This is a genomic window from Methyloversatilis sp. XJ19-49 (assembly GCF_024580145.1).
Lineage (GTDB): Bacteria > Pseudomonadota > Gammaproteobacteria > Burkholderiales > Rhodocyclaceae > Methyloversatilis.
The window spans coordinates 1-112,997 of the sequence record NZ_JANINI010000013.1 but is presented as its reverse complement, the minus strand read 5'-3'; the positions used below and the strand labels follow the sequence as shown (position 1 = coordinate 112,997).

Annotated in this window: 107 protein-coding genes, 1 tRNA gene and 1 pseudogene (1 of these 109 running past the window's edge); 64 read left to right on the top strand and 45 right to left on the bottom strand. The window is 64.2% G+C overall.

What is annotated here, in order from left to right; all coding sequences use genetic code 11:
• The 3 genes from NMQ16_RS15605 to dapC form a co-directional block, all read right to left on the bottom strand.
• Positions 1-746 carry the 5' portion of a PilT/PilU family type 4a pilus ATPase gene (locus tag NMQ16_RS15605; protein WP_257081786.1) on the bottom strand. The gene continues 436 nt to the left of window position 1, outside the view, so only the first 746 of its 1,182 coding nucleotides appear in the window; its start codon is at positions 744-746; the stop codon falls past the left edge of the window.
• A 118-nt stretch (positions 747-864) separates the two neighbouring features.
• Positions 865-1,683 (bottom strand): 2,3,4,5-tetrahydropyridine-2,6-dicarboxylate N-succinyltransferase, encoded by an 819-nt coding sequence (gene dapD, locus NMQ16_RS15600; RefSeq protein WP_257081785.1) that lies wholly within the window; start codon positions 1,681-1,683, stop codon positions 865-867.
• Between the two features lie 88 nt (positions 1,684-1,771).
• The gene (gene dapC / locus NMQ16_RS15595; protein WP_257081784.1) at positions 1,772-2,992 is read right to left on the bottom strand and encodes a succinyldiaminopimelate transaminase; all 1,221 of its coding nucleotides are present in this window, start codon (positions 2,990-2,992) and stop codon (positions 1,772-1,774) included.
• 128 nt (positions 2,993-3,120) lie between these two features.
• On the opposite strand from dapC, the gene NMQ16_RS15590 reads away from it, so the two are divergent.
• Positions 3,121-4,050 carry a DMT family transporter gene (locus NMQ16_RS15590; protein WP_257081783.1) on the top strand — a complete coding sequence of 310 codons (930 nt, stop codon included), beginning with the start codon at positions 3,121-3,123 and terminating at the stop codon, positions 4,048-4,050.
• A gap of 47 nt (positions 4,051-4,097) precedes the next feature.
• Here NMQ16_RS15590 and NMQ16_RS15585 read toward each other — a convergent pair whose 3' ends face one another.
• From NMQ16_RS15585 to NMQ16_RS15565, 5 genes are all read right to left on the bottom strand, one after another.
• The gene (locus tag NMQ16_RS15585) at positions 4,098-4,535 is read right to left on the bottom strand and encodes a type II toxin-antitoxin system VapC family toxin (RefSeq protein ID WP_257081782.1); all 438 of its coding nucleotides are present in this window, start codon (positions 4,533-4,535) and stop codon (positions 4,098-4,100) included.
• The gene (locus tag NMQ16_RS15580) at positions 4,535-4,807 is read right to left on the bottom strand and encodes an AbrB/MazE/SpoVT family DNA-binding domain-containing protein (protein ID WP_257081781.1); all 273 of its coding nucleotides are present in this window, start codon (positions 4,805-4,807) and stop codon (positions 4,535-4,537) included. Before NMQ16_RS15580 ends, NMQ16_RS15585 begins: the two co-directional genes overlap by 1 nt.
• A gap of 287 nt (positions 4,808-5,094) precedes the next feature.
• A complete protein-coding gene (locus NMQ16_RS15575; protein WP_257081780.1) occupies positions 5,095-5,478 on the bottom strand; it encodes a hypothetical protein in 384 nt (127 codons plus the stop codon).
• 102 nt (positions 5,479-5,580) lie between these two features.
• A complete protein-coding gene (locus NMQ16_RS15570) occupies positions 5,581-5,895 on the bottom strand; it encodes a type II toxin-antitoxin system RelE/ParE family toxin (RefSeq protein WP_257081779.1) in 315 nt (104 codons plus the stop codon).
• 4 nt (positions 5,896-5,899) lie between these two features.
• Positions 5,900-6,160 carry an addiction module antitoxin gene (locus NMQ16_RS15565; RefSeq protein ID WP_257081778.1) on the bottom strand — a complete coding sequence of 87 codons (261 nt, stop codon included), beginning with the start codon at positions 6,158-6,160 and terminating at the stop codon, positions 5,900-5,902.
• A 197-nt stretch (positions 6,161-6,357) separates the two neighbouring features.
• On the opposite strand from NMQ16_RS15565, the pseudogene NMQ16_RS15560 reads away from it, so the two are divergent.
• Both NMQ16_RS15560 and NMQ16_RS15555 read left to right on the top strand, forming a co-directional pair.
• Positions 6,358-6,771 (top strand): annotated as a pseudogene (locus NMQ16_RS15560) (integrase core domain-containing protein); the annotation flags it as partial.
• 229 nt (positions 6,772-7,000) lie between these two features.
• Positions 7,001-7,888, top strand: coding sequence for a hypothetical protein (locus tag NMQ16_RS15555; RefSeq protein WP_257081777.1), 888 nt, complete (start codon positions 7,001-7,003; stop codon positions 7,886-7,888).
• Positions 7,889-8,082: 194 nt separating this feature from the next.
• On the opposite strand, the gene NMQ16_RS15550 is transcribed toward NMQ16_RS15555, so the two are convergent.
• From NMQ16_RS15550 to NMQ16_RS15520, 7 genes are all read right to left on the bottom strand, one after another.
• Positions 8,083-8,499: an acyl carrier protein gene (locus tag NMQ16_RS15550; RefSeq protein ID WP_257081776.1), complete on the bottom strand. Its 417-nt coding sequence runs from the start codon at positions 8,497-8,499 to the stop codon at positions 8,083-8,085.
• A 36-nt stretch (positions 8,500-8,535) separates the two neighbouring features.
• On the bottom strand, positions 8,536-9,153 hold the full coding sequence (locus NMQ16_RS15545; RefSeq protein WP_257081775.1) for a GNAT family N-acetyltransferase: 618 nt from the start codon (positions 9,151-9,153) through the stop codon (positions 8,536-8,538).
• A 231-nt stretch (positions 9,154-9,384) separates the two neighbouring features.
• Positions 9,385-9,900 carry a hypothetical protein gene (locus NMQ16_RS15540; protein WP_257081774.1) on the bottom strand — a complete coding sequence of 172 codons (516 nt, stop codon included), beginning with the start codon at positions 9,898-9,900 and terminating at the stop codon, positions 9,385-9,387.
• Between the two features lie 364 nt (positions 9,901-10,264).
• A complete protein-coding gene (locus tag NMQ16_RS15535; RefSeq protein ID WP_257081773.1) occupies positions 10,265-10,702 on the bottom strand; it encodes a DUF6714 family protein in 438 nt (145 codons plus the stop codon).
• Between the two features lie 94 nt (positions 10,703-10,796).
• Positions 10,797-11,126 carry a hypothetical protein gene (locus tag NMQ16_RS15530; RefSeq protein ID WP_257081772.1) on the bottom strand — a complete coding sequence of 110 codons (330 nt, stop codon included), beginning with the start codon at positions 11,124-11,126 and terminating at the stop codon, positions 10,797-10,799.
• A gap of 602 nt (positions 11,127-11,728) precedes the next feature.
• Positions 11,729-12,148 (bottom strand): type II toxin-antitoxin system VapC family toxin, encoded by a 420-nt coding sequence (locus NMQ16_RS15525; RefSeq protein WP_257081771.1) that lies wholly within the window; start codon positions 12,146-12,148, stop codon positions 11,729-11,731.
• A complete protein-coding gene (locus NMQ16_RS15520) occupies positions 12,145-12,399 on the bottom strand; it encodes an Arc family DNA-binding protein (RefSeq protein WP_257081770.1) in 255 nt (84 codons plus the stop codon). The genes NMQ16_RS15525 and NMQ16_RS15520 overlap by 4 nt, the downstream gene beginning before the upstream one ends.
• 304 nt (positions 12,400-12,703) lie before the next feature.
• Between NMQ16_RS15520 and smc the strand changes: the two genes are divergently transcribed.
• Genes smc through NMQ16_RS15490 form a run of 6 tightly spaced genes read left to right on the top strand, consistent with a single transcriptional unit; the run spans position 12,704 to position 21,531 of the window.
• Positions 12,704-16,246: a chromosome segregation protein SMC gene (gene smc, locus NMQ16_RS15515; RefSeq protein WP_257081769.1), complete on the top strand. Its 3,543-nt coding sequence runs from the start codon at positions 12,704-12,706 to the stop codon at positions 16,244-16,246.
• A gap of 24 nt (positions 16,247-16,270) precedes the next feature.
• Positions 16,271-17,491 (top strand): cell division protein ZipA C-terminal FtsZ-binding domain-containing protein, encoded by a 1,221-nt coding sequence (locus NMQ16_RS15510; RefSeq protein WP_257081768.1) that lies wholly within the window; start codon positions 16,271-16,273, stop codon positions 17,489-17,491.
• Positions 17,491-19,578: an NAD-dependent DNA ligase LigA gene (gene ligA / locus NMQ16_RS15505; RefSeq protein WP_257081767.1), complete on the top strand. Its 2,088-nt coding sequence runs from the start codon at positions 17,491-17,493 to the stop codon at positions 19,576-19,578. Before NMQ16_RS15510 ends, ligA begins: the two co-directional genes overlap by 1 nt.
• A 4-nt stretch (positions 19,579-19,582) precedes the next feature.
• On the top strand, positions 19,583-20,467 hold the full coding sequence (galU, locus tag NMQ16_RS15500; protein WP_257081766.1) for a UTP--glucose-1-phosphate uridylyltransferase GalU: 885 nt from the start codon (positions 19,583-19,585) through the stop codon (positions 20,465-20,467).
• Positions 20,464-21,009 (top strand): hypoxanthine-guanine phosphoribosyltransferase, encoded by a 546-nt coding sequence (locus NMQ16_RS15495; RefSeq protein ID WP_257081765.1) that lies wholly within the window; start codon positions 20,464-20,466, stop codon positions 21,007-21,009. The genes galU and NMQ16_RS15495 overlap by 4 nt, the downstream gene beginning before the upstream one ends.
• Positions 21,010-21,012: 3 nt before the next feature.
• Positions 21,013-21,531 (top strand): hypothetical protein, encoded by a 519-nt coding sequence (locus NMQ16_RS15490; RefSeq protein WP_257081764.1) that lies wholly within the window; start codon positions 21,013-21,015, stop codon positions 21,529-21,531.
• Positions 21,532-21,606: 75 nt separating this feature from the next.
• Here NMQ16_RS15490 and typA read toward each other — a convergent pair whose 3' ends face one another.
• Positions 21,607-23,421 (bottom strand): translational GTPase TypA, encoded by a 1,815-nt coding sequence (typA, locus tag NMQ16_RS15485; RefSeq protein ID WP_257081763.1) that lies wholly within the window; start codon positions 23,419-23,421, stop codon positions 21,607-21,609.
• Between the two features lie 909 nt (positions 23,422-24,330).
• Between typA and NMQ16_RS15480 the strand changes: the two genes are divergently transcribed.
• Complete coding sequence (locus tag NMQ16_RS15480) at positions 24,331-25,080, top strand: S-methyl-5'-thioinosine phosphorylase (RefSeq protein ID WP_257081762.1); 750 nt, start codon at positions 24,331-24,333, stop codon at positions 25,078-25,080.
• A complete protein-coding gene (def, locus tag NMQ16_RS15475; protein ID WP_257081761.1) occupies positions 25,077-25,607 on the top strand; it encodes a peptide deformylase in 531 nt (176 codons plus the stop codon). Before NMQ16_RS15480 ends, def begins: the two co-directional genes overlap by 4 nt.
• On the opposite strand, the gene NMQ16_RS15470 is transcribed toward def, so the two are convergent.
• The 3 genes from NMQ16_RS15470 to map form a co-directional block, all read right to left on the bottom strand.
• On the bottom strand, positions 25,586-28,186 hold the full coding sequence (locus NMQ16_RS15470) for an EAL domain-containing protein (RefSeq protein WP_257081760.1): 2,601 nt from the start codon (positions 28,184-28,186) through the stop codon (positions 25,586-25,588). The two genes, def and NMQ16_RS15470, sit on opposite strands and share 22 nt — an antisense overlap.
• Positions 28,187-28,324: 138 nt before the next feature.
• Positions 28,325-30,907, bottom strand: a complete 2,583-nt coding sequence (locus NMQ16_RS15465; protein WP_257081759.1) for a [protein-PII] uridylyltransferase — start codon at positions 30,905-30,907, stop codon at positions 28,325-28,327.
• A gap of 3 nt (positions 30,908-30,910) precedes the next feature.
• Positions 30,911-31,732, bottom strand: a complete 822-nt coding sequence (map, locus tag NMQ16_RS15460) for a type I methionyl aminopeptidase (RefSeq protein ID WP_257081758.1) — start codon at positions 31,730-31,732, stop codon at positions 30,911-30,913.
• Between the two features lie 274 nt (positions 31,733-32,006).
• Here map and rpsB point away from each other — a divergent pair, with 274 nt between their 5' ends.
• The 17 genes from rpsB to NMQ16_RS15375 all read left to right on the top strand — a co-directional run bounded on the left by rpsB (position 32,007) and on the right by NMQ16_RS15375 (position 47,486).
• Positions 32,007-32,765 (top strand): 30S ribosomal protein S2, encoded by a 759-nt coding sequence (gene rpsB / locus NMQ16_RS15455; RefSeq protein ID WP_257081757.1) that lies wholly within the window; start codon positions 32,007-32,009, stop codon positions 32,763-32,765.
• A gap of 81 nt (positions 32,766-32,846) precedes the next feature.
• On the top strand, positions 32,847-33,746 hold the full coding sequence (gene tsf / locus NMQ16_RS15450) for a translation elongation factor Ts (protein ID WP_257081756.1): 900 nt from the start codon (positions 32,847-32,849) through the stop codon (positions 33,744-33,746).
• A gap of 10 nt (positions 33,747-33,756) precedes the next feature.
• A complete protein-coding gene (gene pyrH, locus NMQ16_RS15445; protein WP_069037482.1) occupies positions 33,757-34,470 on the top strand; it encodes a UMP kinase in 714 nt (237 codons plus the stop codon).
• 76 nt (positions 34,471-34,546) lie between these two features.
• Positions 34,547-35,104, top strand: a complete 558-nt coding sequence (gene frr, locus NMQ16_RS15440) for a ribosome recycling factor (protein ID WP_257081755.1) — start codon at positions 34,547-34,549, stop codon at positions 35,102-35,104.
• Between the two features lie 15 nt (positions 35,105-35,119).
• Complete coding sequence (gene uppS / locus NMQ16_RS15435) at positions 35,120-35,905, top strand: polyprenyl diphosphate synthase (RefSeq protein ID WP_257081754.1); 786 nt, start codon at positions 35,120-35,122, stop codon at positions 35,903-35,905.
• A complete protein-coding gene (locus tag NMQ16_RS15430; RefSeq protein WP_257081753.1) occupies positions 35,898-36,734 on the top strand; it encodes a phosphatidate cytidylyltransferase in 837 nt (278 codons plus the stop codon). The genes uppS and NMQ16_RS15430 overlap by 8 nt, the downstream gene beginning before the upstream one ends.
• The gene (gene ispC, locus NMQ16_RS15425) at positions 36,734-37,894 is read left to right on the top strand and encodes a 1-deoxy-D-xylulose-5-phosphate reductoisomerase (RefSeq protein WP_257081752.1); all 1,161 of its coding nucleotides are present in this window, start codon (positions 36,734-36,736) and stop codon (positions 37,892-37,894) included. The genes NMQ16_RS15430 and ispC overlap by 1 nt, the downstream gene beginning before the upstream one ends.
• Positions 37,891-39,249, top strand: a complete 1,359-nt coding sequence (gene rseP, locus NMQ16_RS15420; protein ID WP_257081751.1) for an RIP metalloprotease RseP — start codon at positions 37,891-37,893, stop codon at positions 39,247-39,249. Before ispC ends, rseP begins: the two co-directional genes overlap by 4 nt.
• A gap of 19 nt (positions 39,250-39,268) precedes the next feature.
• Entirely contained in the window at positions 39,269-41,560 is a 2,292-nt protein-coding gene (bamA, locus tag NMQ16_RS15415) for an outer membrane protein assembly factor BamA (RefSeq protein ID WP_257081750.1), read from the top strand.
• Positions 41,561-41,576: 16 nt separating this feature from the next.
• Positions 41,577-42,113 carry an OmpH family outer membrane protein gene (locus NMQ16_RS15410; protein ID WP_306441856.1) on the top strand — a complete coding sequence of 179 codons (537 nt, stop codon included), beginning with the start codon at positions 41,577-41,579 and terminating at the stop codon, positions 42,111-42,113.
• Positions 42,114-42,119: 6 nt separating this feature from the next.
• Positions 42,120-43,160: a UDP-3-O-(3-hydroxymyristoyl)glucosamine N-acyltransferase gene (gene lpxD / locus NMQ16_RS15405; RefSeq protein WP_257081748.1), complete on the top strand. Its 1,041-nt coding sequence runs from the start codon at positions 42,120-42,122 to the stop codon at positions 43,158-43,160.
• Positions 43,161-43,170: 10 nt separating this feature from the next.
• Positions 43,171-43,605 carry a 3-hydroxyacyl-ACP dehydratase FabZ gene (gene fabZ / locus NMQ16_RS15400; RefSeq protein WP_069037473.1) on the top strand — a complete coding sequence of 145 codons (435 nt, stop codon included), beginning with the start codon at positions 43,171-43,173 and terminating at the stop codon, positions 43,603-43,605.
• Positions 43,605-44,384 (top strand): acyl-ACP--UDP-N-acetylglucosamine O-acyltransferase, encoded by a 780-nt coding sequence (gene lpxA / locus NMQ16_RS15395; protein WP_257081747.1) that lies wholly within the window; start codon positions 43,605-43,607, stop codon positions 44,382-44,384. Before fabZ ends, lpxA begins: the two co-directional genes overlap by 1 nt.
• Positions 44,384-45,541, top strand: coding sequence for a lipid-A-disaccharide synthase (lpxB, locus tag NMQ16_RS15390; protein WP_257081746.1), 1,158 nt, complete (start codon positions 44,384-44,386; stop codon positions 45,539-45,541). Before lpxA ends, lpxB begins: the two co-directional genes overlap by 1 nt.
• Positions 45,538-46,137 carry a ribonuclease HII gene (rnhB, locus tag NMQ16_RS15385; RefSeq protein WP_257081745.1) on the top strand — a complete coding sequence of 200 codons (600 nt, stop codon included), beginning with the start codon at positions 45,538-45,540 and terminating at the stop codon, positions 46,135-46,137. The genes lpxB and rnhB overlap by 4 nt, the downstream gene beginning before the upstream one ends.
• Positions 46,138-46,220: 83 nt before the next feature.
• Positions 46,221-47,225, top strand: coding sequence for a permease (locus tag NMQ16_RS15380; protein WP_257081744.1), 1,005 nt, complete (start codon positions 46,221-46,223; stop codon positions 47,223-47,225).
• 21 nt (positions 47,226-47,246) lie between these two features.
• Positions 47,247-47,486 (top strand): thioredoxin family protein, encoded by a 240-nt coding sequence (locus NMQ16_RS15375; RefSeq protein WP_257081743.1) that lies wholly within the window; start codon positions 47,247-47,249, stop codon positions 47,484-47,486.
• Between the two features lie 6 nt (positions 47,487-47,492).
• On the opposite strand, the gene NMQ16_RS15370 is transcribed toward NMQ16_RS15375, so the two are convergent.
• Both NMQ16_RS15370 and NMQ16_RS15365 read right to left on the bottom strand, forming a co-directional pair.
• Positions 47,493-47,825, bottom strand: coding sequence for a cupin domain-containing protein (locus tag NMQ16_RS15370; RefSeq protein ID WP_257081742.1), 333 nt, complete (start codon positions 47,823-47,825; stop codon positions 47,493-47,495).
• Positions 47,822-48,193, bottom strand: coding sequence for a cupin domain-containing protein (locus tag NMQ16_RS15365; RefSeq protein ID WP_257081741.1), 372 nt, complete (start codon positions 48,191-48,193; stop codon positions 47,822-47,824). The genes NMQ16_RS15370 and NMQ16_RS15365 overlap by 4 nt, the downstream gene beginning before the upstream one ends.
• 137 nt (positions 48,194-48,330) lie before the next feature.
• Between NMQ16_RS15365 and NMQ16_RS15360 the strand changes: the two genes are divergently transcribed.
• The 8 genes from NMQ16_RS15360 to NMQ16_RS15325 all read left to right on the top strand — a co-directional run bounded on the left by NMQ16_RS15360 (position 48,331) and on the right by NMQ16_RS15325 (position 54,556).
• On the top strand, positions 48,331-48,657 hold the full coding sequence (locus NMQ16_RS15360) for a helix-turn-helix transcriptional regulator (protein WP_257081740.1): 327 nt from the start codon (positions 48,331-48,333) through the stop codon (positions 48,655-48,657).
• Between the two features lie 12 nt (positions 48,658-48,669).
• Positions 48,670-49,161 (top strand): ArsI/CadI family heavy metal resistance metalloenzyme, encoded by a 492-nt coding sequence (locus NMQ16_RS15355; RefSeq protein ID WP_257081739.1) that lies wholly within the window; start codon positions 48,670-48,672, stop codon positions 49,159-49,161.
• A 1-nt stretch (position 49,162) separates the two neighbouring features.
• On the top strand, positions 49,163-49,654 hold the full coding sequence (locus NMQ16_RS15350) for an arsenate reductase ArsC (protein ID WP_257081738.1): 492 nt from the start codon (positions 49,163-49,165) through the stop codon (positions 49,652-49,654).
• Between the two features lie 9 nt (positions 49,655-49,663).
• Positions 49,664-50,674, top strand: a complete 1,011-nt coding sequence (gene arsB / locus NMQ16_RS15345) for an ACR3 family arsenite efflux transporter (protein WP_257081737.1) — start codon at positions 49,664-49,666, stop codon at positions 50,672-50,674.
• A 301-nt stretch (positions 50,675-50,975) separates the two neighbouring features.
• Entirely contained in the window at positions 50,976-51,539 is a 564-nt protein-coding gene (gene ahpC / locus NMQ16_RS15340) for an alkyl hydroperoxide reductase subunit C (RefSeq protein ID WP_257081736.1), read from the top strand.
• 95 nt (positions 51,540-51,634) lie between these two features.
• A complete protein-coding gene (ahpF, locus tag NMQ16_RS15335) occupies positions 51,635-53,224 on the top strand; it encodes an alkyl hydroperoxide reductase subunit F (protein WP_257081735.1) in 1,590 nt (529 codons plus the stop codon).
• A gap of 91 nt (positions 53,225-53,315) precedes the next feature.
• Entirely contained in the window at positions 53,316-53,783 is a 468-nt protein-coding gene (locus tag NMQ16_RS15330; RefSeq protein WP_257081734.1) for a CopD family protein, read from the top strand.
• Positions 53,780-54,556, top strand: a complete 777-nt coding sequence (locus NMQ16_RS15325) for an RNA methyltransferase (protein ID WP_257081730.1) — start codon at positions 53,780-53,782, stop codon at positions 54,554-54,556. Before NMQ16_RS15330 ends, NMQ16_RS15325 begins: the two co-directional genes overlap by 4 nt.
• A gap of 15 nt (positions 54,557-54,571) precedes the next feature.
• Here NMQ16_RS15325 and NMQ16_RS15320 read toward each other — a convergent pair whose 3' ends face one another.
• The 7 genes from NMQ16_RS15320 to NMQ16_RS15290 form a co-directional block, all read right to left on the bottom strand.
• Entirely contained in the window at positions 54,572-55,255 is a 684-nt protein-coding gene (locus NMQ16_RS15320; protein WP_069037457.1) for a response regulator transcription factor, read from the bottom strand.
• Positions 55,252-56,607, bottom strand: a complete 1,356-nt coding sequence (locus NMQ16_RS15315; RefSeq protein ID WP_257081727.1) for an ATP-binding protein — start codon at positions 56,605-56,607, stop codon at positions 55,252-55,254. Before NMQ16_RS15315 ends, NMQ16_RS15320 begins: the two co-directional genes overlap by 4 nt.
• 102 nt (positions 56,608-56,709) lie before the next feature.
• Entirely contained in the window at positions 56,710-57,273 is a 564-nt protein-coding gene (locus NMQ16_RS15310) for a hypothetical protein (RefSeq protein WP_257081726.1), read from the bottom strand.
• Between the two features lie 40 nt (positions 57,274-57,313).
• Positions 57,314-57,889, bottom strand: a complete 576-nt coding sequence (locus NMQ16_RS15305; RefSeq protein WP_257081725.1) for a D-Ala-D-Ala carboxypeptidase family metallohydrolase — start codon at positions 57,887-57,889, stop codon at positions 57,314-57,316.
• Positions 57,886-63,534 carry a CHAT domain-containing protein gene (locus NMQ16_RS15300; RefSeq protein WP_257081724.1) on the bottom strand — a complete coding sequence of 1,883 codons (5,649 nt, stop codon included), beginning with the start codon at positions 63,532-63,534 and terminating at the stop codon, positions 57,886-57,888. The genes NMQ16_RS15305 and NMQ16_RS15300 overlap by 4 nt, the downstream gene beginning before the upstream one ends.
• Positions 63,535-63,587: 53 nt before the next feature.
• On the bottom strand, positions 63,588-64,769 hold the full coding sequence (locus NMQ16_RS15295; protein ID WP_257081723.1) for a toll/interleukin-1 receptor domain-containing protein: 1,182 nt from the start codon (positions 64,767-64,769) through the stop codon (positions 63,588-63,590).
• Between the two features lie 11 nt (positions 64,770-64,780).
• Entirely contained in the window at positions 64,781-64,909 is a 129-nt protein-coding gene (locus NMQ16_RS15290) for a hypothetical protein (RefSeq protein ID WP_257081722.1), read from the bottom strand.
• Positions 64,910-65,131: 222 nt separating this feature from the next.
• Between NMQ16_RS15290 and NMQ16_RS15285 the strand changes: the two genes are divergently transcribed.
• From NMQ16_RS15285 to NMQ16_RS15265, 5 genes are all read left to right on the top strand, one after another.
• Positions 65,132-66,058, top strand: a complete 927-nt coding sequence (locus tag NMQ16_RS15285) for a histone deacetylase family protein (protein ID WP_257081809.1) — start codon at positions 65,132-65,134, stop codon at positions 66,056-66,058.
• 40 nt (positions 66,059-66,098) lie between these two features.
• Entirely contained in the window at positions 66,099-66,560 is a 462-nt protein-coding gene (locus tag NMQ16_RS15280) for an NfeD family protein (protein ID WP_257081721.1), read from the top strand.
• Positions 66,557-67,417: an SPFH domain-containing protein gene (locus NMQ16_RS15275; RefSeq protein WP_257081720.1), complete on the top strand. Its 861-nt coding sequence runs from the start codon at positions 66,557-66,559 to the stop codon at positions 67,415-67,417. The genes NMQ16_RS15280 and NMQ16_RS15275 overlap by 4 nt, the downstream gene beginning before the upstream one ends.
• A 146-nt stretch (positions 67,418-67,563) precedes the next feature.
• Complete coding sequence (locus NMQ16_RS15270) at positions 67,564-69,210, top strand: electron transfer flavoprotein-ubiquinone oxidoreductase (RefSeq protein WP_257081719.1); 1,647 nt, start codon at positions 67,564-67,566, stop codon at positions 69,208-69,210.
• Between the two features lie 317 nt (positions 69,211-69,527).
• Positions 69,528-70,505, top strand: a complete 978-nt coding sequence (locus NMQ16_RS15265; RefSeq protein ID WP_257081718.1) for a nitronate monooxygenase family protein — start codon at positions 69,528-69,530, stop codon at positions 70,503-70,505.
• A 73-nt stretch (positions 70,506-70,578) separates the two neighbouring features.
• Here NMQ16_RS15265 and NMQ16_RS15260 read toward each other — a convergent pair whose 3' ends face one another.
• Complete coding sequence (locus tag NMQ16_RS15260; RefSeq protein WP_257081717.1) at positions 70,579-71,784, bottom strand: amino acid aminotransferase; 1,206 nt, start codon at positions 71,782-71,784, stop codon at positions 70,579-70,581.
• A gap of 163 nt (positions 71,785-71,947) precedes the next feature.
• On the opposite strand from NMQ16_RS15260, the gene uvrB reads away from it, so the two are divergent.
• Both uvrB and NMQ16_RS15250 read left to right on the top strand, forming a co-directional pair.
• Positions 71,948-73,987 (top strand): excinuclease ABC subunit UvrB, encoded by a 2,040-nt coding sequence (gene uvrB, locus NMQ16_RS15255; protein WP_257081716.1) that lies wholly within the window; start codon positions 71,948-71,950, stop codon positions 73,985-73,987.
• A gap of 64 nt (positions 73,988-74,051) precedes the next feature.
• Positions 74,052-74,930: an alpha/beta hydrolase gene (locus tag NMQ16_RS15250; RefSeq protein WP_257081715.1), complete on the top strand. Its 879-nt coding sequence runs from the start codon at positions 74,052-74,054 to the stop codon at positions 74,928-74,930.
• 7 nt (positions 74,931-74,937) lie between these two features.
• Here NMQ16_RS15250 and NMQ16_RS15245 read toward each other — a convergent pair whose 3' ends face one another.
• From NMQ16_RS15245 to NMQ16_RS15235, 3 genes are all read right to left on the bottom strand, one after another.
• Positions 74,938-76,431 (bottom strand): HAMP domain-containing sensor histidine kinase, encoded by a 1,494-nt coding sequence (locus NMQ16_RS15245; protein WP_257081714.1) that lies wholly within the window; start codon positions 76,429-76,431, stop codon positions 74,938-74,940.
• The gene (locus NMQ16_RS15240) at positions 76,428-77,129 is read right to left on the bottom strand and encodes a response regulator transcription factor (RefSeq protein WP_257081713.1); all 702 of its coding nucleotides are present in this window, start codon (positions 77,127-77,129) and stop codon (positions 76,428-76,430) included. Before NMQ16_RS15240 ends, NMQ16_RS15245 begins: the two co-directional genes overlap by 4 nt.
• 88 nt (positions 77,130-77,217) lie before the next feature.
• Positions 77,218-78,003, bottom strand: a complete 786-nt coding sequence (locus tag NMQ16_RS15235; RefSeq protein ID WP_257081712.1) for a spondin domain-containing protein — start codon at positions 78,001-78,003, stop codon at positions 77,218-77,220.
• A 202-nt stretch (positions 78,004-78,205) separates the two neighbouring features.
• On the opposite strand from NMQ16_RS15235, the gene NMQ16_RS15230 reads away from it, so the two are divergent.
• Together NMQ16_RS15230 and NMQ16_RS15225 are read left to right on the top strand one after the other, a co-directional pair.
• Positions 78,206-80,323 carry a protein-disulfide reductase DsbD gene (locus tag NMQ16_RS15230; RefSeq protein ID WP_257081711.1) on the top strand — a complete coding sequence of 706 codons (2,118 nt, stop codon included), beginning with the start codon at positions 78,206-78,208 and terminating at the stop codon, positions 80,321-80,323.
• 21 nt (positions 80,324-80,344) lie between these two features.
• Entirely contained in the window at positions 80,345-80,965 is a 621-nt protein-coding gene (locus NMQ16_RS15225; protein ID WP_257081709.1) for a redoxin domain-containing protein, read from the top strand.
• Between the two features lie 97 nt (positions 80,966-81,062).
• On the opposite strand, the gene NMQ16_RS15220 is transcribed toward NMQ16_RS15225, so the two are convergent.
• Positions 81,063-81,875: a crotonase/enoyl-CoA hydratase family protein gene (locus NMQ16_RS15220; RefSeq protein WP_257081708.1), complete on the bottom strand. Its 813-nt coding sequence runs from the start codon at positions 81,873-81,875 to the stop codon at positions 81,063-81,065.
• A 460-nt stretch (positions 81,876-82,335) separates the two neighbouring features.
• Between NMQ16_RS15220 and NMQ16_RS15215 the strand changes: the two genes are divergently transcribed.
• Positions 82,336-84,126, top strand: coding sequence for a GspE/PulE family protein (locus NMQ16_RS15215; RefSeq protein WP_257081707.1), 1,791 nt, complete (start codon positions 82,336-82,338; stop codon positions 84,124-84,126).
• A 22-nt stretch (positions 84,127-84,148) separates the two neighbouring features.
• Here the strand turns inward: NMQ16_RS15215 and NMQ16_RS15210 are convergent, their stop codons facing one another.
• The 6 genes from NMQ16_RS15210 to NMQ16_RS15185 form a co-directional block, all read right to left on the bottom strand.
• Positions 84,149-84,811: a FecR family protein gene (locus tag NMQ16_RS15210; RefSeq protein ID WP_257081706.1), complete on the bottom strand. Its 663-nt coding sequence runs from the start codon at positions 84,809-84,811 to the stop codon at positions 84,149-84,151.
• 316 nt (positions 84,812-85,127) lie between these two features.
• Positions 85,128-85,610 (bottom strand): MOSC domain-containing protein, encoded by a 483-nt coding sequence (locus NMQ16_RS15205; RefSeq protein WP_257081705.1) that lies wholly within the window; start codon positions 85,608-85,610, stop codon positions 85,128-85,130.
• 38 nt (positions 85,611-85,648) lie between these two features.
• Positions 85,649-87,106, bottom strand: a complete 1,458-nt coding sequence (locus NMQ16_RS15200; protein WP_257081704.1) for a DNA polymerase Y family protein — start codon at positions 87,104-87,106, stop codon at positions 85,649-85,651.
• 202 nt (positions 87,107-87,308) lie between these two features.
• On the bottom strand, positions 87,309-87,998 hold the full coding sequence (imuA, locus tag NMQ16_RS15195) for a translesion DNA synthesis-associated protein ImuA (protein ID WP_257081703.1): 690 nt from the start codon (positions 87,996-87,998) through the stop codon (positions 87,309-87,311).
• 4 nt (positions 87,999-88,002) lie between these two features.
• Positions 88,003-88,611 (bottom strand): transcriptional repressor LexA, encoded by a 609-nt coding sequence (gene lexA, locus NMQ16_RS15190; RefSeq protein WP_257081702.1) that lies wholly within the window; start codon positions 88,609-88,611, stop codon positions 88,003-88,005.
• A 355-nt stretch (positions 88,612-88,966) separates the two neighbouring features.
• On the bottom strand, positions 88,967-89,458 hold the full coding sequence (locus NMQ16_RS15185; RefSeq protein WP_257081701.1) for an FxDxF family PEP-CTERM protein: 492 nt from the start codon (positions 89,456-89,458) through the stop codon (positions 88,967-88,969).
• A 422-nt stretch (positions 89,459-89,880) separates the two neighbouring features.
• Here NMQ16_RS15185 and NMQ16_RS15180 point away from each other — a divergent pair, with 422 nt between their 5' ends.
• The 7 genes from NMQ16_RS15180 (at position 89,881) to NMQ16_RS15150 (ending at position 94,003) form a co-directional block, all read left to right on the top strand.
• On the top strand, positions 89,881-90,396 hold the full coding sequence (locus NMQ16_RS15180) for a peroxiredoxin (protein WP_257081807.1): 516 nt from the start codon (positions 89,881-89,883) through the stop codon (positions 90,394-90,396).
• Complete coding sequence (locus tag NMQ16_RS15175; RefSeq protein ID WP_069037435.1) at positions 90,362-90,841, top strand: peptidylprolyl isomerase; 480 nt, start codon at positions 90,362-90,364, stop codon at positions 90,839-90,841. Before NMQ16_RS15180 ends, NMQ16_RS15175 begins: the two co-directional genes overlap by 35 nt.
• A gap of 84 nt (positions 90,842-90,925) precedes the next feature.
• Positions 90,926-91,942 (top strand): UDP-glucose 4-epimerase GalE, encoded by a 1,017-nt coding sequence (galE, locus tag NMQ16_RS15170; RefSeq protein WP_257081699.1) that lies wholly within the window; start codon positions 90,926-90,928, stop codon positions 91,940-91,942.
• A 124-nt stretch (positions 91,943-92,066) separates the two neighbouring features.
• Complete coding sequence (locus NMQ16_RS15165) at positions 92,067-92,309, top strand: hypothetical protein (RefSeq protein WP_069037433.1); 243 nt, start codon at positions 92,067-92,069, stop codon at positions 92,307-92,309.
• Between the two features lie 58 nt (positions 92,310-92,367).
• A complete protein-coding gene (locus NMQ16_RS15160; RefSeq protein ID WP_257081698.1) occupies positions 92,368-92,853 on the top strand; it encodes a type II secretion system protein in 486 nt (161 codons plus the stop codon).
• Complete coding sequence (locus NMQ16_RS15155; RefSeq protein WP_257081697.1) at positions 92,854-93,240, top strand: type II secretion system protein; 387 nt, start codon at positions 92,854-92,856, stop codon at positions 93,238-93,240.
• 4 nt (positions 93,241-93,244) lie between these two features.
• Positions 93,245-94,003 carry a general secretion pathway protein gene (locus NMQ16_RS15150; protein ID WP_257081695.1) on the top strand — a complete coding sequence of 253 codons (759 nt, stop codon included), beginning with the start codon at positions 93,245-93,247 and terminating at the stop codon, positions 94,001-94,003.
• Between the two features lie 27 nt (positions 94,004-94,030).
• Here NMQ16_RS15150 and NMQ16_RS15145 read toward each other — a convergent pair whose 3' ends face one another.
• From NMQ16_RS15145 to NMQ16_RS15125, 5 genes are all read right to left on the bottom strand, one after another.
• Positions 94,031-94,519: a DUF456 domain-containing protein gene (locus tag NMQ16_RS15145; protein WP_257081694.1), complete on the bottom strand. Its 489-nt coding sequence runs from the start codon at positions 94,517-94,519 to the stop codon at positions 94,031-94,033.
• Entirely contained in the window at positions 94,516-95,634 is a 1,119-nt protein-coding gene (locus NMQ16_RS15140; RefSeq protein WP_257081693.1) for a YbdK family carboxylate-amine ligase, read from the bottom strand. The genes NMQ16_RS15145 and NMQ16_RS15140 overlap by 4 nt, the downstream gene beginning before the upstream one ends.
• Positions 95,634-96,827 carry a cation:proton antiporter gene (locus NMQ16_RS15135; RefSeq protein ID WP_257081692.1) on the bottom strand — a complete coding sequence of 398 codons (1,194 nt, stop codon included), beginning with the start codon at positions 96,825-96,827 and terminating at the stop codon, positions 95,634-95,636. The genes NMQ16_RS15140 and NMQ16_RS15135 overlap by 1 nt, the downstream gene beginning before the upstream one ends.
• 184 nt (positions 96,828-97,011) lie before the next feature.
• Positions 97,012-98,547 carry a fumarate hydratase gene (locus NMQ16_RS15130; protein WP_257081691.1) on the bottom strand — a complete coding sequence of 512 codons (1,536 nt, stop codon included), beginning with the start codon at positions 98,545-98,547 and terminating at the stop codon, positions 97,012-97,014.
• Positions 98,548-98,595: 48 nt separating this feature from the next.
• Positions 98,596-99,120 carry a TIGR00645 family protein gene (locus NMQ16_RS15125; RefSeq protein ID WP_257081689.1) on the bottom strand — a complete coding sequence of 175 codons (525 nt, stop codon included), beginning with the start codon at positions 99,118-99,120 and terminating at the stop codon, positions 98,596-98,598.
• A 217-nt stretch (positions 99,121-99,337) separates the two neighbouring features.
• Between NMQ16_RS15125 and acs the strand changes: the two genes are divergently transcribed.
• The 10 genes from acs (at position 99,338) to NMQ16_RS15075 (ending at position 110,127) form a co-directional block, all read left to right on the top strand.
• Positions 99,338-101,308: an acetate--CoA ligase gene (gene acs / locus NMQ16_RS15120; RefSeq protein ID WP_257081687.1), complete on the top strand. Its 1,971-nt coding sequence runs from the start codon at positions 99,338-99,340 to the stop codon at positions 101,306-101,308.
• Positions 101,309-101,450: 142 nt separating this feature from the next.
• Complete coding sequence (locus NMQ16_RS15115) at positions 101,451-101,765, top strand: DUF4212 domain-containing protein (RefSeq protein ID WP_373566802.1); 315 nt, start codon at positions 101,451-101,453, stop codon at positions 101,763-101,765.
• Positions 101,766-101,767: 2 nt separating this feature from the next.
• Positions 101,768-103,837, top strand: a complete 2,070-nt coding sequence (locus NMQ16_RS15110) for a sodium:solute symporter family protein (RefSeq protein ID WP_257081686.1) — start codon at positions 101,768-101,770, stop codon at positions 103,835-103,837.
• A gap of 42 nt (positions 103,838-103,879) precedes the next feature.
• A tRNA-Ser gene (locus NMQ16_RS15105) sits at positions 103,880-103,969 on the top strand.
• A gap of 700 nt (positions 103,970-104,669) precedes the next feature.
• Positions 104,670-106,484 (top strand): circadian clock protein KaiC, encoded by a 1,815-nt coding sequence (kaiC, locus tag NMQ16_RS15100; protein WP_373566801.1) that lies wholly within the window; start codon positions 104,670-104,672, stop codon positions 106,482-106,484.
• On the top strand, positions 106,481-106,765 hold the full coding sequence (locus tag NMQ16_RS15095; RefSeq protein WP_257081684.1) for a circadian clock KaiB family protein: 285 nt from the start codon (positions 106,481-106,483) through the stop codon (positions 106,763-106,765). The genes kaiC and NMQ16_RS15095 overlap by 4 nt, the downstream gene beginning before the upstream one ends.
• 93 nt (positions 106,766-106,858) lie before the next feature.
• On the top strand, positions 106,859-107,149 hold the full coding sequence (locus tag NMQ16_RS15090; RefSeq protein ID WP_257081683.1) for a circadian clock KaiB family protein: 291 nt from the start codon (positions 106,859-106,861) through the stop codon (positions 107,147-107,149).
• A 6-nt stretch (positions 107,150-107,155) separates the two neighbouring features.
• Entirely contained in the window at positions 107,156-108,898 is a 1,743-nt protein-coding gene (locus NMQ16_RS15085; protein WP_257081681.1) for a response regulator, read from the top strand.
• 64 nt (positions 108,899-108,962) lie between these two features.
• Positions 108,963-109,097 (top strand): hypothetical protein, encoded by a 135-nt coding sequence (locus NMQ16_RS15080; protein ID WP_257081679.1) that lies wholly within the window; start codon positions 108,963-108,965, stop codon positions 109,095-109,097.
• Between the two features lie 139 nt (positions 109,098-109,236).
• Positions 109,237-110,127 carry an alpha/beta fold hydrolase gene (locus NMQ16_RS15075; RefSeq protein ID WP_257081678.1) on the top strand — a complete coding sequence of 297 codons (891 nt, stop codon included), beginning with the start codon at positions 109,237-109,239 and terminating at the stop codon, positions 110,125-110,127.
• A 49-nt stretch (positions 110,128-110,176) separates the two neighbouring features.
• Here NMQ16_RS15075 and NMQ16_RS15070 read toward each other — a convergent pair whose 3' ends face one another.
• A complete protein-coding gene (locus NMQ16_RS15070) occupies positions 110,177-110,821 on the bottom strand; it encodes a glutathione S-transferase family protein (RefSeq protein WP_257081677.1) in 645 nt (214 codons plus the stop codon).
• A 201-nt stretch (positions 110,822-111,022) separates the two neighbouring features.
• On the opposite strand from NMQ16_RS15070, the gene fumC reads away from it, so the two are divergent.
• Positions 111,023-112,408: a class II fumarate hydratase gene (gene fumC / locus NMQ16_RS15065; RefSeq protein WP_257081676.1), complete on the top strand. Its 1,386-nt coding sequence runs from the start codon at positions 111,023-111,025 to the stop codon at positions 112,406-112,408.
• The last annotated feature ends 589 nt before the right edge of the window (positions 112,409-112,997 follow it).

Below are 112,997 nucleotides of genomic sequence, written 5' to 3'. Positions count from 1 at the left end.
CGACTTTCCAGCGGGAAGAAATTGACGATGCGGTTCAACGCGTGATGCGCGTTGTTGGCGTGCAGCGTGGCCAGGCACAGGTGGCCGGTCTGGGCATAGGCGAGGGCGGCCTGCATCGTTTCCAGGTCGCGGATTTCGCCGATCAGGATGCAGTCCGGCGCCTGGCGCATGGCGTTCTTCAGCGCCGGCGCCCAGCCTTCGGTGTCCATGCCGATCTCGCGCTGATTGACGATCGATTTCTTGTGCTTGAACAGGTATTCGATCGGGTCTTCGACCGTCAGGATGTGACCGGACTTGTGCTGGTTGCGGTGATCGATCATCGCCGCCATCGTGGTCGACTTGCCGGAGCCGGTCGAACCGACCACCAGCACCAGGCCGCGCTTTTCCATGATGACTTCGGACAGCACCGGCGGCAGGCCGAGCGTGTCGAGCGGGGGAATGTCGCCCAGGATGTAGCGCACCACCATCGCGATGCTGCCGCGCTGCCAGAACATGTTGACCCGGAAATTGCCGAGGTCGCGCCGGCCGAACGACAGGTTCAGTTCGCGCGTCTTCTCGAAATGCACCTGCTGCTCTTCGGTGAGCATTTCGTACGCCATGCGCTGGATGGTTTCCGGATCCATCACGCGCTGGTTGATCGGCACCGTCGTGCCCTGGATCTTGATCGCGATCGGCGCGCCGGCCGACACGAAGATGTCGGAGGCATTCTTGTCCGCCATCACTTGAAACAGCTTGTCCAGAATCATCGTGCCTCCGACTGCTCAGTGTTTCGCTGCCGGGTGCTGCCCGGCGACATGACGTCATCCGCCATGATTCTGGCGCGTCTCCCGCCGCAGCGGGAGACGATAGTGCATGCGGCCGTGATCAGGACCGCAGAAGTTCGTTGATGCTGGTCTTGGCGCGCGTCTGTGCATCGACGCGCTTGACGATGACGGCGCAATACAGACTGTACTTGCCGTCGCTCGACGGCAGGTTACCGCTGACCACCACCGAGCCTTCGGGCACGCGGCCGTACGTCACCTCGCCGGTCGCGCGGTCGTAGATCTTGGTGCTCTGGCCGATGTAGACGCCCATCGAAATGACGCTGTTGTCCTCGACGACGACGCCTTCGACCACTTCCGAGCGGGCGCCGATGAAGCAGTTGTCGCCGATGATGGTCGGGTTGGCCTGCACCGGCTCCAGCACGCCGCCGATACCCACGCCGCCCGACAGGTGCACGTTCTTGCCGATCTGGGCGCACGAACCGACCGTGGCCCAGGTGTCAACCATGGTGCCTTCGCCCACCCAGGCGCCGATGTTCACATACGAGGGCATCAGCACGACATTCTTCGAAATGAAGGCGCCGCGGCGCACGCTGGCCGGCGGCACCACGCGGAAGCCACCGGCGCGGAAGGCCGCTTCGTCGAAACCGGCGAACTTCATCGGCACCTTGTCGTAATAGCGGGTTTCGCCGCCTTCGCTGACCGTGTTGTCCTGCAGGCGGAAGGACAGCAGCACCGCCTTCTTGATCCACTGGTGGGTCACCCAGTCGCCGTCGATGCGCTCGGCGACGCGCAGCGCACCGCTGTCGAGTCGGGAAAGGACGAATTCAACGGCTTCGCACAGCTCGACCGGTGCATTACCGGGCGAGTACTGGGTGCGGTTTTCAAAGGCGGTTTCGATGATCTGTTGAGCTGCCTGCATATCGGGTGTCCCGTAATAAAGCGTTGAAATGGAAAAAAAATACTGAATGGGTGGCCGGATCGGTAGTCCGGAACAGTCGGGCCGGCGCTCAGAGCGCGTGGCAGAACTGCACGATGCGCTCGGCCGCTTCGAGACACTGACTGCCCGGTGCAACCAGGGCGATGCGGACGAAGCCGGAGCCTGGATTGACGCCGCCGGCGCTGCGCGCCAGATAGCTGCCGGGCAGAACAGCCACATTATATTCGGCGAGCAGCCGGCGGGCGAACACGGTGTCGTCCAGCGCGGCCGGCGTGCGCGCCCACAGGTAGAAACTCGCATCGGGCAGCGGCGCATGCATCACCGACGCGATGCGCGGCTGCACCGCATGGAACTTGGCGCGGTACTGGTCGCGGTTGTCGCGCACGTGCGCCTCGTCCGACCACGCGGCGACGCTGGCTGCCTGCACCGCCAGCCCCATCGCGCTGCCATGATAGGTGCGATACAGCAGGAAGCGCTTGATCAGCCGCGCATCGCCGGCCACGAAACCGCTGCGCAGACCGGGCACGTTGGAGCGCTTCGACAGGCTGGAAAACACCACCAGCCGTTCGAAACCGGTGCGCCCGAGCGCGTGCGCAGCCTGCAGGCCGCCGAGCGGCGGGGCGTCTTCGTCGAAGTAGATTTCCGAATAGCACTCGTCGGACGCGATGACGAAACCGTGCCGGTCGGCCAGCTCGAACAGCGTGCGCCATTCGTCCAGCGTCATCACCTTGCCGCACGGGTTGGCCGGCGAGCACACGTAGATCAGCTGCACGCCTTTCCACCCGGCGTCCGGGATGCGGTCGAAATTGCAGGCGAAGCCGTCGTCCGGCGACTGATTGTAGAAGCGGATCTGCGCGCCGGCCAGCAGGGCCGCGCCTTCGTAGATCTGATAGAACGGGTTGGGCGACAGCACCGCCGCATCCGGCCGACTGGCGTCGATCACGCTCTGCGCGAACGAAAACAGCGCCTCGCGCGAGCCATTCACCGGCAGGACCTGGGTCGCCGCGCTGACCGCCGGCAAACGGTAGCGGCGCTGGATCCAGCCCGCGATACACTCGCGCAGCCCGTCCAGCCCGGCCGTCGTCGGATAGACCGACAGGCCGTCCAGCGCGCCGGTCAGTGCATCCTTGATCAGTTGCGGCGTGGCATGCTGCGGCTCGCCGATCGACAGGCGCACCAGCGGCAGATGCGCCGGGCCGCTGATGCCGGCAGTCAATTCCTTCAGTCTTTCAAAGGGATAGGGCTGGAGCAGCGACAGGTGCGGCGTGACGGGCAGGGTGTCGTTCGGCATGTCAGTCAGAGTGAAGGTCCATCGGTTCGCAGGGTGGTCCGGGCGCATCCGCACCGGTCGTCGAGAATCCGGCGTCGTGCTTGACGTCGTTTCAGGCTTTTTCCCACACCATATAAGTATACGTACACATGCTCGCTTCCCGCGTGCCGCGTTCGCGGCGCCTTCCTTCAGCTGCCCTGCTGTGCGGCGGCATCGTCTGGGGTCTCATCTGGTATCCCTACCGCGTCATCGAGGCGGCCGGCATGGGTGGCGTCACGGCGACCTTCATCACCTACGCGCTGGCGTTCCTGTTCGGCCTGATTCCGCTGTGGCCGGTGCTGCGCAGGACGCGTCCCAGCCTGTGGCTGGTCGCGCTCGCGCTGGCCGCCGCCGGCACCAACCTCGGCTACGTGCTCGGCGCGCTCGACGGCGAGGTGATGCGCGTGTTGCTGCTGTTCTACCTGTCGCCGCTGTGGACGGTGCTGCTGTCACGCCTGCTGCTCGGCGAACGCCTGAGCCGCGTCGGCGCCGGCGTGATCGCGCTGTCGCTGGCCGGCGCCGTCGTCATGCTGTGGCGACCCGAACTGGGCCTGCCGTGGCCGCAGGGTTCGGCCGAATGGATGGGGCTGGGCGCCGGCATCTGCTTTGCCGGCGTGAACGTGATGGTGCGGCGCACCGCCCACATCGCCATCGAACAGAAGGTGATGGCCGTGTTCCTCGGCGTCATCGCCGTCGCCCCGTTCGCCGCCTGGCTGCGCGGCGAGTCGCCGCTGAGCGAAATCGCCGCCATCGGCCCGGAAACCTGGGCCGTGCTCATCATCCTGGGCGGCGTGCTGGTGGTGGTGAATCTGGTCGTGCAGTACGGCATCACCTTCGTCAGCGCCAACGCCGCGATCGCGCTGTTCCTGTTCGAACTGGTCGTCGCCGCCCTGTCGTCGTGGTGGCTGGCGGGCGAGGCGATGGGCGTGAAGGAATGGGTCGGTGGCGCGATGATCATCGCGGCCAGCCTGTTTTCGGGGCATCTGGAGCCGGCGCAGACAGACCGCGAACCGGACGGCAAGGCTGCGTCCCAGTCGTAGTTTGATGCACTCTTCGATGCACTCGGGCCGGGTCGGTGAGTCGCTGATCAGGGGGCGATGACTTCGAGCCGTGCGAAGTAATTCCGGTAGGGCTTCGGGTCGCGGGTCAGAACGCGCAGATTGGACACTGCGGCATGGGCGCCAATGAAGAAGTCGGGAAGCGGTGTATCTCTGGCGCCGCCGCGGCGCCGATACAGTGCATAGGCAGCGGCTGCGAGGGAGGATGCGGCCCACGGCAAGGGTGTCCGCGAGGTGCCATAGATATCCAGCATTGCATCCAGCGCGCCAATGTCCGGGTCGGGAATCAGCAGTTCGGTGTAGATGACGATGTTCACGTGCAGGGGGGATCGCTCGCTGCAGCGCTGCAATTGCTCCACGGCCCACTCATGCCAGGGGCTGGCATCGTCTATGCAGTCCACCCAGACATTCGTATCGACCAGCACGCCGGCCGAACCGTCATAGCTGGCAAGGCTGGGGAGTACCACTATGCGGCACCGTCGGTGGGGTCGTCGCCGCGGATGAAACGCATGATTTCGTCGGCGCCCATCGGCCTGAATTCTGCACCCATACTGCCGCGTACCCGCGCAGCGGCGGCCTTGAGCTGAACGCGGCGGTCTTCTTTGACGCGTGTACCGACAGGCGTGATGACGATCCTGCTGCCTTCAAGGCTGAACGTCACCTCGCTGCCCGGCGCAACGCCTGCGGCGTCGCGTATGTGCTTGGGGATGGTGACCTGTCCCTTTTCGGTGACGAGCATCGCATTCTCACGAGTAGGAATTGGAAGTAAGAATCCTACCGGAGGGCGGCAACCGGAACAACGGAGACGGTTTTCGCACTTGAACGCATGGCATCGACGCGGCGAAGCGTATCGAGCAGATCCAGCTGTGCAGGCGTCAGTTCCACAAACAACGGGTGCGCCGATTCGAAGCTCAAATGGACATCGGGCGTCGTGCGCCCGTTTCGGGCGGCTGCACCCTGAGCCGCCGCGGTCGTGAAGACCGAGCTGTTGAGCGCGCTGTAAGCAAGACCGAATCGTCTGCCAAATCAGCCCCTCAACTTCGCGCCGCATCGTGCGCAATGCTGCGTCATGGCGGCAGAAAGAACCATGTGTGCCCTGGGCTTCTCCCCGCACGCCCGGCATACCAGGCCGTACCTTGCGGCAACCCTTTGCTTCTGGCGCGCCACCCGGAAAATCAAGTAGCCGATGGCCCCGAAAAGCAGCCCCAGAAAAACCGCGTCAAGCCAGACACCTTTGAATCCGGACCGCTCGTACACAAAGGCCAGCGGAACCAGCATCAGCAGGATGACCAGAAGCAGGTTGTCGTTCCGCTTGCCGACCGACGCCAGATCGCGGTCGATGGCGCTCAGACGGGGATCATCCGAAATGTCCCCGTCCTGCTCGTCGTCTGTTCGGTCGTTGTTTCGCATGGTTGTGAACGTCAAGACAGGGTCAATAAGGATAGATTGCGTTTCCTGCCAGGGGAGTCGGCGGACACCGCAATCGCTTCCCCGATTTTCTGGCCTGTGCAGTCATGAAGCGAAGTCGTCCCGGAAGCGGTCGATCTGGTGCATCCGCTCGTGCAGGATGGTGACGATGCCGATGTCGCCGTTCGACAGCCTGCGCCAATAGACGACATGTCGTTCGTAGTGGAAGAAGTAGCCTTCGATGCCCAACTCGGCGGGGATAGGTCTGGACGATGTCCGATGGGTTTCGATGCCATCGAAAGCCTCGAACATTCCGGTGATGTACTGATTCGCCTGTTCTGTGCCCCAGCGATCGCGCGTGTAGCGGTAGATATCATCGAGCCGCCAGGACGCAGCCTCCTGGATCCGGACTCCGGCCACGCCTTCAGCCCCGGTTGCGTGCGATTACATCGGCGGCCGACAGCAGGCGGTACGAGGTCTCCGGAGCGGCAAAGGCATGATCCAGTTCGGCCTTCAGCCGGTGGAAGGCTTCCTGCTCCTTGCGTTCCTTGTCGCGGCGAATCAGGTCCCGAACGTACTCGCTGACGTTTTCGTAGTCGCCATGCTCGCCCACGTTGGCGGCGACGAAATCGCTGAGCGGCCCGCTGAGGCGAACCGTCATGGTTGTCGTAGTGGTCCGGGACATGGGGGCTCCTGTTGCGGTGACCGTGTTCAAAATACTCAATAATGAATACGCGGGCAAGTGACTGCTGCCTTCATTTTTACAGCCGGCTTCGGGTACGCCATCACGCCCGCAGTGTCGATGGCGACGCTTCGCCACGGCTTGGGTCACGAAGCCACGTTTCTCAAGTAATTCGTGGTTCGAAGAATCGGGGCAGGTCAGAGGCACTGGCGATTGATGTGGCGGGCAGCATTCGTTCTGAGCGTGTAGTCGAGGTACTGAGCCGGCTGATCAGCGAACGCGGTGCGCCGAAGTTTCTGCGCTCGGACAATGGCCCGGAGTTCGTCTCGACCCGGTTGTTGCAGTGGGCCGCGGACGAGGGCTTGCAGATGGCGCTGTCGCAGCCGGGCAAGCCGTGGCAGAACGGTACCGATGAGAGTTTCAACGGCAAGTTTCGCGACGAGTGCCTGTCGATGGAATACTTCCGGAACCGCACAGAAGCGCGGGTCGTGATCGAACAGTGGCGGTGCCATTACAACGCAGTACGACCGCACTCTGCACTGGGCTACCTGACCCCGGCGCAGTTCGTCGAATCCCTGTCAGGCAAGGACCACGAAGCCACTTCTCTCAAGTAATTCGTGGTCCGAAGAATCGGGGCAGGTCATATCCTGGAACATATTTGATTGTCAGTTAGAGGACTTGAAAAATGGAGGGTATTGAAATGGATAGTCGCGGCTCTCTGCGAGAGAAGGCTGAGCAAAGGAAATTTATTATGAATTTCGAATGGTAGAAATTCGTTTTCTACACCCAGTCTTCGTGAACCATCGAAAGCCCCCACTGTTTTAAAAGTACAACGATTTTTTGATGACACCAGAGGAAATGAATAAAGTTCTGCGCACACTTTACTTGCTCGGCGGTCTCGTGATGACAACTGCGGCCTGCTCGGCGCAGTCACCGGACATGCCGCCGTTTGATGCCGCCAAGGCTAAGTTGCTTTCGCCCGAGCGGCGGGCGCAACTGGATGTGGCGTTTTTCAACGAGTTTGACACTCGTCGAGAAGGGCCGCCGACCATCGATCATCCACGTGCTGCGCGGGTTCACGAAATGGCCAAGGAAGGGTTCGAGATCGCTTTCTTGGCGGAAAACATCTTCAACCTGGGAGCGGGAGGAGTACCGCGTGTCGAGACGGACGTACCGAAGTTGTGGCGGCGCGTCAAGTTGCTTGCACTGGCTGGAGATCCCTCGGCCCAATGCCTTGTTTGGAACGCCGAACCTATGTTGCGCGAGGAGTTCAGTATCCTGCCGCCACCGGAGCCGGACGAGCCGACTCGTTATCAGATGCTTGAAAAAGCTGCCCTAGATGGGCACCCAAGCTGTATGGGCGACTGGGGCAACTACCAATACCAAAATGACGCCGCGGCACGGGTGCAATGGAATCTCAAAGGGGCGAAAAAGGGGTGTCTGATTTGCCGGTTGCGCTTGGCGTTCGCATACGCTGCCGGTGAAGGCGTGGAGAAGGCCGATGGCGTAGCTTGGTGCTGGATTCTTGAAAGTTGGGCCATTAGCAAGGCAAACACCGTCGTCGGAGATGCGCAGGCCGTGGCCGGGTTAATCCAGCGGGAGTTCCTGGCTCCGTCACAGCAAGTAAAGCGCTATCTTGCCGGAACGAACTGCGAAAACGAGGACCCTGCCGGCGCGAAGATTGATCTGAAATCATCCCTTGAAAGCCTTGTCTTTGGAGTCAGGAAATGAGTGAATCCGTCAATCGTGCCGAATTGGTCGAAGGTGCTCGCCGATGGTATGACGAGTTTTCTCGCCTCAGCCTGAAAAGAGAACTGATAAAGATAGGAAACGGCATTGGGGACAGACCACGATTTCGATAAATAAGATGTTATTCGTGGTGCGTCCCCTATTGTTACCGGTCCGCTGGAATGATTGGTTCGGCGTCATGCGGACAGAGTCTTTCCGTGCACGAAAGTGATGATTTCGTGGACAGTTTTGATGTCTTCCGTCTCCTTGTCCGAGATCTCAATTTCGAAGCGCTTTTCAAGTGCTTCGACAAGAGCAACATCAATCATTGAGTCGCTGTCTAGCAGGAACCGCAAGTTACGCGAGAAGTCATCAACGGGGGTCATTCTGGATACATCAAATTGGAGCTCGTCTGCAATGATTTGCCTCACTCCGGTTACTATCTCGCGCGCTATGCCGGAGTCGTTATAAAACGCTGCATAGAAGTCGTCATTCGATAGCGACTCTCTACCACAAAACGTGTTTTCGAACTCCCTATCCACTCGTCGCCTTTCAAAGAAGAACCAGGCCCCAACAGTAAGAGCGAGGACTGCGATTCCGAGTGCCGTTTTCATGACGCCGAACGTAGAGCTAACCGGCGCTGCGCGGCTTTATCGCGCAGCGTCCAACGAGCAAAGCGAGCGGGGTTGAGCGCCGGGTTGGGCTTCGCGTTTAAGAGCACCTGAGTCTTCCATTATTTTCTCAAACCTAAACATCTCATCGTCATCTCCTTCGTCATGAATTCGGCGTGAATTCTGATGAGGGTCTGGATGGTACTTGTTGTAGAACTCGACAATTTTGAAACCACACTTATTCACATAGAAGTGAATATTTCTTTTCTCGAAATATGGAGTAACAGTTTCCCAGACTTTGGTAAAAGGAAATTCTTTTTCGATCGTTTTCCAGGCTTTCAGCCCCAACCCTTGACTCTGGTGGCTAGTCGCTATGAACAAGAATGACAAGGAGTTCAGTCCGCTCATTTGGTCTATCACTACAACAGCGCCCCCAACACGTTGTTCGTCTGCCATGATCCAGTAAGTAACGGCTCCCGTGGCGTTGAATGACTTTTCAATATCTTCGTCAGAGGGAATTGGTTCTTCAAGTAGGTGCCCAAAGTCTGCCTCTGCCGACACACGGAAGGAATCCTGCAAGGCAGATTTGAACTCGGTGAGGCTGCTGGGTTCAGTTTCTATGAGCTTTATGTTTCCGCTCTCTTCTAGTTCTCTCACTTACTCAACCCTCAACAGATATCAATGATCATTGGAGACCTAAAAATCTAATAGCCATAGTCGAAATCACTGTAGCACCCAGCCACCGCGAACGAACTACAATGAAGTGCGCCGACTAGGGCTGCTGACGCAATTGAAATGCGCATAGCCGTGCTGCTTCCATTCCTAAGGGGCCCAACGTAGAGCTAAGGGGCGGGCCGGAATTTTGGCCCGTCCTATTTAAGCGCCATGTTAGTTTGCGGCGCTCATACGCCTATTCGATCGAGAGCCTCTTAGCACAGAAATCGCTAATACAAAGCCAATCAATCCAAGCGTGGGAGGCTCTGGAATACTTAACGTTGGTATCGCTGAATTGAAACGAAAACTACCAACCATCCACTTGTTTGAGTCACTTTCATCGAGCATCGTGAAGTCAATCGCGAGTTTTTCAATTTCTGGAAGGTCAAATATTCCAGAAGGCTGACCATACTCGACCTCTAACACTTCGAAGAAACCTCCGATGATAGTGTTGCCCCGACCGTTTCCGAAAATATCCATTCCCGGTGTTCCGATGGGATTAAATGGATGACGGGCTACGTCATCATAGTGCCCCAACACTAAGGGAAGGTTGTATGGGTCTGAAAACAACAAGAACCAATCTCTCTGAGGGTGGGATATTGAGTTATGTTGGTAGTCATTTACCATTATTGAAATACCATGGTCATATGTTCTACCTACAATAAAATCGAAAGGGTCTGCGTCAGTCAAGTAAATTGACTCGCCCCCACCGACCCAACTCATAGGGGAGCTAGCATAAAATAGTATGGCATTCGCAGAAATTTGCGGTGACTCGAAAACTAGCAATAAACAAAGATAGATGGAGTGAAAAAGTCGCTTCATTTGAGGAGCTTTCATGAAGAGTGACTACAACATTGAATGTGGTACGGATGCGGGCAGTGGAGTTGCAACCCTTAGCAGAGACTAATGACAAGGATATGACCACGTCAGAGCAGGATTGACAGGCGGCTAACGTCGGAGTTGACCGGCGCGCAACGGCATTGCGCCGCGAGTCGTACGCTCACCAGCACGGCTTGCGGCGCAATGCCGTTGCGTGTCCGCGTCGAACGACCTGTTAGACCGCACGACGCCCCCACTCAGATTGGACTTTCGCCAGCTTCTCAAGATTGATGGGATCGTCAGAGCCAAAAACGTTGTGTGTCGCGACGTACTCCACGACCGCAATCAGGGCGTCGACCTGCTCGGGTGTAAAAGCCTCTTTGATCGGTTCGTCCGCGAGGTTGATCGGGACCATCGCTGCCGCGTCGCCGTCGGGATTCTCAACGGCGGCGCGAAGCCACACTGGCAGGTACGCGTTGTAGGCATCAGGTGACAACAGGGGAAGACTGCCGCAGTACTCCTCGGCAAAGGAACTGGGCACCTCGGACCACGTCCGACCGGCCAGAGCGGAACGAATGGCGGCACATTCGTCGCACTCATGCGGGGTGATGACGTCGACCACCCTACGCTGCGGAAAAGCCGCCTGTAGTTGGTCAATAACCTGAGAAGACACGGCTGTCACCTGTGCGGTCTAACGTCGAAGCTCAGCGGCCGGCGAAGCCGTCCGCTGGAGCGAAAAGTTGTGCCGCTTGCGGACCGCTGACCCCTTATGCATTGCCATTCTCCAGATAGGCCCGAAGACCTTGAACCGAGTTGAACGGGGCAGCGGATTCAAAATTCTGCACCTCGTCCAGCGCTTCCGACAAATGGGCATGGTGATTGGGGGACGCAGCAACAAGCGAGTAGGTGCCGTTACTCGACCCGAACAGACCACGCTTGTTAGGAACTGAAAACTGCGGCTCCAGTGGCTCGCCACGATCGTTCCAAAAGAGCCAAACGGCAGCTTCAACGTCGAGGCCCTCGCAATACGCGACCGCCTCTGCTTGACCAGTGAAGGCGATGAGCGTCAGCTCCTCGGTTTCAACGGCGAAGATCATGCGGCACAACGTGGAGCTAACCGGCGACCGGAATGCCGCGAAGCGGCATGTAGGTCGTCCGTGTTGAGCGCAGGGTTAGACCTTGCCGGCATGTGCCGCACACCTTTCGCATTGGCCAAATTTATTGAGTTCCTGGACGGGGAACATCTCTTCGAAATTTACTTTCGGGATGGTTGCAGGTGTATTTGCCTTTCGCCCGTACTGCTGACACGCCACGCACTGGGTAATCCATTTTCGTGTCCTTGGATCAGCGAGAAACCATTCTTGGGTGCGAGTTACCGATCGCATAGGTAGGTCTAACTTTGTTTTCTGGCGCAGTTTTGCAGCATAACTCCGGACGGTGACGCATAACAATGACGGTCCGCCGGATCGATAGTCTTTTTTTTTCATATACTTACATTGACTCATGCTGTTTCTTCATGCCATTAAAATACCGCAAAAAACGTCAGCAGCACGATGGACGTGTTCAAGGGCGTAAATCAGCGTCCACCATAGCCGTGATCAGCGGATGTCCTGACGCCCGCTGCCATGGCACCGCAGGGTGAACGCCACGCATCGGCCGGGCTGGATTTTTCGCGGCACGGGTAACGGCAGACCCCAGATCACCATTGCCACGGGTTGATGACCGCGACGCCGGCGGCTTCGAAGGGGCGGGTATCGCGGGTGGCGACCGAAAGGCCGTTCGCGACCGCGATTGCGGCGATGCAGGCGTCTGCCGTGGCGATGGCATATCCGGCAGCCCGCGCCAGCGCGATCCGTTCCGCATAGGCGCCTGTGCTGCCCAGGTCGAAGGGCAGGACGCGGCCGGCGAACAGCGGCAGAACGCGCTGTTCAAGATTTTCCTGCAACACAGAGCGCCGTTTGCCTGTCGGCAGCAGCGCAACGCCGGTGCGCAGCTCGGCCACGGTAATGGCGGACAGGAAAAGTGTTTCCAGCGCCTGGGCGTCGATCCACGCGATCACCCGGATATCAGGCGTGTGACGCAGCGGCTCCAACACCACGTTGGTGTCGAGCAGGATCATTCGAAGCTGACCGGACGGGACGGCGTCGGGTCGCGCACCTGATCGAGGATGCCCAACTCGTCATCGGTCAGACCGGCTTCACGACCGATGTCCGCCAACAGCGACCCCAACTTCACGCGGCCCTCCGGGGCCACGGCAGATTCCAGAATGTGCCGTATCTCGGCCTCCATGCTGCGGCCGTGGGTGACAGCGCGCATGCGCAGTGCTCGGTGCACGGCGTCGGGAAGGTTGCGTACGGTAAGCATGGCCATGTTCATCGCACCGCTGGATTGAATGCATGCAGTTTATACTTTTGCATGCAGCGAACAAGGGCCACGCGGCTTCCTCTGCCCATCTCGGGTTCGTAAGCCCGCGCCTCGCTGACTGACGTCGCAACGGGGCCCGCCGTTGCAAGCGGGCCGGTATCTGAGGTCAAAGTCCTGCAGTGACCGCCTGACGGCGCGCACTTTCACGCTCGATACAGCGCATCGAACTCTAGGCTGGCCGGGCCATGAGGCCCCGAGTGATATCATTCAGCCGGTTTTTAGCCCTACATCCGCCCCCCGCCGCCGTCCCGTGCGACTGTCCAAACTCAAACTCGCCGGCTTCAAGACTTTCGTCGATCCGACCACCATCCTGATGCCCGGCCAGCTGGTCGGCGTGGTGGGGCCGAATGGCTGCGGCAAGTCCAACATCATCGATGCGGTGCGCTGGGTGCTCGGCGAGTCGCGGGCGTCGGCGCTGCGCGGCGATGCGATGACCGACGTCATCTTCAATGGCTCGGGCACGCGCAAGCCGGTCGGGCGGGCGTCGGTCGAACTGGTGTTCGACAACGACCAGGGCAGGGCGGCCGGGCAGTGGTCGCAGTACGCCGAAATCGCGGTCAAGCGGGTGCTTGAGCGCGACGGCCAGTCGGACTACTTCATCAACAACACGCGGGTGCGCCGGCGCGACGTGATCGACGTGTTCCTCGGTACCGGCCTGGGCCCGCGCGCCTACGCCATCATCGAGCAGGGCATGATCACCCGCATCATCGAGGCGCGGCCGGAAGAGCTGCGCGCCTTTCTCGAAGAGGCGGCCGGCATCACCAAGTACCGCGAGCGACGCCGCGAAACGCAGGGCCGGCTGGACGACGCGCGCGACAATCTGGTGCGGCTCGACGACATCGTCGGAGAACTGGGCAGCCGCATCGAGCGCTTGCAGAAGCAGGCGGAAGTCGCCGCCCGCCACACCGAACTGAATACCCGGCTGGTCGAGCGTCAGGCGCTGCTGTGGGCGATGAAGCAGCGCGCCGCGGCGGCCGAGGCCGACACGCTGGCCGGCGACGCCGGCCGCATCGAAAACGACATCGAACGCGAAACCGCGGCACTGCGCCACCACGAGGCGGCGCTGGAGCGCATCCGTACCGAACATTTCGCCAGTTCCGAGGCGGTGCATGCGGCGCAGGCCGAACTGCTGACCGCCAACGCCGAAGCCAGCCGGCTGGAAGACGATCTGCGGCGCGCGGCGGAAAACCGCCAGAAGCTCGCGGCGCGCATCGCCCAGCTCGATGGCGAGGTGGCGAACTGGCGCGCGCGCATCGAAAGCATCGAAAGCGACACTGCGCGCTGGACCACATTGGCCGAGCACGCCGCCCACCGCATCGAACAGGCCGAAGCGCGGCACGACACGACACGTGCGCTGCTGCCGGAAGCCGAAGCCGCGTTTCAGGAGGCGGAGCAACTGGCGACCGAGGCGCGGCGTGAGCTGGCGGCGGTCGAACAGCAGCTCAAGGTGGAAGAAACCCACCGCGCGAACGCCGGCCGCATGCTGCATTCGCTGGCCGGCCGGCGCGAGCGCATCGCGCACGACGCGGCGCAATTGATCGAGCCGGACCGCGCAGCGCTGTCGCTGGCGCAGGCGCGGCTTGAGGAATTGCAGGCGGCGGTCGAAGCCGCGCAGCAACGCATGCAGGCCGCGCAGATCGCCGTGCCGCAGCTGCAGGGCGCGGTGCGCAATGCGCAGGACGGCGAGCGCGCCACCACCCGCACGCTGACCGAAACCCGCGCCCGGCGCGACGCGCTGGTCGAGCTGCAGCGCAAGACGCAGAGCGACGGCAAGCTCGCGCCCTGGCTGGCGGCGCTCGGCCTGCAGGACGCTCGACCGCTGTGGCAGGCCATCAAGGTCGAGGCCGGCTGGGAGCTGGCCGTCGAAGCCGTGCTGCGCGAGCGCCTGGGCGCGCTCGACGCCATCTCGCCCGACACGCTGGCCGCCGCCGGTGCGGCCGGTGCCGCACCGCAGACGCTGACTCTCGCGCTGCCGGGCGCCGACGCGCGCACGCCGCTTTCGGCCGACAGCCTGCGCCACCGCGTGCAGTCCCTCGACGCGCGCTGGGACGCGCTGCTCGATCTGTGGCTCGGCCCGGTGGCGGCCGTCGAGGTGCTGGCGCTGCCGGCGCAGGGGAGTTCGACACAGGACGGAGCGGCCCAGGGTGGTGCGGCCCAGGTCGACCGCCAGGGCCGCGTCGCCCAGGGTGCGTCGCTCACGCTGTATGCACCCGACGCGCGCACGCATGGCGTGCTGGAGCGCGCGCGCGACATCGAACAACTGGGCCGCGACATCGACATGGCCGAGGCCGCGCTGGCCGAGGCGCGCGAGGCGCTTCGCGAAGCCGAGGCGGCGCTGGCCGCGGCCCACGAAGAACAGGCGGCGGCGCGGCGCGAGCAGCAGTCGCTGACCCAGGCGGCGCACACCGCGCAGGTGGAACAGATCAAGCTCGGCCAGGCGGTGTCGCGTTTCGACGAGCAGCGCGCCGCCCTGGAGCGCGACCGCGCCGAAGTGGATCAGGCGGAACAGACCGAACAGGCGCATCTGGCGCGCGCCGAAATCGAGATCGAGCGCGCACGCGAACTGATCGATGTGCAGCGCAACCGGCTCGACGCCGCGCTCGATGCGCACAAGAGCGCCGACGGCACGCTGCGCGAGGCGCGCTTTGCCGATCAGGCGGCGGCGCGCGAGGTGCAGGAAGCCGGTTTTTCGCAGCGCGAATGCGCCAGCCGGCTGACCGATCTGGCGAACAACCTGTCGGTCGCGCGCACCCAGCTCGAAAACGCCGAACTCGAATGCGCGCTGCGGCGCGACGAATTCGCGCAGATCGACGAGCGCAGCATCGACGCCACGCTGCAGCAGACGCTGGACGCCCGCCGCGCACGTGAACAGGTGCTGGCCACCTGCCGCGACACGCAGGAAGGGCTGGCGGCGCAGCTGCGCGACCTCGATGCGCAGCGCGCGCAGAGCGAGCAGCGGCTGGCGCCGGCGCGCGAGCGTCTGGCCGAGTGCCGTCTGAAGCAGCAGGCGGCCGCACTGAATGCCGAACAGTTCGCTCAACGCCTGGCCGAAATCACGCTGCCGGAAGGCCGGCTCGATGCGCTGGTTGCCGAAGGCGAACAGGAAAACGTGCGCGAAGGCAGTCTGAATGGTGAAATCGCCCGCCTCAACCGCGACATCGCGGCGCTCGGCGCGGTGAATCTGGCGGCACTGGAAGAACTGACCCAGGCAGCCGAGCGCAAGGGCTATCTGGACATGCAGTCGGCCGACCTGCGCGAGGCCATCGGCACGCTGGAAGATGCCATCCGCAGCATGGACCGCGAAACCCGTGCCCTGCTCAAGGACACGTATGATCGCGTGAATACCGAGTTCGGCCGCATCTTCCCGGAGCTGTTCGGCGGCGGTGAGGCCCGGCTGGTCATGACCGGCGACGAGATACTGGACGCCGGGCTGCAGGTGTTCGCGCAGCCGCCGGGCAAGCGCAATGCGTCGATCCAGCTGCTGTCCGGCGGTGAAAAGGCGCTGACCGCGACGGCGCTGGTGTTCGCGCTGTTCCAGCTCAATCCGGCGCCGTTCTGCATGCTGGACGAAGTCGATGCGCCGCTGGACGACACCAACACCGAACGCTTCTGCGAAATGGTCAAGCGCATGTCGGCGGCCACGCAGTTCGTGTTCATCAGCCACAACAAGATCACGATGGAAATGGCGCAACAACTGGTGGGCGTCACGATGCAGGAGCGCGGGTGTTCGCGCGTGGTCGAGGTCGACATGGAACAGGCGCTGAAGCTGCGCGACGAAGCGCTCAGCGTCTGAAAAACATAAAGAGGAAGGTCATCAATGCAACTGACTGAACTGCAGATCGGATTGATCGCACTGGGCGTGGCGGGCATCGGCGCAGTGGTCGGCTACAACATGTGGCAGGAAAAGCGCCACCGCCAGACCGCCGAACGCGCACTGGGCGAAACGCATGCCGACGTGCTGATCGATCCGCCGGACGCGCCGCCGCGGCGTCTCGAACCCACGCTGGATTTCGACCTGAGCGACGACGCCGCGCCGATGTCCGACCCGTCGGCCACGCAGCCGGTGCGTCGCGACGAACCGGCACCGATGCTTGCGGACGAGCCGGTGACCGACATCACCGAACCGCTGACGTCGTTTGCAGCAGAGCAGACGGTGGCCGGGTGGACCGACGCGGCGCCCGCCGCGGCAGCCATCGACGAGCGTGCCGGCGCCGCTGTCGATGGTTGGGCGGATGCGCAGGTGGAAGAGCTGATCACGATCGAATTCGAAGCCCCAGTCGCCGCGACCGAATTCCAGCGCACCTGGAATGACCTCACGCAGACCCTTGCCGTGACCATGCGCCTGCGCGGGCGAGACGAGCATGCCGGCCGCTGGTTGCCGCTGACCGCCCAGACCGCGGGTGCGCTGTCGAAGGTCGAACTGGCGGTGCAGCTGGCGGATCGACGCGGTGCGCTGTCGGAAGCGTCGGTGTCGGCGCTGGCCCACGCGCTGCAGGGCGTGGCCGACCGCTTCCTGGCGGTGGTGCATTTTCCGGATGTGCGCGAACTGCTCGGCCGGGCGCGCGAGCTGGACAGTTTCGCCGCATCGGTCGACGTGCAGATCGGTCTCAATCTGGTTGCCGGCGAGTCGCTCATTTCCGGCACCAAGCTGCGCGGTCTGGCCGAGGCGCAGGGCTTCACGCTGAGCGGCGGCCAGTTCCACGCGCGCGACGATGTCGGCAACACGCTCTACACACTGTGCAGCCTTGATGCCGAACAGTTTTCCGCCGACACGATGAAGGCGCTGCAGACCCAGGGCGTCACGTTGCTGCTCGACGTGCCGACCGTGGCCGATGGCGCGCGTCAGTTCGACCGCATGGTCATGGTGGCCGAACAGTTCGCGCACACGCTGGGCGCAAAGGTGGTGGACGACAACCGGCAGCCGCTGTCGCCCGCCTCGCTTGCGCTGATCCGCGGCAAGGTGGCCGAATTCCAGGCCCGCATGGTCCAGTTCGGCATCAAGCCGGGCAGCGAATCGGCGAACCGGCTGTTCAGCTGATGCCCTCGGCAGCATCGGCCACCGAGCGCGCAGCGGCGCTGCGCGCGCAGATCGCCCGGCACGACCGCCTGTATTACGAGCTCGATGCGCCGGAGATTCCCGACGCCGAATACGACCGGCTGTTCCGCGAACTGCAGGCGCTCGAAGCGGAACACCCGGCGCTGCGCACGCCTGACTCGCCGACGCAGCGGGTCGGCGGCAAGCCGCTGCCCGCCTTTGCACCGGTGCGCCATGTCGTGCCGATGCTGTCCATCCGTACCGAAACCGATACCGAATCGACCGGCGCGCTGAATTTCGACGCGCGCGTGCGGCGCGAACTGAAGCTGGACGACACGCAGCCGCCGGTCGAGTACGCAGCCGAACTGAAGTTCGACGGCCTGGCGATCAATCTGCGCTACGAGCACGGCGTGCTGGTGCTGGCCGCCACGCGCGGCGACGGCGAAACCGGTGAGGATGTGACGCAGAACGTACGGACCATTCACGAGGTACCGCTGACGCTGGTGCCGCAGCCGTCTTCACATTCGCCTTCACAGCCGCCCTCGCTGTTCGATGCGCCCGGCTTGCCCGAAGTGCTTGAAGTGCGCGGTGAGGTCTACATGCGGCGCGACCGTTTCGATGCCTTCAACCTGCGCGCCGACGCGGCGGGGGAAAAGACGCTGGTCAATCCGCGCAATGCCGCGGCCGGCAGCATCCGTCAGCTCGACCCGGCCATCGCGGCGCGGCGCCCGCTGTCGTTCTTCGCCTATGGTCTCGGTGAGGTGCAGGGCTGGAACGTGCCGGCCACCCATGCGGGCGTGCTCGACGCGCTCGCCGCCTTCGGCCTGCCGGTGTGCGAACACCGCGCGGTCTGCAGCGGCGCCGACGCGCTGGCCGCCTTTCATGCGCGCATCGCCGAGGCGCGCTCGGGCCTGCCGTTCGACATCGACGGTGTGGTGTACAAGGTGAACAGCCTGGCGCTGCAGCAGAAGCTCGGTTTCGTGACGCGCGAGCCGCGTTGGGCGGTGGCGCACAAGTACCCGGCGCAGGAAGCGCTGACCACGGTGCAGGACATTGAGGTGCAGGTCGGCCGCACCGGCAAGCTGACTCCGGTGGCGCGGCTGGCGCCGGTGTTCGTCGGCGGTGTGACGGTCACCAATGCCACTCTGCATAACGAATCCGAAATCCGCCGCAAGGACGTTCATGTCGGTGACACGGTCGTCGTGCGCCGCGCCGGCGACGTGATTCCCGAAGTCGTGTCGGTGTTGTCGGACAGACGGCCGCCGCACGCGCGGGCATTCTCCATGCCGATGAACTGCCCGGTGTGCGGTTCCGACGTGGTGCGCGAGGAAGGCGAAATCGATCACCGCTGCACCGGCGGGCTGTATTGCGCAGCGCAGCGCAAACAGGCCTTGCTGCATTTCGCCGGGCGGCGGGCGATGGACGTCGAGGGGCTGGGCGACAAACTGGTCGAGCAACTGGTCGACGGAGGCCTGATCCGCAGCCTGCCCGACCTGTACCGGCTGGGTGTGCTGAAGCTGGCCGAACTGGACCGGATGGCGGAAAAGTCGGCTGAAAATCTGGTTGCCGCGCTGGAGAAGTCGAAGACGACGACGCTCGGCCGCTTCCTGTTCGCGCTCGGCATCCGCCATGTCGGCGAGGCGACGGCGAAGGATCTGGCGCGTCATCTGGGCAGCATGGACCGCATCATGGACGCCAGCGAAGCCGAACTGGCGCAGGTACCGGACGTCGGGCCGGTGGTGGCGGCGAGCATTCACCGCTTTTTCGCGCAGCCGCACAACCGCGAAGTGGTCGAACAGCTGCGTGCCTGCGGCATCCTGTGGGAAGAGGGCGAAATGCAGGTGGCCAGCGGCCCGCTGGTCGGCAAGACGGTGGTGCTGACCGGCGCGCTGCCGACGCTGTCGCGCGACGAAGCGAAGGATCTGCTCGAAGCGGCGGGCGCGAAAGTGGCGGGTTCGGTCTCGAAAAAGACGGATTTTGTGGTGGCTGGCACGGATGCCGGCTCCAAACTCACAAAAGCGCAAGAACTGGGGATTACCATTCTCGATGAATCCGGGCTGCAGTCGCTGCTCGGCAACAGGGAGTCATAAGTAGATGAAATCAGTGCGTAAAGCCGTATTTCCGGTGGCTGGCCTCGGCAGCCGTTTCCTGCCCGCCACCAAGGCGAATCCGAAGGAAATGCTGCCGGTGGTCGACAAGCCGCTGATCCAGTACGCGGTGGAAGAGGCGGTTGCCGCAGGCTGCACCGACCTCATCTTCATCACCGGCCGCACCAAGCGTTCGATCGCCGATCACTTCGACAAGGCCTACGAGCTGGAACACGAGCTCGAAATGAAGCAGAAGACCGCACTGCTGGCGCTGTGCAACACGGTGCCCAAGCACGTCAATTGCATCTACATCCGCCAGTCGGAACCGCTCGGTCTGGGCCATGCGGTGCTGTGCGCCGCGCCGGTGGTGAATGACGAGCCGTTTGCCGTGCTGCTGGCCGACGACCTGATCGATGGCGAGCCGCCGATCCTGAAGCAGATGACCGACATTTTCGACCGCTTCGGCCGCTCCATCCTCGGCGTGCAGCAGGTGCCGCGCAGCCAGACGGCGAGCTACGGCATCGTCAGCACGGACGCCGACGTCGGCGGGCTGTATGGCGTGACCGGCATCGTCGAGAAGCCGCAGCCCGAAGTGGCGCCGTCGACGCTGGCGGTGGTCGGCCGCTACATCCTGACACCGAGCATTTTCGATCACCTGCGCGCCCTGACGCCCGGTGCCGGCGGCGAGCTGCAGCTGACCGACGCGATTGCCGCGCTGCTGGGCGAGGAAGCCGTGCTGGCCTATCCGTTCAAGGGCACGCGTTACGACTGCGGCTCCAAGCTGGGTTATCTTCAGGCCACGGTCGAACTGGCGCGCAAGCATCCGGAAGTCGGTGCCGCGTTCTCGGCCTGGCTGGACGCGCAGCACGCCGCAGCCGCCGACGCTGCGTGAGCCGTCTCGCCGATGCACAGGCGCTGCTCGACGGCGCCGAACTGATCTGCGACGCAGCGCAGGTCGACGCCACGGTTGCCCGGCTGGCGCATGAAATCACCGCCGCGCTGGGCGACAGCTACCCGCTGTTGCTGTCTGTCATGGGCGGCGCCGTGGTGTTCACCGGCAATCTGCTGCCCCAGCTCGCCTTTCCGCTCGATTTCGATTACCTGCACGTCACGCGCTACGGCGACGACACGCAGGGCGGTGCGCTGCGCTGGATCAGCGAGCCGCGCATCCCGGTCGCAGGGCGCACGGTGCTGGTACTGGACGACATCCTCGACGAGGGCATCACGCTGGCGGCGATTCGCCGCCACCTGCTCGACGCGGGTGCGCAACGCTGTCTGACCGCCGTGTTTTCCGACAAAATGATCGGGCGTTCCAAGCCGATCAAGGCCGACTTCACCGGACTCGAATTGCCGGACCGCTACGTTTTCGGATACGGCATGGACGTGCGCGGTGCCTGGCGCAACCTCCCGGCCATTTACGCACTCAGGGAGTAGGCGATGGCCGAAGCGCTGCCGGTGTTTCTTGACGTCGAAGCGTCCGGTTTCGGCGCCGGCAGCTACCCGATCGAGGTCGGCTGCATCCTGCCCGATGGCCGCACCCTCTGCTGCCTGGTTCGCCCACCGGAAGGCTGGCGGCATTGGGACCAGAGCGCCGAAGCGGTGCACCACATCACGCGCGAGGTGCTGATGCAGCACGGCCTGCCGATCGAAGATGTCGTGTGCCGTCTCGACGAGGCGCTGCGCGGCCAGGACGTCTACAGCGACGCCTGGGGCAACGACTACGCCTGGCTGTCCCGTCTGTACGACGAGGTGGACCGCGTGCCGCGCTTTCACCTGCGCAGCCTGCGGGAGCTGCTGAGCGAGGCGCAGGCGGCGCGCTGGCACGAGGTGAAGAAGGAAGTCAGCGAAGAACTGCATACCACCCGGCACCGCGCCAGCAATGACGCGCGGGTGCTGCAGGCGGCCTATGCGCGGCTGTGTGCCGAAAAGAACCCGGTGTGCAGCGATCCGCAGTGACTGCGCGCGCAGCGCGGCTGACGCATGAAAAAAGGAGCGCCGGAGCGCTCCTTTTTTCTGGCGAGGCCCGGAAGATCAGGCTTCGTCGCGCGAGGCGCGCTTGCGCTCGTGTTCTTTCAGGTGACGCTTGCGCAGGCGGATCGTCTTCGGCGTGATTTCGACCAGTTCGTCGTCGGCGATGAATTCGATCGCCGATTCCAGCGTCAGCGAGATCGGTGGCACCAGGCGCACGGCTTCGTCGGTGCCCGACGCGCGTACGTTGGTGAGCTGCTTGCCCTTGATCGGGTTCACCACCAGATCGTTGTCGCGCGAGTGGATGCCGATGATCATGCCTTCGTACAGCACGTCACCGGGGCTGACGAACATGCGGCCGCGGTCCTGCAGATTCCACAGGGCGTAGGCGACGGCTTCGCCATCGTTCTGCGAAATCAGTACGCCGTTGCGACGTTCCGACATCGCGCCGGCGACCGGACCGTAGTCGTCGAACACGTGGCTGGCCAGACCGGTGCCGCGCGTCAGGTTCAGGAATTCGCCCTGGAAGCCGATCAGGCCGCGCGCCGGAATGCGGTACTCGATGCGCACCCGGCCCTTGCCGTCCGGCTGCATGTCCTGCAGTTCGCCGCGGCGCCGACCGAGTTCTTCCATCACGCCGCCCTGGTGGGTTTCCTCGACGTCGACAGTCAGCAGTTCGTACGGCTCGCTCTTGACACCGTCGATTTCCTTGAACACCACGCGCGGGCGACCGACCGCCAGTTCGTAGCCTTCACGACGCATCGTTTCCAGCAGGATGGTCAGGTGCAGTTCGCCGCGACCCGACACGAGGAACACGTCCGAATCTTCGGTGTATTCGACGCGCAGCGCGACGTTCTTCAGCAGTTCCTTTTCGAGTCGCTCGCGGATCTGGCGGCTGGTGACGTACTTGCCTTCGCGACCGGCTTGCGGCGACGCGTTCACCATGAAATTCATCGTCAGCGTCGGCTCGTCAACCGCGATCGGCTTCATCGGCGCCGGCGAATCCGGGTCGCAGATGGTGACGCCGATATTCACCTGGTCGATGCCCGACACCAGCACGATGTCGCCGGCGCTGGCCGATTCGGCCTGCGTGCGCTCCAGACCCTTGAAGGTCAGCACCTGGCCGACCTTGGCCTTGCCACGCAGTTCGTCGCCGTAATACACGGCGACTTCCTGGTTCGGCTTGATGCGGCCGCGCGTGATGCGACCGATGCCGAGCTGGCCGATGTAGGTCGAGTAATCGAGCGAACAGACCTGCAGCTGCAGCGGGCCGTCTTCATTGACTTCCGGCTGCGGCACGTTGTCGAGGATGGCCTGGAACAGCGGACGCATATTGGTGCCGGGCGTGCTCGAATCGAGCATCGCGAAACCATTCAGCGCCGAGGCGAACACGACCGGGAAGTCGAGCTGCTCTTCGGTTGCGCCCAGTTTGTCGAACAGGTCGAAGGTGTGGTTGATCACCCAGTCCGGACGTGCGCCCGGGCGGTCGATCTTGTTCACCACGACGATGGGCTTGAGGCCGAGCGCGAGCGCCTTGCGGGTCACGAAGCGGGTCTGCGGCATCGGGCCTTCGACGGCATCGACCAGCAGCAGCACGCCATCGACCATCGACAGCACGCGCTCGACCTCGCCGCCGAAGTCGGCGTGGCCCGGGGTGTCAACGATATTGATGTGTGTGCCTTCGAACTCGATCGCGCAATTCTTCGACAGGATCGTGATGCCACGTTCCTTTTCGAGATCGTTTGAATCCATCACGCGCTCCGAAACCTGCTGGTGCGATGCGAAGGTGCCGGACTGGCGCAGCAGCTGGTCGACCAGCGTGGTCTTGCCATGATCGACGTGCGCGATGATGGCGATGTTGCGTATGGAGCGGGACATAGGAATGGTGCAGCGCAATAAGAAAAACACGCAAGGATAGCACAGAGCGCAAGCCGAAACAGTGTTCCGCGCAGCGTGTAGCCAGCCCTGTGTCGCAGCAGGCCTTGTGTGAGCAGCGCCCCGGTGGGAGCGGCGGCCCCGCCGCGATGCGCACTTTGCACGGCGACCGTCGCCGCATCGATCGCGACGAGGACGTCGCTCCCACAGCCCTTCGACCGGCACCCGCGCGGGAACACCCGTTGTGGGCGTGTCGCCCTGGTGGGAGCAGCACAGGTTTTGTGGGAGCGGCGGCCCCGCCGCGATGCGCACTTTGCACGGCGACCGTCGCCGCATCGATCGCGACGAGGACGTCGCTCCCACAGCCCTTCGGCCGGCACTTGCGCGGGAACACCCGTTGTGGGCGTGCCGCCCTGGTGGGAGCAGCACAGGTTTTGTGGGAGCGGCGGCCCCGCCGCGATGCGCACTTTGCAAGGCGACTGTCGCTGTACTGATCGCGACGAGGACGTCGCTCCCACTGCCCTTCGACCGGCACCCGCGCGGGAACACCCGTTGTGGGCGTGCCGCCCCGGTGGAAGCAGCACAGGTTTTGTGGGAGCGGCGGCCCCGCCGCGATGCGCACTTTGCAAGGCGACCGTCGCCGCATCGATCGCGACGAGGACGTCGCTCCCACAGCCCTTCGACCGGCACCCGCGCGGGAACACCCGTTGTGGGCGTGTCGCCCTGGTGGGAGCAGCACAGGTTTTGTGGGAGCGGCGGCCCCGCCGCGATGCGCACCTTGCACGGCGACCGTCGCTGTACTGATCGCGACGGGGACGGCGCTCCCGCGGCCCTTCGGCCGGTACCCGCGCCGGAGCGAGCCGGACTTTTTCGCCTGATAGACTGCGCAGCCCGGGACAAAGGAGTGCATTCATGCTGGCGATCATCGGCGGCAGCGGTCTGACGCAGCTGGCCAATCTTGACGTCACACGTCGCGAAGTGGTGCGTACGCCCTATGGTGAGCCGTCCGGCCCGCTGACCTTCGGCCGGCTCGCCGGGCGCGATCTGGTATTCATCGCGCGCCACGGGTACGGCCACACCATTGCGCCGCACCGCGTGAATTACCGCGCGAACATTTCGGCGCTACGCAGCGTCGGCGTGGCGCGCATCGTATCGGTCGCCTCGGTCGGCGGCATCCGGGCCGACCTCGGGCCGGGCACGCTGGTCGTACCGGATCAGATCATCGACTACACCTGGGGCCGTCACAGCACCTTCTTCGATGGCCACGACGGCCAGGTGAAGCACATCGATTTCACCGAGCCCTACGACGCCGCCCTGCGCAGGGCTCTGCTGGATGCCGCGGCGCGGGCCGGCGAGCAGGTGGTCGATGGCGCAGTCTATGCCGCGACCCAGGGACCGCGCCTGGAGACGGCTGCGGAAATCAACCGGCTGGAGGGCGACGGTGCGCACGTCGTCGGCATGACCGGCATGCCTGAGACAGTGCTGGCGCGCGAGGCGGGTCTGGCCTATGCAGCGATCAACGTCGTGGTGAATCATGCGGCGGGTCGAGGCGATTCGCTGCACGGTATCGAAATGTCGGCCATCGAGGACATGCTGCAGGAGGCGATGACGCGCGTTCGTCGCGTGCTCGAAGCCCTGTGCGCGAACGGGGAGTGCGCATGATCCGCGACATCCTGCGCATGGGTGACCCGCGACTGCTGCGTGTGGCGCAGCCGGTCAGGCGCTTCAGCTGCGCCGAACTCGATGCGCTGGTGCAGGACCTGATCGACACCATGCAGGCTGCTGATGGTGCCGGACTTGCAGCGCCGCAGATCGGCGTGGATCTGCGGGTCGTGGTGTTCGGCGGCTCGCCGTCGGTGCGCTATCCCGAGGCACCGGTCGTGCCGTTCACCGTGCTGGTCAATCCGGTGCTGACACCGCTCGGCAAGGAGATGGAAGAGGGCTGGGAAGGCTGCCTGTCGGTACCCGGCCTGCGCGGCGTCGTGGCGCGCCATGCCCGGCTGCACTACAGCGGCTTCGATCCGCAGGGCACGCCGATCGAGCGCGAGGTCGATGGCTTTCACGCCCGCGTGGTGCAGCATGAGTGCGACCATCTCGATGGCGTGCTGTACCCGATGCGGGTGCGTGACTTCAGCCGATTCGGCTACACCGAAGTGCTGTTCCCCGATCAGGACGCCAGCGACGACTGAGCGGCCGCGCGCTGCGTGGCCCACGCTTCGAATTCGGCGGCCGGCAGCGGCTTGCTGAACAGGTAGCCCTGCACGCATTCGCAGCCCAGATTGCCGAGGAAGGCGAGCTGGGCGTCCGTTTCCACACCTTCCGCCACCACGCTGAGCCCCAGGTTCTGCGCCAGACTGATCGTCGCGGCGCAGATGGCCGCGTCGTCCGGATCGCTTTCGATGTCCTTCACGAACGAGCGGTCAATCTTCAGTCGTTGCAGGGGCATCAGTTTCAGATGGCTCAGCGATGAATAGCCGGTTCCGAAATCGTCGATCGCCAGTTCGACGCCCAGCTCGCGCAACTGGCCGAGCATGCGCAGCGTGGCGTCCGGGTTGTCCATGGCCACGCTTTCGGTGATTTCGAGTTCGAGCTCGCCCGGGCGCAGGTCGTGCCGGATCAGCGTGTCCTCGACCTGGTGCAGCAGGTTCTTCGAGCGCAGCTGGCGCGCCGACAGATTGACCGATACCCGCAGCATCAGGCCCTGATCCTTCCAGCGGCTCAACTGCCAGCAGGCCTCCTGCAGGATCCACTCGCCGAGCTTGATGATGAGGTCGCTCTCTTCGGCGATCGGAATGAAACTGTTCGGCGGTACCAGACCGCGCTCCGGGTGCTGCCAGCGCACGAGCGCCTCGACGCCGACCAGCCGGCCACTGGCGACTTCGATCTGCGGCTGGTAGTGCAGCACGAACTGACGGGATTCGATCGCGTGGTGCAGGCTGCCCTGCAGGGCCAGCCGCTCGCTGGCATTGGCTGACATGCTCTGGTCGAAGAACTGGTAGTTGTTCCGGCCTGCAGCCTTCGCGTGGTACATCGCGGTATCCACGTTGCGCAGCAGTGTATCGACCGAAGTGCCGTCATTCGGGAACACGCCGATGCCGACGCTGGGCGTCGAGTGCAGCCGGTAGGCCTCGACCTGATACGGCGCCGACAGCGCCGAGACGATCTTCTCTGCGACGGCGGCCGCGGTAAGTGTCGACGCCATGTCGGTCACCAGCACGACGAATTCGTCGCCGCCCAGTCTCGCCACCACATCGCTCAAGCGCACACAGCAGAGCAGGCGCTGCGCGACATCGACCAGCAGCGCATCGCCCACATGATGACCGAGCGTGTCGTTGATGTCCTTGAAGTGGTCCATGTCTATCATCATCACGGCGATCAGCGTGCCGTGCCGGCGCGCTTCGGCCATCGCCTGTTCCATGCGGCCCTGCAGGCTGAGCCGGTTCGGAAGCCCGGTCAGCGCATCGTGGTGAGCCAGATGATGGATCTTGCGCTCGGCGGCTTTGCGTTCGCTGATGTCGCTGAAGGAGTGCACGTAATGGACGTCGCTGCTCCGCTCGCCGACCGGGTAGATGCTGAGTCGCTTCGGATAGGTTTCGCCATCGGCGCGCCGGTCGTCCAGTTCGCCTGACCAGTCGCCGCCGGCGTCGATGCCTTGCACGAAGGACGCGTGACTCGACGCATCGTAGGGCGTCGACACCACGGTTGATGCGAGTTTGCCGAGCACCGCTTCGCGTGTCTGGCCGGTGAGTTTTGAAAATGCCGGGTTGACCGACACGATGCGATCCCCTTCGTCGGTCACCACGATGGCTTCGTTCGAACTGTGGATCACGCTGGCGGCCAGCGACAGATCGGCGTCGCGCAGCCGGATGCGCCGGATCTGCAATTGCCCGAGACCGAGCAGGCCCGCGATCGCAACGGAGACGAGGCTGCCGGCAACCCATATGCTGATGACGCGGGTGTCCTGCAACGCGCCGCGCCAGCCGCCAACCGGCACCGCGGCCAGTTGCCAGCGCGCGTTGTCCGGCAGCACGACATCGACCTTCACCGGGTCGAGGTCGAAGACGCCCGATTCGCCATGGATGACTTCGCCGTCCGCGCCCATGCCGTCACGACCGCGCAGGGCGTAGCGGATGTTCGGGTCGGAGTCGAGCAGACCGCTCGCCTTGAGCAGGCTGTCGAAGCGCAGCACGATGGACGCCAGTCCCCAGTACCTTTCCGGGTGTCCATCCGCCGCAGGCAGATAGATCGGAAAGCGGTTGATCAGGCCGACGCCGCCCTGCACCAGATCGAGCGGGCCGGCGAGCACGAAACGCCGGCTTTCCATCATCTTGAGCACGGCATCGCGTTGCGCCGGATGGTCCAGATAGCGCAGGCCGAGCGCTGCTTCGTTGCCGGCGAGCGGATTGACGAAGCGCAGCACGTTGTCGGGCGCCAGCGCAATGCTGCGTACGTGGCGTCCGTAGGCGAGCATGCGTTCACTCACCCGGTTGAAGGCATCGGCCGTGATGGCGGGGTTGGCGGCGACGTAACTGACCAGGCCGAGTGACAGATGGGCGGCGCTGTTTATTTCGCTCTCCAGCCGCGCCCGCACGACGCCTGCCTGGGCGGCGACTTCACCGCGCTGGCGCTGCAGCATCTGATCGGCTTCGACATCGGCGATGTAGGCGGTGAGCGCCAGTCCGGACAGCAGCGCGATCAGGGCGACCGCCAGCGGCTTGCTCCGGTCAAACAGGGACAGGCGACGTGGGTTGTACGTGGAGAAACTCAACGGTCAGATCCGGTTCGTGCGCAAGGTTTTCAGGGCGCGATCGAGCGCCTGTGAGCTGTCTTTGTCGGGTGTCCGGGGCTATTTCGGTATGGAATGTGTGGCGCAGGGCATCCATTCGCGCCACGCGGATCGGCGATGCTAGAGGATAGCCAGTTCTCCCAGCAGTTCCTGCTCGAGCCGGATCAGCGTCGTGCTTTTTTCCAGCTCGGCACCGGAAACGAGAAATACGTCTTCGACCCGGTCGCCGAGCGTGGTGATCTTGGCGGTATGCAGATTGATGTGGTGCGCGGCCAGTACCCGGGCGACCGAATAGAGCAGGCCGGGCCGGTCGGCAGCCGTGACGTGCATGATGTGGTGCTGCTTGCGTTCGTCCGGCTTGATCAGCACTTCGGGCGTGATCGGGAAGTGCCTGACCTCGCGTGACAGCCGGCCGGTGACCGGTTGCTCTGCTAGCGTCTGGTTCTGCAGTCGTTCGGCCAGCCCGGTTTCGATCAGCGCAATCATGTCGCGCGAATTCAGGTGCCGGTTCGGGTCGAGCAGGATGAAGCTGTCCAGCGCGTGCCGGTCGGTCGTGGTGTGGATCTTCGCATCGGCGATGCTGTAGCCGAGCCGGCCGAAGAAACCGCACAGACGCATGAACAGATCGGGCTGGTCGGGCGCATAGACCATCACCTGCAGGCCATCGCCAACCTGGTTGGGCCGTGCCTTGACGACCGGTGTGCTGGCGTTGGCCTGGAAGTAGAGCATGCGCGTGTGCCAGGCGATTTCGTCCGCCTCGTGCCGCATGAAGTAAACGGTGTCGAGTCTGGCCCAGAACTCGTTTTCGATGCCTTCGCGCAGGCCGAAGTAGCGCAGCAGGTGGCGTGCTTCCTCCTGCCGGTCGGGCGTGCCGGATGCGCCCGGACTTTCGCCCTGAAGGACGCGCAGGGTCGAGAAGTAGAGGTCTTCCAGCAGTTTGCCGCGCCAGGCGTTCCACACCTTGGGGCTGGTGCCGCGGATGTCGGCATGGGTCAGGATGTACAGCGCCGTCAGGCGGCGTTCGGTGCGCACCAGCGCTGCGAAGGCGCGGATGGTGTCCGGATCGGACAGATCCTGCTTCTGCGCGACCGATGACATCGACAGATGGTGCTCGACCAGGAACACCACCAGATCGGCGTCGTCGGCAGCGATGCCGTGCTGCATGCAGAACAGGCGTGCGTCGCGCATGCCCAGTTGCGAATGGTCGCCGCCGCGGCCCTTCGCGATGTCGTGGAACAGCGCCGACAGGTAGAGCAGCCAGCGGCGTTCGAATGCGGTGATCAGGCGCGACAGCAGCGGATATTCATGCGCATGCTCGGCCATCGTGAAACGGCGCACGTTGCGCATCACCTGCAGGATGTGCTGGTCGACGGTGTAGACATGAAACAGGTCGTGCTGCATCTGGCCGACGATGCGGCCAAAGGCCGGCAGATAGCGGCCGAGGATGCCGTACTGGTTCATGCGGCGGATTTCATGCACCAGGCCGCGGGTCTGCTGGAACAGCGACAGGAACAGCATGCGGTTCTGCGGGTCGCGCCGGAACTTCGCATCGATCAGGCGGCGCGCCCGCCACAATCCGCGCAGCGTGCGCGCGGTCATGCCCTTGAGCTCGCGGTGCGTCTGCAGCAGCGTGAAACATTCGAGCAGTGCGCTCGGCGTGTGCTCGAACACGTCCTCCGACACCACGTCGAGCAGTTCCCGGCTGGACTGGAAGCGCGCGTTGATCGGCTGCACGACGGTGTCGTCGGACGGAAACAGCGCGGCGGATATGTTCTGCAGCAGGATGGTGTTCAGCTGGGTGATCATCTTCGCGCTGCGGTAATAGCGCTGCATGAACACTTCGGAGGCGCGGCGGGTCGGCGTGGCCTGCATGCCGAACGCCGCAGCCAGCGCTTCCTGGTGGTCGAAGATCAGCCGGTCTTCGCGCCGGCGTGCGATCAGGTGCAGCCGGACACGGGTGTCGCGCATGAAACGTTCGATCCGGTGCAGCTGGCGCGATTCGGTCGGCGTGATCAGACCGCGCGCAGCCAGTTCTGCCCAGGTCGAGCCGAACTGGCTGGCGCGCGCGATCCACTGGATCACCTGCAGATCGCGCAGCCCGCCCGGACTTTCCTTGCAGTTCGGCTCCAGGCTGTAGGGAGTTTCCTGATAGCGCTGGTGGCGTTCGTCCTGCTCCAGGCGCTTGGCCTTGAAAAAGCTGCCCGGATCTCGCTGGGTCGCCAGCGCGTGGCTGAGTTCGCGGAACATGCGGCGGGAGCCGGCCAGCAGGCGCGCTTCGAGCAGCGTTGTTTCGACCGTGATGTCGCGCGATGCCTCTTCTACGCACTGGCCCACCGAACGGACGCTGTGCCCGATATCCAGTCCGATGTCCCACAACAGGCCGACCAGCATCTCGAGCCGTGATTCGGTGTCCGGCGAAAGCTGCGACGGGGTCAGGAACAGGAGGTCAACGTCCGATGCCGGATACAGCTCGCCGCGGCCATAGCCACCGACGGCAACCAGCGCCGCCGTGCGCGGCATGCCGGCCGCCGCCCAGAGCTGGCGCAAGGCGGCATCGACGGCGCGGGCGCGGTCGCGCAGCAGCCGCTGGCTGTTGCCGTCACGTTCGAACGTTTCACGCAGCCGCTGCTGAGCCGCCGACAGCTCGGCACGCAGCGTGGCCGCCAGCAGGCGCAGCGCGTCGGTGCCGGCTGGAGCATCCACCCGTCAGGCCGCTCCGCGGACGTCGCCGATCAGCGCCGGCGGGGGGGGGCAGCCGGCGGACACGGTCAACACTTCGTAACCGTCGTCGGTGACGACCACCGTATGTTCCCACTGCGCAGACAGCGTGCGGTCGCGCGTGACGATGGTCCAGCCATCCGCCAGCTCGGACACGGCGGCGCGGCCGGCATTCACCATCGGCTCGATGGTGAAGATCATGCCGGGCTGCAGTTCCATGCCGGTGCCGGGCTTGCCGTAGTGGAGCACCTGCGGATCTTCGTGGAACTTGCGACCGATGCCGTGACCGCAGAATTCGCGCACCACCGAAAAGCCGTTCGTTTCGGCATGCCGCTGTATCACGTGACCGATATCGCCCAGGCGCGCGCCCGGCCGGACGCGGGAAATGCCGAGCCACAGACATTCGAAGGTGATCTGGCACAGCCGGCTGGCCTGCTTGCTGACTTCGTTGCCGACCATGAACATGCGGCTGGTGTCGCCGTGGAAACCGTCCTTGATCACCGTGATGTCCAGGTTGACGATGTCACCCTTCTTCAGCGCACGCGGTGCCGGAACGCCGTGGCACACGACATGGTTGACCGACGTGCAGATCGACTTCGGGAACGGACTGTAGCCCGGCGGTGCATAGTTCAGCGGCGCCGGGATGGTTTTCTGCTCATTCACCATGTAGTCATGGCACAACCGGTCAAGTTCTTCCGTCGTGATGCCGGGCTGGACGTGCGGTTCGATGAAATCGAGCACCTCTGACGCCAGCTTGCACGCGACGCGCATGCTCTCGATCTCTTCCGCAGTCTTGATGGTGACGCTCATAGGAGTAACGGCTCTTCAAATACGCTCGGGGACCGATCAGGTTAGCCGAAGCGCCCGACGGCGGCAAACGCTTGCGTGCCGGACTGCTTGAGTTTGTTGCACTGCGACTGCTAGAATCGTGGGCTGTTTGATTCCAGTACCTATCAGGTACGTCAGACAAATCCACACGCCCGGTGCTGTCGTTGTTATGGCAGCTCGACCGATAGGGTGCGTAGCCGGACGTTGCGGCTGCGAACACGGCCGGGCGGAGGTTAAACCCTGATCGGAGACTTCAATGTCCGTATCCATGCGTGAAATGCTGGAGGCGGGTGTCCATTTCGGACATCAGACCCGCTTCTGGAACCCCAAGATGGCCCCGTACATTTTCGGCCATCGCAACAAGATTCACATCATCAACCTGGAAAAGACGGTTGCCCGCTACAACGAGGCAATGGCCTTCATCCGCCGCATGTCGTCCAACAAGGGCACCATCCTGCTGGTCGGCACCAAGCGTCAGGCCCGTGAAATCGTGGCCGAAGAAGCGCAGCGCGCGGGCGTGCCGTATGTTGACGAGCGCTGGCTCGGCGGCATGCTGACCAACTTCAAGACGCTGAAGCTGTCGGTCAAGCGTCTGAAGGATCTCGAGCAACTGGTCGAGGACGGCAGCATGGAACGCATGCCGAAGAAGGAAGCCCTGGTGCTGCAGCGCGAGCTGATCAAGCTGCAGAAGAGCATCGGCGGCATCAAGAACATGAACGGCCTGCCGGACGCGCTGTTCGTGATCGACGTCGGTTTCCACAAGATCGCCATCACCGAAGCGAACAAGCTCGGCATTCCGGTGATCGCGGTGGTCGACACCAATCACTCGCCGCTCGGCGTCGATTACGTGATTCCGGGCAACGACGACTCGAGCCGTGCCATCCGCCTGTACGCATCGGGCGTGGCTGATGCCATCCTGGAAGGCCGCAACAGCGCCGCCCAGGAACTGGTTGCGCAGCTCAAGGGCGACGACGAATTCGTCGAAGTCGAAGCCGAAGCGGAACCGCAGGCCTGATGAACCGTCCCGGCGGCCGCTCGCGCGGTTGCCGGGTGTTTGACGAATTGCAAGAACAGTTGATGGAAGGCGGGACTCAGCATGGCGGAAATCACCGCAGGAATGGTCAAGGAGCTGCGTGAGAAGACCGACGCTCCGATGATGGAATGCAAGAAGGCGCTGACCGAAGCCGGTGGCGACCTGCAGAAGGCGGAAGAAATCCTCCGCGTGAAACTGGGTAACAAGGCCAGCAAGGCCGCTGCCCGTGTGACGGCCGAAGGCATCGTCGGTCTCTACCTGTCGGCCGACGGCAAGCTTGCCGCGATGGTCGAAGTCAATTGCGAAACCGACTTTGTGGCGAAGAACGATGACTTCCTCGCACTGGTCAATGGCAGCGCAAAGCTTATCGCCGAGCACAATCCGGCTGACGTCGCCGCGCTGTCGGCGCTGCCGATGGGCGAAGGCACGGTCGAATCGACGCGCGCGGCACTGGTCGGCAAGATCGGTGAAAACATGTCGATCCGCCGCTTCGTGCGCATTGCCGCCGAAGGCAAGGTCGCCAGCTACGTGCACGGCGGTTCGAAGATCGGTGTGCTGGTTGATGTCGTGGGTGGCGACGAAGCGCTCGCCAAGGATCTGGCGATGCACATCGCTGCTTCGAAGCCCAAGTCGCTCGACTCGAGTGGCGTGTCGGCCGACCTGATCGAAGCCGAACGTCGCGTCGCGATCGAAAAGGCGCGCGAAGCCGGCAAGGCGGAAGAGATGATCACCAAGATCGCGGAAGGCTCGGTGCAGAAATTCCTTAAGGAAGTGACGCTGCTGGGTCAGGTTTTCGTCAAGGCCGAAGACGGCAAGCAGACCATCGAACAGCTGCTGAAGGCGAAGTCGGCGAAGATCGCCGGGTTCACGCTTTACCTGGTCGGTGAAGGCATCGAGAAGAAGACGACCGACTTCGCTGCCGAAGTGGCCGCACAGGCCGCTGCAGCCGCTGCAGCACGTTGAAGGAACCTGCATGACTGTTGCCTACCGCCGGATATTGCTGAAACTGTCGGGTGAGGCCCTGATGGGCGACGACGACTACGGCATCAGCCGTGACATGCTTGCCCGCATTGTTGCGGAAATTGCCGAAATCCGCGCCCTGGGCGTGGAAGTGGGCGTGGTGATCGGCGGTGGCAACATTTTCCGCGGTGTGGCGGGTGGCGCGGCCGGTATGGATCGCGCCACCGCCGACTACATGGGCATGCTGGCGACGGTGATGAATTCGCTGGCGCTGGGCGATGCAATGCGTCAGGCCGGTGTTGCTGCACGGGTGCAGTCTGCGCTGAGCATCGAACCGGTCGTCGAGTTCTACATCCGCGGCAAGGCGATCCGTTATCTGGAAGAAGGCAAGGTGGTCATTTTCGCCGCCGGCACGGGCAATCCGTTTTTCACGACCGATACGGCTGCTGCCCTGCGCGGACGCGAAATCGAGGCGGAAATCGTGCTCAAGGCGACCAAGGTCGACGGCGTGTACAGCGCCGACCCGATGAAAGTGCCCGATGCGACCCGCTACGAGCGCATCAGCTTCGACGAGGCGATCAGCCGCGACCTGAAGGTGATGGACGCCACGGCGCTCGCGCTGTGCCGTGACCAGCAACTTCCGATCAAGGTGTTCAGCATTTTCAAGCCGGGCGCGCTCAAGCGCGTGGTGATGGGCGAAGACGAGGGTACGCTGGTCCATATATAGTGGTGCGTGTATTGCGCTCGCCATGGCTCAACAGGCTGCCGACGAGCGGCCGCAACTTCCAACAAGAGGCGACTTCATGATCCCCGAGTTGAAGAAAACCACAGAACAGAAGATGCAGAAGACGCTGGAGTCGCTCAAGGCCGACTTCGGCAAGGTGCGCACCGGACGCGCCCGCACCGGCATCCTCGACCACATCCAGATTGATTACTATGGCTCCATGGTGCCGCTCAGCCAGGTGGCCAATGTCACGCTGATCGACGCGCGCGCCATCGGCGTGCAGCCGTGGGAAAAGAAGCTGTTGCCGGTGGTCGAGAAGGCCATCCGCGATTCCGACCTGGGCCTGAACCCGTCGGCGATGGGCGATGTCGTGCGCGTGCCGATGCCTGCGCTGACCGAAGAGCGGCGCAAGGAACTGATCAAGGTGGTGCGCGGTGAAGCCGAAAATGGCCGCATCGCGGTGCGCAACCTGCGCCGTGATGCAAACAGCGTGCTGAAGGACGCCGTCAAGGCTAAAACCATTTCGGAAGACGACGAGCGGCGTACGCAGGACGACATCCAGAAACTGACCGACCGCTACATTTCGGAGGTCGACAAGCTGCTCGCGCAGAAAGAACAAGACCTGATGGCGGTCTGAGGCCGAGCCCGCATCGTGTCCTCGCGCTCCAGCAAGCCGATCGACGGCGGCAACCTGCCGGTTCCGCAACACATCGCCATCATCATGGATGGCAATGGCCGGTGGGCGCGCCGCCGCTTCATGCCGCGGGTGGCCGGGCACCGCAAGGGGGTCGAAGCTGTGCGCGCAGTGGTGTCGCGCTGCGCCGAGCGCGGCGTCGGTTACCTCACGCTGTTCGCGTTCAGCTCGGAAAACTGGCGTCGTCCGCCGGAAGAGGTGAGCTTCCTGATGCAGCTGTTCGTGCGCGCACTGGAAGAAGAAGTCGTCCGCCTGCACGAGAATTCGATACGGCTGCGTGTGATCGGTGACCTGTCGCGCTTCGAACCGAAACTGATCGACATGATCCGCAGCGCCGAAGCGTTGACTGCAGGCAATACCGGACTCAATCTCACGGTTGCCGCAAATTACGGCGGCCGCTGGGACATCCTGCAGGCGACGGAGCAAATGCTGAAGGCCAATCCTTCGCGGCGGGAAGGTTTCGTCGAGAGCGATCTGACCCCGCATCTGGCGATGGCTTATGCGCCGGAACCCGACCTGTTCATCCGCACCGGCGGCGAGCAGCGCATCAGCAATTTCCTGCTCTGGCAACTGGCCTACACCGAGCTGTATTTCACCGACAAGCTGTGGCCGGAATTCAACGGTTCGGCCGTTGACGAAGCCATCGCGTCCTTCCAGCAGCGCGAACGTCGTTTCGGACGCACCAGCGAACAGGTGCAGGCTGCCACCGCAGCCGCGCTCGGCGCGGTCGGCCGGCATGCTTAAGCAGCGGGTACTGACCGCCATCGTATTGCTGGCAGGTCTGTACGCTGCGCTGACCTTGCTCGATCTGACCGCCTGGGGCTGGCTGGTGGCGCTCATCCTCGGTCTCGCCGGCTGGGAGTGGGGACGTCTGAGCGGTCTTGCCCCCGGAGGTGCCATCGGTTCCGGCGTGATCACCTTCCTGCTCGTTGCTGCCGCCGCGGCGTTTGCCTTCGGTCCGACCGGTGTGCTCCCGGATGCCATGCGTCCGCTCTCCGCCCTGCACGCGCTCGCCATCGCATTCTGGCTGGTGATCGTCCCGGCATGGATGTGGCGCGGTGGGCGTCCGGCGGCCTTCTGGATGGCATTGACCGGTGTCATCGTGTTGCTGCCGCCTGCGTTGGCGCTGATACAGCTGCGAGCACAGGGTCTCATGCCGCTGCTGTTGCTGATGGCCGTGGTGTGGATCGCCGACATCGCAGCCTATTTCGCCGGTCGAGCGTTCGGCCGGCACAAGCTTGCGCCGGCGATCAGCCCGGGCAAGACGTGGGAGGGTGCCTTCGGCGCAGTGATCGCAGTGCAATGCTACGGTCTGGCCATAAAACCGCTATTGTTTGCCGAGTCCGACATGCCCGCCTGGCTGGTCTGGTCGGTGATACTGCTGCTGCTGACTGCGGTCAGCATCGTCGGCGACCTGTTCGAGTCGATGATGAAGCGCCAGGCCGGCATCAAGGACAGCAGTCAATTGCTGCCCGGTCATGGCGGTGTGCTCGATCGCGTCGACAGCCTGACCGCAACACTGCCGCTGATCGGATTTGCCCTGCTCAACCTACTTCCCGGAGCGCAGACGTGATGCGCAGACTGACCATACTCGGCGCCACCGGATCGATCGGCGTCAGCACACTGGATGTCGTGGCGCGGCACCCCGATCGTTTCGAGGTGGTGGCGCTGTCGGGTCACCGCCAGATCGACAAGCTGGCCGAACAATGTCTCGCCTTTGCACCGAAAGTCGCCGTGGTGGCGGACGCTGATGCAGCCAGCGCCTTGCGTGGCATGTTGGCAGGGCGGGTGTCGACCGAAGTCATGCATGGGAGCGAAGCGCTCGAAATGATCGCTGCGCTGCCCGAGGTCGATACCGTCATGGCGGCCATCGTCGGTGCGGCCGGCTTGCGTCCGACGCTGGCGGCAGCGCGTTCGGGCAAGCGCATCCTGCTTGCCAACAAGGAAAGCCTGGTCATGTGCGGGGCAGTGTTCATGCACGAGGTGGCTTCGAACGGCGCCACGCTGCTGCCGATCGACAGCGAGCACAACGCGGTTTTCCAGTGCATGCCGACGCAGGGCAGGGCAGGTGTGCGACGCGTCCTGCTGACGGCGTCGGGCGGACCGTTCCGCTGTACGCCGATCGATCAGCTCGACCACGTGACGCCGGATCAGGCGTGTGCCCACCCGAACTGGGAAATGGGGCGCAAGATTTCGGTCGATTCGGCGACCATGATGAACAAGGGCCTCGAGGTGATCGAAGCGCACTGGCTGTTCGATACGCCCGCCGAGCGCATCGATGTGGTGATCCACCCGCAGAGCATCGTGCATTCGATGGTCGAATACGTCGACGGCTCGGTACTCGCGCAGATGGGCAATCCGGACATGCGCACCCCGATTGCGCATGCACTGGCCTGGCCGGAACGCATCGAGTCCGGGGTCGGCGCGCTCGATCTGGCCATGTCGGCGAACCTCGTGTTCGAACGCCCGGATCTGGACCGCTTTCCCTGCCTCCGGCTGGCGTTTGCCGCGCTGGCCGCCGGACAGGGCACACCGGCCGTACTGAATGCCGCCAATGAAGTGGCGGTCGCGGCGTTCCTGGAACGTCGGCTCGGTTTCCGTGCCATAGCGGACGTGATCGCCGAAACCCTGGATACGCTGCCCGACATGCCTGCCACCACACTCGACGACGTATTTGCCGCCGACGCCGCTGCCCGCCAGACGGCGCAGCGCGCCATCAGGGCGCGCACTTGAGTCCGTTCTTCTACGCCGGCGCCTTTGTCCTGGCGCTGGGCATCCTCATCACGGTGCACGAACTGGGCCACTACAGCATCGCGCGGCTTTGCGGCGTCAAGGTGCTGCGCTTTTCGGTCGGCTTCGGCCGGCCGCTGCTGTCGCGTCGCTTCGGGCCGGACCAGACCGAGTGGGTACTGGCGCTGTTTCCGCTCGGTGGTTACGTCAAGATGCTGGACGAACGCGAAGGCGAGGTCGCGGCATCGGAGCTTCCGCGTGCCTTCAACCGACAGAGCGTGGGACGCCGTTTCGCCATCGTGTCGGCCGGGCCGATCGCCAATTTCCTGCTGGCCATCCTGATCTACTGGGGCCTGTTCATCAACGGCATGGAAGAGCTTCGCCCGCTTCTTGCTGCGCCGGCGGTCGGTACGCCGGCGGCGGTGGCCGGCGTGACCGAAGGCGAACTGGTGCGTTCGATCAACGGCAAGGACATCGTGTCCGCCCAGGACCTGCGCTGGAGTGTCGCGCAGGCGGCGTTGCAGGGTGGCGCGCTGGTGATGGAAACGATCAGCGATCAAAGCGAAATCAACAGTCGGCGCGTCGATCTGTCGGGCATCGGTTCCGAGGTGGACGCCAGTCTGATGGAGCGCGCGGGTCTGACGCTGTTCCGGCCGCGCATCGATCCTGTCGTCGCAACGGTCGCCGACGAAAGTGCCGCCGGCAAGGCCGGCATGCGACCGGGTGACCGCATCGTTGCGATCGACGGCAAGCCGGTCGATGACTGGGCTTCCATGGTCGGCATAGTCCGCGAACTGGGCGGTCGCGTGGTGGTGGTCCGGGTGCTGCGCGATGGCGTCGCACTTGATCTGAATGCCGACGTGGCCGCGGTGGAAGAAGGCGGCCAGCGTTTCGGCCGGCTCGGCGTGACACCCGAAACACCGGAAGGACTGCGCGAGCGGCTGTTCGTCACGGCGCAGCACGGGGTGATCGAATCGTTCGGCCTTGCGGTCACGCAGACCTGGGATACGGCGCTGTTCAGCCTCAAGGCGTTCGGCCGCATGATCACTGGTGATCTGTCGTGGAAAAACCTGAGCGGGCCGGTCACTATTGCCGACTACGCGGGTCAGTCTGCCGCCATGGGCGTGCTGCATTACATCAAGTTCATCGCCCTCATCAGCATCAGTCTGGGCGTACTGAACCTGCTGCCGGTGCCGCTGCTGGACGGTGGACACTTGATGTACTATACGGTCGAATTTATCAAGGGCGGTCCGGTGTCTGAAAGAGTCATGGAAATCGGCCAGCAGATCGGTCTGGCCTTGCTGCTGATGCTCATGGCGTTCGCCTTCTACAACGATATCAATCGGCTTTTCGGTTGACTGCCCGCTGAAATCCCCCATGCGCAAGTTTTTGCTTCCCGCCCTGCTCGCGGGATTGTTGTCAGCTCATGCGTTCGCCTTCGAGCCCTTCGTGGTGCGGGACATCCGGGTTGAAGGCATCCAGCGCACCGAAGCGGGCACGGTATTCAGTTACCTGCCGGTGAAGGTCGGCGAAAAATTCACCGAAGACAAGGCGGCAGAGGCGATCAAGGCACTGTTCGCGACCGGCTTCTTCAAGGACGTGCGGGTCGAAGTCGAAGGTGATGTACTGGTCGTGGTCGTGGACGAACGGCCAGCCATTGCGTCGCTCGAATTCATCGGCATGAAGGAATTCGACAAGGACACGATCAAGAAGGCCATGCGGGACTTCGGTCTCGCCGAATCGCGCATTCTCGACCGCAGCGTGCTCGAGCGGTCGGAGCAGGAAATGAAGCGGCAGTATCTGACACGCGGACTGTACTCCGTTGACGTCAAGACGACGACGACGCCGCTGGAACGCAATCGCGTCGCGGTCACCTTCGAAATCAACGAGGGGGCGGCGGCCAAGATCAAGCAGATCAACATCGTCGGTGCGAAGTCCTTCGAAGAGAAGGATCTGCTGAAGCTGCTGAGCCAGAGCACCGGCGACTGGCTGAGCTGGTACAACAAGAACAATCAGTACTCGCGCCAGAAGTTGAGCGCCGACGTCGAAACGCTGCGCAGCCACTACCTAGACCGCGGTTACCTCGAGTTCAACGTCGACTCGACGCAGGTGTCGATCACGCCGGACAAGCAGGACATCTACATCACGATTTCGATCACCGAAGGCGAAAAGTACACCGTCGGCGGCGTCAAGCTTTCGGGCGAATTGCTCATTCCCGAAGAAGAATTGCGGGGCCTGGTGAAGTTGAATGCCGGCGAAGATTTCTCGCGCAAGAAGCTGACCGAAACGACCAAGGCGATCAGTGATCGTCTGGGCAACGACGGCTACGCCTTCGCCAACGTCAATGCCGTGCCGGAACCGGATCGCGAAAAGCGCACCGTGTCGTTCAACGTATTTGTCGATCCGGGTCGCCGGGTCTATGTGCGACGGATCAACGTCGCCGGCAATACCAAGACGCGCGACGAGGCGGTACGGCGTGAATTCCGCCAGCTGGAGGGCGCGTGGTACGACGGCGAGCGGATCAACCGCTCGAAATCGCGGGTCGATCGTCTGGGCTACTTCGACGGTGTCACCGTCGAAACGCCCGCCGTCCCGGGAACCACCGATCAGGTCGATGTCAACCTGACGGTGAAGGAAAAGCCGACCGGCAATCTGGCGTTCGGCGCCGGCTTCTCCAGTTCGGAAAACCTCATCCTGTCCACTTCGGTGTCGCAGCAGAACCTGTTCGGCAGCGGCAAGTCGCTGTCGCTGGGCCTGAACAGCGGCAGCATCAACAAGACCTATTCGCTGTCCTTCACGGATCCGTATTACACGCCGGACGGCATATCACGCGGCTTCGACGTGTATCTGCGCAACGTCGATCCGTCGCGTCTGCGCATCGGCAATTACCGCACGTCATCGGTCGGCGCCGGTCTGCGCTGGGGGTTCCCGATCCGCGAAGACGACCGCATCAATTTCGGCCTCGCAGTCGATCAGACCAGCATCGACACCTTCAGCAACAGCCCGCAGCGCTACCTGAACTTCGTCAACGAGTTCGGCGATTCGAACACCTCGCTGGTTGGCACGATAGGTTGGGCGCGTGATACGCGCGACAGCGTGATCTACCCGACCAAGGGGTCGACGCAGCGTGTGAACGTCGAAGTGTCCCTGCCGCCGGGATCGCTTCGTTATTACAAGGCGTCCTACCAGCATCAGCGCTACTTTCCCCTGTTCTGGGACTTTGTCCTGATGCTCAACGGTGATGTGGGCTACGGCGATGGATACAGCGACAAGCCGCTGCCTTTCTACAAGAACTACTTCGCGGGCGGTATCGGCTCGGTGCGCGGTTTCCAGACCTCGTCACTCGGCGAACGGGATCGTGACGCCGCCGGCAATATCCTGTTCAATACCGTGGGTGGCAATCGACGCATCGTCGGCAACGCCGAGCTGCTGTTCCCGATGCCGGGTTCGCAGGACAAGACGCTGCGTTTCGGTACCTTCATCGACGCTGGGCAGGTCTGGGCGTCCGGCGACTCGCTGAGCCTGGGCGATTTGCGCTATAGTGCGGGCCTTTCCGTGGCATGGAGCTCGCCCATGGGGCCGTTGAAGTTCAGCATTGCGCAACCTCTCAACAAGGAACCCACGGATCGCCTCCAGCGCTTCCAGTTCCAGCTCGGCAGTACTTTCTGAACCTCGACTACCACGAATGAACAGGTCAAGCACTTTCTCACGTTTCGCCTTTATCGCGTTGATTTCACTTGCGATGATGGGTTTGACGCGGATCGCGCATTCCGAAACGGATGTGAAGATCGGCTTCGTGGATACGGAACGCATCCTGCGCGAAGCCGCACCGGCCGTCCGTTCGCAGAAGAAGCTGGAAAAGGAATTCGAGAAGCGCAGCCAGGAACTTGAAAAGCTGGCCAAGCAGCTGCAGTCGATGCAGCAGACCATGGAAAAGAATGCGGTCACCTTGTCCGAGAGCGACAAGCGGGCGAAGGAACGAGAATTCAACGATCTCACCCGTGACATGCAGCGGCGCGAGCGCGAATATCGCGAAGACCTGAATCAGCGGCGCAACGAAGAACTGGCCAGTGTTCTGGATCGCGCGAACAAGGCCATCAAGGTCATCGCAGAAGCCGAAAAGTACGACATCATCTTTCAGGAAGTGGTGTATCGCAGTCAGCGTATCGACATCACCGAAAAGGTGTTGAAGGCGCTTGCAGATCCCCCTCCGGGCAAGTAACGGCCCATGCCAGCCCGACTTGGCGCCCTGGTCGAGCAACTTGGTGGCACGCTGCACGGTGACCCTGAGCTGTTGATCGAACAGGTGGCATCACTGAACACCGCGGGGCCGCAGCAGATCGCCTTCATGGCCGGTGCGAAGTATCGCAGCGCGCTGGATTCAAGCCGCGGCGGTGCCTTCATCGTATCGCCGACCGATGGCGAAAGCCTCGATCGACCCCATATCCGCGTTCGCAATCCAGCGCTGTATTTCGCGCGCGTCGCGCAAATGTTGAATCCTGAACCTGCCGTGTGCGCAGGCATCCACCCCGATGCATCGGTCGATGTCACCGCGCACGTCGATGACACCGCCGAGATCGCGGCCGGGGCGGTAGTCGGGGCAGGCGCATCCATCGGTCCGGGCGTGTCCATCGGCGCAGGATCGGTGGTCGGCGAGGGCTGTACGATCGGCGCCGGAAGCCGGCTGCATGCGCGCGTCACGCTTTATCCGCGTTCGGTCGTCGGTCAGCGCTGCATCCTGCATTCCGGTGCGGTCATCGGCGCAGACGGTTTCGGGTTCGCGCGCGAGGCCGACGCGAGCTGGGTGAAGATCCCGCAGATCGGGCGTGTGCTCATCGGCAACGATGTGGAAGTCGGTGCCAATACGACCATCGATCGCGGTGCGCTGGACGACACGGTGATCGGCGACGGCGTGAAGCTCGACAACCTGATCCAGATCGCACACAACGTACACATCGGCGAGCACACGGCGATGGCAGCCTGTTCCGGCGTCGCCGGCAGCACGCATATCGGCAAGCGATGCATGATAGGCGGCTCGTCGAACATCATGGGTCACATCGACATCGTCGACGATGTGGTTGTGTCGGCGGTCAGCTTCGCCAGCAAGTCCATCGGCAAGCCCGGTGTCTATACGGGTTCGCTGCCGTCGATGGAACACGCCGAGTGGTCGCGCAACTTCGTCCGCATCCGCCAGCTCGACGCCATGGCCGAGCGGCTGCGTGCGCTCGAGCGCCAGATCGAATCACTGCAAAGCAGCAAGGAAGACTGACTTGAAATCCATGGACATCCACGCGGTGCTGAAGTCGCTGCCGCACCGCTTCCCGTTCCTGCTGGTGGACCGGGTGCTCGCCGTCGAGGCGAACAAGTACATCCACGCGCTGAAGAACGTCACCATCAACGAGCCGTTCTTCCCGGGGCACTTTCCGAACCATCCGGTCATGCCGGGGGTGCTGATCATCGAAGCGCTGGCCCAGGCCGCTGCCATCCTGTCCTTCGAAACGCTGGGCACGACGCCGGACGCCGACTCGGTCTATTACCTGTGCGGCGTCGACAACACGCGTTTCAAGAAGCCGGTCATGGCGGGCGACCAGCTCATCCTTGAAGTCGACCTGATCCGCCACTCGCGCGGCATCTGGAAGTACAACGCGCGCGCCAAGGTGGATGGGCAGGTCGTGACCGAGTGTGATCTGCTCTGTGCGGTTCGGCCCAGCTGATGGCTTTCACTGTCCATCCGACTGCCATTGTCGATCCTGCGGCGCAGCTGGCTGACGGCGTCGATATCGGCGCCTACAGCGTGATCGGCCCGCATGTCGAGATCGGCACAGGCACGCGCGTGCATCCGCACGTGGTGATCGCCGGCCACACGCGTATCGGGTGCGACAACCAGATCCACCCGTTCTGCTCGATCGGCGGCGATCCGCAGGACAAGAAGTACGCTGGCGAACCGACGCGCCTCGAAATCGGCGACCGCAACACGCTGCGCGAGTACGTGACGATGAATTGCGGCACCACGCAGGACGTCGGCGTCACCCGGGTCGGCAACGACAACTGGATCATGGCCTATGTGCATGTGGCGCACGACTGCCAGGTCGGCAGCCACACCATCATGGCCAACAACACCGCGCTCGCCGGCCACGTGCATGTGGGCGACTGGGTCATTCTCGGCGGCTTCACCGGCGTGCACCAGTTCGTGCGCGTGGGGGCACACAGCTTCTGCGGTGTTCATTCCAGCGTGCTGCAGGACGTGCCGCCCTTCGTGCTGGCCAACGGCGTGCCGGCAACACCGCACGGCATCAACAGCGAAGGCCTGCGTCGCCGCGGCTACAGCAGTGACGCCATCTCGGCAATCAAGCGCGCCTACAAGACGCTTTACCGCGAAGGACTGAGCCTGGATGACGCCAGGGCGGCCATCGCCGAGGCGGCGAAAGCGACCCCCGAAGTCGCAGTGCTGTCCGACTTCCTCGCTTCCGGCGGTCGCGGCATCATCCGATAATGTCTGCCCGCATCACGGTGGCCATGGTCGCCGGCGAGGCATCCGGTGACCAGTTGGCCGCGCACCTGATCAAGGCGCTGCGCGACGCACGGCCGGACATCGATTTCGTCGGCATAGGTGGCCCGCGCATGGATTCCGCTGGCTTCGACGCCTGGTGGCCCGCCGAAAAGCTGTCGGTGCGTGGCTATTTCGAAGTGCTGCGGCACTACCGGGAATTGTCGGGCATCCGCCGCGCGCTGCTCGCTCGCCTCCTTCAGACGCGGCCGGCCGCCTTCATCGGTGTCGATGCACCGGATTTCAACCTGTGGCTCGAGCGCCGCCTGCGCGATGCAGGTGTGCCGGCCATTCACTACGTCAGCCCGTCGATCTGGGCCTGGCGCGGCGGGCGCATCAAAGGCATCGCGCGCAGCGTGTCGCGCATGTTGTGCCTGTTCCCGTTCGAGCCTGCGCTGTATGAAAAAGCAGGCGTGCCGGTCAGCTATGTCGGGCACCCCTTCGCCGACGAAATTTCGCCGCTGCCACAACGTATCGACGCACGCGAGCGGCTCGCGCTGCCGCAGGATGCGCACATCGTCGCATTGTTGCCGGGCAGCCGGCAGTCGGAGTTGCGCTATCACGCGACCGTCTGGATCGAGACTGCACGGCTGCTGCACGAGCGCCATCCGGAGTTGCGCTTCCTTGTGCCGCTGGCCACACGCGAGACGCGCGCCCTGTTCGAACAGGCGCTGTGGACCTGCAAGGCGAAGGATCTGCCGATCACCATTCTGTTCGGTCACGCGCGCGACGCGCTGATGGCCTGCGACGCCGCACTGGTGGCCAGCGGCACTGCGACGCTCGAAGCGGCACTGTGTCGCGCGCCGCATGTGATGGCCTACCGCATGCACGCGCTGAGCTGGCAGATCATGAAGCGCATGGCCTACCAGCCCTGGGGCAGCCTGCCGAACGTCATGGCGGGTCGTTTCGTCGTGCCGGAACGGCTTCAGGACGCAGCCACGCCGCGCGAACTGGCGGATGCGCTCGATACGCTGCTCAACGATGACGCGGCGCGCGATGCGCAGATCGCCGAATTCGAACGCATACACATGACGCTGCGGCAGGGCACTGCGGCGCGCGCAGCGGCGGCCATCCTGCCGCACCTGCCAGCGGCCGTCCCGTGACCGGCATCGTCGACTGGAAGGCCGCCGGCGTCGATGAAGCGGGCCGGGGACCGCTGTGCGGGCCGGTCTATGCGGCGGCGGTCATCCTCGACCCGGCGCGGCCGATCGACGGCCTGAACGATTCCAAGAAGCTGTCCGAAAAGAAGCGCGAGGCGCTGGCGCCGCTGATCCGCGAGCGCGCGCTGGGCTGGGCAGTGGGCGTGGCGACGGTCGAGGAAATCGACCGCCTGAACATCCTGCATGCCACTATGCTGGCCATGCGGCGAGCCGTCGAAGGGCTGGGCGTACTGCCGGACGAAGTGCTGATCGACGGCAACCGTGTGCCGCCCGGGCTGGCCGTGCCGGCGCGCGCCATTATCGGCGGGGACGCCAGCGAGCCGGCAATATCCGCCGCCTCCATCCTCGCGAAGACGGGCCGCGATCACGAGATGATGGCGCTGGCGGCGCTCTACCCGCAGTACGGCATCGCGCGCCACAAGGGCTATCCCACACCGGAACATCTGGCCGCACTGCGCGCGCACGGTCCGTCGCCCATCCATCGCCGCAGCTTTGCCCCGGTGGCGCAGTGTGCACTGGACTTCGGTTCGCCTGACTGACCAGCCTGGTTGTTGACCCCGCACAACCAGCGCATGCTGCATCGGACTAGCATGCAGTACATGCTTTGCCGCCTTTACGCCCCGTGAACGTTTTCGGCTGGCTCGATGACCAGTTGCTGCGCATGCGATGGCTGTCGGAACTGGTTCGCCAACTGGTGGAGCAGGGTATGGGCCTGCCGGTCAGCGGCCCCATCGGCGGCAGCGTGCATTTCTTCATCTACGACACGGTGAAGATATTCATCCTGCTGGCCGTGCTCATCTTTGCAATTTCATACGTGCAGAGCCACTTTCCACCGGAGCGCACTCGGCGCATCCTGGGCCGCTTCACCGGTGTGCGAGGGAACGTTCTGGCGGCACTGCTGGGAACGGTGACACCGTTCTGTTCCTGTTCGTCGATCCCGCTGTTCATCGGCTTCACCAGCGCAGGCCTGCCGATCTGTGTCACGTTCTCCTTTCTGATTTCCTCGCCGCTGGTCGATCTGGCGTCGGTGATCCTGCTGGCGAGCATTTTCAACTGGCCGATCGCGATCGCCTACGTGACCGTCGGTGTCGTCCTTGCGGTGATCGGCGGCACGCTGATCAGCCGTGCCGGGATGGAGCGCCATATAGAACCTTTCGTGTTCAACAGCCCGGTCATCCAGCTTGACGAAAGCGAGCCGCGAATACGCGAGCGCCTGCTGTTCGCGCGTGATCAGGTCATCGATATCGTTCGCCGGGTCTGGCTTTACATCCTGATCGGCGTCGGCATCGGCGCCGCGATCCACAACTGGATTCCCGGGAGCCTGATCAATGGAATGCTCGGTCAGGACAAACCATGGTCGGTGCCGCTGGCCACGCTGATCGGTGTGCCGATGTATGCCGACATCTTCGGCACGCTGCCGATCGCCGAGGCGCTGGTGGCACGCGGGGTCGGGTTGGGTACGGCGCTGGCATTCATGATGTCGGTCACCGCGCTGTCGCTGCCCTCCATCATCATGCTCAAGCGTGTCATCCGTGTGCCGCTGCTGGCAGTGTTCGTCGGCATCGTGGCCAGCGGCATCATGCTGATCGGATTTCTGTTCAACGCCTTTGCGGGCGCATTCGTCTGAGGCTTCAACGAGGAGACGCACATGATCATCAAGGTACTGGGCAGCGGGTGCCGCAAATGCATCGAACTGGCCGACAACACCCGCAAGGCACTCGATGCTCGTGGCCAGCAGGCGGACATCGTCAAGGTGACCGACTTTGCCGACATCGCCGCCCACGGGGTCATGTCGACGCCGGCGCTGGTGATCGACGGGAAGCTGGTGTCGGTCGGCAAGGTGCTGACCGTGCAGGACGTTGCAGACCTGCTTGACAAGGTCGACTGAAGCCGTTCAGTCCGACGGGTCCAGATGCACGGCCAGCCAGACCGAGGCGACCTCGGCATCGGTCTGCTCCACACGGTGGCGGCGGTGCGCCGCGATGAAGATCCAGTCGCCCGGCTGAAGTGTCCGCGGCGCGTCCTCGTCGGCAAAACGCAGTGTCGCGGAGCCACTCAGCAAGGCCACCCATTCATCGTCCGGCTGGTCGTACCAGAATCCGGGCGGGCTGCTCTGGCCGGTCGACACGATGCGCTCGATGCGCACGCCGGGCCGGGCATCCAGCGTGTCGATGCGCTCCGTTCCATGCGAACCTGACGCCAGGTCGTCGAACAGGTTGCCGTTCATGACACGCTGCCTTCCAGCAGTTCGGTGTCGGCATGCGCGTACGCCGGACTGCAGCAGCACAGAATGACCAGCGCCTCGGCGCCATTGGCTTCGATGCAATGCGGTGTGCCGGGGGCAATGAGTACGGTGTCTCCTGCCGCCACGTCAAAACGCGCGTCGCCCAGCGTCATGCAGCCCTGGCCAGCGGTTACGTGATAAAGCTCTTCGGTCACGCCGTGCCGATGCAGCAGGGTGCGCGTGCCGGCAGGGATGGTCGCTTCCGCCAGGCTTTGTGCGCGCCCGCCGTGCAGAGACGGATGCATCAGTTCGCGGATCTGCGAGCCATCCTTCGTGATGTAGGTAGAAATGGCGGTGCGGGTGGTTTTCATCGATGTCAGGTGTGGGTGCGTGTCGGCATGACGGTGGGGAAGAACGGGATCTCATGGTACGACCTGAATCGACCGGACGCAGTGTCTGCCCGACGCCGGCTTCTTGTTCTATTTGACAATTCAAGTATTATTGAAATATGGAAGAACAAAAGGTCATCCGCTCTCTGTCGGCGCTTGCGCAGGAAATCCGTTTGCGTGTGTTTCGTGCCCTCGTCGTCGCCGGTCCCGAAGGCATGACGCCCGGTGCGCTGGGCGAGGCACTGGATATCGCTCCGACCACGCTGTCCTTCCATCTGAAGGAATTGAGCCACGCCGGGCTGATCGTTCCGACGCGCGACGGCCGCCACCTGATCTACCGCGCCGACTATGCGCAGATGAATGCGCTGCTTGGCTATCTGACTGAAAACTGCTGCCGCGGCGCGTCCTGTGCCGAACCGACAGCGCCTGTCTGCAAAACCTGTTGAACGGAGTCCGCCATGAAGCGCTTTCACGTCCATCTGCACGTTGACGACCTCGATCGGAGCATTGCCTTCTACAACCAGCTTTTTTCTGCGCAACCCGCTCGCCACGAAGCGGACTACGCCAAATGGATGCTGGAAGACCCGCCGGTCAATTTCGCGATTTCCACCCGCGGCAGCCAGCCCGGGATCGACCATCTTGGCATCCAGACCGACGATCCGGCCGAACTCGCAGCGATGAAGGCAAGCGCCGAAGCGGCCGACATGGCGCTGCTGGACGAAGGGGCCACCAGCTGCTGTTACGCGCGCAGCGAAAAGCACTGGATCACCGATCCGCAGGGTATTGCGTGGGAACACTTCCACACGCTGGGTGACATCCCGGTGTTCAACGAAGCCCCGGCTGTGGTGGCCGCTGACGCGGCATCTGCCTGCTGCGCTCCCAAGGCGCCGGTCACGCGCGGCAAGCCGCTCGCCATCGGTGTCAAGTCGTCCGGTTCCGGGTGTTGCTGACATGGCTGCGCCACTGAACGTCCTGTTCCTGTGCACCCACAATTCTGCGCGCAGCATACTGGCCGAATGCCTGCTGAATCATCTTGGTGCGGGGCGTTTCCGCGCGTTTTCGGCCGGCAGCCAGCCGTCAGGACGGGTGAATCCGTTCGCGCTGCAGGCGCTGGCCGAAGCAGGCGTGGATACTACCGGTGTGCGCAGCAAGAGCTGGGACACATTCGCCGAATCCGGTTCGCCTGAAATGGACCTCATCATCACCGTGTGCGACAGCGCAGCCGGCGAGCTGTGCCCGGTCTGGCCGGGCCATCCGGCAACTGCCCACTGGGGCTATGCCGACCCGTCCGCCACGACCGGCCCGGACGCCGCGCGGCTGATGGCCTTTCGCGACACGATGGCGCTGATGCGTCGTCGGCTCGAAATACTTGTTGCGCTCCCGGCCGAACGGCTGGATGCGCTTCGCCTTGAACAGACCGCGCGCAGTCTGGCCGATCGCTGAGGCCACGCCATGGGATTGTTCGAACGTTGGCTGAGCGTCTGGGTGGCGGCGTGCATCGCGGCGGGCGTGGGCCTCGGTCTGCTGGCGCCGCGTGCCTTCGAGTCTGTTGCGGCGCTGGAATTCGCACACGTGAATCTGGTGGTCGCGGTGCTCATCTGGGTGATGATCTACCCGATGATGATCCAGATCGACTTCGCGGCGGTGCGAGACGTCGGTCGCCGGCCGCAGGGCCTGGTGCTCACGCTGGTCATCAACTGGCTGGTCAAGCCGTTCACTATGGCGGCCCTCGGCGTGCTGTTCTTCCGTTACCTGTATGCTCCCTGGGTCGATCCGCAGTCGGCCACCGAGTACATCGCCGGCATGATCCTGCTCGGTGTAGCGCCCTGCACGGCGATGGTGTTCGTGTGGAGCCAGCTGACGAAGGGTGACCCCGCCTACACTCTGGTGCAGGTATCGGTGAATGATCTGGTGATGGTGTTCGCATTCGCGCCCATCGCGGCCTTCCTGCTCGGCGTGACCGATGTGGCGGTGCCCTGGGAAACGCTGCTGCTGTCTACGCTGCTCTATGTCGTGCTGCCGCTGGTAGCCGGTGTGCTGACACGGCGCATGCTGCGAGAAGGTGATGCGCTGGTGCGTTTCGTGGCCCGCCTGAAACCGGCTTCCATCGTCGGTCTGCTGGCCACGGTCGTGCTTCTTTTCGGCTTCCAGGCGGAGACGATCTGGGCACAACCGCTGGTGATCGGTCTGATCGCGATTCCGCTGATCATCCAGACCTACGGCATCTTCGCCATTGCCTTCATCGCAGCGCGTCGCATGAAGCTGTCGTATGGCGTGGCCGCGCCGGCCTGCCTGATCGGCACCTCGAATTTCTTCGAACTGGCCGTTGCAGTGGCGATTTCGCTGTTCGGCCTGCACTCCGGCGCTGCGCTGGCAACGGTGGTGGGTGTGCTGGTCGAAGTACCGGTCATGCTGTCGCTGGTGGCGTTCACCAACCGGAACAGGCACTGCTTCCCGACTTGAATCATCACCTTTTGCGGAACCTGATTTTCTCGAGGAGGTCTTGATTCAGGTCAGGCGTGCCCCAACGTGCGACGGTGGTGTCGTGCGGATGAAGCTTTACAGCACGCGTTTACATATTGAGTACAATCGAATTGTGGACGTGATCCGCGGTTCGGCCGGCATGTCATCCGGGGTGTCTGCAGGCGCTGATCCTGCCGGTGTGTGACGAGTGGCAAAAATTTTAGATTAAGTCTAAAATTCAGTCCGCTTGGTTAGAAAATAAGATGTTTTCCTCCACCCACGAAGAAAGAAAGGAATACAGATGTCCCTCGTCGGAACAACCGTTAAACCCTTCAAGGCAACCACTTACCACAACGGCAAGTTTGTAGACATCACCGAAGCAGACCTGAAGGGCAAGTGGTCGGCTTTCGTGTTCTACCCGGCCGACTTCACATTCGTGTGCCCGACCGAACTGGGCGACCTGGCCGACATGTACGGCGAGTTCCAGAAGATCGGTTGCGAAATCTATTCGGTTTCGACCGATACGCACTTCGTTCACAAGGGCTGGGCCGACGCGTCCGACACCATCCGCAAGATCAAGTACCCGATGATCGGCGACCCGACCGGTGCCATCACCCGCAACTTCGACGTCATGATCGAAGAAGCCGGTCTGGCGCTGCGCGGCACCTTCGTGATCGACCCGGAAGGCAAGATCCGCATGGCCGAAATCGTCGAACTCGGCATCGGTCGTGACGCGAAGGAACTGCTGCGCAAGGTGCAGGCTGCCCAGTACGTGACGTCGCACCCGGGCGAAGTCTGCCCCGCCAAGTGGACGCCGGGCGCGCAGTCGATGGTCCCGTCGCTTGACCTGGTCGGCAAGATCTAAAGCTTCACCGTTGCACGCGCCCGGGTCCAGGGGTTTCATTCACCTGGCCCGGGCGTTTCATTTTGTCAGTCCGAAAACAGGAAGCTGAACAAACCATGCTCGATGCCACCCTCAAGGGCCAGTTGCAGGCCTACCTCACGAAGCTTGTCCACCCGATAGAGCTGGTGGCGTCGCTGGACGACAGCGATGCTTCGCGCGAACTGCAGTCACTGCTGGCGGAAATCGCCGAACTGTCGAATCTGATCACACTGGTCGAGACGCGCGATGACGACGAGCGCAAGCCCTCATTCTCGATCAACCGCAAGGGTGGCGACATGAAGCTGCGCTTCGCGGCCATTCCGCTCGGCCATGAATTCACCTCGCTGGTGCTGGCGTTGCTGCAGGCGGGCGGGCATCCGCCCAAGGTGGAACAGGAAGTCATCGACCAGATCAAGGCGCTCGACGCCGACTTCCACTTCGAAGTCTTCATGAGCCTGTCCTGCCACAACTGCCCGGACGTCGTGCAGGCGCTCAACCTGATGGCGGTATTGAACCCGCGCGTCAGCGCGGTCACGATCGACGGCGCGCTGTTCCAGAAGGAAGTCGAAGAGCGCCAGATCATGGCGGTACCGATGATCTTCCTGAACGGCCAGCACTTCGGTCAGGGCCGCATGACGATCGAGGAAATCCTGCCGAAGCTCGACACCAAGGTCGCAGAACGAGAAGCCGAGAAGGTGTCCGCTCGCGAACCGTTCGACGTGCTGGTCGTCGGCGGCGGACCGGCCGGTGCGGCGGCGGCGATCTACGCCGCGCGCAAGGGCATCCGTACCGGGCTGGTGGCTGAGCGCTTCGGCGGTCAGGTGATGGACACGCTGGGCATCGAGAACTTCATTTCGGTGAAGGAAACCGAAGGCCCCAAGCTCGTCGCCGCGCTGGAAGAGCACGTGAAGGCCTACGACATCGACGTCATGAACCTGCAGCGGGTCGAAAAGCTCGTGCCGGCAGCCGATGCCGGCGACGGATACATCCATCTGACGCTGGCCAGCGGTGCCACGCTGAAGAGTCGCTCGGTCATCCTGTCGACCGGTGCGCGCTGGCGCGAAATCAACGTGCCGGGCGAGCGCGAATACCGCAATCATGGCGTGGCCTATTGCCCGCATTGCGACGGTCCGCTGTTCAAGGGCAAGAATGTGGCCGTGATCGGCGGCGGCAATTCCGGCGTCGAGGCGGCGATCGACCTGGCCGGCGTGGTCGGTCACGTGACGCTGATCGAATTCGACAAGCAGTTGCGCGCCGATGCGGTGCTGCAGCGCAAGCTGCACAGTCTGCCGAACGTCAGGGTCATCACGCACGCGCAGACCAAGGACATCGTCGGTGATGGCAAGAAGGTCAATGGACTGAACTACATCGATCGCGCGAGCGGCGAGCCGAACCATGTCGATCTGGAAGGCGTGTTCATCCAGATCGGTCTGGTGCCGAACACCGAATGGTTGAAGGGTTCGTCCATGACGCTGACCAGGTACGGCGAAATCGACATCGATGCCCGCTGCGAAACGTCGATTCCGGGCGTGTTCGCAGCCGGTGACGTGACCACGGTGCCGTACAAGCAGATCATCATCGCCATGGGTGAAGGGTCGAAGGCGGCAATCAGCGCATTCGATTACCTGATCCGGCATTCGGCGCCGGAAGCGGCCGCCGCGGCCTGAGGCCGCAGGCGGCATCGACCGGCGGCGGTAAGATGCCGGCTGTCCGTCCGCGGTATTGCGCCGCGGCGGACGGTTACCGGAATCCGCTGCCATGTCGCCCACCCCCCTGTTGTTGTTCCTCCACATCGCCGCCGTCTCGATCTGGGTCGGCGGCATGTTCTTCGCCTATGTCTGCCTGCGCCCGGTCGCGGCGGTCCAGCTTGAGCCGCCGGCCAGGCTGCGTCTGTGGCGCGCGGTGTTCGGCCGCTTCTTCCCGTGGGTATGGACGGCCGTCGCAGTCATCCTTGTCAGTGGTCTGATCATGATGCTGGCGGTCGGCATGAAGGATGCGCCGCTGCACTGGCATCTGATGCTGGCCGCGGGTCTGGTCATGATGGCCGTTTTCATGCACGTCTTCTTCGCGCCGTACGGGCGGCTTCTGCGAGCTGTCGACGCATCCGACTGGCCGGCCGGCGGCGTCGCGCTGGCGCAGATCCGCAAACTGGTCGGCTTCAACACCGCGCTGGGTTTCGTGACCATCGCGACGGCGACGCTGGGACGCTGGCTGGTTGCCGGATGAAGCACATCCAGTCACGTGACAATCCGCAGTTCAAGCACCTGCGCAAGCTCGCCACGTCGTCGAAGGAACGGCGCGACACCGCAAGCACGCTGATCGACGGCCTGCACCTGTTCCGCAGTGCGCTGGACTCCGGGCACCGGCCGTCGCTCGCCATCGTTGCCGAACGCGCCCTGCATCATCCGGATGTGTCGGCGCTGCTGGCCGAGCACGGCGACGCAGTGCTGTTGCTGGCTGACGGCCTGTTCGACGATCTGAGTCCGACCGACACGCCGACCGGTCTGCTCGGCCTGATCGATATTCCCGGCGCAGCGTCCGGACCGGTGCGCGGTGACTGTCTGGTGCTTGACGCGATACAGGACAGCGGCAACCTCGGCACGCTGTTGCGCGCCGCGTGGGCGACCGGTGTCGTGGACGTGCTGCTGACCACCGGCTGCGCCCAGGCCTGGAGTCCGAAAGTGCTGCGCGCCGGGCAGGGCGCCCATTTCAGCCTGCGCATCCGGGAGCACTGCGACGTGGCCGGGCTACTGCAAGGCTTCACCGGCAAGGTCGTCGCGACGCGGCTGGATGCGCAGATATCGCCCTATGCCCTGGACCTGCGCGGACCGGTCGCCTGGCTGTTCGGCAATGAGGGCGCAGGGCTGTCGCCGGCGATCAGCGCACTGGCCAGTGATGCGATACGGATTCCGATGCCCGGCGCAGCCGAGTCGCTGAACGTGGCCATGGCGGCAACGGTCTGCCTGTTCGAACAGGTGCGTCAGCGTCAGACGTGCTGACCGGTCACCGTCCGGTCACTGTCCGAAATCGCCGGCTGCGTCCGGTCGCGCCGCCCACGGCACCAGTCCGGCGGCAGTGGCCAGACGCACCAGTTCGACATCGCTGCGCACGTCGAGCTTCTGGCGGATTTCGCTCATGCGGTTCGATATCGTCTTCGGACTGAGCTTGAGTGCGTCGGCGATTTCGTCGACCGACATGCCGGCTAGCAGCAGACGGCAGATTTCGAATTCGCGGGGCGTCAGCACGTCGAGCCGCTTTTCGTCCGGCATGACATTGTCCAGCGCCAGCTGTTCGGCCACGCGCGGGCTGAGCGTGCGTCGCCCCTGCGCCGCGGCGAGCACAGCCTGCACCAGCGCTTCGGGTTCGGTGTCCTTGGTCAGGAAGCCGATTGCGCCGGCTTCCAGCGCCTGGCGTGCAAACGCCGGTTGCGCATGCATCGAGAACATCAGCACGCGAGCACGATTGTCAAGCGCCAGCATGCGGCGCGTGGCTTCGATGCCGCTGGCACCGGGCAGCGAAATGTCCATGACGACCACGTCCGGTTTGAGCATGCGGAACAGCTGATAGGCCTCGTCCGACGTACCGGCTTCGCCGACCACCTCCATTGCCCGGTTGTGTTCGAGAAAGCGACGGTAGCCGGCGCGTACGACGGCATGGTCGTCGACGAGCAGAACGCGGATCGGGTTGTGAAGGCTCATGGCTTTTCCTGTAGCGAAGTTTTCAGCGGCAGCCAGGCATCGACCTGCCAGCCACCTTCGGGGCGCGGGCCGGCGCGGCAGTCACCGCCCAGCGCGAGTGCGCGTTCGCGCATGCCGACCAGACCGAAGCCACTCTCGGGTGTGGCGTGCGGTCGCGGTTCGCCATCGTCACGCACGCGCAGCGATACCCGACCCGCCGCGGGATCGATGTCGAGCCGGATGTCGATGCGGGTGCAGCGCGCATGCTTGACGGTATTGGTCATGCATTCCTGCACGATGCGGTACAGCGTGATGTCATGCATCGCCGACAGTTGGCCCAGATCTTCGTGCAGATCGAAATTGACCTGAGCCGCGTCGGCACAGCGGCTGCGTTGCTTGCCCAGTTCACGCAGCGCGTGCCCCAGCCCCAGCTCTTCGATGTCGGGCGGGCGCAGGTGTTCGAGCAGATTGCGCACCAGACGCAGCATGTGGCCGACCTGTTCCGACATCCAGCGTGCCGATTCTCGATGTTCTGCCAGTTCCGGCCGGCCTTCGCAGGCGTCCGCCAGCAGCCGTGCATGCGGGTGGATCGCCACCAGATACGGACTCAGCTCGTCGTGCAGGTCGCGCGCCAGCGCGTGGCGGATCTCTTCTTCGTGCGTGATCAGCTTGCGCAGCAGCCGCGCGCGTTCGTCGACCGCTGCTTCAAGGGTGGACGCCATGCTGTTGAACGATTCCGACAGCGGTGCCAGGTCGCCCGGCCCGACGTTTTCCAGCCGCGCGTCGAGCCGTCCTTCGCCGATCGCCGACAGCGCACGCATCACGCTGCCCAGCGGATACAGCGCTCGTCCGACCGCCCAGAACACCATCAGGCAGGCGATCAGCCCGATCGCGGCGACCATCGATGTCTGCTTGACATAGTCGTCCCATATCTCGCGCAGTTCGTCGTCGGCATTGGGCACCAGTAGGTAGTAGCCGATGACCTGCTGGCCCACCTTGATGTCCTTGCGCAGAGGCGAGCGGCTGCGCAGCCGCTCGCCCATCCAGCCCAGCGCAAAGGGCGCGGATTGCTGCGGTCCGCTGCGCGAGCCGAGGATGAGCTGGCCGGTTGCCGACCGCACTTCCACCGTCAGATGGCGCAGGCTGCTCAGTTCCCGGGTGAGCTGGATGCTGGCGAGAAGGGCTTCGGCACTGACGCCGATCGGAGGCGGCGACAGCGCGCTGGGCAGCAGCGCGTGCGCCAGCCTCGCCACCGATTCCATCTCGGCGACTGCGTCATCGTGGGCGTCGTACAGCCTGCGTACGCTGTCGGCAACGACCAGCAAGGACATCAGGGACGCAATGATGAGGGTGAGCCTGATGCGCAGACTCATGCGGGTAATCCGGTCGGGGCAGGGCTTGCATGCTAATGCGAAGGTCGCCGGGAAATGTTCCCGCTTGTTTCCCTTGCGCCAGCCCGGATTCGGGGATCCGCGTCAGGCGAGCAGACGCGTGTCGATGTGCTCGATCAGGCCGCCGTGCCTGCTGACCTCAGCCACCATGTGAGCCGTACCGCCCGGGCCCTCCGGACCGTCGCCATTCCACAGGCACACGAAGCACAGTGCGCCGCCGGCATGCGCGAACGCTTCGTCGACCAGCCACAGATTGCAGGCTTCGTAAGGATCGTGGCCATCGGTCAGCGGGCCGAGCGCTGTCGGCATTTCCAGCACCGTTGCGCCGGGTGCCGCAAGTGCCCGGCGATAGCGTTGGACCCAGCGTTCGCCGTGCAGAGACGGCCTGACCGAGGTCTGTTCGAAGGTGTTGGTGTCGAACGGCAGCAGGATGTGGCGTTTCACCCCGCGTTCGAAGCACGCCTCAAGGAAAAGCAGGTCACCGCCCGACGCGGCCTGGCTGAACGCGATGTCGCCGACACCGGCGCCGTGGCGGTCGAGCGCAGCAGCGATCGCCGCTGCCGCAGCAGGTTCCATTGCCGCCGGAAAGCGTGGCGTGGCGCGGTCGGGGCGGTCCATCAGGTGACCGCTGAACAGAAAAGTGGTCATGACGCGCGGTGTGGCAGGAAAGCGGGTTCGATCCGCCGCATCATGCCGTATCGCTGGTCAGTCCCGGTACGTAACGATAGGCGCCGGAGCGCGGATCACGCACATAGCTCAGCAGCTGGCGACGGTTCGGTGCGCCGCCCTGCGGACGCAGCGACACATGCACCCAACCCGAATTCGGGCCCTTGGCCGGGTCGTAGCACTCGCAGATGATCTGGTCGAATACCTTGACGTGCGCCGCCACCCACTCGGCCAGCGCGATCGTGGCGACACCGACGATTTCGATGTCGCATGCCTCACCGCGTGCATGCTGGCTGCTGCTGACCCAGCTCGATGGCTTGCGCTTCAGGGCGCGTTCGAGGGCCTGGCTGCGGAACACGCTGTTCGGCGTGAAGCTGCCGAACTTCGCCCGCACCGGCTCGAGCACCTCGCGCGCCAGATGTACCGCGGCGCGGAACTCGGCATCCGACGGAAAGACGTTCGGAATGCCCTGGCGCGAGGCAATGTCGGAGCGTGTCAGTTCATACAGCCGGAAATGCGGCGACACCTTGTCCCGCGGCTGGCAGCCGGCGATGTGCAGCGCGCCGAGCGCCACCCTTGCCAGATCGCGATCACTCATGGCAGCTCCCGGAAGCGGTTGCGCATATTGACCAGTGCCGCAATCACCGGCTTGAGTCCGCAATCTTCACTGCGCACCGACGGCGCAGCATCCGGGCCATCGAGCAGCGCGACCAGGAAATCGAAGTTCTCGGCGATCGACGCTCGTTCGCGCGGGCTGGCGCCGCGGCGGAAGGCGTTCAGGTACTCATTCAGCACGCGGTCGAATCTGTGCTCGATGGCGTCATCACGGGCGGGCGCACGTTTTGCCGGTTTCCGGGCCGGTGCGCGTGACCGCTTGCCGGCAGGCTTGTCTGGCGGTGCCGGCAGTGCTTCGATGATCATCGACAGCAACCGGCAATCGGCGATGCCGGTCGCCAGCCACAGGCCGGGCTCGTCGCAATACTCTGCCTCGCAGACGACGCGGATGCGTTCCGCCTCGCTGAACAGCGCGTCGCGTGCCCAAAGCGGTGTGTAATCCGGGTCGCCAGCCGTGGCAAGCAGGTCGGCCAGCGCACTGTTCACGAAGGGGTAGGCGCTGCTGCGGCCCTCCATCTCGAAGGCATCTCGGTAGTAGGTGGCCATATTCACCAGCGACTCCTGGCGCTCCTGCGCCGTCGTCACCAGCGCAAGACGCTTGCACGCTGCACCCATCATGTTCAGGCGTTCCGGTGTGCGGGCACGCTGGATCAGCAGGTCCAGTTCCATGATGGCCGCGATGATGGACGTGCGCAGCGATTCGCGCAGGGCTTCGTCCGGCACGCCGCCGGCGAGTGATTCCGACCAGCGTCGTCCCGCCAGGCGAACACGGAAATTCGCGCACTGTTCGACCACCCGGATCGGGCAATCGCCCTTGCTGGCCGACAGCGCTGCGTCCAGATGTTCGATCGCCCGCGCGTAGTCGCCGACCTCACCCCACAGGAAGCCGAGCGCGGCGCCTACATCGGCACGGGCCAGCCACTTCTCGCGGCTCGCGTCGGGCACGCGGTCGAACAGTGCGTCAACGGTGCCCTGCAGCCAGTCGACGTCAGTCGCGGACGACTGCATGCGCACCGATTCGCGCAGATTGTCGAGATGGCTGACCAGCTCGGCATGCGAGTGCAGCGGCCCGGCCGGTCGGGCGGTCGAGCGCGATCCGCTGCGCTGCGCGCGCAGCAGGCGAAAGCCCGGGTCACCGTAGCACTGATAGGCGCCGAAGGTATTCGACTGCGGATGCTGCTGAACGCAGGCGCGTCGCGCAGCCCGCACGGACTCGCCGAAGGTGTCGCCCGCCAGCATGCGCTGGTAGAACGTGGCGGCGAAGGTCTTCGCGGCATCGTCATCGACCGCCCAGCCGGCCGCCACCACTGCCTTCACGCCCATGCGGATGAACTGCACGCCCAGATTGGCGGCCAGGGCGGGGAAGGCCTGCCTGTCCAGCGAGCGTGTCTTGCCGAGGTGACAGCAGTTGATGAACACCAGTTCGGGTACGTAGCGCATCTGTTCGACATCGCCCGGCGTCAGCAGCACGCCGTGGCCGATCACCATGCCCGACAGCGGCTTGTCACCGGCCGACGTCGATGCGCCGTGGTGGCCCTCGACCCGATAGTCGTGTTCGCCGTGACCGGCCAGATGCAGGATGCGCCAGCGGCGCCTGTGCAGGCTTTCGAGAATGTCGGTATGGGTCGCGTCGATGCACGCGTCGGTCTGGTAGCCCAACTCGGTCAGGCACTCTGCAACGTGCTGCGCTTCGTCGCGCGCGCCCGGCAGGTCGATGAACTTGTCCCAGCCTTCCAGATCGGGGTGACCAATGACCAGCGCCGACAATTCGGTTCCGTGCACCGGCTGCGCGCGGAACTCCGGCGTCTTGAGCGTACGCAGCAGGCCGCTGCGGGCGGCCGGCGGCAGCGGATTGGTTGCCCAGCGATCCTCCAGCAGTTCCCACGGGTAGGCGGCCGATTTTTCGTCGAGCACCAGCAGAAGGTTGTGGTTTTCCGGTGCCAGCTCCTTGAGCCGGTTGGGCAGCAGCATGTCGAACAGCGTGCGCGCCGCTTCGCGATTGCGCCCCGGTTGCGTGCAGGCACGCTCGATGAACCTGGCGGCCAGCGACAGCTGACCCAGGCCTATGGTCTCTTCGGCACGCGCGCGGTTCGTTGACGACACGAAGCGCAGCCGAGTGTCCTCCGGGTCGGTGCTGATTTCGAGTCGGTGCCACCAGTCGCCGTCGCTGTCGAAGCTGACCCGGCGGCGACCGCCGTCGCCGGCATGCACGGTCTGTTCCGGCCAGCGCACGTCGGCGTTGAAATCGACCGACGCCAGCACGTCGTCCAGCGCATCTGCGGCATTGATGGTGACGTCCTGGAACAATTCGATGAGCTGCAATTTCGACAGGTAGATGCGGTCACCCAGACCCGCATCGATCAGCCGGCGATTGGTATTCACGACCGCGCGCAGCAGCGCCTCGATCGAATCGCGCAATGTCATGCCCCCGGCACCGCTGCCTATCAACACGGTGCTCAGCCCCATCGAACGCATTTCGGCGGAGGGAATCGGACGTTTCGCCTCCGGCATCTGCACCAGTTCGAAGCAATAGGACAGCAGTGCGTCCGATACCGTGGATTCGAGTCGCCCGGGCGACAGCGTGCCCAGTTCGCCCAGACCGACGATGATGGCCGCGACCGGACGCGCTTCGGGCGTGTCGTTGTAGAACACGGCGCTGCTGCCGATCGGCCCCGGATACAGGCCCAGATCCATGCGTTGCGTCAGCGGGCCGGCCTGCTCGCCGGGACGCGTGAGTTGCTTGTCGAGCGCGCGCTCGGCGCTGACGATGCTGTCGCCCAGATAGTGACCCACCATCAGCGGATGCTTGACGTAGCTCAGGTCGCCGTGGGTCAGTTGTACTTCGAGGCCGGGCAGTGCAGGCGCTTCGGACGGCAGCGGGCTGCCGGGGCCGAAGCCCAGACGTTCGACTTCCGCTGCCGTCGGGATCGAGTCGAAGGTGGGGGCCGGCGCGATCTGCGCGTTGCCAGAGCCCGGCGCACGCGCACCGCGCGTCGTGCCGGGGCTGCGCGGCAATCTCGTGGTCGAGCCTTTCAGCAGCAGATCGGTGTAGCCGGCGAAGGTCTTGCGGCCGAAGTCGTACGAACACAGGGCATCGTGCGCGGTGTCCTCGGCGAAATACATCGGCACGCCGGGCAGTCGGCCGGAGGCCCAGGTGACCGTACCGTCGCCTTCCGGTGTGTGCGGAAACACCAGCTTGCGACGGTTGAAGCGGAAGGCGCCGTCGTCTTCGATCAGTTCGTGGCCGCACACTGTCGCCGGCTGCACGCCGGCGACATAGATCATGTGCTGTGCATCGACCGCATCGGCCAGCGCGTCCCAGGTGCGCCGCGCACCGCGCAGCACGCCCGCATCGGCCAGCGGCCAGCGCTCGCCGAGTGCTACGCGCAGTCCGGTCCAGATTGCCGGATCGTCATAATGCAGCGCCGATCCGTCGGCGGGGAAGGGCAGCAGTTCGACCAGGCCGGGGAAGCGGCGGACGATGTCGATGATGCCGTCGCGGCTGTTCAACAGGTCGAGCAGCATCAGCTTGAACTGCGTCGGGTTGCGTCCGGTCAGCCAGCGCACCGCTTCGTGGGAGCCATGGTTGGGCGTGCCCAGCATCAGCAGGCGGCTGTTCGGCAGTTCGCAGATGCGCCGCCACACTTCGGCTCCCTTGCGGTCGGCCATCATGGCGCGTACCACAAGGCCGCCCATCGAATGCGCCACGATGTGCAGCGGCTGCTTCTGCGCCTGCAGTTCGGGCAACCACAGCGTGAGCTGTTCGGCCAGCTGCGCCGCCGCCACCTGCACCGAGTTGCGCCAGTCGTAGGCAAAGAACTCGACCCGATGGGTCTGCGCCAGATGCATCATCAGCGGCGCATAGAAACTGTCGACCAGACCATCGACCTCGATCTGCGCCGCGTCGATGCCGATCCTTTCCAGCCCGCCGAACGCAAGTGCCTTGTAGTCGAGCCACACCCGATCGCCATCGGCCTTCAGCGAACTGCCCATGGTGCCGGGCAGCACGACCGCCAGAGGTTTCGGCAGCCCGCCGGCGCGGCTGCGCGCAATCGCGCTGCGCCAGGCCGGCGGCGTCGGCGGCCGCTCGCTGATCGGGCGAAAGCCCGCGTCGGAGCCGTCTGCGCGGGTCAGACCCTGCAGCAGCCAGTCGACCGAGCGGGCATTGTGGAAGTAACTGAAGTGATCGACCGCATCGCCCTTGTCCATCTGCTGCCGGGCACCGTGCTCGGGGCGCTTGATGCCGCCGAACATCGATCCGGTATTCACCACCAGATCGTGTTCGCCCTTGTAGAACCAGTCGGTAACGAACACCTTCAGCGCCGACAGGATGGAGTGGCCGCGTTCGATGTCGCCGGCGATCACCGTCAAGTCAGCTTCGGTGCGGGTTTCCGGATGGTTCAGCAGGCGCACGACCGCCGAGCCGGGCATCATCGCCTCCAGCCCGGGCAGCACGCGCGGATCGGTGCGCTCGCGCAGCACGGCTGCCATGAAGTCGAGCGCCTCGGGTGCCAGCGGCACATGCTGCAGACCGGCGATGCGGCTGGCGTTCAGCAACAGCGAAAACCAGCGGTCGAGCCGGCCGGAGGCGAGCGTAGTGCCCATGGCCGGGCAGGCGACGCGTACGAAGCGCGTGATCCGGAACTGCTTCGCATCCAGCACTTCGGCCAGCTTCAGCAGCGCTTCGCGGTCGGCTGCGTAGTCGTCCTTCAGCCGCTTTTCGCCGGCTTCGTCCAGCGGCTCGATGTTCAGCTGTTGTGCGATCGACACGTCGCCGACGAACAGCCGCTTCAGTACTTCGGCACGCAAAGGGTCACTGCTGCGCACACGTTGCCCCAGACACAGCAACTCGCCGACCAGGCCACCGCGCGAGTGGCTGACCAGATGCAGCGTGGCGCCCTGCGGCAGCGATTCGGCCAGTTCGAGCGCGTTCTGGATCGGGCTCACGGTCAGCGTGCGGTGTTCGAAGGCATGGATGCCTTCGCCATAGACACTCTCGAGTCGCGCGCAGGCAGCGTTTCCGCGAGGGTTGTCGTCAGCCGCCAGCTTGCCGAAACTGCCGTCGAAGCTCGATGCCGTGCCATGCAGGAACACCAGCAGCGGCTTGCCGTCCGTCGCCTCGATCTTGTCGATCTTCGCGCCTAGCGCGGCACTTTCGATATCGCAGCGATACAGTCCCGGCTCGCGGCCGAGGATTTTCCGCTCGAAGCGCGTCGCGAGCCGGCGGGCGACGAATTCCTGCGCGGTGTCCTTCAGGTCGATGCCGAAGAATTCGATCACACGGGTCGCCAGGCCGAGCGCACTGCCCAGCCCGCGGCTGCCCGGGGTGCGCGCGTTCAGGTCGCCGATGTCCCACAGCACTTCTCCATCGCTGCGCGTTTCGGCCTTCGATCCGGCCTCCTGCATCAGGTCGTCGGCGCGTATCCAGAGCTCGAAGCCGTTGTCGAGCGTGACCCGGGCAATCGCATCAGCCGGTATGACGGCCGCTTCGGCCGCCGCGGCGGCACGACTCCCGCCGGGTTGCACGGCGCCCAGCGATGTGAATGTCACTTCGGAACCGGACGGCGTGCTTACCGCAGCACCCTTGCGCGCGCGGATGCTGAAACGCTCGTATTTCGACTGTTTCATTGTCCTGACCTCCTGCTGTTGTTCTTGTGTCGCGCGCTGCTGTCGCCAGGCGCTCAGTTCACGGCCGCCCCTGATGATCGCGATACGGTGACAACCGACGTTTCACCGCTGTTGTAGCGCAGCGTGCCGGTCATCGTGCTGCTGTTGGCGACGCGCAGGCTGAGGCTGCCGGTGTTGATCATCACGTTGCCGTTGGCAAAGATGTTCAGTGCGAAATTCACGTCGCGCTCGTGCGCTTCGCCCGCACCTTCGAAATGGATGTCGGTCACGCCCTGGCCGTAGGTCTGGATCAGCACGGCGTTGTACACCTGCCACACCGGGTGCTGCGTGACGTTGATGCGCGGGCTGCGCAAGGTCAGGTCGTTGCCATGGCCGGTCAGCGTCAGCGGAATGCGCTCGCCCTGTGCATCGATCATGGTCCAGTTGCCGGTCAGGTCACGCTCGGGTTCCGGCGCGGGTGCGGCGGGGACGGGGGAGGGCAGGCTGGCGATCGCGACCGGCGCGACAGGCGCCGGAGCCGGCTCATCGGCAACGAACGGCGCAGGCGCCGGTGCAGGTTCGGGCGTGGTCTCCTGCTCGCCGACGAATACCGCGACGACGAGGATGAAGGTGAAGAAAATCCCGACCCCCCAGACGAACTTGCGCGCGGCACCGATGACGCGGCCGACCGGCTTCTTCAAGCTTTCCGGGAGCGGCAGATCGTCGTCGCCGGCCGCGCTCCGGTTCGCGGTGGACTGGGTCGTGCTGTCCGTCGCCGCACTGCGCATCGGCATGCCGGGCAGCTTTTCCAGCACGCTGCACAACTCGCCGAAGTCATACTGCCAGCGCTTGTCGGTCATCTCGTGCGCGTTGCGCCGGCCGAGCGCCGACAGCTCTTCCGGCAGTTCGGCAGCATCGGGCATGACTGCGCCACCGACCAGCACGGGTATGACGCGCACGCCGCGCCGGGTCAGTGCACGGGCAATCTCCATGCGTACCGGGTCATTCGGATTGTCGAGCCTTCGCTTGCCCTGGGCGTCGGTCATCGACAGCCAGTGCGGACCGACCAGCACGAGCACGACGTTGCAGCGGTCGAGTTCGCGCTCGATGGCGTCGACGAAGTCCTCACCGGCCGCGATGCTTTCGAGGTCGCGGAAAACCTCCATGCCCGGAAAGGTTTGCAGCAGGTCTTCATGCAGCGTCTGTGCGTAGCCGCTGCTGTCCTTGCGTCGATACGAAATGAAAAGGCGTGCCATGCGTTATGGCCTCAGTTCGCGATGCAGGGGATGAAGGCCATGCGGCGCACCCTCACGGCGCCGGACTCCGGGCAACTACCAGGGGCCGTGCCTTTGACGGAACCGTTCTTGATGCCGATGCACGAGGCGACGTTGCTCATGGTGTGCTCCACGGGACCTGCGCGGCATCACGGACGTCCGTGCAGGGTCGGTTTTCGGGCGACGTCGGCAGTCTAGGCGCTTGCAATCGCCTTGAAAACCCGCAAACCGGATGCGCAGCGTGTCGTAGGTCATGAGGACGATGCTTGCCGCTATCATCCAGCCTGTTTACATCTTCGCGCCGGCTGTGGTCCTCGAACGGGCTGCCCGCCGCCGCCTGCTGCATGGACTGCGTACTGCTGACCCACGCCGATTGTCTCGGTCACCAACCGGGCGAGCGTCACCCTGAAGCACCGGCGCGGCTGACGGCGGTGCTCGATGGCATCGCCGCAGCCGGCCTGCTGCGTACCTGGCAGCGCATCGATGCGCCCCGGGTCACCCGTGAGCAGCTCGAACGCGTGCATCACCCGGCCTATCTGGATGAGGTGGAGAACGTCGCGCCTGCGTCCGGCCTGCACAAACTCGATCCGGATACCGTCATGTCGCCCGGTTCGCTTGCGGCCGCGTCGCGCGCAGCCGGCGCCATGGTGCATGCGGTCGATCTCGTGATGAGTGGCCGCACGCGCAGCGTGTTCTGCGCCACGCGCCCGCCAGGTCATCACGCCCGCGCGGGCGATGCGATGGGTTTCTGCCTCTATGGCAACGTGGCGGTCGGCATGGCGCACGCGCTCGCCGCACACGGCATCGAGCGCGTCGCGGTGGCCGATTTCGACGTCCATCGCGGCAACGGCACCGAGAGCATGTTCCGGCGCGAGCCGCGCGTGCTGATGGCCGACAGCTTCCAGCATCCGTATTACCCGCAGGGCAATTTTCCGGAAAGAGCGGGTTATCTGCCCATGCGTCTGGCGGCAGGTGACGGCAGCGATGCTTTTCGCCGACACTGGACACAGACCGCGCTGCCCGCGCTGCGCGCCTTCAGGCCGCAGATCGTGTTCATTTCGGCAGGCTTCGACGCGCATCGGGACGATCCGCTGGCCAACATCCAGCTCGAAGCGGCCGATTACCGCTGGCTCACGCACGCGCTGCGCGACATCGCCGAAGCGTCGGGCAAGGGCCGCATCATTTCGACGCTGGAAGGCGGCTACGGTCTGGGCAATATCGGCGCGGCCGTGGCCGCACACCTGATGGCGCTTGGTGATTGCAGCCGCTGAGCCGCTACACTGGCCGTCGCAACGGAGATGGACTGACGGCATGAATATCGAATGGTGGCACTGGCTGGTAGCGGGTCTTGCGCTGATCCTGTTCGAACTTGCGGTGCCGGGCATGGTGCTGGTGTGGTTCGGCGTGGCCGCCGTGGCGATCGGCCTGCTGGTGGCCGCCGTGCCGGCGCTGTCGCTGACCCTGCTGCTCGGGTTGTGGACGGCGTTGTCCTGCGTGCTCGTGTTCGTCTGGTTCAGGGTGTTCCGCACCGATCAGCACAAGACGCACGCCGGAATGTCGGACGGCGAGCAGATCGGCGAGGTCGGTCTGCTGGTCGGCGAGGTGACGCCTTATGGTCGCGGCAAGGTGCGCTTCCAGAAGCCGCTGCTCGGCAGCGACGTGTGGGAGTGCATCGCCGACGACACCATCGCGGCCGGCGAACGGGTGAAGGTGCTGTCGGTGGAAGGATCGCTGCTCAAGGTGGGGCTGATCAACAAGGGAGTTTCGGCATGAGTTCGGGCATCGTCGTCGCCATCGCGATACTGGTTTTTGCTTTCGTCACGCTGGCCAAGGGCCTGCGTATCGTGCCGCAGGGCGAGGAGTGGGTCGTGCAGCGGCTCGGCAAGTACCAGAGCACGCTGCTGCCGGGCCTGAACATCATCATTCCCTACCTCGATGACGTGGCCTACAAGGTGATCACCAAGGACATCATTCTGGACGTGCAGGAACAGGAGGTGATCACGCGCGACAACGCGGTGATCCGCACCAATGCCGTCGCGTTCATCAAGGTGACCGACCCGGTCAAGGCGGTCTACGGCGTGACCGACTTTTCCGAAGCCATCCGCAATCTGATCATGACCACACTGCGCTCCATCGTCGGCGAAATGGATCTCGACCAGGCGCTGTCAAGCCGCGACAAGATCAAGATCCGGCTGCGCGAAAGCATCGCCGACGAGGCGATCGACTGGGGTCTGACCGTCAAGTCGGTTGAGATCCAGGACATCAATCCGTCGGATTCGATGCAGCGCGCGATGGAACAGCAGGCCAGTGCGGAGCGCGAACGCAAGGCCATGGTGACCCGCTCGGAAGGGCAGAAGCAGTCGATGATTCTGGAAGCCGAAGCGCGCCTCGAGTCGGCCAAGCGGGATGCCACGGCGCAGGTCACGCTGGCCGAGGCCAGTGCCGAATCGATCCGTCGCGTCACGGCATCGCTCGGCGAACAGCAACTGCCGATGATGTATCTGCTGGGCGAAAAGTACGTGGCTGCGCTGGGCAAGCTGGGCGAGTCGCCGAATGCGAAGATCGTCGTGCTGCCGGCCGATCTGCAGGACGCGGTGGCCGGCATCTTTGCGCGGGCACAGGGCAAATAGCCTTCGACGCGAGGGACACAGGGCGAACGGATCGGGCACATCGGGTCGCCCGGGCGTTCGAAACAACGTTTCTGAGCGCTGCCCTGGCAAGCAGCGTTTGACTGATCCGCATTGATCGACGGTTCAGCTTTCCGGAAGACTTCACCATGTCGGACATCGAACGCGAATCCATGGACTTCGACCTGCTGGTCGTCGGCGCCGGTCCGGCCGGACTGGCGGCGGCGATCCGCGCGAAACAGAAGGCTACCGCGGCCGGCCATGAGCTGTCGGTCTGCGTCATCGACAAGGCGGCCGAAGTCGGCGCGCACATCCTGTCCGGCGCCGTCATGGATCCGCGCGCGCTCACCGAACTGCTGCCGGACTGGCAGGCGCAGGGCGCACCGCTGGACACGCCAGTGACACAGGACAGGATGTACTTCCTGTCCGAAACCGGCGCGCGCGCGGTGCCCGGCGGGTTGCTGCCGCAGAGCTTCCACAACGATGGCAATTACATCGTGCGGCTGGGGCACGTCGTGAAGTGGCTGGGCGAACAGGCTGAAGCGCTGGGCGTCGACATCTTCCCCGGCTTTTCCGGCAGCGCACTGCAGTTCGATGACGAAAATCGGGTGGCCGGCGTCATCACCGGCGACATGGGCGTCGGGCGGGACGGTACGCCGGGCGGCGCCTACCAGCCCGGCATGGCGTTGCGCGCGAAGTACACGCTGTTCGCCGAAGGCTGCCGCGGCCATCTGGGCAAGCAGCTGGAGCAGCACTACCAGCTGCGCGACGGTGTCGATCCGCAGACCTACGGCCTGGGCATCAAGGAATTGTGGGAAGTGCCGGCGGCGCAGAGCCAGCCCGGACTGGTCGTCCACACCGCCGGCTGGCCGCTCGACAACGACACCTACGGCGGCGGATTCATCTACCACCTGAAAGGCAATCTGGTCGCCATCGGCTACGTGGTCGGACTGAATTACAGCAACCCGTGGCTGTCGCCGTACGAGGAATTCCAGCGCTACAAGACCCACCCGACGATCCGCAGTCACATCGAAGGTGGCACGCGGCTGGCCTACGGTGCGCGCGCCATCACGGCGGGCGGCCTGCAGAGCCTGCCGAAGCTCGTGTTCCCGGGCGGCGCGCTGATCGGCGATGACGCCGGATTCCTGAACGCGGCACGCATCAAGGGCAGTCATGCGGCGATCAAGAGCGGCATGCTGGCCGCCGATGCCGCGGTCGACGCGCTCGTGGCGGGTCGTGCGCAGGATGCGCTGGACACCTATCCGGCCGCATTCCGCATCAGCTGGCTGAGGGAAGAGCTGCACCAGACCCGCAACTTCAAGCCCTACATGAAGAAGGGACTGTGGCTGGGGTCCTTCCTGTTCGGCGCCGAGCAATTGCTGTTCAAGGGCAATGTGCCGTGGACGCTGCGCAACGAAGCCGACCACACCACGCTTGCGCCGGCCGCGACCCGCACGCCGATCGACTACCCGAAACCCGATGGCGTGCTGACCTTCGACCGCCTGTCGTCGGTCTTCCTGTCGAGCACCAACCACGAAGAGGACCAGCCCTGTCATCTGACTCTGAAGGACGCCGGCGTGGCCATCACCGTCAATCTGGCGGCCTACGAGTCACCCGAGCAGCGCTATTGCCCGGCCGGCGTGTATGAAATCGTGCGCGAAACCAGCGGGCCGCGGCTTCAGATCAACGCGCAGAACTGCGTCCACTGCAAGACGTGCGACATCAAGGATCCGACGCAGAACATCCACTGGGTGACGCCGCAGGGCGGCGAAGGACCGATCTACAACGGGATGTGAGTTTGCCGAGACCGTTGTTGGGCATCGCTGCGCTCACCCCAACCTACGTTTCTTCACGTGGTCGATTGGTATGTTGGGGTGAGCGCAGCGATGCCCAACAACCCGGACCTCCACAGCGTTGTAGACGCCGCGTCCGCACCCCGCACAGCGTCACCACGGTCCACGTGCAACACGCTGGAAGCGAACCCAGACAGTAGGTTGGGGTGAGCGCAGCGATGCCCAACAACCCAGGCCTCCACAGCGTTTCAAACGCCCTGATCACAACTCGCGCAGGCATCATCCGGGCTCTCGAGTCACGATCGTCAGGAGCTTGAATCATGAAGACACGCATCACCGACATGCTGGGCATCCGTTACCCCATCGTTCAGGGCGGCATGATGTGGGTGGGGACGGCGGAACTGTCGTCGGCGGTGTCGAATGCCGGCGGCCTCGGCATCCTGACCGCGCTGACCCAGCCGACACCCGAGGCGCTTGCGAGGGAGATCGAGCGCTGCCGTGGCATGACTGATGCGCCATTCGGCGTCAATCTGACGATCCTGCCGGCGATCAAGCCGCCGCCCTATGAAGCCTATCTCGACGTGATTCTCGATGCCGGCATCCGCATTCTCGAAACCGCCGGCAACAATCCGAAAGCTTTCATCGACAAGGCCAAGGCGCGTGGTGTGACGCTGATCCACAAATGCGTTGCGGTGCGCCACGCGCTGTCGGCGCAGCGTAACGGCGTGGACATCATCAGCATCGACGGTTTCGAGTGCGCCGGTCATCCGGGGGAAGACGACGTGCCTGGCCTGGTGCTGATTCCGCTCGCGGTGCAGGCGCTCGATGTACCGGTCATCGCCTCGGGCGGCATCGGTGACGGTCGCGGCATGGCCGCCGCGCTTGCGCTCGGCGCCGAAGGCGTCAATATGGGGACGCGCTTCTGCGCCACGCAAGAGGCGCCGATCCACGACAACATCAAGCAGGCGCTGGTGAATGCCAATGAACGCGACACCCGGCTCATCCTGCGCAGCCTGCACAACACTGCGCGGGTGTTCCGCAATGCCGTGTCGGAAGAGGTTGCAGCGGCGGAAAGCCGGCCCGGCGGCTGCCAGTTCGAAGACATCCGCCCGCTGGTCAGCGGCGCCCGCGGCGCCGCGGCGCTGGCCGATGGCGACGTCAACGGCGGCATCATCACGGCCGGGCAGGTGGTGGGGCTGATCCACGACATTCCGACCTGCGAGGTGCTGATCGCACGCATGGTGGCGGAGTGTCGGGAAAGCCTGCGCATTGCGGCCAAACGTGCCGCTGCTGACTGAACAGGGCGACGGACCCCGTCCGGGATCGCGTCGCGGCGGGTGCTGATCCGCGCTTGCGGACCGGCGGCAGCGCTTACTTCAGGATGGTTGCGAGCGAATCGGCCACGTAGTCGATGTTCTTCGAATTCAGCGCAGCCAGGCAGATGCGGCCGGTGCCGACGGCGTAGATGCCGAATTCGTCGCGCAGGCGATCGACCTGTGCAGCGCTCAGGCCGGTGTAGCTGAACATGCCGCGCTGACGCACGACGAAGGAGAAGTCGCGCGCCACGCCGCGCGCAGCGAGCTTGTCGACCAGGCCGGTGCGCATCGCGCGGATGCGGTCGCGCATTTCGCCCAGTTCCTGTTCCCACATGGCACGCAGTTCCGGCGTCGACAGCACGGCCGCGACAACCGCGCCGCCGTGCGTCGGCGGGTTGGAGTAGTTGGTGCGGATGGTCCGCTTCAACTGGCTCAGCACACGGCCGGCTTCGTCCTTGCTCGCGGTCACGATGGACAGCGCGCCGACGCGCTCGCCATACAGAGAGAACGACTTCGAGAACGAGCTGGAAATGACGAAACTCAGACCCGACTGCACGAACAGGCGCACCGCGACGGCATCCTTTTCGATGTCGTCGGCGAAGCCCTGATAAGCCATGTCGAGGAAGGGCACCAGGTTGCGCGACTTGCACACCTCGACCACTTCGCCCCACTGCGCATCGGTCAGATCAGCGCCGGTCGGGTTGTGGCAGCAGGCGTGCAGCAGCACGATGGCGTGGGCCGGCAGTGCCTTCAGGTGGGCGATCATCGCGTCGAACCGCACGCCGCGCGTTTCGGCGTCGAAATACGGATAGGTGTCGACCTCGAACCCGGCGGCTTCGAACAGCGCGCGATGGTTTTCCCAGCTCGGATCGCTGATGTACACGCTCGCCTGCGGCAGCAGTCGCTTGAGGAAGTCGGCGCCGATCTTCAGCGCACCTGTGCCACCCAGGGCCTGGGCGGTGACCACGCGTCCGTCGGCGGTCAGTGCGGCGCCCGCGCCGAACAGCAGGTCCTGCACCGCCTTGTTGTAGGCCGGCGAACCTTCGATCGGCTGATAGCCGCGCGGCGGCGCATTCTTCATGCGCGCTTCTTCGGCCGTACGCACTGCGCGCAGCAGCGGCAGCTTGCCTGCGTCGTCGTAATACACGCCGACGCCCAGATTGACCTTGGTCGTGCGGGCGTCGGTGTTGAAAGCTTCGGTCAGACCCAGGATGGGGTCGCGCGGTGCCATGTCGACGGACGAGAAGACAGACGGGTTCATGCGTGGTGCTCCGGAGTGCGTGAGGTGGATGCCTCGGACTGAGGCGGGTGCGTCATGTGCTTGAAAGATAGGTGTAGAACGGCGTGCTGTCTGCAGGCATTCGAACTCGTGTGATGCTTCTGCAGTCCTTGTCAGTACGTCTTGTGCAACGCAAAATTCTAACATGTCAGAAATCGCCGTCGCACCCGCGCTGTTAACGTTTGACAACAGCCCCTACAGGCTGCATCAGCCCTTTCCGCCCGCCGGCGATCAGCCGACGGCCATCGTCAAGCTGGTCGAGGGCATCGAAGACGGCCTGATGTTCCAGACGCTGCTCGGCGTGACCGGCTCGGGCAAGACCTACACGATGGCCAACGTCATCGCGCAACTCGGCCGGCCGGCGCTGGTCATGGCGCCGAACAAGACGCTGGCGGCCCAGCTGTATTCGGAATTCCGCGAGTTCTTCCCGGAAAACGCAGTCGAGTACTTCGTCAGTTACTACGACTACTACCAGCCGGAAGCCTACGTGCCGTCGAAAGACCTGTTCATCGAAAAGGACAGTGCGATCAACGAGCACATCGAGCAGATGCGGCTGTCGGCGACCAAGAGCCTGCTGGAGCGGCGCGACGTGGTGATCGTGGCGACCGTGTCTGCGATCTACGGCATCGGCGACCCGGTCGATTACCACGCGATGATCCTGCACCTGCGCGAGGGCGGCACGCTGCACCAGCGCGACATCATCGCCCGCCTGGTGCAGATGCAGTACCAGCGCAACGACATGGATTTCCGGCGCGGTGTGTTCCGGGTGCGCGGCGACGTGATCGACATCTTTCCGGCCGAACAGGCGGAGAACGCACTGCGCGTGTCACTGTTCGACGACCAGATCGAGGAACTGTCGCTTTTCGATCCGCTGACCGGTCAGGTGAAGCAGAAGATCGGCCGCTTCACGGTCTATCCGTCGAGCCACTACGTGACGCCGCGCGCCACCGTGCTGCGTGCGATCGACGCGATCAAGATCGAACTGGAGCTGCGATCGAAGGAATTCGTCAGCCAGGGCAAGCTGGTCGAGGCGCAGCGGATCGAGCAGCGCACCCGCTTCGACCTCGAAATGCTCAACGAACTGGGTTTCTGCAAAGGCATCGAGAACTACTCGCGTCACATGTCGGGCCGCCAGCCGGGCGATGCGCCGCCGACGCTGATCGACTACCTGCCGCCGGACGCGCTGATGTTCATCGACGAGTCGCACGTGACCATTCCGCAGATCGGCGGCATGTTCAAGGGCGACCTGGCGCGCAAGACCAATCTGGTCGATTTCGGCTTCCGCCTGCCGTCTGCGCTCGACAACCGGCCGCTGAAGTTCGACGAATTCGAGAAGCTGATGCCGCAGACCGTGTTCGTGTCGGCCACGCCGTCGGCGTACGAGGCGGCGAACCAGGGACAGGTGGTGGAACAGCTGGTGCGGCCGACCGGGCTGATCGACCCGACGATAGAAATCCGCCCGGCCACCACCCAGGTCGATGACCTGCTGGGTGAAATCCGCAAGCGGGTGGCGGTGCAGGAGCGCATTCTGGTCACCGTGCTGACCAAGCGGCTGGCCGAAGACCTGACCGACTACTTCGCCGAGAACGGCATACGCGTGCGCTATCTGCATTCGGACATCGACACGGTGGAGCGGGTGGAAATCATCCGCGACCTGCGGCTGGGCGAATTCGACGTGCTGGTCGGCATCAACCTGCTGCGCGAGGGACTGGATATTCCCGAGGTATCGCTGGTAGCGATTCTTGATGCCGACAAGGAAGGCTTCCTGCGCTCGGAGCGCAGCCTGATCCAGACCATAGGCCGGGCGGCGCGCCATCTGCACGGCACCGCCATCCTGTACGCCGACCAGATGACCGAGTCGATGAAGCGCGCCATCGGCGAAACCGAGCGCCGCCGCACCCGGCAGATCGCACACAACCTCGCGCAGGGCATCACGCCGCGCTCGGTGGTCAAGCGCATCAAGGACATCATCGACGGCGTGTACGATCAGGACGAAGTCGCGCGCGAACTGAAGGTGGCCGAAGAGCACGCCCGCTTCGAGTCTATGAGCGAGAAGGATCTGTCGCGCGAGATCAAGAAGCTGGAGAAGGAAATGATCGAACACGCGAAGAATCTCGAATTCGAGAAGGCTGCCGCGGCGCGCGACCGGCTGTTCAAGTTGCGCAGCGGTGCCTTCGGCGCCTGATGCGGATGCATCCGCCCGTCGTCGGCGCGGGTAACGGGATCGTTCGATCGACCGCCTTCGCCGCATGAAGAGACGCCACTTTCTTGGCCTGCTGGCCGGCCTGCCGCTGCTCGCCGGCTGTTCCGCCACCGGTCTGCTGAATCTGCTGGCGCCGTCGACGCACCGGCGCGAAGCCGGCATCGCCTACGGCCCGCACCCGCGCATGAAGCTGGATGTCTATCGTCCGCTCGAGACTTCGGGCCCGGCGCCGGTCGTCGTGTTCTTCTACGGCGGCAGCTGGAACGCTGGTCGGCGCGAAGACTACCTGTTCGTCGGCGCCGCGCTGGCCGAGCGCGGCATCGTCACGGTGATTCCCGATTACCGGCTGTACCCGGAAGTGGTGTATCCGGCCTTTCTCGACGACTGTGCCGCAGCCGTTGCCTGGGCGATGGACAACGCGGCGGCGCAGGGCGCCGATCCCGGTCGGCTGCATGTGGCCGGACACAGCGCCGGCGCCTACAACGCCGCCATGCTGGCGCTGGACGCGCGCTGGCTGGGCAAGCTCGGTCGCGGGACCGACCGGCTGGCGGGACTGGTCGGTCTGGCAGGGCCTTACGATTTCCTGCCCATCGTCAATCCGGACGTCAAACCCGTATTCAACCGCCCGGGTGTCGAAGATCCGGCGCCCGCCGACTCGCAACCGCTCCGGCACGTGTCGGCCGCGGCGCCGCGCAGCCTGCTGATCGCCGCGCGGGAAGACGAACTCGTCAATCCGCAACGCAACACCGGCGGGCTGGCGCAGGCCTTGCGCGATTCGGGCGTCTCGGTCGATGAGCGCTACTACGACGGGGTGAATCACCTGACCCTGGTGGGCGCCTTCGGCCGCCCGCTGCGCGGACTGGCGCCGGTCATCGACGACGTGGCAGCCTTCGTCGGGACGGTGGTGGCGCAGCCGCGTCCCTGAGGGTTGCTCAGAGACTCAGCGGGAGCGCAAGACACAGGCGAGTGCCCCCGTTACGGGCCGGCAAGGGCCGCAGGCTCCCGCCGTGCAGATCGGCCACGCGCTGGGCGATTGCCAGGCCGAGCCCGCCGATGCCGCCGCTTTTTCGTTGCAGCGGCGGGTCACGCAGGGACTGTCCGCGTTCGAGTCGTTCGATCAGATCTTCAGGCAGTCCGGGGCCGGCATCTTCGACGACGATCTGTGCCAGCACACCGTTGCGACTCAGGCTGACGTGCACCGGTCCGGCGCCGGGTGCGTGACGCATGGCATTGTCGATCAGGTTGGTCAAGGCGCGCTCGATAAGTTGCAGGTCGCCCTCAAGTTCAAGCCTTCCGGGTGGCGGTCCCTGAAGCATGACGGGCGGCCGGGCGCTGTCTGTCAGATCGAATTTCTGCACGGCGTCTGTCACCAGCTCGTCGAGCCGGAACCGCTCCCGGTTGAGCGACTGACCGCTCGACTGCAACGCGCACAGTTCGAACAGCTGCTGCGAAAGCCGGCGCACCTTGTCGCTTTGCGCCAGCGCAGTCGACAGGATGCGATCGAACGTTGCCGGCGGCGACGAGCGGTGTCCGGCAAGTGCCTCGAGCTGACCGTGAAGCGCTGTCAGCGGCGAACGCAGATCATGCGCCACGCCCGCCATCATTTCCCGGTGAGCGTCGCTTTGCTGTTGCTCCCGCGCGCCCTGCGCTCTCAGCCTTTCGGTCATGTCCTCGAAAGCGCGTTCTATCGCCTGCACTTCGTCACCTTGCTGCATCGCGACGACATCGCCGATGACCGCAGTACCGGCGTCCTCCTTGCCGAAGCGGCGCATGCGGTGCGCAATGCGATGCAGCGGCCGGGTCAGCCGATGAAATGCGATGACCCCGCTCGCCACCGCGAGCAGCAGCCCCAGCGTGGCCGCGACCGCTGCGCCCTGCCAGACGCGCAGCAGGCTCGATTGCCCGGCAACGAGTGTGCGCGCCTGCCCGTCGAGCACGATGTAGAGGTAACCGGGCGGCTTCACGTCGCCGGGTCGCGGCGCAAACATCGCAACGCTGAAAATGCGGGACACGCCGACGTCCATCGGATCAGTGCCGAACAGCGGCAAGGGTGCGCCGTCGAGAAACCGCTGAACCGGAGCCAGATCGACCTGCGGCTGCCGCACCATGCCGGGCTCGCCGATGTAGTGGGCGACGCGTCCGTCGGCGTCCAGCACATAGACCTGAACACCTGGATTGACGACCATCAGCATCGACAGCAGTGTCTCGCGGGCCGACCGGTCGGCAGCGTCCGCATCAGCCCGTGCAATGTCCGGCCAGTGTTCGATGATGTGACGGGCCAGCCCGTGCGACAGGCGTTGCAGCGACTCTTTTTCGTGTTGTGCCGCAACATGCCGTCCGAGCAGGCCGACAAATGCGCCATAGGCGAGCAGCAGCACCGCCATGGTCACGATGAGACGCGTCGCGAAGGAGGGCGAACGGATCACGGCACGGTGTCCTCGAATCGGTAACCGACGCCCCAGACCGTCACGATGCGCTGCGGATTTCTCGGGTCGTCCTCGATCTTGTTGCGCAGACGGTTGATGTGCGAATTGACGGTGTGTTCGTAGCCATCGAAGCCGGCTCCCCAGACGCGCTGCAACAGACTGCCGCGACTGAAAGCCTGCCCGGGATGCCGTGCCAGAAAGTGCAGCAGATCGAATTCGCGCAGGGTGAGCGGAATCGGCACGTCATCGCGCGCCAGTTCGCGTCGCTGCGTGTCGAGTCGAAACGCTCCGAAGCGCACGTCAACGGCGACCGCCGGAGCACTGCGTAGCTGTTCGACGCGGCGCAGCAGCGCGCGTACGCGTGCCACCAGTTCGAGCATGGAGAATGGCTTGGCAAGGTAGTCGTCGGCACCGAGTTCGAGCCCGAGCACGCGGTGAGCCTCCGCCGAACGGGCGCTCAGCATGATGACCGGAATATCGGCGTGCCGTGCCTTGAGGTGGCGACAGACGTCCCAGCCGTCCGCGCCCGGCAACATCAGGTCGAGCAGCACGAGATCCCAGCGTTTGCGATCGATGGCGGCGATGGCCTGCAGCCCGTCCGATTCGCGGTGCAGGCGGTACCCTGCGCCTTCCAGATGGAGACGCAGGGTACCCGCGATGGCATTGTCGTCCTCGACCAGCAACACATGCTCGTTCATCGGTTTGGCGCCCTGCAGGCTAAAAAATCGAGACTAGCAGGTCTGCCGCCGACTGACTTCACGCCGGCGTGAAGCTTGCCGGCAGCGTTCAGCCAAGCCGCCGGCGCGCAACGCTGCCGATCAGGAGCAGGCCGGCCAGCATCATGGCGTAGGTTTCCGGCTCCGGTACCGGCGCAACAGCGAACGAAATGCGATAAATGCTGGTGTCGGCCGCGAGTGTGCTGTCGAGCGTATAGCCGGTCGCAGTCGTGAGGCCGTTGTAGGCAGCGAGCTCGGCAAAATTGAACGCAACCACCGAATTCTGCGGCGCACGCAGGTCGTTGTTGCCGACAAACGCCGAAGCGGCGGGGTCGAATACCTCGGAGCCGGCATCCCAGATCTGACGGGCCGTCTGGTTGATCGAATTGATGACCAGATTGCCTGCTGCGTCGAACAGCTGGTAGCGCATCGGCGAATCGTTGCCGATGAAGAAATCGTTGCTTGGCACGACCATGGCCGCGAACGTGAAGAACCGGTTCAGCGAGCTGTCAACAGTGAAGGTGGCGCTGCTCGTGCCGCCTGGCTGCAACAAGCCGCCCAGCGTGCCGCGGGTTGCTGTCGGGTCGGCTGCGGCGAAGGCCGCCTGCCATGCGCCACCCGCACCGCCCTCGGCGACCGAAATGATGGACTCGGTCGCGACGCTGCCCAGATTGAAGGCGTCGAAGCTGCCGTTGTTGAATCCGAAGTGCAGTGGGGCGAAGCTGATGCCGTTGGCGGGTACCAGGCTTTCAACGGTGACCGTGACGTCAACGAGGGCTGCCTGGGCCGACGAAGCGAGACCGACCAGCACCATGGCTGCCGTGAGACGGGAGATGCGAAGTGAAGAGGGGAACATGTGGATACTCCGGGATATGAAGGATGAGCCGGACCATGAGCTGCTGACCGGTGTGCGGATGCTAGGCAGCCCGAATCACCGAGTCCTCACACAAACTTCACCGCGACGGGATGTGTGCGTTTCTGCTGCGGTGACGGCGTTCACCTCCTGGCTGACACTGCTTCAGGAACCGATGACTCGGAAAACGATCCCTTGCCTGACCATGCGCGCCACTCTCATCCGTCTGCTGCTGCTTCTCGCCGTGCTCACCCAGTCGCCTGCATCGGCGCTGGAAAGCGGCGCGGTCGTCAGCGCGCGCGCCACCGTCACGATGGTGTCGGCGCAGGACGCTGCGCGTGCCGGCGATACGGTCGATCTCGCCCTGCATCTGCGCCTGGCCGAAGGCTGGCACATCTACTGGATGAATCCGGGCGACGCCGGGCAGCCGCCGCGCATCGAGCTGTATGCACCGGCCGGCAGCAGCGTGAGCGATCTGCGCTGGCCGGCGCCGAAGCGCCATGTCGACGGGCCGGTGACCACCTTCATTCACGAAGGTGACGTGCTGCTGCCCTTCAGCGTGACACTTCCGGCCGGCCTTGACGGCCCGCAGACGCTGACGGCGAAAGCCGGCTGGCTTGTGTGCAAGGACATCTGCATTCCGGAAGAGGGGGTGTTCAGGCTGACGCTGCCGGCGGGTGTGGCGACCCGCAGCGCCGAGGCGCTGCTGTTCGATGCCGCACGCGACGCGCTACCCGGGATGGCTGACTGGCAGGCTGCGGTCAGCGCGGATGGCGTGCTGACGCTGAGCGGCCCCGGCGCAGACGCCATCGTCGAGGCTGACTTGCTGCCGGCAGACTGGGGCCTGGTCGAACATGGCGCGGCGCAGACGCTGACGGTTGCAGACGGCAGCGCGGCGCTCGCATTGCAGCCGGGCGCAGCGTTCGATCCGGCGCGCGCGCTGTCCGGCGTGCTCCATGTGCGCGACCGCGACGGCATCACCCGCGCGCTCTGGGTGGCGACGCCCGGAGCGGCTACCCAACGTGCGCCCGTCGTGCTGCTTGCGGGCGGCGACGCGCCATTGCCGGCGCCGGCCGGGTTGGCGCCCGCCGCAGCGCCGGTGGCAGATGGCTTCGGCTTCGCCTGGGCCGTGCTGTTCGCGCTGGCCGGTGGTCTGCTGCTCAACCTGATGCCCTGCGTGTTCCCGGTGCTGGCGATCAAGGCGCTATCGTTCGCCCGTCTGGGCGGTCATGCGCAGCGCACGGTGCGTGCGCAGTCGCTTGCCTACTGTGCCGGTGTCGTGACCACTTTCCTGCTGCTGGCCGGCGTGCTGCTCGCACTTCGCTCGGCAGGGTTGCAGGCAGGTTGGGGCTTCCAGTTCCAGTCACCGGTGTTCGTGACCGCCATGGCGGCGCTGCTGTTCGTCATCGGGCTGAATCTGTCCGGCGTGTTCGGCTTCGGCAGCGGATTCGCGTCCGCCGGGGATACGCTGGCATCGCGACCGGGCCTGTCCGGCAGCTTCTTCACCGGCACCCTCGCGGTCGTCGTCGCCACGCCTTGCACCGCGCCCTTCATGGGCGGGGCGCTGGCGTTCGCGCTTGCAGCGCCGGCGGCACAGACCGTTGCGGTGTTCGTCGCTATGGGTGTCGGGTTGGCATTGCCTTATGCGCTGTTCGCCTTCGTGCCGGGTCTGGCGCGCCGCATGCCCCGACCCGGTCCATGGATGGATCGCCTGAAGCAGGCGCTGGCCTTTCCGATGTATGCAGCGGCCGCCTGGCTGGTATGGGTGCTGAGCCAGCAATCCGGCGCGGACGGTGTGCTGATGGCACTGGTCGTGCTGTTGTTGCTGGCACTGGCGGGATGGTTGCTGGGGGTTGCGCAGAGCGGGGCTTCAAGCGCTGGCGCGTGGCGTACCGGCGCGCTGTTGGTGGCACTGCTTGCGGCCGTCGGCATCGCGCGCGCGCCGGAGCCTGCCGGTACCGGACCATCGGCAGGCATTGCAGCGGCCGCATCGGAACCTTACGCGCCCGCGCGCCTGAGCGAGTTGCGCGCAACCGGCAGGCCGGTATTCATCAACATGACGGCGGCCTGGTGCGTCACCTGCCTGGTGAACGAAAAGGTGGCGCTGTCGACGACTGGCGTACGGCAGGCCTTCGCGACGCGCGGCATCACGTACATGAAGGGTGACTGGACGCGCAGCGATCCGCTCATCACCGATTTTCTGCGTCAGCACGGCCGCGACGGCGTGCCGCTCTATGTTTATTTCCCGCCTGATGGCGCATCGCCGGCGGTGCTTCCGCAGATCCTGACCGAGCAGATCGTGCTCGACCGGATCGGTTCCTGATCCTTTCAAGGAGGAATGACCATGCTCTTCAGTCCCCGAACGTCCCGCCTGCTGATGTCGGCTGCGCTTGCACTGCTGCCGGCGGCTGCGCTCGCCGCGCCGAAGGTCGGCGAACCTGCGCCTGCCTTTACGGGTGTGGATGCCCACGGCAAGACCGTCACGCTGTCCGGACTGGCCGGCAAGACCGTGGTGCTGGAATGGATGAACGACGGCTGCCCGTATGTCGTCAAATGGTACAGGAGCGGCGAAATGCAGAAGCTGCAGCGCGACGCGACCACGAAGGGTGCCGTGTGGCTGACCGTGGCAAGCTCGGCGCCGGGCGAGCAGGGGCATGTCGATGGCGAAACGGCGCTGAGGCAGACGGCGGACAGAAATGCGTCACCGACGCATTTCGTGCTCGATCCGAAAGGCACCATCGGCCGCGCCTATGGTGCGCAGGTCACGCCGCACATGTATGTGATCGCGCCGGACGGCAAACTGGCCTACATGGGCGGCATCGACAGCATCGCCTCGACCGATCCTGCCGACATTCCGAAGGCCGAGCCACTGGCGCGGCTGGCCATCAATGAGGTGCTGGACGGAAAGCCGGTCACCAAACCGGTGACACGCGCCTATGGCTGCTCGGTGAAGTACGCGAACTGACAGGGCGCGTGCGCAAGCGCGCTGTTGCCCTGGTCGTGCCGTTTGACAGAAAAGCAGCCGCTGCCGGGGCACCGTCGTGCCCCGGGATGACGAGTCATCAGGCGCTGACGATTTCCGGGCCGGCGTGCAGCCGGTTCTGTGCCTTGACCAAACGCTCCATCGTGCGCAGGTCGCGCCGGTCGAGCTTCATCGCGCCACGCACCCATTCGCGCACCACGTCCTCCAGCTCCTGGTAGGTCAGGCGGATGAAGGCGTGCATCTTGGCGCGCTGGAAGGCACGGAAACCCTTGAGCTGCGAGCTCATGGAGCGCATCACGTTGCGCGCCACCTGCTCTCCGGTGCCGGGCTCGGCCAGATGATCGACCAGGCCAAGCGCGTGCATCTCTTCGGCGCTCATGATGCGGGCGTTGAGGATGAGATCCTCGGCAATCCGCGGCCCGGCCTTGCGAGCCACGAGGCTGTAGGCGCCCATGCCCGGGAACAGGTTGAACATCATTTCCGGAAAGCCCAGCTTGCTGCCGCGCTCGGCGATCACCACATGGCAGGACAGCGCCGCCTCGAAACCGCCGCCGAGCGCATCCCCCTGAATGACCGCCATCGACACCGCATCGGCGTGCAGACCGGACACATTGTTGTTGATGGCGCGAATGCAGGCCTGGGCGTAACGCATCAGCGCCTGCTGGTCACCGGCTTCGACCAGCCGGCGGAACAGGTCGAGGTCACCCCCAAGGTTATAGACCCCGGGAACGGATGAGCAATTCAGGAAGAAATCCACCGTACCGGGGGCCAGTTCCACTTCCTGCTGCTGGGCAACGACGTCAGCCAGCAGTTCAGGCGTGAAGCAGGGACGCCCAACCGGATGCGCGTACATCCACAGCGCACGGGTGTCCGCTTCATAGCGCGAAGTCACGAGGGGAGTCGAAAGCAGACGCGGTCCGCGCGGGGCAGCACCGAACTGCACGACATTGTCGACGTGTATGCGCGGCTTCTCATGCAGCTGCAGTGGAGCGTCCGCCCTGGCGATGCAGACGGGCAGAGAATGAGCGACTGTTGAGTCAACGGTGTTCGGAATCGAAGCTTCAAACGGCGCGCACGACATACGCTCCGTATTGCACGGGGTCAACAGATCCATTTCAGCCTCCGTCGGAATAGCCGACAAAAAAGCATGCTGAAAAACGTCGCCAATCAGGCGAACTGGAGAGGCATTTATTTGCCTTTTATTCCTGCTGTCTGGTGCACGATTCCAGACAGAGTCTGACCCTGTAAGTGCATGTTACGACAACACGAGAATTTTTTGCTTGAAATTTTGATTGCACCCGACGGGGATCAATCTGCTGCTCGGCTATAGTCGGACGCAACAGGAGGAATCGATGACAGCAGCCGCATCCGGCACCGAACAGCGCGAACACAAACTGACCCTGCAGGAGCTTGTCGAAGCCATGGTGGCCGATGGCCTGCTGGGCGATGCGGTGGCGCGTACCTTCATGCACGACCGCCGCTACTGGCGAGGCGGCGAGCATCCGCTCGTCGTGCTGGCGCAGCAGAAATGGCGCTCGCTGCATCCGCCGCACCGCCCGCTCAACCTGGATGTGCTGACTGAATGGATGGCCGGCTGGAGTGGTCACGAGTACTACCACATCGACCCGCTGAAGGTTGATTTCGCAGCTGTGACCGAGGTGGTGTCGAGCGCCTATGCCAATCGTTTCCGCATTTTGCCGGTCCAGGCTTCGGCGCGCGAAGTGGTGATCGCGACCGCAGAGCCCTTCATGAGCGAGTGGGAAAAGGAACTGGCGCCCATCCTGCGCCGGCCGATCCGGCGCGTCATCGCCAACCCGGACGATATCGCCCGCTACGTGGTCGAGTTCTACAGTCTGGCCAAGTCGGTCAAGGGTGCAGCCAAGCGGGGTGACGTCAGCGGTGTCGGCGCATCGAATTTCGAACAGCTGGTCGAACTGGGCCGCAGCAACCGGCCGCTCGATGCCAATGATCAGCACATCGTCACCATCGTCGACTGGCTGTGGCAATACGCTTTCGAGCAGCGCGCCAGCGACATCCACATCGAACCGCGGCGCGACTTCGGCGTCGTGCGCTTCCGCATCGATGGCGTGCTGCATCAGGTCTATCAGATTCCGATGCCGGTACTGGGCGCGATGACCTCGCGCATCAAGATACTGGGCCGCATGGACGTGGTCGAGAAACGCCGGCCGCAGGATGGGCGGATCAAGACGCGCGCACCGGACGGCCAGGAAATCGAACTGCGCCTGTCCACGCTGCCGACCGCCTTCGGCGAAAAGCTGGTGATGCGGGTGTTCGACCCGGAGGTGCTGGTGCGCGACTTTCGCGATCTGGGTTTTTCCGATGAGGACGCGCGGCGCTGGAAGAACATGACGACGCAGCCGAACGGCATCGTGCTGGTGACCGGCCCGACCGGCTCGGGCAAGACCACGACGCTGTACTCGACGCTGAAGAACCTCGCAACACCCGAGGTCAATGTGTGCACGCTCGAAGACCCGATCGAAATGATCGAACCATCGTTCAATCAGGTTCAGGTGTCGGCCGACATCGGCGTCACCTTTTCGGCCGGCATCCGGTCGCTGATGCGGCAGGACCCGGACATCATCATGGTGGGCGAGATACGCGACCTGGAAACCGCCGAAATGGCGATCCAGGCAGCGCTGACCGGTCACCTCGTGCTGTCGACACTGCACACCAACGATGCGCCGTCGGCGATTACCCGTCTGATGGATCTGGGCGTACCCAGTTATCTGCTGAACGCCACGGTGCTCGGCGTGATGGCGCAGCGGCTGGTCCGCACACTGTGTCCGCATTGCCGCAAGCCGGCCACGCCGCAGGAAACCGACCCACAGGCCTGGAACGAACTGGTGTCGCCGTGGAAGGCGAGCCGTCCGGATCGTTTCATGCAGTCGGTCGGCTGCCTGGAATGCCGCATGACCGGCTACGCAGGCCGCATCGGCATCTACGAAATACTGCTGATGTCGCCGGAAATCAAGAATCTGATTTCGGCCAGTGCCGACATTGCGGCGCTGCGCGAACAGGCTTATCGCGAAGGCATGTATCCGCTGCGCGTGTCCGGCGCGCTGAAGATCGCCCAGGGCGTGACCACACTGGGCGAAGTCATGAAGGTGGCGCCGCCAGCCTGAAGCCGGCTGCGCGCGGCGGTGCTCAGTACCCCTCGCCTGGTGGCCAGCCGACCCCGACGAAGGGCGGCTTGCGGCCGACCAGTCCTTCGAGCAGGGTCAGCTCCGCGTCCGTGTGGTTGATCAGCTTGGCGGCCGACATCATGTCGCCGCCCGGCTTGTCGCGCAGCCACATCGGCTTGTCGTGATGGCGGGTCTGGATGGTTTCGGTCTGCCCCGGATCACCGTTGCGCGCGATGACGGCTTCGCCGTAGCACAGACAGAAGTAGGTCTGGTCCTCGGCCGTTTCGATGTAGCAGCCAGTGCCCCGGATACCGATGGTGGCCGCCGGGGTCGCGACTCGCCGCTGGCCGCTGTCGAACACCGACAGCAGGCGCCCGGTGATGACGCGCATCAGGTCGGCGGCAACGCCGCTGCCGAAGGCGACATGCGAGTTGCCACGCTGCATGAATGCGTCGCGGCCTATCACGTAGATCGCTTCCGACCCTGCGCCGGTGCGTACCGTGTCGCCCGGATGTACCGGCATGCCGAATTTCGCCGGCACGCCGTTGATCGTCACGTTGCCACGGAAACCGCGCAGCCCGGGGCGGTCGTCGCGGGCCAGCGCCTCGCGTACCAGCGTGTCCAGTGCCAGCGGGGCGGCACTGCCGGCCACCAGCAAGCGCGTGAGCATGCGTCGTCTGTCCATCCGGCTGTCTCCCTGTTGTGTTGAGCGAATTATGGCCTGTGCGGTTCGCTGCCGGATGCATTCAACCTGAAAACCTCAGTTGATCGGCGCGTGGTGGAGTACGAGGGGCAGGGTTGGCAGGGTGTCCGACAGGGCATGAAGACGCGCCAGGATGGCTTCCTGCAAGGACGCGCAACGCCGCCAGCCGGCGCCCTGCCGGCCGTGCACGCGACGTCGAAGCGGTCTCATCTCGTGGGTGAGTAAGCAAAAAGCAGCGATCTTCATGATGCGCGAGGCTCGAAGCAACATGGCAAGTGTTCAACTGCGGTTTTCAGGTTCAATCGTCGCCGGCGAGCACTGCGTCACCCAGACCGACACGACCGCTGCGCAGTACCCGTGCAGTGATGCCGCCATGTCCGCGCATTGCGTTGTAGCCGCCACGGCCCAGATTGCTTTCCATGCGCGAGCAGGGGTCGCAGGTGCCGGTGTATTCAAGCAGCGCTTCGCCCAGCTGGAAGCGGCGGCCCTTCAGCGCCAGAAGATTGATGCCGCTGACCACGATGTTGCGCCGCACCTGTTCCGGGCTGACGACGTCCGTACCGAGCAGGCCGGCTACCGTCTGCAGGTGCTCGGCCTGTATCAGCGTGACCTGGCGCTTGCCGCCCGGGCTGGCGTAGTGGTCGCCTTCCAGCCCGAGTGCCTCGATGGCCTGTACCGATTCGACCGGTTGCAGCGGCTTCAGTCGCGCCGGCCTTACCCCGATCCAGGTCACGCAGCCTGGTTGGGCGAAGGTGGATTTCAATGTTTCCAGGGTGTTCATGTGTGCTCGCGATATCGGTCATCCAGGCGGATGCTACTTCACGCGAACAGCCCGTGCAGATACCAGCGGTGCGGCGGCAGGTGTTCGCGGTAGATCCACAACCGGGCGTGATCGGTGCCCAGCGCGACGAAATAGTCGCGCAGCGCGTCGCCCGGACTCGCTTCACCATCGGTGTCCCACCAGCCGGACTCGATGCGTTCGGGGCCGCTGACCAGTTGAAGCGGTCCGGTGCGCCAGGGCTGGTTGCGGATGGTCTGCAGCAACCGGGGTTCGGGCAGCAGCCAGAGCGGGCGTCTGCCGCCTTGCGCAGCGGCGGAGGTGCCCGGACCGGGCTCGACCTGCTGCTGCGATCGTTCCGGCCGGTGGTCGGCGCAGGCGGACAGTGCGTACACCCGGTCAGGTCCAAGCCGGGCGCGCAGGTGTTCGATCAGAAGCCTGCCGGCTTCCTGCCGCCGGGCGGGCGAGGGGGCCAGTGGGCCGAACAGGTCTTCGCTGCGCCCGGCCAGTTCGATCCAGTGCGCAGCCTTCAGACGCAGCGCACCGACGGCTTCGGGCAAGGCGAGCCGTGCCAGATGTTCGCGCGTCAGCAGCGCCATGCGACGGGCGTCGCGCGACGGCGTGCCCAGTGTCAGCGTCAGTACGGTCGGCGGATGATGTTCGTGTTCCAGTTCGAGCCGGCAGCTTTCGATGCCGGCATGCACGGCGGCCAGCTGCGTGCAGCAGGCGTTGAACAGCCGGTTGGCCGCGAACAGCAGCACGTCAATGTCGTGTCGCGGTATCGGTAGTTCGAGCCGGCTGTCGATCTGCGGTGGTGTCTCGAAATACGGCCGCGGATCAGGTCGCTGGCCAAGCGCCTGGTCGAGCAGGCGGCGCAGTCCGGCAGCATCGCGTCGTGCCAGGGCATCGCGCGGCAGTTTCATCACCTCACCCACGGTACGCAGGCCGCTGTCGGCAAGCAGGGCGAGCAGTGACGCATCGGCTTCCATCGCACGCAGCGGCAAGGCGGCCAGGGCTTCGGCCAGGGCGTGATCATCGTCTGCGACGCACTGACCGGGCGTGGCGCGCGCCAGCCAGCGTGCCGCGCGCGGGGTGGGGGCGCAGGCGCTCAGCGCCCGGAAACCGGCCGCAGCCAGATCGCTGCGCAGATGGCGCAGCAGGGCGTCGAGCCCGCCGAACAGCCGCGTGCTGCCGGCAATGTCGAGCAGCAGGCCGTCATCTTCCAGCACGACCCGCGGTGTGTAGCGCAGCGTACAGCCCGCAGCTTCACGCAGTGCAGAGCGCTCGGCCTCGGAGGATTTCGGTCGTACGAGCAGATCCGGGGCTATTGCCAGTGCGTCGGCCACGCCCTGTCCGGGGCGCACGCCCTGTGCCAGTGCCGTCGCGTCCAGCGCGCACACGCGCTGCCGGTGCGCCACAGCCAGCGGACGGGTGTGCGAAGGGTTGCGGAACAGGGCCTGCATGGGCCAGTCGGGAAAGACGAGTGCCAGCCAGCGCATGATCCTGAAAACCTCATTTGACCGCTCACCATGTTTTTGAATTGAAAGTCTTTGCCAGCGACACTGTCGTCGTATTCCGGAGCGTCACCCTCCGGCTGCGAACGCTTCGATGCCGCGTGCACGGCTGGCGGGGCGCCCCGCGAATCATGCTCACGACGCCGATCAACCGTCGTTCTCAGGATGATTTGCGACGGCAGGGGCTTCATGCGATCAGCACCAGCGCGGGTGGAGCGGCACAGCGCGTCGGTGCCATGGCCGGCGGCGCATCGAAACCTGCTCCCTGCAGGTAGAGCGGCTGGTTTGCCGGTGCACCGCGCCGTTTCAGGATGTCGATGCGCAGCACGCCGGCTGCGCGGGCCGACAGTTGCAGCCGCAGTGCCGCAGGCGAGGCGTGCTGTGCCTGCGGCAGCGGACGGAACAGGATGAGCGGAATCGCCGCCTCGCGTACCGCCAGCTGCAGCCGTCGCAGCAGTGCATTGTCGACGCGGTCGAGCCAGCCGACGACCACCGAACAGACGCCTGAACGCAATGCCTGGCGCATTGCCCAAACTCGCTCGCCCGCTGTGTCTGCCCGTACCACGATCAAGTGCCGGGACCGTACGCCGGCAGCCGCCAGCGCAGACACGCCGGGCAGATGTGGCGGCGCCACCCAGACCCGCCAGCTGCCCTCCGTTTCGGCTCCGGCCAGCAAAGGCATCAGCAGCGACAGTTCGCCGTGGCCGCTGCAATCGGTCAGCAATTCGGTCATTTCGCCGACCGGCCAGCCCTGACCCGGCAGAGCGTCATCCAGTGCGGCGTGACCGGTCGGGATGCCATTCGGTACGGTCGGTGACACGTCGCCGGCCCGCCAGAGTGACGGATGCCGGAAGAGACCCCGCGCTTGCGTGGTCATCGCGTCAGACCGGACTGCCATTGCGGATCAGGCCGACCACCACGCCTTCGATCACCAGCGGATCGCGCTGCGTATCGATCACGATGGGTTGGAACTCCGGGTTTTCAGGCAGCAGTTCGACGCGTGAGCCGAGCCGTTTCAAACGCTTCACGGTCACTTCTTCGCTCAGGCGGGCAACGATGATCTGGCCATTCACCGCTTCGTTCGTGGCGTGGATGGCGAGCAGGTCGCCATCGAGGATGCCGGCGTCGCGCATGCTCTGGCCGCGCACCCGCAGCAGGTAGTCGGCGCGGGGTGAAAACATCGCCGGATCGAGCTGGTAGCGCCCCTGCACATGCGCATCCGCCAGTATCGGGCTGCCCGCCGCCACCCGGCCGATCAGCGGGATGCCTGGAGATTCGGTCAGCCGGATGCCGCGTGCACGACCTTCGTCCAGACTGATGACACCCTTGCGCGCCAGTGCCCGCAGATGGCTTTCTGCGGCATTGGGGGAGCGAAAGCCGAATGCCTGCGCGATTTCCGCCCGGGTGGGCGGGCTGCCGCGTTCGCTGACGGCATCGCGTATCAGTTGCAGGATCTGTTGCTGGCGGGCTGTCAGGACGCTTGAGACCATGATGGGGTGCGGGATTGTTCGATGACTGTATTTTTATACAGTTAACGATCACCCTGCAAGCGCTTTGCACTGCGGAAAACGAAATGTCGAGATTTGTTACACGTCAAAATCGAGGCGAAGGTACCCGGAAATGGTTTTTTTTGAAGTGAACTTTATTTCAAGGCCATGAATTAAATAAACTTTATTTTAAATTTGGATGGTTTCAGCACTTTGTGACTGTCTGTACCCTACGACTTAGGTCATGCATCCAGGCGTCGAAGTTTCTGACAGTGCTGCATTGCAGCGAACTTTCCGGGGTCATCCAGACAACAAAAAAGCACCCGAAGGTGCTTTCTTGTTGAACGGCTGGAGCCGATCAGCTCATGCGACGCTTTGCCATCAGACCGATCATGCCCAGGCCGGCCAGCATCATCAGATAGGTGTCCGCTTCCGGAACCACTGTGATGGGAGCGGTGGTGGAAGTCAGGGCGAATACACCGCCGAGGCTGCCGGTCGTCGAACCGGTGACCTTGTAGTAGTAGTCGCCGGCAAGCAGGTTATTGGCGGTGAACAACGTGCCAAAGCTGTATGCAGCCGTGAACGTGTCGACAGCACCCATTTCCTTGTACAGCCACACCATGCTGTCGGCACTCAGGCCGAAGACAGGCGATGATTCGAAAGATATCGCGATCGTCGAGAGCGTCGTGGTGGGGGCGCTCAGCGAAAAAGTGAAAATTTCGGAGAAGGAACCGGTAAGTGATGCGATACCGGTTTCGACCGGAGCGTGAACACCCCAGTCTGTTGCAGCCTGGGCGCCTGATACGGCGAACAAGCCGGTTACGGCTACTGCAAGTAGAGATTTCTTCATTTCCGTGCCTTTCGAGAAAGTGACAGATCGCAAAACAAATTTTTGCAAGAACGACTGTCTGACACAACCATTCGAGACGCTTTCAATTGCAACTGCATGAAACCGGACTCTCTGTGATTGCCTCGGGTGACAGGCGGTCGATCCCGGAGGTTGATAAGCAAGCGGCGTGCCGTCAGAGGGCGGCGATCGCCCGGATTCGGGATTGTTTTCCAAGTTAATGAAATAAAAGGGGTTTTATTTCTTTTCCCTGAGTCGGCCAGCGTGTGGACCTGTGCTTGATCTGTGCTTCATGCCCTTTTTTGTGCACAGCAGCGTCAGCTTTTCTTACAGCGCCTTCATGACTTGTCGCCGGATAGCGCTGGTAGAATCCGCCGCATCATCCGGGAGCCGTTATGCGCGCCGTGCGCGGCTGGGAGGTGTGCATGCTGAATGCAGGACAACCTGCTCCGCTGTTCGAGCTGCCGGACGCCGATTTCGAACTGTTCGATCTGCGTGAACAGATGGCGCGGCATCTGACAGTGCTCTACTTCTATATCAAGGACGATACGCCGGGATGCACCGCTCAGGCGATCGAATTCAGCGATCTCGAAGAACATTTCCGGCGCTGCGGCTGCATCGTCGTGGGGATCAGTCGCGATGAGTTGTTCACTCATGCAGAATTTCGCGACAGACACGGACTGGCGTTCCGGCTGCTGTCCGATGTCGACGCCGAGGTCAGCCGGCGCTATGGTGCGTGGCGCGAACGGGAGGTCGAAGGCAGGTCACGTTTCTGCATGACCCGCTCGACCTTCATCATCGACCGGAAAGGTGTCATACGTTACGCGCAATACGGCGTGAATCCGCGCGGGCACGCAGGAGAAATCCTCGAATGCGTGCGCGCACTTCATACGAAAGGAATCAGGAATGCTCATCACCAAGGACTCGGTCGTCACTCTTAAATACAGCGTGACCGATCCAGACGGAAATCTGGTCGACTCGGGTGCTGCGCCGCTCGCCTACCTGCACGGCGGTTATGGCGGCATCTTCCAGCCGATCGAGGAAGCACTCGAAGGTCAGGCAGTCGGCTATGAAGTGGTCGTCAAGCTGCAGCCGGAAGATGCGTTCGGCGAATACGACGAAGAACTGGTGGAAATCGAGTCGCGCTCGAATTTCCCGGAAAACATCGAAGTCGGCATGCAGTTCGAGCGCGTCAGTCCGGATGGCGAGGAAGAAGGTCTGTACACCGTCACCGACATTACCGATGACCGCATCGTGATCGATGGCAATCACCCGCTGGCCGGCACCGCACTGGTGTTTTCCTGCACTGTGGCCGAAATCCGGAAGGCATCTGCCGAAGAGCTGACGCACGGTCACGTGCATGGCGAGCACGGTCACCAGCACTGATACTTCCCCGACGGCCGTCTGTTGCGCGGCCCGTCGTCGCCGACTCCGTCATACGGTTCCAGTTTTTCCTTTCCGGGAGCATCCATGTCGCGCGTGCTGGTCACCGGGGGTGCGGGCTACATCGGCTCGCACACCTGCATCGAACTCATGTCGGCCGGCCACGATGTGGTCGTGGTCGACAACCTGTGCAACAGCAAGTACGAGTCGCTGCGGCGCGTCGGACAGATCGCCGGTCGCCCGGTCGAGGCGTTCGTGCAGGCCGATGTCCGTGATCGCGGCGCGCTGCGAGCGGTGTTCTCGGCACACGCCATCGACGCGGTCATCCATTTCGCCGGTTTGAAGGCGGTCGGCGAGTCGGTTGCCAAACCGCTCGAGTACTACGACAACAATGTCAGCGGCACCGTGGCGTTGTGCGAGGTGATGGCCGAAGCGGGTGTGAAGACGCTGGCCTTTTCGTCCTCGGCCACCGTCTATGGAGATCCGGCGTCGGTGCCGATCCGTGAGGACTTTCCGACCGGTCCGACGAACCCCTACGGATGTTCCAAGTGGATGGTCGAACACGTGCTGCGCGATCTCGGCGTGGCCGATCCGTCGTGGAGCATCGCACTGCTGCGCTATTTCAATCCGGTCGGCGCGCATGAATCCGGCCTGATCGGCGAAGACCCGAACGGCCTGCCCAACAACCTGATGCCTTACGTGAGTCAGGTGGCTGTCGGCAAGCTGGCGCGGTTGCGCGTGTTCGGCGGCGACTGGCCGACGCCCGACGGCACCGGTGTGCGCGACTACATCCACGTGCTTGATCTGGCGCAAGGCCATGTGCGGGCCATTGACTATCTTCGGAAGCAGACCGGCCTGCTGACGGTGAATCTGGGTACCGGACGCGGTTACAGCGTGCTCGACGTGGTGCGTGCCTTCGAAGTTGCCAGCGGTCGGCCGGTCCCGTACGACATCGTCGAGCGCAGGCCGGGCGACATCGCCCAGTGCTATGCCGAACCCGGCCTTGCAAACCGGCTTCTGGGCTGGGTTGCAGCGCGGGATCTGGCGCAGATGTGCGCCGATGCTTGGAAGTGGCAGCGCAACAACCCGGAGGGCTACGCCTGACAAGGCTTTGTCGGAATCGGGTCAAGAACGGGGTTCCGGCGCGATAGATGGCGACAGAAATTTCGTGTTAGATCACGCTGTAACCGTTTTGACATCTTCACCCAATCGACCCGGGAGAGCCTTCATGCACTTGCAAGCCGTGTTCGAAAAAGCCCACGCCACAGCCAACGAATCCAGTGCGGAAATCTTCCGCCAGTTGCTCGACGCACTCGAACACGACGCACCTTTCGACCTGCAGCAGCTGTACCGGCTTTCGTATGGCGACTTCGACATCGCCCTCAATGCGCTGCGCGAGTGGCGTTCCCAGCGCTACGTCTGGATGCTCGAACACGAAGGCGTCCAGCCCTGGCGAAGCCATCTGAGCTGAACCCTGCCTGCGCGGGACCTGTCACGGCATCGTGATGGGGCTGTGTTAACCTCGGCTCATGCTTCGCTGTTCACGTCTCTCCCGCGGTTTCACATTGATCGAGCTGATGGTGGTGATCGCCATCATCGGCGTGCTCGCCACCATGGCCATGCCGATGGTGGAACTGGCACGCGTGCGTGCCGATGAATCCGAACTGCGGACCGCGCTGCGGCAGATCCGTACCGCGCTCGACGACTACCGCAAGGCCTGGGACGAAGGCCGCATCGAAAAGAAGGTCGGTGCCAGCGGCTACCCGCCCAGCCTCGATGTGCTGGTCAGTGGCGTGAAGGACGTCAAGCAGCCGAACGACGTCAAGATCTATTTCCTGCGCCGCATCCCGCGTGACCCCTTTCACACCGACAAGAGCACGCCGCCGGAACAGACCTGGGGGCTGCGCAGCTATGCCAGCCCGCCGGACGAGCCGACGCCGGGTGCCGACGTGTTCGACGTGTTCTCGCTGTCCGGCCGCACCGGCCTGAACGGCATTGCCTACCGGAACTGGTGAATGCGCAAGCCCCTGTTTTCACGCGGTTTCACGCTGATCGAACTGCTGGTCGTCATGGCCATCATCGCGGTGTTGCTGACGCTGGCCGCGCCGCGCTACTTCGAACATCTCGACCGCTCGCGCGAAGCCACGCTGAAGCAGACGCTTGCGGTCACGCGCGATGCGATCGACAAGTTCCGCGGGGATCGCGGTGCATATCCGCAAAGCCTGCAGGAACTGGTCGAACGCCAGTATCTGCGCAAGTTGCCGTTCGACCCGGTGACCGACAGCGCCGACACCTGGATCGTCGTGCCGCCGCGTGACACCGCGACCGACAGCGGCGTGGCCGATCTGAAGAGCGGGGCCGAAGGCACGTCGCGCGACGGCACGGCCTTTTCCGAGCTGTGAGCCGATGAGTGGGCGCCTGCGCCGGTTGACGCAGCAGCGGGGCTTTTCCTACCTGCTGCTGCTGTTCGCCGTCGCCGCCCTCGGTATCGCCAGCGCCGGCAGCGCGCTGATGTGGAGCACGCTGGCGCAGACCGAACGCGAGCGCGAACTGCTGTTCATCGGCGGCGAGTTTTCGCGTGCGCTGCAGCGCTACTTCGACGCGTCGCCGGCCGAACCCAAGCGCTACCCGGCCACCCTGCAGGATCTGCTGGAAGACAAACGCCAGCCGACGCCGCTGCGCCATCTGCGCAAGCTCTATTTCGATCCGATGACGCGCAGTCAGGACTGGGGCCTGGTCATCAGCGGCGGGCAGATCCGCGCGGTCTACAGCAAGTCGGAACAACCGGCCCGCATCACGCTGCTGCCGGCCTGGGTCGATGCCACCGGCGACAAGGTCGCCAGCTCGCTGAAAAATGCGGCGCCTGCTCCGGGTGCCGCTGCGCCCTCCACCGCACTCAACGCCGCGCCGCTTGCGCGCGGCAAGCCCGGTGAGCGTCGCCATGCCGACTGGCTGTTCGTGCCGATGCCCAGCGGCGGCACGGCAGCGAATGTGGCGACAGGCGGATCCGGAGCCAGCGGGCCCTTTGGGGGATCGTCTGACGAAGGCTCACCCACCGGCGGATCGCCGACCGACCCGGCCAGCCCTTCGGCAACGCCCGGCCGATCGCTGCAGGAAATCTATACCAGCGGAAGCAGCGCGCCTGCTGGCGCCGGGATGCGGTGATCTGTCCGCATACGCCGACATCAGTCGTCAGAACAGCCAGGCGGCCAGCGCGATGCCCAGCATCATGAAGGCGATGGCCACCTTGGCGACTGCGGCCAGCAACATGCCCAGCCAGGTGGCCAGCCCGACACGCGCTGCCTGAAGCGCATCGCGGCGGGCGATGAATTCGCCGATCGCAGCGCCTGCCAGCGGCGCAAACAGCAGTCCGATCAATCCGCCGAACAGCCCGACCACGGTGCCGATGGCTGCCCCGACGAGTGCCAGCGGACTGGCGCCGACCCGCTGGGCGCCGATCACGCTGGCCGCGAAGTCGATCAGCCAGGCCAGTACGGCGAGGGCGCCGAGCACAGCGAGTGTCACGCCGCCGATGCGCTGGAAATCGTCCAGCCAGGCCACCATCAGCAGGCCACCGAATACCAGCGGAATGCCGGGCAGGGCGGGCAGCACGACGCCGGCCAGCCCGACCAGCACCAGCAGGCCGGCGATCAGCCACAACAGCAGATCGGCCGCGCTCATTGCGCGAAAGCCGCGACAGCGTCGTCGACCACGGCCAGCAGGTTGCGCGATCGGGCATGGACTGCGCGCAGGCGGGTGGCATCGTTGCCGCCGCCCCTCACCATGCGGTGCAGGGATTCCAGCGCGGCGCGGCTGCCCAGGGCGTCGGCTGCCGGGGCAAGGCGTTCCAGCGTGAGCGCAATGTCGTCCCGCAACGGCAGCGCGGCGTGGCTGCGCGGATGCACCATCAGGCCATCCAGTCCGAAGCGGCAGGCCTGGAAGCGGTTGTAGGTGTACACGAGGTAGTCGTCCTCCAGTGGATCGGGTTCGTCGCCGGCCAGGATGCTGAAGCACAGCGCCTGCAGATAGACCGCAATCGCGGCGGCGCGCTCCACGGTCAGCGGCGTGTCGCACACGCGCAGCTCGATCGTGCCGTATTCCGGCTTCGGACGGATGTCCCAGTAGAAATCCTTCATGCTGCGCACGATGCCGGTGTCTTCCATCTTCGAGAAGTAATCGCGCTCGAAGCGCCCCCAGTCGAGCACGAAGGGGGCGCGGCCGCTGAGCGGAAAGGCGAACACGGAATTGAGTCGGGCCGAATCGAACAGCGTGTCGCTGCCCTGCGAGAACGGTGACGACGCCGACAGTGCGATGAAGTGCGGCACATAGCGATTCAATGCGTGCAGCACGCGCAGCGCGCTGTCGGCATCGGGCATGCCGATATGTACATGCTGGCCGAATACGGTGAACTGCTTGGCCAGATAGCCGTACAGCCCCGACAGGTGCTGGAAGCGCGGCGTCGAGAAGATGCGCCGCTCGGTCCAGTGCTGGAAGGGGTGCGTGCCGCCGCCGCACAGCGACACATTCAGCCGGGCCGATGCGGCAAGCAGCATGTCGCGCATCGCTTCGAGCTGCTTCAGCAGGCTCGCGTGACGGTCCTGGATGTCGGTTGCCACCTCGATCATGCAGTCGGTCATTTCCGGCTTGATGTCACCGGGAAAGCGGGTGCGTTGCGCCAGTTCAAGCAGGTCGGTGGCCGCCGAGGCGAGGTCGCGATCGTGTTCGCCGACCAGCTGCAGCTCCAGTTCGACGCCCATGCTGAGCGCCGACGAAGCGTGGAAGGTTTCGAGTGACATCAGGCGCGCTCCTCATGCTGCGCTTCGCCAGCCAGCATCAGCGCCCACTGGGCAAACAGCGGGCCGACGAACTCCATCACGATGACCATGCCGGCGATCGCCGACAGTGCGCCTTCGGCAAGGCCGAAGCCGGCACTGCGACTGTATTCGAGCAGCAGCAGCGCGAAGGTCGACAGCGGCGCCAGCGCGAAGCCGGTCAGCGAACCCTTGCGCGTGCTGGTGCCGCTGACGTGGGCGAACGCAGCGGTCGCCGCCACCTTGGCGGCGATGCGCCCGGCGGACATCAGCACCGCCAGCGCCAGCGCAGTCGCGGTGGTGGGCCAGGTTGCCATCCCTGCGACGAATACGAACAGGAACACCGTCAGCAGATCGCCCAGCACCCCGAAATTGCGCTGCGCCGGCGTCAGCAGCAGCTTGCGGCGGCGGATCAGGATGCCCAACGTCAATGCGGCGAGCAGCGGCGATACATTGACGCCCTGTGTCAGCAACGTCACCAGCATGACCGCCAGCGCGAACACCGTCGTCACGCCACGTTCGTCGGCGCGCAGCCGGCGCAGCAGCCAGGGCAGCGGAATGCCGATCAGGATGCCGCAGCCGACCGATACCGCGAGGATGGCCGCACTGTTCCAAAGCGCATTGACCAGGCTGCCCGATTCCAGAAGTTGCCAGTAGCCGATGGCGCCTTTCATCAGCAGCACCGAAATCAGGCAGTTGATCGCGCACAGGTGCAGCGCCCGTTCGGTTACCTGACCGGAACAGCGCAGGTCATTCACCACCCGCACCAGCGCGGCGGGCGACGTCGCGACCGACAGCGCGCCCAGCACCATGGCGATATCGTCCGGCTGACCCATGGCGAGTGCGATGCCGCGCACCACGAAGAAGGTCAGCAGCGATTCAGCGATACCGCTGACCAGCAGCCAGGGGTTATTGACCAGCCAGCGCAGGTTGATGCGGTGACCCAGCTCGAACAGGAACAGGCCGAGCGCGAAATTGGCCAGGAAGGACAGGGCGGCCGTGGTTTCCGCATCGGCCTGAACGGTGTTCAGCGCGCTGCTGACGATGCCGGCCAGCGAGTAGGCGCACACCCGAGGCACACCCAGGCCGCGATGCGCCAGTTCGCCCGCCAGCCACGCGGTCAGCAGAACCGCCGGCCAGCCGACCAGCTCGAAAATGCGTCCGGCTTCAAAAACCATGGCGCGCCCTCCTGATTGCGCGTGATGCGCGCACATGCAAGGAGCCGCACCCTTCAAGGTGCGGCGGCGGAGTGTTCGGGGGAGTCGGGCCGCTCTGCACGCGGCCTCTGGTATGAGCAGTACCGGCAAGCACCGGTCCGCGGTTACAGGCTCTGTTACATCCTTTGCGGGACGCGCAACCGTATCACACGGTGGCGACCGGGATCTTGCCGATGCGGGTCTGCCATTCCTTCGGTCCGGTGTCGTGCACCGAGGTGCCGCCGGCATCCACCGCCACGGTGACCGGCATGTCGACCACATCGAACTCGTAGATCGCTTCCATGCCCATGTCCGCGAAACCGAGCACGCGCGCACCCTTGATCGCCTTCGACACCAGATAGGCGGCGCCGCCCACCGCCATCAGGTAGGCGCTCTTGTGCTTGCGGATGGCCTCGATCGCGACCGGGCCGCGCTCGGCCTTGCCGACCATCGCGATGAGACCCGTCTGCGCAAGCATCATTTCGGTGAACTTGTCCATGCGCGTCGCCGTCGTCGGGCCGGCCGGGCCGACCACCTCGTCGCGCACCGGATCGACCGGGCCGACGTAGTAGATGACGCGGTTGGAGAAATCGACCGGCAGCTTTTCGCCCTTCGCCAGCATGTCGGAGATGCGTTTGTGCGCGGCATCGCGGCCGGTCAGCATCTTGCCGTTCAGCAGCAGGGTCTGGCCCGGCTTCCACGACGCAACCTCCGCCGGTGTCAGCGTGTTCAGGTCGACCCGCTTCGAATTCTTCGTGTCCGGCTGCCAGGTCACGTCCGGCCAGTCTTCCAGGCGCGGCGCTTCGAGCACGGCCGGACCGGAGCCATCGAGATGGAAATGCACGTGGCGGGTGGCTGCACAGTTCGGGATCATCGCCACCGGCAGCGACGCAGCGTGCGTCGGGTAGTCGAGAATCTTCACGTCGAGCACGGTGGCCAGGCCGCCCAGCCCCTGGGCGCCGATGCCCAGCGCGTTCACCTTCTCCATCAGTTCCAGCCGCAGTTCTTCGACGCGCGTGAGCTTTTCGCCGCGCGCCGCCTTCTCCGCCAGGAACTGGATGTTGATTGGCTCCATCAGCGATTCCTTGGCCAGCAGCATGGCCTTTTCCGGCGTGCCGCCGATGCCGATGCCCAGCATGCCCGGCGGGCACCAGCCGGCGCCCATGGTCGGCACCGTCTTCAGTACCCAGTCCACGATGGAATCGGACGGGTTCAGCATGACCATCTTGGACTTGTTTTCCGAGCCGCCGCCCTTGGCGGCGCAGATCACCTCGACGTGGTCACCCGGCACGATTTCGTAATGGATGACCGCAGGCGTGTTGTCCTTCGAATTCTTACGCGCGCCCGCCGGGTCGAGCAGCACCGAGGCGCGCAGCGTGTTGTCCGGGTGCAGGTAGGCGCGACGTACGCCTTCGTTGACCATGTCGGTCACATTCATCGTGGCGTCCCAGCGCACGTTCATGCCCACCTTCAGGAAGACCACAGCGATTCCCGTGTCCTGGCAGATCGGCCGGCGACCTTCGGCGCACATGCGCGAATTGGTCAGGATCTGCGCGATCGCATCCTTCGCCGCCGGCGACTGTTCCCGCTCGTAAGCCGCGCCCAGCGCCTGGATGTAGTCCAGCGGGTGATAACAGGAAATGAACTGGAAAGCGTCGGCGATCGACTGGATGAAGTCGTCCTGACGGATGGGCTGGCTCATGGGAAAGGTCCTCTTGAAGCGGCCGCGGATAGCGGCCAGTCACGACGCTCAGTGATGCTGCCTGTTCAGCAGCAGCGTTTGCGTCATCAGCTTGTCGGTGTAGGCCATGGCGAGTGCCGACACGACGAACACCATGTGGATCACCACCTGCCACAGCACGACGCGGTCGGTCAGCTGCTCGGCGTTGATGAAGGTTTTCAGCAGGTGGATGGCCGAAATGCCGATCAGCGCAGTGGCCAGCTTCACCTTGAGCACGCCGGCGTTCACGTGCGACAGCCATTCCGGCTGGTCCGGGTGGTCTTCGAGATTGAGCCGTGACACGAAGGTTTCGTAGCCGCCGACGATCACCATGATCAGCAGGTTGGCGATCATCACCACGTCGATCAGGCCCAGCACGATGAGCATGATGTCGTTTTCGCTGAGCGACCCGATCTTGTGGATCAGGTGCGACAGCTCGACCATGAACAGGTAAACGTATACGGCCTGGGCCACGATCAGACCGAAGTAGAGCGGCGCCTGCAACCAGCGGCTGGCGAAGATCATGCTTTTCAGTACACGTCCTAGATTGAGCATATTTGACGCAAGTCGGGCAAAAGATCGAGCGCGATATTACCATCCGCACCTGACGGTTCCGGCGGGTGACACTTCAGTAAGGGCGTTGTAAGCCCTCCGGGCTGTAATAAACGGAATTCGAGCGCACCCATGCGCCTGACTTCGGCCCACAAGGCCGTGCTTGCATTGCTGCGTGAGCCCGCAAGCGTGCAGATTTTGATTCGATGGAGGAGGTCGTATGTCAGAAGCATCCGAAGTTCACGTGTATCACCCCCCGCAGGCGCTGGTCGACGGTGCCGCCGTGTCCGGCATGGACGCCTATCGCGCGCTGTGTGCCGAAGCCGAGCGCGACTACGAAGGCTACTGGGCGCGCCTGGCGCGCGAACACGTGAGCTGGCAGACGCCGTTTACCCGTACGCTGAACGAAGACAACCGTCCGTTCTTCAAGTGGTTCGAAGACGGCAAGCTGAACGTGTCCTACAACTGTCTCGACCGCAACGTCGAAGCCGGTCTGGGCGACAAGACAGCCATCATTTTCGAAGCCGACGGCGGCGCCGTCACCCGGGTCACCTACAGCGACCTGCTGGAGCGCGTGTGTCGGCTGGCCAATGCGCTGCGCGCCAAGGGCGTGAAGAAGGGTGACCGGGTCGTCATCTACATGCCGATGTCGATCGAAGGCATCGTGGCCATGCAGGCCTGCGCCCGCATCGGCGCCACCCACTCGGTGGTGTTCGGCGGCTTTTCGGCACAGTCGCTGCGCGACCGCATCAGCGACGCCGGCGCGGTCATGCTGATCACCGCTGACGAACAGTGCCGCGGCGGCAAGAACATTCCGCTCAAGCCCATCGTCGACGAGGCGTTCGGCATGGGCGGCTGCGAAGCCTGCTCGACCGTCATCGTATACAAGCGCACCGGCGGCACCTGCAACATGGTCGCCGGCCGCGACGAGTGGCTGCACGAAATCACCGAAGGCCAGGCCGCCACCTGCGCTCCGGAGTGGGTCGATGCCGAACACCCGCTGTTCCTGCTCTACACCTCCGGTTCGACCGGCAAGCCAAAGGGCGTGCAGCATTCGTCGGGCGGCTATCTGCTGCACGCCATCCTTACGATGAAGTGGACCTTCGACATCAAGCCGTCCGATGTCTTCTGGTGCACCGCCGACATCGGCTGGGTGACCGGCCACACCTACATCACCTACGGCCCGCTGGCCTGCGGCGCGACCGAAATCGTGTTCGAAGGCGTGCCGACCTATCCGGACGCCGGCCGCTTCTGGAAGATGATCCAGGACCACAAGGTGAGCGTGTTCTACACCGCACCGACCGCCATCCGCTCGTTGATCAAGTCTGCCGACGCGAACGCGGCCGTGCATCCGAAGAGCTTCGACCTTTCCAGCCTGCGCATCCTGGGCTCGGTCGGCGAGCCGATCAATCCGGCCGCCTGGGAGTGGTACTACGAGAACGTCGGTGGCAGCCGCTGCCCCATCGTCGATACCTTCTGGCAGACCGAAACCGGCGGCCACATGATCACGCCGATGCCGGGCGCCACGCCCATGATCCCCGGTTCGTGCACGCTGCCCTTCCCGGGCATCCAGGCCGCCATCGTCGATGAGACCGGCAACGATGTACCGTGGGGGCAGGGCGGCATTCTGGTGGTCAAGAAGCCGTGGCCGTCGATGATCCGCACGATCTACGGCGACCCGGACCGCTTCGTGAAGAGCTACTACCCGGCCGACTTCCAGGGGCGTTACTACCTGGCGGGCGACGGCGCGATCCGCGACGCCAAGACCGGCTACTTCACGATCACCGGCCGCATCGACGACGTGCTGAACGTATCGGGTCACCGCATGGGCACGATGGAGATCGAATCCGCGCTGGTGTCTCACCCGCTGGTGGCCGAAGCCGCAGTGGTGGGTCGTCCGGACGATCTGACCGGCGAGGCCATCTGCGCCTTCGTCGTGCTGAAGCGTTCGCGTCCGACCGGCGATGAGGCGAAGCAGATCGCCACCGAGCTGCGCAACTGGGTGGGCAAGGAGATCGGCCCGATCGCCAAGCCGAAGGATCTGCGTTTCGGTGACAACCTGCCGAAGACCCGCTCGGGCAAGATCATGCGCCGCCTGCTGCGCTCGATCGCCAAGGGCGAGCAGATCACGCAGGACACCTCGACGCTGGAAAATCCGGCCATCCTCGAACAGTTGGCGCAAGCCCTCTGATCGAAAGCCGGGGGCGGCGCATCTGCGCCTGCCCCCGGTGGCTGGGCGCCCGGCGAGCGAGGAGCGGCCGGGCGTGCATCACCCCGACAACAACACGGGCAGGCATCGAGCGACTGCGTCTGCAGCAACACCCTGAAGCCCGTTGTCCCGATTACCGCGGCCTGATTTCACCGAACATGCTGCCGAGCACACGCTGATGCAGTTGTCCGAACGCCATCGCGAGTACTGGCGCAGGAATCTTCGCGTCACGCTGGTGCTGCTCGTCATCTGGTTCACCGTCACCTTCGTGCCGGTGTTTTTCGCCCGCGAACTCAACGAATGGTCCTTCCTCGGCTGGCCGCTCGCCTTCTACATGGGCGCCCAGGGTTCGCTTATCGTCTACGTTCTGATCATCGGCTACTACGCGCGGGTGATGAACCGCTTTGACCGCGAGTACGGCGTGAACGAGGACGTCTGACCATGCCGCAGCGGCAGTCGGCGTTCTACCGCCAGCTCAAGAAGATGTACGCCTGGTACGCCGGCGGCTTCGCGCTGTTCGTCGTGCTGCTGTCGCTGGCCGAAGGCATGGGCATGTCGTCGCGCTGGATCGGCTACGTGTTCATGTTCGCCACCATCGCGCTGTATGCCGGCATCGGCGTCATGAGCCGCACCGCCGACGTGTCGGAGTACTACGTCGCCGGCCGGCGCGTGCCGGCCATGTTCAACGGCATGGCGACCGGTGCGGACTGGATGTCGGCCGCGTCCTTCATCGGGCTGGCCGGCACGCTGTACTTCGGCGGTTATCAGGGTCTGGCCTTCGTCATGGGCTGGACCGGCGGCTACTGTCTGGTGGCACTGCTGCTCGCACCCTATCTGCGAAAGTTCGGCGAATTCACCATCCCGGACTTCCTCGGCGCGCGCTACGGCGGCAACGCGGCACGCATGATCGGCGTGTTCGCCACCATCCTCGCGTCGTTCACCTATGTGGTGGCGCAGATCTATGGCGTCGGCCTGATCACCAGCCGCTTCGTGGGGCTGGAATTCGAAGTCGGCGTATTCGTCGGCCTGGCCGGCATCCTGGTGTGCTCCTTCCTCGGCGGCATGCGCGCCGTGACCTGGACCCAGGTGGCGCAGTACATCATCCTCATCGTGGCCTATCTGCTGCCGGTGGTCATCCTGTCCACCAAGGTGACCGGCGTGCCGGTGCCGCAGGCGGTGTACGGCGGCGTGCTGCAGAAGCTCACGACGACCGAGCAGACGCTATTTTCGTCGCCGCGCGAGGTCGAGGTGAACGCGATGTACAAGGCGCGTGCCGAAGCCTTCGACGAAAAGATCAAGGGTTTGCCGGCTTCGCTCGAAGCCGAACGAGCTGCGCTGACCGTCCGCCTCGACGAACTGAAGCAGGAGAATGCCTCGGCAAAGGACATTTCGTCGGCCGAAAAGGCGCTGAAGTACATGCCCAGGGACGAGGCAGAAGCGCGCAAGCGCTGGACCGAAGCGCGCGCTGCCGCTGCCGCGAAGTCTGCGCCGCCGCTGCCGCACACCGCCGCCCATGCCGGTCGCGACGAGGCCGAATCGAGCCGCAAGCGCCTCAATTTCATCGCGCTGGTGATCTGCCTGATGATAGGCACCGCCTCGCTGCCGCACATCCTGATGCGCTACTACACGACGCCCAGCGTCAAGGAAGCGCGCGAATCGGTTTTCTGGTCGCTGTTCTTCATCTTCCTGCTGTACGTCACCGCGCCGGCCTACGCCGTGTTCGCCAAATTCGAGATCTATACCAACCTGGTGGGTTCGACGATTTCGACCTTGCCCGGCTGGGTCGCCTCGTGGGGCAAGGTCGGGCTGGTGAAGATCGAGGACATCAACGGTGACGGCATCCTGCAGCTGGCCGAACTGACCTTGAACACCGACGTGATCGTGCTCGCCACGCCGGAAATCGCCGGTCTGCCCTATGTGATTTCCGGTCTGGTCGCAGCCGGCGGTCTGGCCGCTGCGCTGTCCACCGCCGACGGCCTGCTGCTGACCATCGCCAACGCCATGTCGCACGACGTCTATTACAAGGTGATCGACCCGAACGCGTCGACCCAGCGCCGTCTGGTCATTTCCAAGGCGCTGCTGCTGGTGGTCGCACTGGTCGCCGCCTACACCGCATCGCTGAAGCCGGACAACATCCTGTTCATGGTCGGTCTGGCGTTCTCTATCGCCTCGTCCGCCTTCTTTCCGGCGCTGGTGTGCGGCGTGTTCTGGAAGCGTGCCAACAAGGCCGGCGCCGTCAGCGGCATGGTGGCCGGCCTCGCCATGTGCCTCTACTACGCATCGCTGACCCATCCGTTCTTCGGCGGCAGCATCGCCAATGCCTGGCTGGGCATCGAACCGATCTCCTGCGGCTTCTTCGGCATCCCGTTCGGCTTCGCCGTGCTGGTCATCGTCAGCCTGCTGACCCCGGCGCCCGACACCGCCACGCAGGAGTTGATCGAACACCTGCGCTACCCGCGCCTGCCGCACGACCGCATCGACCCGCTCCCTGCGCGCAATCCGGGGCCCTGACGGCCGCGCCGGGGCGCTTTCTGCTATAGTCGCGCGCTTCGCGGAGAGGTGGATGAGTGGTTTAAGTCGCACGCCTGGAAAGCGTGTTTAGGTGAAAACCTAACGCGGGTTCGAATCCCGCCCTCTCCGCCAAAAATGAGTCGCGAGCGTTCCAGCACGCCTCGTCGTACTCCCTGAAAGCCCCGGTCGACCATGTGGTCCGGGGCTTTTCTGTATCCGGACATCGGCGATTTGGATCGATATCCAGCTTCGCTCAACAAGTTCGACAAGTCGCAAATGGCGTGGATCCGATGTCAGGTCAGATTCAGCTTCCGCAATCAGTGCTGGCACCGTCGGCAACTCGCAAAGCGGACGGGTGAGGACCTGAGGCGTCACTCTTGTGCATCACACTCAGACTGAACGGCCTCAGCCGGCCGGGATACCGGCTGAGAAACACCGCCTGGTCGGCGAGATGGCAACCGTCCATCTTCCAGGCTCAGTTCATGCCCGGAGCGATTCACCATGCAGCGGCCTGCGCATGGCGACTGGCTCGAGGGGAGGTGCCGGTTCTGTGGGCACTCCGGCCCTGGTTGCCCTGTACCGGCCTTCGGGGTTGAAGCGTGTAGCGGCAGGGGCGAACCCGAAAACCACCTGAAGGGCTCCGGGCCACCGCTATGTACGGTAACGCACAGAGCGACCAACGCTGCGCTACCCACAATGCAGCGATTGCGTCCGCCAAAGCGTCGGTTCGAGCGTCAGGCGCGGTTTGCGGCTCATTTCCTGCGCGGTCAAACCCGCTTCAAACCGGGCGGAGCGACCTCGCGGCTGATGTCCGGAGCCACTCAGGTGCTCTGTGTGCAGGGTGTGCAGACTCCATCACAGCGCTCTGCAGACCTCAGAGGTTCAAACCGGTTTGACCACGAAGCCAACGACATTGAAGAACAACACGCTGTCCACGGGCGGGAACTTGCCCAAGTGCCCCACCGGAATTGTTGGCCTTGACGAAATAACGGGCGGCGGACTGCCTGCGGGACGGCCAACCCTCGTCTGTGGCAGCGCAGGCTCCGGAAAAACCATGCTTGCCATGGAATTCCTCGTGCGCGGCGCGACGCAATATGGCGAGCCCGGTGTGTTCATGATGTTCGAAGAGAACGTGGCCGAGCTGACGGCCAATGTCCGCTCGCTCGGTTTTGATCTGGAGAAACTCGCGGCGCAGAAGAAGCTCATCCTCGATCACGTCCATATCGAGCGCAGCGAGATCGAAGAGACAGGCGAGTACGATCTTGAGGGCCTGTTCATCCGGCTGGGTCACGCCGTCAAGTCAATTGGCGCGAAACGCGTGGTCCTCGATACCGTCGAGGCCCTGTTTTCCGGCCTGCCCAATCACGCCATTCTCCGCGCGGAGTTGCGACGCCTTTTCCGCTGGCTGAAGGATCACGGCTTGACGGCCGTCATTACCGGCGAGCGCGGCGACCAATCGCTCACACGCTACGGGCTGGAGGAATACGTCGCCGATTGCGTGATCATCCTCGACCAGCGCATTCACGAGCAGATATCCACCCGGCGGCTGCGCGTGTTGAAGTATCGCGGCTCGGCGCACGGAACGAACGAGTATCCCTTCCTCATCGGCGAACGTGGCCTTTCGGTGCTGCCGATCACCTCGTTGCGGCTCGACCATGAGGTTTCGACGAAGCGCATCCCCACGGGTATTGCCCGGCTGGACGAGATGCTCGGTGGCCAGGGCGTCTTTCGCGGCAGCAGCGTCCTGGTCTCGGGTTCTTCGGGCACTGGCAAGAGCAGTGTCGGCGCCAGGTTCGCCGACGCCGCATGCTGCCGCGGTGAGCGGGTGCTGCTGTTCGCCTACGAGGAATCAAGCGCCCAGATCATCCGCAACATGGGGTCCATCGGCATCGACCTCGGACCTTGGGTCAAAAAGGGCTTGCTTCAGATCCACTCGTCACGCCCGACGCTGCAGGGGCTGGAGCAGCACCTGGTGATGATGCACGACGCCGTGAGGAGCTTTCACCCGAGCATTGTGGTGGTCGACCCGATCGGCAATCTCTCGCTTGACCGCGACACGTCGGCAGTGAAGCCCACCTTGATGCGCCTCATTGACTTCCTCAAGCAGCAGCAGATCACCACGCTTTTCACGAACCTCACTTCAGGGGGGGGAGAGACGACGGAGAATTCGCAGCTCGGGGTCTCTTCGCTCATGGACACGTGGCTGCTGCTGCGCAACGTCGAATTCAATGGCGAACGCAACCGCACGATCTACGTGCTGAAGTCGCGCGGCATGGCACATTCGAATCAGGTCCGCGAGTTCGTGCTCAGTGACAAGGGTATTGAGCTGGTGGATGTCTACCTTGGTGCCGAGCATGTGCTGACAGGGACGGCGCGCGTTGCGCAGGAAGAGTTGGAGCGCGCCGCCGCCGCACTGCGCGAAGAGGATCATCAACGCAAGCTGAGTCGGCTTGCGAGCAGGCAAAAGGCAATCGAAGCACAGATCGCCGCACTGCGCTGCGAGGCGGAAGTCGAATCCGCCGAGGTTGTCTTCAGCCTCGCGCGCGAGACGCTGTATCAAAGAACGGCGCAGCAAAGCACCGACGTCATGGCACACCTGCGCGGCGCCGACAAGACAGGCAGCGGCCTGAAGAAAGGAAAGCGATGAGCAAGACCGTCGCCTTCGAGCTACGGCTGTATGTCGCCGGTCAGACCGCAAAGTCGATTGCTGCCTGTGCCAATCTGCAGCGTATCTGCGAGATGCACCTTGCCGGGCAGTACCGGATCGAGATCATCGACCTCATCAAGAACCCCAAGCTCGCAGCGGGCGATCAGATCCTCGCCGTGCCCACGCTCGTGCGCCGCTTGCCCAAGCCGATCACGAAGATCATCGGCGATTTGTCCAACGAAGAGCGTGTGCTCGTTGGTCTCGATGTGCGGCAGATATAGCGCGGACTGCTCATGAGAAAGCAACCTTCGACCCTGCGCACGCTGCTTGGCATTGAAGCCGCTGCTGCGAAGCTTGACAGCGCGCGCTACGTCATGCGGCTTTACGTCACCGGCTCGACCCGCAACTCCGAGCGCGCGATCGTGAACGTTCGCAGGATTTGCGAGGCGCATCTGCAAGGGCGCTACGACCTGGAAGTCGTGGATATCTCTCAGCACCCGGAACTGGCCGAAGGCGAGCAGATCATCGCCGCCCCAACCCTGGTCAAAAAGCTGCCGCTGCCGCTGCGGCGCTTCATCGGCGACATGTCGCACACGGAAAACATCCTGCTGGGGCTCGATCTGCGCAAGGCCGGCGATCGGGCCACTACCGACGAAGGTCACTGACCCGCCGTGCGCGCCAAATCTGCCAGCGCCGCGACGCTCCTCGCGCAAAATACCGATCTGCTCGCCCGACTGGAGGAGGTGGAGGACACGCTGCAGGCCATCCGAAGCGGGGTGGTGGATGCGCTCGTCGTTGAAACCGCTGCAGGCCCGAAAATCTTCCGCCTTGAAGGCCTGGATGCCGAGTCAAGCCGCTTTCGCGGCGAAATCCTCGCGCAAGTCAGCGATGCGGTCGTCACCATCGACAACGACCAGCGCGTGACATTTCTCAACGCCGCGGCCGAACGTCAGTATGGTGTCTCTGCCCCCAACGCACTTGGGCGCCGACTTTCCGAAATCTATCAGTATCGCTGGCTGCGTCCGGAAGACGAAGCAGCCGCGATGACTGCTCTGCGGGAGACCGGCTTCTGGTGCGGCGAGAACGTCCACGTGAAGCGCAGCGGCGAAGCAATCGATGTCGAGTCTTCGGTGAGCCAGTTGCGCGCGGAAGATGAAACCTTTTCCGGCCTGCTGGCCGTGATCCGCGACATCACCGGGCGCAAGAAGGCGGAGCAGGAGCATCAGCGTCTCGAGGCGCAATTGCGCGAATCGCAGAAACTGGAGGCGATCGGGACCCTGGCGGGCGGTGTCGCCCACGACTTCAACAACATCCTGGGCACCATATTGATCAATGCCGAATTGGCGCGGCAGGACGCCTCATACAACTCTCAGGCACTCGTGAGCCTGACTGAAATCGAAAAGGCCAGTCACCGCGCCAGAGATCTGGTGCAACAAATTCTGACTTTCAGCCGACGACAGGTGACGTCGCACCAAGTGGTCTCGATTCCTTCTATCGTCACGGAGAGCGTTCGCTTGCTGCGTGCAGGGTTGCTCGGAGGAATTCGGGTCGAGTGCCACTGCGCCGCCGATACGCCTTTCGTACTTGGCGATTTGACTCAATTGACACAGGTGCTGCTGAACCTGGGTGTCAACGCTGCGCAAGCGATGGAGGGCCGGCCCGGAACCATCGAGATTCGCGTTGATGGCGTGACGTTCGACGAAACCTCGGCGCGCCCCGATCCTGCCCAGCGGCCGGGCCGTTACACCCGGATCGTCGTCAACGACACTGGACACGGGATGGACGCAGCGACGCAACGTCGCATCTTCGAACCGTTTTTCACGACAAGGCCATCAGGCAAAGGCACAGGATTGGGCCTGTGCGTGGTGCATGGCATCGTGCAGGCTCACGCAGGGGCGATCGTTGTGCACAGCGAGCCGGGCAAAGGCAGCAAGTTCGAGGTGTATCTTCCGGGCACGAACGACATGGCTGCTGCGCCAGACCCGATCGAAAGAGCGGGGCAGGCTGCCGAAGGCCGTGGCCGGCTGATCCTCTACATCGACGACGATCAGGCGCAGCTGTATGCAAGCAAGCGGATGATCGAACGCTGGGGCTATCGCGTCAGCGCCTACATCGAACAGCGGGAGGCGCTTGACGCAGTGCTTTCCGGCAAGGTTTGCGCCGACCTGGTGGTGACCGATTACAACATGCCAGGTACATCGGGCCTTGAGATCGCGAAGGCGATTCGCGATGCCCTGCCGGATTTGCCGGTGATCCTCATCTCGGGGTACGTCACCGAGGAATTGCGCACACAAGCCGCAGCAGCCGGGGTGCGCGAACTTATTTCCAAGCCCCAGGACCTGGAAGAACTGCGCGATGCAGTGCAGAACATCTTCTATCCTCCTGGCAAGCGGCTTGGCCGAGATCGGCCTTGACCGGGCATCGAACCGGCAAGCTCGCTCAACTGGCAGGCGCTGAAATGTCACGCCCGTCGGCTACATGACCACCGATGCAAGAAGCGTTCTGTGCGAGATCGTCCTGGCCGGCAAGCAACTGATGGGTAAGGCGCGCGACGATTTTCCGGGCAGCCACTTGCTGATCTTCTGGCGAGGCAACCTTGCCGGGCCCGCGTGAAGCTGCGCGCGACATGACTTCAAGCTGATCTGATCCAGCCACTGGTACGCTGTCCTTGCATGTCCGCGGTCGATACCTTGATCGGGTGACGCGTCATCCTGTTACTGTTCGGCCACCTGCCGACCCGACAAGGATTCCATTGGACGCCCTGCCTGTCCTGCCGCCTGCCCTGCCGGGTGAGCGACTGTCTTTCGACGGACTGAACTGCTACCGCGCCGGTGACGGCCCGCCGATGCTGCTCGTCCACAGCATCAACGCGGCCGCGTCGGCGGCAGAAATGCGACCGCCTTACGAGCGTTACGCCGCGACCCACACTGTCTATGCCATCGATCTGCCGGGCTATGGCTTCAGCCCGCGCGAAGACCGGGTGTATTCGCCGCGGCTGATGACCGACGCGCTGCACACGGCGGCGCGGCACATCCGTGCCTTGAGCGGCGGGGCAAAGGTGGATGGACTCGCCGTGTCACTCGGTTGCGAGTACCTCGCACGGGCGGCGGCCGAGCGTCCGGACGACTGGCGCACGGTGGCGCTGGTCAGCCCGACCGGCCTGAATGGCCGCACGCCGCGGCGCGGCGAGCCGTGCAGCACGCGGGCGGTTCCCGGGATGTACGCCACATTGAGTGCTCCGCTGTGGGCCGACTGGCTGTTCCGCCAGCTGACGCGACCGGGCGTGATCCGCTACTTTCTGGAGCGCACCTGGGGCGGCAAGAACATCGACGAGACCATGTGGGCGTACGACGTGCTGACCACGCGCCAGCCCGGTGCGCGCTTTGCGCCCCTTTACTTCCTGTCCGGCGGCCTGTTCAGCGCCGACATCCACACCGTGTATGAAGCCATCCCGCACCCGGTGTGGGTCAGCCATGGGGTGCGCGGCGACTTCACCAACTACACCGGCATGGACATGGTGACCGGCGGCGGCAACTGGACGGTTACCGTGTTCCAGACCGGCGCCATGCCGTACTTCGAGGTGCCGGATGCGTTCTGCACCGCCTTCGACGCCTTCCTGCAGTCGCCCGCCGCGGCGAAATGACGCCCCCCCGGACACACCCCCGGACACCGCCCGGCAGGTGTGCTTCGGGTCAGCGCGCGCCGGCGGAAAACACCGACAGATCCTGCGGGCCGCCGTTCGAAATCGCCTTCCGGTAGGCGGGGCGGGCGCGCAGACGTTCGACGTAGGCCTGCAGTGCCGGGTAGTCGCACAGCCAGCCGCGGCACTCACTGAATTCGAGGGCCCATCCCAGATTGATGTCAGCCGCTGAAAATCCGGATTCGAGCAGGTAATCCCGTCCGGTCAGCGCGTCTTCGGCGAACTGGTGGTTCTTCGCGGTTTCCACGTCGAAGAAACCCATCAGGTCGGGGTTGCCGCGACCGGTCCACGCATCGACCAGGTCGACCAGCAGGCCCGGGAACAGCGTGCCTTCGGCAAACGCCAGCCACTGTTGGTACGGCCCGTACTCGGGCGACGTCGGCTTCACGCTGAGCCGGCCGTCGGCGCACACATTGCAGATGTATTCGATGACCGCTTCGGACTCGACGATCTTCTGCCCGTTGTGCTGGATCACCGGCGCCTTGCCCAGCGGATGCACCGCCTTCAGCGAATCCGGCGAGCGCTGGCTGTCCGGGTCGCGCAGGTGCTTGACCAGTTCGTAGTCGATGCCCAGTTCCTCGCACAGCCACACGATACGGTGCGAACGCGAGTTGTTCAGGTGATGAACGATAAGCATGGTTCTTCTCCTCTTCTGATCCATCGTTGTCAGCGTCGGACGCGGCGCGCATGTGCATCAGATCGCCGCCGCATCCCCGCACTTCCAGCATAGATGACAAGCGTTCGACCGGCCTGTTCCGGCACATTGCGCCGCGAGGGACTAGGCTGAGCGGTCGGCCGGATCGGTTTGCGATCCGCCATCGCTCTTGGAGGACCTGCCATGACATCCGACACACGGACCGAACGCGACGCGTTCGGCGACATCGAGGTACCGGCCGGCGCGCTGTGGGGGGCGCAGACACAGCGTTCGCTGGCGCACTTCCACATTTCCACCGAGCGCATGCCCGACGCGCTGCTGCACGCGCTGGCCCGGGTAAAGCGCAGCGCAGCGCAGGTCAATGGCGAACTGGGCCTGCTCGACGCCGAACGCGCCGAGGCCATCGCCGGCGCGGCCGACGAAATCCTGGCCGGCGCGCATGCCGATGCCTTTCCGCTGTCGGTGTGGCAGACCGGCTCCGGTACGCAAACCCACATGAACATGAACGAGGTGCTGGCCAATCTGGCGTCGGAGCGCATGGGGGGCGGCCGGGGTGAGGCGCGTCGCGTTCATCCGAACGACCACGTCAATCTGGGTCAGTCGTCGAACGACATCTTTCCCACCGCGATGCATGTCGCCGCTGCGCTGGCCGTGACGCATACGCTGTTGCCGGCGCTGGCGGCGCTGCGCGCCACGCTGGACGGCAAGTCATCGGCGTTCGCCGACATCGTGAAGATCGGCCGCACCCATCTGCAGGACGCCACGCCGCTGACGCTCGGGCAGGAAATGTCGGGCTGGGTGGCGCAGCTCGCGCTGGCGGAGCAGGGCGTGCAGGCCAGCCTCGACGGCCTGCTCGAGCTGGCGGTCGGTGGCACCGCGGTCGGCACCGGTCTCAACACCCATCCGGAATTCGGCCGGCGGGTGGCCGCCCGCCTTGCGTGCGACACCGGCCTGTCGTTTCGTCGCGCAGCGAATCCCTATGCCGCGCTGGCCGGACATGAAGCGCTGATGACCGCGCATGGTGCGCTGAAAACCCTGGCCGGTGCGTTGATGAAGATTGCCAATGACGTCCGTTGGCTGGCCTCCGGCCCGCGCTGCGGATTGGGCGAACTGGTGCTTCCCGAGAACGAGCCGGGCAGTTCCATCATGCCGGGCAAGGTCAATCCCACGCAGTGCGAGGCGCTCACCATGGTGTGCTGCCAGGTCATGGGCAATGACGTGGCCCTTGGCATTGGCGCAGCTTCAGGTAGTTTCGAGCTTAATGTATTCAAACCATTGATTTCTAATAACTTCATGCAGAGCGTTCGTCTGCTGGCCGATGCCATGGCGAGCTTCGATGCCCACTGCGCCCGCGGCATCGAGCCGGACCGCGCACGCATCGCCGACCTGCTGTCGCGCTCGCTGATGCTGGTGACCGCGCTCAGCCCGCACATCGGCTACGACCGCGCCGCCGCGGTCGCACACCACGCCCACGCGAACGGACTGAGCCTGCGCGAAGCGGCGCTGGCGCTCGGCGCGGTCAGCGCCGAACAGTTCGATGACTGGGTCAGGCCCGAACGCATGGTTTGAGCGGTGTCGCCCTTGTGGGAGCGGCGATCCACGGCTGGCCCTGCATGGCCAGCCGGCTTCGCGGGCGGCGAGCAGTGCTCGCCGAAACCCCCGCTCCGCCCTCGCCGCGATGCGCACCTCGCACTGCGATGGTCACCGCACCGATCGCGAGGGGGCCGTCGCTCCCCCAGTCGCTGCGCTTGAGGGCTCGCTGTGGTCTCTCGGGACGCCGCCCTTGTGGGAGCGGCGATCCACGGCTGGCCCTGCATGGCCAGCCGGCTTCGCGGGCGGCGAGCAGTGCTCGCCGAAACCCCCGCTCCGCCCTCGCCGCGATGCGCACTTCGCACTGCGATGGTCACCGCACCGATCGCGACGGGGCCGTCGCTCCCACAGTCGCTGCGCTTGAGGGCTCGCTGTGGTCTCTCGGGACGCCGCCCTTGTGGGAGCGGCGATCCACGGCTGGCCCTGCATGGCCAGCCGGCTTCGCGGGCGGCGAGCAGTGCTCGCCGAAACCCCCGCTCCGCCCTAATACCGTTCAGTTAAGGTCTTTTTTCAGAACGCGGACGGTGTAGCGCTTTGGCCGGGCTTTGACAACACGGGGGCATTGACG

What these genes read in the sequence shown, in the direction of transcription:
- dapD (WP_257081785.1), bottom strand. Translation starts at nt 1,683, where the DNA reads ATGCAGGCAGCTCAACAGATCATCGAAACCGCCTTTGAAAACCGCACC.
- dapC (WP_257081784.1), bottom strand. Translation starts at nt 2,992, where the DNA reads ATGCCGAACGACACCCTGCCCGTCACGCCGCACCTGTCGCTGCTCCAG.
- NMQ16_RS15590 (WP_257081783.1), top strand. Translation starts at nt 3,121, where the DNA reads ATGCTCGCTTCCCGCGTGCCGCGTTCGCGGCGCCTTCCTTCAGCTGCC.
- NMQ16_RS15580 (WP_257081781.1), bottom strand. Translation starts at nt 4,807, where the DNA reads ATGCTCGTCACCGAAAAGGGACAGGTCACCATCCCCAAGCACATACGC.
- NMQ16_RS15575 (WP_257081780.1), bottom strand. Translation starts at nt 5,478, where the DNA reads ATGCGAAACAACGACCGAACAGACGACGAGCAGGACGGGGACATTTCG.
- NMQ16_RS15565 (WP_257081778.1), bottom strand. Translation starts at nt 6,160, where the DNA reads ATGTCCCGGACCACTACGACAACCATGACGGTTCGCCTCAGCGGGCCG.
- NMQ16_RS15555 (WP_257081777.1), top strand. Translation starts at nt 7,001, where the DNA reads ATGACACCAGAGGAAATGAATAAAGTTCTGCGCACACTTTACTTGCTC.
- NMQ16_RS15550 (WP_257081776.1), bottom strand. Translation starts at nt 8,499, where the DNA reads ATGAAAACGGCACTCGGAATCGCAGTCCTCGCTCTTACTGTTGGGGCC.
- NMQ16_RS15530 (WP_257081772.1), bottom strand. Translation starts at nt 11,126, where the DNA reads ATGATCTTCGCCGTTGAAACCGAGGAGCTGACGCTCATCGCCTTCACT.
- NMQ16_RS15525 (WP_257081771.1), bottom strand. Translation starts at nt 12,148, where the DNA reads ATGATCCTGCTCGACACCAACGTGGTGTTGGAGCCGCTGCGTCACACG.
- NMQ16_RS15520 (WP_257081770.1), bottom strand. Translation starts at nt 12,399, where the DNA reads ATGGCCATGCTTACCGTACGCAACCTTCCCGACGCCGTGCACCGAGCA.
- NMQ16_RS15510 (WP_257081768.1), top strand. Translation starts at nt 16,271, where the DNA reads ATGCAACTGACTGAACTGCAGATCGGATTGATCGCACTGGGCGTGGCG.
- ligA (WP_257081767.1), top strand. Translation starts at nt 17,491, where the DNA reads ATGCCCTCGGCAGCATCGGCCACCGAGCGCGCAGCGGCGCTGCGCGCG.
- galU (WP_257081766.1), top strand. Translation starts at nt 19,583, where the DNA reads ATGAAATCAGTGCGTAAAGCCGTATTTCCGGTGGCTGGCCTCGGCAGC.
- NMQ16_RS15490 (WP_257081764.1), top strand. Translation starts at nt 21,013, where the DNA reads ATGGCCGAAGCGCTGCCGGTGTTTCTTGACGTCGAAGCGTCCGGTTTC.
- typA (WP_257081763.1), bottom strand. Translation starts at nt 23,421, where the DNA reads ATGTCCCGCTCCATACGCAACATCGCCATCATCGCGCACGTCGATCAT.
- NMQ16_RS15480 (WP_257081762.1), top strand. Translation starts at nt 24,331, where the DNA reads ATGCTGGCGATCATCGGCGGCAGCGGTCTGACGCAGCTGGCCAATCTT.
- def (WP_257081761.1), top strand. Translation starts at nt 25,077, where the DNA reads ATGATCCGCGACATCCTGCGCATGGGTGACCCGCGACTGCTGCGTGTG.
- map (WP_257081758.1), bottom strand. Translation starts at nt 31,732, where the DNA reads ATGAGCGTCACCATCAAGACTGCGGAAGAGATCGAGAGCATGCGCGTC.
- rpsB (WP_257081757.1), top strand. Translation starts at nt 32,007, where the DNA reads ATGTCCGTATCCATGCGTGAAATGCTGGAGGCGGGTGTCCATTTCGGA.
- tsf (WP_257081756.1), top strand. Translation starts at nt 32,847, where the DNA reads ATGGCGGAAATCACCGCAGGAATGGTCAAGGAGCTGCGTGAGAAGACC.
- pyrH (WP_069037482.1), top strand. Translation starts at nt 33,757, where the DNA reads ATGACTGTTGCCTACCGCCGGATATTGCTGAAACTGTCGGGTGAGGCC.
- frr (WP_257081755.1), top strand. Translation starts at nt 34,547, where the DNA reads ATGATCCCCGAGTTGAAGAAAACCACAGAACAGAAGATGCAGAAGACG.
- NMQ16_RS15430 (WP_257081753.1), top strand. Translation starts at nt 35,898, where the DNA reads ATGCTTAAGCAGCGGGTACTGACCGCCATCGTATTGCTGGCAGGTCTG.
- ispC (WP_257081752.1), top strand. Translation starts at nt 36,734, where the DNA reads ATGCGCAGACTGACCATACTCGGCGCCACCGGATCGATCGGCGTCAGC.
- bamA (WP_257081750.1), top strand. Translation starts at nt 39,269, where the DNA reads ATGCGCAAGTTTTTGCTTCCCGCCCTGCTCGCGGGATTGTTGTCAGCT.
- NMQ16_RS15410 (WP_306441856.1), top strand. Translation starts at nt 41,577, where the DNA reads ATGAACAGGTCAAGCACTTTCTCACGTTTCGCCTTTATCGCGTTGATT.
- lpxD (WP_257081748.1), top strand. Translation starts at nt 42,120, where the DNA reads ATGCCAGCCCGACTTGGCGCCCTGGTCGAGCAACTTGGTGGCACGCTG.
- fabZ (WP_069037473.1), top strand. Translation starts at nt 43,171, where the DNA reads ATGGACATCCACGCGGTGCTGAAGTCGCTGCCGCACCGCTTCCCGTTC.
- lpxA (WP_257081747.1), top strand. Translation starts at nt 43,605, where the DNA reads ATGGCTTTCACTGTCCATCCGACTGCCATTGTCGATCCTGCGGCGCAG.
- lpxB (WP_257081746.1), top strand. Translation starts at nt 44,384, where the DNA reads ATGTCTGCCCGCATCACGGTGGCCATGGTCGCCGGCGAGGCATCCGGT.
- NMQ16_RS15375 (WP_257081743.1), top strand. Translation starts at nt 47,247, where the DNA reads ATGATCATCAAGGTACTGGGCAGCGGGTGCCGCAAATGCATCGAACTG.
- NMQ16_RS15370 (WP_257081742.1), bottom strand. Translation starts at nt 47,825, where the DNA reads ATGAACGGCAACCTGTTCGACGACCTGGCGTCAGGTTCGCATGGAACG.
- NMQ16_RS15365 (WP_257081741.1), bottom strand. Translation starts at nt 48,193, where the DNA reads ATGAAAACCACCCGCACCGCCATTTCTACCTACATCACGAAGGATGGC.
- NMQ16_RS15360 (WP_257081740.1), top strand. Translation starts at nt 48,331, where the DNA reads ATGGAAGAACAAAAGGTCATCCGCTCTCTGTCGGCGCTTGCGCAGGAA.
- NMQ16_RS15355 (WP_257081739.1), top strand. Translation starts at nt 48,670, where the DNA reads ATGAAGCGCTTTCACGTCCATCTGCACGTTGACGACCTCGATCGGAGC.
- NMQ16_RS15350 (WP_257081738.1), top strand. Translation starts at nt 49,163, where the DNA reads ATGGCTGCGCCACTGAACGTCCTGTTCCTGTGCACCCACAATTCTGCG.
- arsB (WP_257081737.1), top strand. Translation starts at nt 49,664, where the DNA reads ATGGGATTGTTCGAACGTTGGCTGAGCGTCTGGGTGGCGGCGTGCATC.
- ahpC (WP_257081736.1), top strand. Translation starts at nt 50,976, where the DNA reads ATGTCCCTCGTCGGAACAACCGTTAAACCCTTCAAGGCAACCACTTAC.
- ahpF (WP_257081735.1), top strand. Translation starts at nt 51,635, where the DNA reads ATGCTCGATGCCACCCTCAAGGGCCAGTTGCAGGCCTACCTCACGAAG.
- NMQ16_RS15330 (WP_257081734.1), top strand. Translation starts at nt 53,316, where the DNA reads ATGTCGCCCACCCCCCTGTTGTTGTTCCTCCACATCGCCGCCGTCTCG.
- NMQ16_RS15325 (WP_257081730.1), top strand. Translation starts at nt 53,780, where the DNA reads ATGAAGCACATCCAGTCACGTGACAATCCGCAGTTCAAGCACCTGCGC.
- NMQ16_RS15320 (WP_069037457.1), bottom strand. Translation starts at nt 55,255, where the DNA reads ATGAGCCTTCACAACCCGATCCGCGTTCTGCTCGTCGACGACCATGCC.
- NMQ16_RS15315 (WP_257081727.1), bottom strand. Translation starts at nt 56,607, where the DNA reads ATGAGTCTGCGCATCAGGCTCACCCTCATCATTGCGTCCCTGATGTCC.
- NMQ16_RS15310 (WP_257081726.1), bottom strand. Translation starts at nt 57,273, where the DNA reads ATGACCACTTTTCTGTTCAGCGGTCACCTGATGGACCGCCCCGACCGC.
- NMQ16_RS15305 (WP_257081725.1), bottom strand. Translation starts at nt 57,889, where the DNA reads ATGAGTGATCGCGATCTGGCAAGGGTGGCGCTCGGCGCGCTGCACATC.
- NMQ16_RS15300 (WP_257081724.1), bottom strand. Translation starts at nt 63,534, where the DNA reads ATGAAACAGTCGAAATACGAGCGTTTCAGCATCCGCGCGCGCAAGGGT.
- NMQ16_RS15295 (WP_257081723.1), bottom strand. Translation starts at nt 64,769, where the DNA reads ATGGCACGCCTTTTCATTTCGTATCGACGCAAGGACAGCAGCGGCTAC.
- NMQ16_RS15290 (WP_257081722.1), bottom strand. Translation starts at nt 64,909, where the DNA reads ATGAGCAACGTCGCCTCGTGCATCGGCATCAAGAACGGTTCCGTCAAA.
- NMQ16_RS15285 (WP_257081809.1), top strand. Translation starts at nt 65,132, where the DNA reads ATGGACTGCGTACTGCTGACCCACGCCGATTGTCTCGGTCACCAACCG.
- NMQ16_RS15280 (WP_257081721.1), top strand. Translation starts at nt 66,099, where the DNA reads ATGAATATCGAATGGTGGCACTGGCTGGTAGCGGGTCTTGCGCTGATC.
- NMQ16_RS15275 (WP_257081720.1), top strand. Translation starts at nt 66,557, where the DNA reads ATGAGTTCGGGCATCGTCGTCGCCATCGCGATACTGGTTTTTGCTTTC.
- NMQ16_RS15270 (WP_257081719.1), top strand. Translation starts at nt 67,564, where the DNA reads ATGTCGGACATCGAACGCGAATCCATGGACTTCGACCTGCTGGTCGTC.
- NMQ16_RS15265 (WP_257081718.1), top strand. Translation starts at nt 69,528, where the DNA reads ATGAAGACACGCATCACCGACATGCTGGGCATCCGTTACCCCATCGTT.
- NMQ16_RS15260 (WP_257081717.1), bottom strand. Translation starts at nt 71,784, where the DNA reads ATGAACCCGTCTGTCTTCTCGTCCGTCGACATGGCACCGCGCGACCCC.
- uvrB (WP_257081716.1), top strand. Translation starts at nt 71,948, where the DNA reads ATGTCAGAAATCGCCGTCGCACCCGCGCTGTTAACGTTTGACAACAGC.
- NMQ16_RS15250 (WP_257081715.1), top strand. Translation starts at nt 74,052, where the DNA reads ATGAAGAGACGCCACTTTCTTGGCCTGCTGGCCGGCCTGCCGCTGCTC.
- NMQ16_RS15240 (WP_257081713.1), bottom strand. Translation starts at nt 77,129, where the DNA reads ATGAACGAGCATGTGTTGCTGGTCGAGGACGACAATGCCATCGCGGGT.
- NMQ16_RS15235 (WP_257081712.1), bottom strand. Translation starts at nt 78,003, where the DNA reads ATGTTCCCCTCTTCACTTCGCATCTCCCGTCTCACGGCAGCCATGGTG.
- NMQ16_RS15230 (WP_257081711.1), top strand. Translation starts at nt 78,206, where the DNA reads ATGCGCGCCACTCTCATCCGTCTGCTGCTGCTTCTCGCCGTGCTCACC.
- NMQ16_RS15225 (WP_257081709.1), top strand. Translation starts at nt 80,345, where the DNA reads ATGCTCTTCAGTCCCCGAACGTCCCGCCTGCTGATGTCGGCTGCGCTT.
- NMQ16_RS15215 (WP_257081707.1), top strand. Translation starts at nt 82,336, where the DNA reads ATGACAGCAGCCGCATCCGGCACCGAACAGCGCGAACACAAACTGACC.
- NMQ16_RS15210 (WP_257081706.1), bottom strand. Translation starts at nt 84,811, where the DNA reads ATGGACAGACGACGCATGCTCACGCGCTTGCTGGTGGCCGGCAGTGCC.
- NMQ16_RS15205 (WP_257081705.1), bottom strand. Translation starts at nt 85,610, where the DNA reads ATGAACACCCTGGAAACATTGAAATCCACCTTCGCCCAACCAGGCTGC.
- NMQ16_RS15200 (WP_257081704.1), bottom strand. Translation starts at nt 87,106, where the DNA reads ATGCGCTGGCTGGCACTCGTCTTTCCCGACTGGCCCATGCAGGCCCTG.
- imuA (WP_257081703.1), bottom strand. Translation starts at nt 87,998, where the DNA reads ATGACCACGCAAGCGCGGGGTCTCTTCCGGCATCCGTCACTCTGGCGG.
- lexA (WP_257081702.1), bottom strand. Translation starts at nt 88,611, where the DNA reads ATGGTCTCAAGCGTCCTGACAGCCCGCCAGCAACAGATCCTGCAACTG.
- NMQ16_RS15185 (WP_257081701.1), bottom strand. Translation starts at nt 89,458, where the DNA reads ATGAAGAAATCTCTACTTGCAGTAGCCGTAACCGGCTTGTTCGCCGTA.
- NMQ16_RS15180 (WP_257081807.1), top strand. Translation starts at nt 89,881, where the DNA reads ATGCTGAATGCAGGACAACCTGCTCCGCTGTTCGAGCTGCCGGACGCC.
- NMQ16_RS15175 (WP_069037435.1), top strand. Translation starts at nt 90,362, where the DNA reads ATGCTCATCACCAAGGACTCGGTCGTCACTCTTAAATACAGCGTGACC.
- galE (WP_257081699.1), top strand. Translation starts at nt 90,926, where the DNA reads ATGTCGCGCGTGCTGGTCACCGGGGGTGCGGGCTACATCGGCTCGCAC.
- NMQ16_RS15165 (WP_069037433.1), top strand. Translation starts at nt 92,067, where the DNA reads ATGCACTTGCAAGCCGTGTTCGAAAAAGCCCACGCCACAGCCAACGAA.
- NMQ16_RS15160 (WP_257081698.1), top strand. Translation starts at nt 92,368, where the DNA reads ATGCTTCGCTGTTCACGTCTCTCCCGCGGTTTCACATTGATCGAGCTG.
- NMQ16_RS15155 (WP_257081697.1), top strand. Translation starts at nt 92,854, where the DNA reads ATGCGCAAGCCCCTGTTTTCACGCGGTTTCACGCTGATCGAACTGCTG.
- NMQ16_RS15150 (WP_257081695.1), top strand. Translation starts at nt 93,245, where the DNA reads ATGAGTGGGCGCCTGCGCCGGTTGACGCAGCAGCGGGGCTTTTCCTAC.
- NMQ16_RS15145 (WP_257081694.1), bottom strand. Translation starts at nt 94,519, where the DNA reads ATGAGCGCGGCCGATCTGCTGTTGTGGCTGATCGCCGGCCTGCTGGTG.
- NMQ16_RS15140 (WP_257081693.1), bottom strand. Translation starts at nt 95,634, where the DNA reads ATGTCACTCGAAACCTTCCACGCTTCGTCGGCGCTCAGCATGGGCGTC.
- NMQ16_RS15135 (WP_257081692.1), bottom strand. Translation starts at nt 96,827, where the DNA reads ATGGTTTTTGAAGCCGGACGCATTTTCGAGCTGGTCGGCTGGCCGGCG.
- NMQ16_RS15130 (WP_257081691.1), bottom strand. Translation starts at nt 98,547, where the DNA reads ATGAGCCAGCCCATCCGTCAGGACGACTTCATCCAGTCGATCGCCGAC.
- NMQ16_RS15125 (WP_257081689.1), bottom strand. Translation starts at nt 99,120, where the DNA reads ATGCTCAATCTAGGACGTGTACTGAAAAGCATGATCTTCGCCAGCCGC.
- acs (WP_257081687.1), top strand. Translation starts at nt 99,338, where the DNA reads ATGTCAGAAGCATCCGAAGTTCACGTGTATCACCCCCCGCAGGCGCTG.
- NMQ16_RS15110 (WP_257081686.1), top strand. Translation starts at nt 101,768, where the DNA reads ATGCCGCAGCGGCAGTCGGCGTTCTACCGCCAGCTCAAGAAGATGTAC.
- NMQ16_RS15095 (WP_257081684.1), top strand. Translation starts at nt 106,481, where the DNA reads ATGAGCAAGACCGTCGCCTTCGAGCTACGGCTGTATGTCGCCGGTCAG.
- NMQ16_RS15090 (WP_257081683.1), top strand. Translation starts at nt 106,859, where the DNA reads ATGCGGCTTTACGTCACCGGCTCGACCCGCAACTCCGAGCGCGCGATC.
- NMQ16_RS15080 (WP_257081679.1), top strand. Translation starts at nt 108,963, where the DNA reads ATGACCACCGATGCAAGAAGCGTTCTGTGCGAGATCGTCCTGGCCGGC.
- NMQ16_RS15070 (WP_257081677.1), bottom strand. Translation starts at nt 110,821, where the DNA reads ATGCTTATCGTTCATCACCTGAACAACTCGCGTTCGCACCGTATCGTG.
- fumC (WP_257081676.1), top strand. Translation starts at nt 111,023, where the DNA reads ATGACATCCGACACACGGACCGAACGCGACGCGTTCGGCGACATCGAG.